Annotated in this window: 83 protein-coding genes, 1 tRNA gene and 7 pseudogenes (1 of these 91 running past the window's edge); 47 read left to right on the top strand and 44 right to left on the bottom strand. The window is 44.2% G+C overall.

All coding sequences use genetic code 11. From position 1 onward, the window contains the following. The 12 genes and pseudogenes from hisD to C9I43_RS06265 form a co-directional block, all read left to right on the top strand. Window positions 1-873: the 3' portion of a histidinol dehydrogenase gene (gene hisD / locus C9I43_RS06325; RefSeq protein ID WP_107882772.1), read on the top strand. It extends 429 nt beyond the left edge of the window; 873 of the gene's 1,302 nt are visible here — the last part of the coding sequence; its start codon lies off the left edge, out of view; it ends in the stop codon at window positions 871-873. Window positions 874-947: 74 nt separating this feature from the next. Beyond that, a complete protein-coding gene (gene hisC, locus C9I43_RS06320) occupies window positions 948-2,111 on the top strand; it encodes a histidinol-phosphate transaminase (RefSeq protein ID WP_107884060.1) in 1,164 nt (387 codons plus the stop codon). A 55-nt stretch (window positions 2,112-2,166) separates the two neighbouring features. Continuing rightward, window positions 2,167-3,258, top strand: coding sequence for a bifunctional histidinol-phosphatase/imidazoleglycerol-phosphate dehydratase HisB (hisB, locus tag C9I43_RS06315; protein ID WP_107882770.1), 1,092 nt, complete (start codon window positions 2,167-2,169; stop codon window positions 3,256-3,258). A gap of 34 nt (window positions 3,259-3,292) precedes the next feature. Then, window positions 3,293-4,093, top strand: coding sequence for an imidazole glycerol phosphate synthase subunit HisH (gene hisH / locus C9I43_RS06310; protein WP_181317857.1), 801 nt, complete (start codon window positions 3,293-3,295; stop codon window positions 4,091-4,093). A 73-nt stretch (window positions 4,094-4,166) separates the two neighbouring features. Further along, window positions 4,167-4,904 carry a 1-(5-phosphoribosyl)-5-[(5-phosphoribosylamino)methylideneamino]imidazole-4-carboxamide isomerase gene (gene hisA / locus C9I43_RS06305; RefSeq protein WP_107882768.1) on the top strand — a complete coding sequence of 246 codons (738 nt, stop codon included), beginning with the start codon at window positions 4,167-4,169 and terminating at the stop codon, window positions 4,902-4,904. Then, window positions 4,886-5,659, top strand: coding sequence for an imidazole glycerol phosphate synthase subunit HisF (gene hisF / locus C9I43_RS06300; RefSeq protein WP_107882766.1), 774 nt, complete (start codon window positions 4,886-4,888; stop codon window positions 5,657-5,659). The genes hisA and hisF overlap by 19 nt, the downstream gene beginning before the upstream one ends. An 85-nt stretch (window positions 5,660-5,744) precedes the next feature. Then, complete coding sequence (gene hisIE / locus C9I43_RS06295; protein WP_107882763.1) at window positions 5,745-6,383, top strand: bifunctional phosphoribosyl-AMP cyclohydrolase/phosphoribosyl-ATP diphosphatase HisIE; 639 nt, start codon at window positions 5,745-5,747, stop codon at window positions 6,381-6,383. A 751-nt stretch (window positions 6,384-7,134) separates the two neighbouring features. After that, window positions 7,135-8,322, top strand: coding sequence for an aromatic amino acid transport family protein (locus C9I43_RS06290; protein WP_107882761.1), 1,188 nt, complete (start codon window positions 7,135-7,137; stop codon window positions 8,320-8,322). 253 nt (window positions 8,323-8,575) lie between these two features. Continuing rightward, window positions 8,576-11,923 carry an intermembrane phospholipid transport YdbH family protein gene (locus tag C9I43_RS06285; RefSeq protein WP_107882759.1) on the top strand — a complete coding sequence of 1,116 codons (3,348 nt, stop codon included), beginning with the start codon at window positions 8,576-8,578 and terminating at the stop codon, window positions 11,921-11,923. Window positions 11,924-11,936: 13 nt separating this feature from the next. Continuing rightward, a complete protein-coding gene (locus tag C9I43_RS06280) occupies window positions 11,937-12,155 on the top strand; it encodes a YnbE family lipoprotein (RefSeq protein ID WP_076502207.1) in 219 nt (72 codons plus the stop codon). 25 nt (window positions 12,156-12,180) lie between these two features. After that, the gene (locus C9I43_RS06275; RefSeq protein ID WP_107882757.1) at window positions 12,181-12,501 is read left to right on the top strand and encodes a YdbL family probable chaperone protein; all 321 of its coding nucleotides are present in this window, start codon (window positions 12,181-12,183) and stop codon (window positions 12,499-12,501) included. 258 nt (window positions 12,502-12,759) lie between these two features. Continuing rightward, window positions 12,760-13,287 (top strand): annotated as a pseudogene (locus C9I43_RS06265) (IS3 family transposase); the annotation flags it as partial. A 16-nt stretch (window positions 13,288-13,303) separates the two neighbouring features. Here the strand turns inward: C9I43_RS06265 and C9I43_RS06260 are convergent. The 10 genes and pseudogenes from C9I43_RS06260 to C9I43_RS19020 form a co-directional block, all read right to left on the bottom strand. Then, entirely contained in the window at window positions 13,304-14,194 is an 891-nt protein-coding gene (locus C9I43_RS06260) for a hypothetical protein (RefSeq protein WP_107882755.1), read from the bottom strand. A 231-nt stretch (window positions 14,195-14,425) separates the two neighbouring features. After that, window positions 14,426-14,971: a restriction endonuclease subunit S gene (locus C9I43_RS19215; RefSeq protein ID WP_373455347.1), complete on the bottom strand. Its 546-nt coding sequence runs from the start codon at window positions 14,969-14,971 to the stop codon at window positions 14,426-14,428. Window positions 14,972-15,172: 201 nt separating this feature from the next. Continuing rightward, window positions 15,173-15,904, bottom strand: a pseudogene (locus C9I43_RS19210) (HsdM family class I SAM-dependent methyltransferase); the annotation flags it as partial. A gap of 433 nt (window positions 15,905-16,337) precedes the next feature. Then, window positions 16,338-18,167 (bottom strand): AAA family ATPase, encoded by a 1,830-nt coding sequence (locus C9I43_RS06250; protein WP_219907234.1) that lies wholly within the window; start codon window positions 18,165-18,167, stop codon window positions 16,338-16,340. Between the two features lie 52 nt (window positions 18,168-18,219). Then, the gene (locus C9I43_RS06245; RefSeq protein WP_107882751.1) at window positions 18,220-22,125 is read right to left on the bottom strand and encodes a type I restriction endonuclease subunit R; all 3,906 of its coding nucleotides are present in this window, start codon (window positions 22,123-22,125) and stop codon (window positions 18,220-18,222) included. Window positions 22,126-22,206: 81 nt separating this feature from the next. Continuing rightward, complete coding sequence (locus tag C9I43_RS18875) at window positions 22,207-23,751, bottom strand: restriction endonuclease subunit S (RefSeq protein WP_181317856.1); 1,545 nt, start codon at window positions 23,749-23,751, stop codon at window positions 22,207-22,209. Beyond that, the gene (locus C9I43_RS06235) at window positions 23,741-25,348 is read right to left on the bottom strand and encodes a type I restriction-modification system subunit M (RefSeq protein ID WP_107882749.1); all 1,608 of its coding nucleotides are present in this window, start codon (window positions 25,346-25,348) and stop codon (window positions 23,741-23,743) included. Before C9I43_RS06235 ends, C9I43_RS18875 begins: the two co-directional genes overlap by 11 nt. Window positions 25,349-25,351: 3 nt before the next feature. Continuing rightward, window positions 25,352-25,681 (bottom strand): restriction endonuclease, encoded by a 330-nt coding sequence (locus tag C9I43_RS19030; RefSeq protein WP_258191998.1) that lies wholly within the window; start codon window positions 25,679-25,681, stop codon window positions 25,352-25,354. Further along, entirely contained in the window at window positions 25,653-25,718 is a 66-nt protein-coding gene (locus tag C9I43_RS19025; RefSeq protein ID WP_258191997.1) for a winged helix-turn-helix domain-containing protein, read from the bottom strand. Before C9I43_RS19025 ends, C9I43_RS19030 begins: the two co-directional genes overlap by 29 nt. 60 nt (window positions 25,719-25,778) lie before the next feature. Further along, window positions 25,779-25,919, bottom strand: coding sequence for a hypothetical protein (locus tag C9I43_RS19020; RefSeq protein WP_258191740.1), 141 nt, complete (start codon window positions 25,917-25,919; stop codon window positions 25,779-25,781). Between the two features lie 499 nt (window positions 25,920-26,418). Between C9I43_RS19020 and C9I43_RS06225 the strand changes: the two genes are divergently transcribed. Then, window positions 26,419-28,233: an SUMF1/EgtB/PvdO family nonheme iron enzyme gene (locus C9I43_RS06225; RefSeq protein ID WP_107882747.1), complete on the top strand. Its 1,815-nt coding sequence runs from the start codon at window positions 26,419-26,421 to the stop codon at window positions 28,231-28,233. Window positions 28,234-28,291: 58 nt separating this feature from the next. Here the strand turns inward: C9I43_RS06225 and C9I43_RS06220 are convergent, their stop codons facing one another. Further along, complete coding sequence (locus C9I43_RS06220) at window positions 28,292-28,504, bottom strand: helix-turn-helix transcriptional regulator (RefSeq protein ID WP_107884053.1); 213 nt, start codon at window positions 28,502-28,504, stop codon at window positions 28,292-28,294. A gap of 122 nt (window positions 28,505-28,626) precedes the next feature. On the opposite strand from C9I43_RS06220, the gene radC reads away from it, so the two are divergent. The 3 genes and pseudogenes from radC (at window position 28,627) to C9I43_RS06205 (ending at window position 30,777) form a co-directional block, all read left to right on the top strand. Beyond that, a complete protein-coding gene (gene radC / locus C9I43_RS06215; protein ID WP_181317855.1) occupies window positions 28,627-29,133 on the top strand; it encodes a RadC family protein in 507 nt (168 codons plus the stop codon). Window positions 29,134-29,173: 40 nt separating this feature from the next. Continuing rightward, complete coding sequence (locus C9I43_RS06210; protein WP_107882745.1) at window positions 29,174-29,356, top strand: hypothetical protein; 183 nt, start codon at window positions 29,174-29,176, stop codon at window positions 29,354-29,356. 274 nt (window positions 29,357-29,630) lie between these two features. Continuing rightward, a pseudogene (locus C9I43_RS06205) lies at window positions 29,631-30,777 on the top strand (IS3 family transposase). A gap of 472 nt (window positions 30,778-31,249) precedes the next feature. On the opposite strand, the gene C9I43_RS06200 reads toward C9I43_RS06205, so the two are convergent. The 3 genes from C9I43_RS06200 to C9I43_RS06190 all read right to left on the bottom strand — a co-directional run bounded on the left by C9I43_RS06200 (window position 31,250) and on the right by C9I43_RS06190 (window position 34,493). Further along, window positions 31,250-31,337 (bottom strand) — tRNA-Ser (locus tag C9I43_RS06200). 200 nt (window positions 31,338-31,537) lie between these two features. After that, entirely contained in the window at window positions 31,538-33,532 is a 1,995-nt protein-coding gene (locus C9I43_RS06195; RefSeq protein WP_107882743.1) for a methyl-accepting chemotaxis protein, read from the bottom strand. 328 nt (window positions 33,533-33,860) lie between these two features. Beyond that, entirely contained in the window at window positions 33,861-34,493 is a 633-nt protein-coding gene (locus C9I43_RS06190) for a YchE family NAAT transporter (RefSeq protein ID WP_076500113.1), read from the bottom strand. 316 nt (window positions 34,494-34,809) lie between these two features. Between C9I43_RS06190 and adhE the strand changes: the two genes are divergently transcribed. Further along, on the top strand, window positions 34,810-37,416 hold the full coding sequence (gene adhE / locus C9I43_RS06185) for a bifunctional acetaldehyde-CoA/alcohol dehydrogenase (RefSeq protein ID WP_107882741.1): 2,607 nt from the start codon (window positions 34,810-34,812) through the stop codon (window positions 37,414-37,416). A gap of 151 nt (window positions 37,417-37,567) precedes the next feature. Here the strand turns inward: adhE and C9I43_RS06180 are convergent, their stop codons facing one another. The 3 genes and pseudogenes from C9I43_RS06180 to C9I43_RS06170 all read right to left on the bottom strand — a co-directional run bounded on the left by C9I43_RS06180 (window position 37,568) and on the right by C9I43_RS06170 (window position 42,651). Then, window positions 37,568-38,503 carry a M14 family metallopeptidase gene (locus tag C9I43_RS06180; protein ID WP_107882738.1) on the bottom strand — a complete coding sequence of 312 codons (936 nt, stop codon included), beginning with the start codon at window positions 38,501-38,503 and terminating at the stop codon, window positions 37,568-37,570. Between the two features lie 263 nt (window positions 38,504-38,766). Next, window positions 38,767-40,817: pseudogene (locus C9I43_RS06175) on the bottom strand (dipeptidyl-peptidase 5). A gap of 283 nt (window positions 40,818-41,100) precedes the next feature. Further along, a complete protein-coding gene (locus C9I43_RS06170) occupies window positions 41,101-42,651 on the bottom strand; it encodes a fumarate hydratase (RefSeq protein ID WP_107882736.1) in 1,551 nt (516 codons plus the stop codon). 119 nt (window positions 42,652-42,770) lie between these two features. On the opposite strand from C9I43_RS06170, the gene pabB reads away from it, so the two are divergent. Further along, window positions 42,771-44,174 carry an aminodeoxychorismate synthase component I gene (gene pabB / locus C9I43_RS06165; protein ID WP_107882734.1) on the top strand — a complete coding sequence of 468 codons (1,404 nt, stop codon included), beginning with the start codon at window positions 42,771-42,773 and terminating at the stop codon, window positions 44,172-44,174. A 41-nt stretch (window positions 44,175-44,215) separates the two neighbouring features. After that, window positions 44,216-44,803, top strand: coding sequence for a CoA pyrophosphatase (locus C9I43_RS06160; RefSeq protein ID WP_076500121.1), 588 nt, complete (start codon window positions 44,216-44,218; stop codon window positions 44,801-44,803). Between the two features lie 28 nt (window positions 44,804-44,831). Here C9I43_RS06160 and C9I43_RS06155 read toward each other — a convergent pair whose 3' ends face one another. Further along, window positions 44,832-45,167: a hypothetical protein gene (locus C9I43_RS06155; protein ID WP_076500122.1), complete on the bottom strand. Its 336-nt coding sequence runs from the start codon at window positions 45,165-45,167 to the stop codon at window positions 44,832-44,834. 151 nt (window positions 45,168-45,318) lie between these two features. Here C9I43_RS06155 and asnS point away from each other — a divergent pair, with 151 nt between their 5' ends. Next, a complete protein-coding gene (asnS, locus tag C9I43_RS06150) occupies window positions 45,319-46,719 on the top strand; it encodes an asparagine--tRNA ligase (RefSeq protein WP_076500123.1) in 1,401 nt (466 codons plus the stop codon). 229 nt (window positions 46,720-46,948) lie between these two features. On the opposite strand, the gene C9I43_RS06145 is transcribed toward asnS, so the two are convergent. The 7 genes and pseudogenes from C9I43_RS06145 to C9I43_RS06115 form a co-directional block, all read right to left on the bottom strand. Further along, window positions 46,949-47,239, bottom strand: coding sequence for a hypothetical protein (locus tag C9I43_RS06145; protein WP_107882732.1), 291 nt, complete (start codon window positions 47,237-47,239; stop codon window positions 46,949-46,951). Window positions 47,240-47,311: 72 nt separating this feature from the next. Next, window positions 47,312-48,481, bottom strand: a pseudogene (locus tag C9I43_RS06140) (JmjC domain-containing protein). Between the two features lie 221 nt (window positions 48,482-48,702). After that, window positions 48,703-49,290, bottom strand: a complete 588-nt coding sequence (locus C9I43_RS06135; protein ID WP_076500126.1) for a cytochrome c3 family protein — start codon at window positions 49,288-49,290, stop codon at window positions 48,703-48,705. A gap of 8 nt (window positions 49,291-49,298) precedes the next feature. After that, on the bottom strand, window positions 49,299-49,784 hold the full coding sequence (locus C9I43_RS06130; RefSeq protein ID WP_076500128.1) for a nitrate reductase cytochrome c-type subunit: 486 nt from the start codon (window positions 49,782-49,784) through the stop codon (window positions 49,299-49,301). Between the two features lie 10 nt (window positions 49,785-49,794). Next, on the bottom strand, window positions 49,795-52,284 hold the full coding sequence (gene napA / locus C9I43_RS06125; RefSeq protein ID WP_107884049.1) for a nitrate reductase catalytic subunit NapA: 2,490 nt from the start codon (window positions 52,282-52,284) through the stop codon (window positions 49,795-49,797). Between the two features lie 2 nt (window positions 52,285-52,286). After that, window positions 52,287-52,544: a chaperone NapD gene (locus tag C9I43_RS06120; protein WP_076500130.1), complete on the bottom strand. Its 258-nt coding sequence runs from the start codon at window positions 52,542-52,544 to the stop codon at window positions 52,287-52,289. A gap of 36 nt (window positions 52,545-52,580) precedes the next feature. Further along, window positions 52,581-52,739 carry a periplasmic nitrate reductase, NapE protein gene (locus C9I43_RS06115; RefSeq protein ID WP_076500132.1) on the bottom strand — a complete coding sequence of 53 codons (159 nt, stop codon included), beginning with the start codon at window positions 52,737-52,739 and terminating at the stop codon, window positions 52,581-52,583. Between the two features lie 550 nt (window positions 52,740-53,289). Between C9I43_RS06115 and C9I43_RS06110 the strand changes: the two genes are divergently transcribed. The 9 genes from C9I43_RS06110 (at window position 53,290) to nrdD (ending at window position 66,517) form a co-directional block, all read left to right on the top strand. Next, complete coding sequence (locus tag C9I43_RS06110) at window positions 53,290-57,003, top strand: nitrate reductase subunit alpha (protein ID WP_107882730.1); 3,714 nt, start codon at window positions 53,290-53,292, stop codon at window positions 57,001-57,003. Window positions 57,004-57,024: 21 nt separating this feature from the next. Continuing rightward, on the top strand, window positions 57,025-58,560 hold the full coding sequence (narH, locus tag C9I43_RS06105; RefSeq protein ID WP_076500136.1) for a nitrate reductase subunit beta: 1,536 nt from the start codon (window positions 57,025-57,027) through the stop codon (window positions 58,558-58,560). Window positions 58,561-58,562: 2 nt separating this feature from the next. Continuing rightward, the gene (gene narJ / locus C9I43_RS06100) at window positions 58,563-59,285 is read left to right on the top strand and encodes a nitrate reductase molybdenum cofactor assembly chaperone (RefSeq protein WP_076500138.1); all 723 of its coding nucleotides are present in this window, start codon (window positions 58,563-58,565) and stop codon (window positions 59,283-59,285) included. 11 nt (window positions 59,286-59,296) lie between these two features. Continuing rightward, window positions 59,297-59,986, top strand: a complete 690-nt coding sequence (gene narI, locus C9I43_RS06095; RefSeq protein ID WP_076500140.1) for a respiratory nitrate reductase subunit gamma — start codon at window positions 59,297-59,299, stop codon at window positions 59,984-59,986. Window positions 59,987-60,058: 72 nt separating this feature from the next. After that, entirely contained in the window at window positions 60,059-60,823 is a 765-nt protein-coding gene (locus C9I43_RS06090) for a peptidylprolyl isomerase (protein ID WP_107882728.1), read from the top strand. A 59-nt stretch (window positions 60,824-60,882) separates the two neighbouring features. After that, the gene (locus tag C9I43_RS06085; protein ID WP_076500144.1) at window positions 60,883-63,546 is read left to right on the top strand and encodes a nitrate/nitrite transporter; all 2,664 of its coding nucleotides are present in this window, start codon (window positions 60,883-60,885) and stop codon (window positions 63,544-63,546) included. Between the two features lie 77 nt (window positions 63,547-63,623). Further along, window positions 63,624-64,010 carry a putative zinc-binding protein gene (locus C9I43_RS06080; protein ID WP_076500146.1) on the top strand — a complete coding sequence of 129 codons (387 nt, stop codon included), beginning with the start codon at window positions 63,624-63,626 and terminating at the stop codon, window positions 64,008-64,010. Between the two features lie 256 nt (window positions 64,011-64,266). Then, window positions 64,267-64,737 (top strand): anaerobic ribonucleoside-triphosphate reductase activating protein, encoded by a 471-nt coding sequence (gene nrdG, locus C9I43_RS06075; RefSeq protein ID WP_076500148.1) that lies wholly within the window; start codon window positions 64,267-64,269, stop codon window positions 64,735-64,737. Then, entirely contained in the window at window positions 64,724-66,517 is a 1,794-nt protein-coding gene (gene nrdD / locus C9I43_RS06070) for an anaerobic ribonucleoside-triphosphate reductase (protein WP_076500151.1), read from the top strand. Before nrdG ends, nrdD begins: the two co-directional genes overlap by 14 nt. A gap of 71 nt (window positions 66,518-66,588) precedes the next feature. Here the strand turns inward: nrdD and hrpA are convergent, their stop codons facing one another. From hrpA to C9I43_RS06050, 4 genes are all read right to left on the bottom strand, one after another. Further along, window positions 66,589-70,467 carry an ATP-dependent RNA helicase HrpA gene (gene hrpA, locus C9I43_RS06065; RefSeq protein ID WP_373455339.1) on the bottom strand — a complete coding sequence of 1,293 codons (3,879 nt, stop codon included), beginning with the start codon at window positions 70,465-70,467 and terminating at the stop codon, window positions 66,589-66,591. A 122-nt stretch (window positions 70,468-70,589) separates the two neighbouring features. Then, window positions 70,590-71,006: a CBS domain-containing protein gene (locus C9I43_RS06060; protein ID WP_076500155.1), complete on the bottom strand. Its 417-nt coding sequence runs from the start codon at window positions 71,004-71,006 to the stop codon at window positions 70,590-70,592. 168 nt (window positions 71,007-71,174) lie between these two features. Then, on the bottom strand, window positions 71,175-73,424 hold the full coding sequence (locus tag C9I43_RS06055; RefSeq protein ID WP_076500157.1) for a nitric-oxide reductase large subunit: 2,250 nt from the start codon (window positions 73,422-73,424) through the stop codon (window positions 71,175-71,177). A gap of 700 nt (window positions 73,425-74,124) precedes the next feature. Continuing rightward, the gene (locus C9I43_RS06050) at window positions 74,125-75,156 is read right to left on the bottom strand and encodes an isoaspartyl peptidase/L-asparaginase family protein (protein ID WP_076500159.1); all 1,032 of its coding nucleotides are present in this window, start codon (window positions 75,154-75,156) and stop codon (window positions 74,125-74,127) included. 120 nt (window positions 75,157-75,276) lie between these two features. Between C9I43_RS06050 and C9I43_RS06045 the strand changes: the two are divergent. Together C9I43_RS06045 and tamB are read left to right on the top strand one after the other, a co-directional pair. Next, window positions 75,277-77,129: pseudogene (locus tag C9I43_RS06045) on the top strand (autotransporter assembly complex protein TamA). Beyond that, complete coding sequence (gene tamB / locus C9I43_RS06040) at window positions 77,126-81,097, top strand: autotransporter assembly complex protein TamB (protein ID WP_107882724.1); 3,972 nt, start codon at window positions 77,126-77,128, stop codon at window positions 81,095-81,097. The pseudogene C9I43_RS06045 and the gene tamB overlap by 4 nt, the downstream one beginning before the upstream one ends. 112 nt (window positions 81,098-81,209) lie before the next feature. On the opposite strand, the gene rplY is transcribed toward tamB, so the two are convergent. Beyond that, window positions 81,210-81,497 carry a 50S ribosomal protein L25 gene (gene rplY / locus C9I43_RS06035; RefSeq protein ID WP_076500164.1) on the bottom strand — a complete coding sequence of 96 codons (288 nt, stop codon included), beginning with the start codon at window positions 81,495-81,497 and terminating at the stop codon, window positions 81,210-81,212. A 303-nt stretch (window positions 81,498-81,800) separates the two neighbouring features. Between rplY and C9I43_RS06030 the strand changes: the two are divergent. Next, window positions 81,801-82,298 (top strand): annotated as a pseudogene (locus tag C9I43_RS06030) (hypothetical protein). Here the strand turns inward: C9I43_RS06030 and mepK are convergent. The 7 genes from mepK to C9I43_RS19015 all read right to left on the bottom strand — a co-directional run bounded on the left by mepK (window position 82,186) and on the right by C9I43_RS19015 (window position 91,332). After that, a complete protein-coding gene (mepK, locus tag C9I43_RS06025) occupies window positions 82,186-82,734 on the bottom strand; it encodes a peptidoglycan L,D-endopeptidase MepK (RefSeq protein ID WP_107882722.1) in 549 nt (182 codons plus the stop codon). The pseudogene C9I43_RS06030 and the gene mepK overlap by 113 nt on opposite strands. 160 nt (window positions 82,735-82,894) lie before the next feature. Beyond that, window positions 82,895-84,529: a L,D-transpeptidase family protein gene (locus tag C9I43_RS06020; protein WP_258191733.1), complete on the bottom strand. Its 1,635-nt coding sequence runs from the start codon at window positions 84,527-84,529 to the stop codon at window positions 82,895-82,897. A 165-nt stretch (window positions 84,530-84,694) separates the two neighbouring features. Further along, window positions 84,695-86,878: a glucans biosynthesis glucosyltransferase MdoH gene (mdoH, locus tag C9I43_RS06015; RefSeq protein ID WP_076500168.1), complete on the bottom strand. Its 2,184-nt coding sequence runs from the start codon at window positions 86,876-86,878 to the stop codon at window positions 84,695-84,697. Window positions 86,879-86,901: 23 nt separating this feature from the next. Continuing rightward, entirely contained in the window at window positions 86,902-88,530 is a 1,629-nt protein-coding gene (locus C9I43_RS06010; protein ID WP_076500170.1) for a glucan biosynthesis protein G, read from the bottom strand. Window positions 88,531-88,994: 464 nt separating this feature from the next. Then, window positions 88,995-90,419 (bottom strand): ATP-binding protein, encoded by a 1,425-nt coding sequence (locus C9I43_RS06005; protein WP_076500172.1) that lies wholly within the window; start codon window positions 90,417-90,419, stop codon window positions 88,995-88,997. 87 nt (window positions 90,420-90,506) lie between these two features. After that, a complete protein-coding gene (locus C9I43_RS06000; RefSeq protein WP_076500174.1) occupies window positions 90,507-91,166 on the bottom strand; it encodes a response regulator transcription factor in 660 nt (219 codons plus the stop codon). Continuing rightward, entirely contained in the window at window positions 91,147-91,332 is a 186-nt protein-coding gene (locus C9I43_RS19015) for a hypothetical protein (RefSeq protein WP_258191996.1), read from the bottom strand. The genes C9I43_RS06000 and C9I43_RS19015 overlap by 20 nt, the downstream gene beginning before the upstream one ends. A 616-nt stretch (window positions 91,333-91,948) precedes the next feature. Between C9I43_RS19015 and hyaA the strand changes: the two genes are divergently transcribed. From hyaA to hypA, 11 genes are all read left to right on the top strand, one after another. Further along, complete coding sequence (gene hyaA, locus C9I43_RS05995) at window positions 91,949-93,085, top strand: nickel-dependent hydrogenase small subunit (RefSeq protein ID WP_076500176.1); 1,137 nt, start codon at window positions 91,949-91,951, stop codon at window positions 93,083-93,085. Window positions 93,086-93,088: 3 nt separating this feature from the next. Further along, window positions 93,089-94,792 carry a nickel-dependent hydrogenase large subunit gene (hyaB, locus tag C9I43_RS05990; RefSeq protein WP_107882720.1) on the top strand — a complete coding sequence of 568 codons (1,704 nt, stop codon included), beginning with the start codon at window positions 93,089-93,091 and terminating at the stop codon, window positions 94,790-94,792. Between the two features lie 19 nt (window positions 94,793-94,811). After that, window positions 94,812-95,486, top strand: a complete 675-nt coding sequence (gene cybH / locus C9I43_RS05985) for a Ni/Fe-hydrogenase, b-type cytochrome subunit (RefSeq protein WP_076500180.1) — start codon at window positions 94,812-94,814, stop codon at window positions 95,484-95,486. A gap of 7 nt (window positions 95,487-95,493) precedes the next feature. Further along, the gene (locus C9I43_RS05980) at window positions 95,494-96,057 is read left to right on the top strand and encodes a HyaD/HybD family hydrogenase maturation endopeptidase (RefSeq protein ID WP_076500182.1); all 564 of its coding nucleotides are present in this window, start codon (window positions 95,494-95,496) and stop codon (window positions 96,055-96,057) included. Continuing rightward, window positions 96,038-97,981: a NiFe hydrogenase gene (locus C9I43_RS05975; protein ID WP_107882718.1), complete on the top strand. Its 1,944-nt coding sequence runs from the start codon at window positions 96,038-96,040 to the stop codon at window positions 97,979-97,981. The genes C9I43_RS05980 and C9I43_RS05975 overlap by 20 nt, the downstream gene beginning before the upstream one ends. Window positions 97,982-98,075: 94 nt before the next feature. Beyond that, window positions 98,076-100,520 carry a carbamoyltransferase HypF gene (gene hypF, locus C9I43_RS05970; RefSeq protein ID WP_258191995.1) on the top strand — a complete coding sequence of 815 codons (2,445 nt, stop codon included), beginning with the start codon at window positions 98,076-98,078 and terminating at the stop codon, window positions 100,518-100,520. Between the two features lie 208 nt (window positions 100,521-100,728). Next, window positions 100,729-101,544 (top strand): hydrogenase nickel incorporation protein HypB, encoded by an 816-nt coding sequence (gene hypB, locus C9I43_RS05965; protein ID WP_107882713.1) that lies wholly within the window; start codon window positions 100,729-100,731, stop codon window positions 101,542-101,544. Continuing rightward, the gene (locus C9I43_RS05960; protein WP_107882711.1) at window positions 101,544-101,807 is read left to right on the top strand and encodes a HypC/HybG/HupF family hydrogenase formation chaperone; all 264 of its coding nucleotides are present in this window, start codon (window positions 101,544-101,546) and stop codon (window positions 101,805-101,807) included. Before hypB ends, C9I43_RS05960 begins: the two co-directional genes overlap by 1 nt. A gap of 55 nt (window positions 101,808-101,862) precedes the next feature. Beyond that, window positions 101,863-103,002 carry a hydrogenase formation protein HypD gene (gene hypD / locus C9I43_RS05955; RefSeq protein WP_107882709.1) on the top strand — a complete coding sequence of 380 codons (1,140 nt, stop codon included), beginning with the start codon at window positions 101,863-101,865 and terminating at the stop codon, window positions 103,000-103,002. Further along, entirely contained in the window at window positions 102,995-104,011 is a 1,017-nt protein-coding gene (gene hypE, locus C9I43_RS05950; protein WP_107882707.1) for a hydrogenase expression/formation protein HypE, read from the top strand. Before hypD ends, hypE begins: the two co-directional genes overlap by 8 nt. After that, window positions 104,011-104,364: a hydrogenase maturation nickel metallochaperone HypA gene (gene hypA, locus C9I43_RS05945; RefSeq protein ID WP_076500192.1), complete on the top strand. Its 354-nt coding sequence runs from the start codon at window positions 104,011-104,013 to the stop codon at window positions 104,362-104,364. The genes hypE and hypA overlap by 1 nt, the downstream gene beginning before the upstream one ends. A gap of 166 nt (window positions 104,365-104,530) precedes the next feature. Here hypA and lpxM read toward each other — a convergent pair whose 3' ends face one another. From lpxM to pheS, 4 genes are all read right to left on the bottom strand, one after another. Beyond that, window positions 104,531-105,469: a lauroyl-Kdo(2)-lipid IV(A) myristoyltransferase gene (gene lpxM, locus C9I43_RS05940; RefSeq protein ID WP_107882705.1), complete on the bottom strand. Its 939-nt coding sequence runs from the start codon at window positions 105,467-105,469 to the stop codon at window positions 104,531-104,533. 104 nt (window positions 105,470-105,573) lie between these two features. Further along, complete coding sequence (ihfA, locus tag C9I43_RS05935) at window positions 105,574-105,870, bottom strand: integration host factor subunit alpha (protein WP_006081370.1); 297 nt, start codon at window positions 105,868-105,870, stop codon at window positions 105,574-105,576. A gap of 3 nt (window positions 105,871-105,873) precedes the next feature. Then, window positions 105,874-108,261 (bottom strand): phenylalanine--tRNA ligase subunit beta, encoded by a 2,388-nt coding sequence (gene pheT / locus C9I43_RS05930; protein WP_107882703.1) that lies wholly within the window; start codon window positions 108,259-108,261, stop codon window positions 105,874-105,876. 15 nt (window positions 108,262-108,276) lie between these two features. Further along, complete coding sequence (pheS, locus tag C9I43_RS05925; protein WP_076500197.1) at window positions 108,277-109,260, bottom strand: phenylalanine--tRNA ligase subunit alpha; 984 nt, start codon at window positions 109,258-109,260, stop codon at window positions 108,277-108,279. Between the two features lie 468 nt (window positions 109,261-109,728). Here pheS and C9I43_RS05920 point away from each other — a divergent pair, with 468 nt between their 5' ends. Then, window positions 109,729-111,249, top strand: coding sequence for a methyl-accepting chemotaxis protein (locus tag C9I43_RS05920; protein ID WP_076500199.1), 1,521 nt, complete (start codon window positions 109,729-109,731; stop codon window positions 111,247-111,249). A 90-nt stretch (window positions 111,250-111,339) separates the two neighbouring features. Here C9I43_RS05920 and C9I43_RS05915 read toward each other — a convergent pair whose 3' ends face one another. Together C9I43_RS05915 and C9I43_RS05910 are read right to left on the bottom strand one after the other, a co-directional pair. Continuing rightward, the gene (locus C9I43_RS05915; RefSeq protein ID WP_107882701.1) at window positions 111,340-111,780 is read right to left on the bottom strand and encodes a YcgN family cysteine cluster protein; all 441 of its coding nucleotides are present in this window, start codon (window positions 111,778-111,780) and stop codon (window positions 111,340-111,342) included. Between the two features lie 137 nt (window positions 111,781-111,917). After that, the gene (locus tag C9I43_RS05910) at window positions 111,918-112,196 is read right to left on the bottom strand and encodes a YcgL domain-containing protein (protein ID WP_076500203.1); all 279 of its coding nucleotides are present in this window, start codon (window positions 112,194-112,196) and stop codon (window positions 111,918-111,920) included. A gap of 123 nt (window positions 112,197-112,319) precedes the next feature. Between C9I43_RS05910 and minC the strand changes: the two genes are divergently transcribed. From minC to minE, 3 genes are read left to right on the top strand one after another with little or no spacing between them, the layout of a single operon-like run. Beyond that, window positions 112,320-112,985, top strand: coding sequence for a septum site-determining protein MinC (minC, locus tag C9I43_RS05905; protein WP_076500205.1), 666 nt, complete (start codon window positions 112,320-112,322; stop codon window positions 112,983-112,985). A gap of 28 nt (window positions 112,986-113,013) precedes the next feature. Beyond that, complete coding sequence (minD, locus tag C9I43_RS05900) at window positions 113,014-113,823, top strand: septum site-determining protein MinD (protein ID WP_076500207.1); 810 nt, start codon at window positions 113,014-113,016, stop codon at window positions 113,821-113,823. Between the two features lie 2 nt (window positions 113,824-113,825). Continuing rightward, complete coding sequence (gene minE, locus C9I43_RS05895) at window positions 113,826-114,083, top strand: cell division topological specificity factor MinE (RefSeq protein WP_007648439.1); 258 nt, start codon at window positions 113,826-113,828, stop codon at window positions 114,081-114,083. A gap of 91 nt (window positions 114,084-114,174) precedes the next feature. On the opposite strand, the gene rnd is transcribed toward minE, so the two are convergent. Further along, window positions 114,175-115,284 carry a ribonuclease D gene (rnd, locus tag C9I43_RS05890; RefSeq protein ID WP_107882699.1) on the bottom strand — a complete coding sequence of 370 codons (1,110 nt, stop codon included), beginning with the start codon at window positions 115,282-115,284 and terminating at the stop codon, window positions 114,175-114,177. Window positions 115,285-115,343: the final 59 nt, after the last annotated feature.

Below are 115,343 nucleotides of genomic sequence, written 5' to 3'. Positions count from 1 at the left end.
ATGCTCGCCCTGCCCGCCAAAATTGCCGGTTGCGAGCAAAGGGTGTTAGTCAGCCCACCGCCCATCAACGATGCCATTATTTATGCCGCTAATGCCTGTGGCATTACAGAAATCTATCAAGTCGGCGGCGCGCAGGCGATTGCAGCCCTGGCCTTTGGCACAGAAACCATTCCTGCAGTCGATAAAATTTTTGGCCCAGGTAATCGTTATGTAACTGAGGCTAAACGTCTGGTATCTCAAGATGGTCGCTGCACTGTGTCTATCGACATGCCCGCGGGGCCTTCTGAAGTGTTAGTGATTGCTGATAGTGACGCAAATTGTGAGTTTATTGCCGCCGATTTACTCTCGCAAGCGGAGCACGGCCCTGATTCACAAGTGATTTTAGTGACAGACTCGCAAGCTATCGCCGCTGGCGTAAATGACGCGCTGACAAGGCAGCTGGCCGCCCTGCCGCGTAGTGATATCGCCGCAAGCGCCCTGCTCAGCAGTCGCACTTTTATCGTCGATAATATGCTGCAAGCCGCGCAGGTATCTAACCAATATGGGCCTGAGCACTTGATCATTCAAACGCGCTTTCCACGCGAGGTGCTTAAAAACATTCGCGCTGCGGGATCAGTATTTTTAGGCGCTTATACGCCGGAATCTGTCGGCGATTATGCCAGTGGTACCAACCATGTGTTGCCGACCTACGGTTATAGCCGCGCGGTATCTAGCCTGTCCTTAGCCGATTTTAGCCGCCGCTTTACCGTGCAAGAGCTCAGTGCCAAGGGTTTAATCGGGCTTGGACAAGCGGTCATGACGTTAGCCAGTAACGAATTGCTCGATGCGCACAAAAATGCCGTTGCCATTCGTCTAGCTAGCCTAGAGAAATGATCCGCTTAAACCTTAAGTGAACAACTCTTAAGTACTTAGCACTTAAGTGAATAAAATGGAGCTGAGTGAATAAAATGAGCCAAGTAAGCAGCATGGATAAGACAGCAGAACCCACAGTATTAGCATCACAGCTAACCTTAGCCGAGCGCCTAGCACGCCCTGAGTTACTGGACTTAACGCCCTACCAAAGTGCCCGTAGATTAGGCGGTCAAGGTGATATTTGGATTAACGCCAATGAATCGCCGTTTAATAATGTTGATACGGCAACACTTGATTTGTCCAAACTGAATCGTTATCCAGAATGCCAGCCACCCGAGCTTATCAAGGCCTACAGCGAATACAGTGGCGTAAGCGCGCAAAAAATTGTCGCGAGTCGCGGCGCCGATGAAGCCATTGAGCTATTGATTCGCGCTTTTTGCATCCCGGGCGTTGATAGTATTGCCTGCTTTGGCCCAACCTATGGCATGTATGCCATCAGCGCCAACACCTTCAACGTAGGTGTTAAAGCACTAAATCTCAGCGTTGAGTATGGCTTACCGGCAAATTATGTCGATGAAGTGCGCGGCGCAAAACTGGTGTTTATCTGCAATCCCAATAATCCGACCGGCACTGTGATTGAAAAAGCCATTATTGAGCAAGCAATCAAAGCCCTGCCAGACGCGCTGGTAGTGATTGACGAAGCCTACATTGAGTTTTGCCCTGAATACAGCGTGGCGGATTTGCTAGCAAGTTATCCCAATCTAGTGGTACTGCGCACCCTATCAAAAGCCTTTGCACTCGCCGGCGCACGCTGTGGTTTTATGCTGGCAAACGAGGCCGTAGTCGAAATCATTATGCGCGTGATTGCGCCCTATCCAGTGCCGCTGCCCGTGAGTGAGGTTGCCACGCAGGCGCTATCAAGCACTGGCGTTACACGGATGAAAGAACAAGTTGCCGAATTAAACCAGCAAGGCGCCAGACTCACTGCGGCTATCAGCGCCTATTGTGACCAATTCTGTGGTGAAAAGCTCGGCGGCGTCGATTCCCGCGCCCGCGTACTTAAACCTAATGGTAATTATGTGCTGGCTGAATTTGATGATGTCGCCAAAGTCGCGGCTTTACTACAGGGCAGCGGCGTTGTCGCCCGTGCCTACAAAGACCCAAGGCTTGCCAAGGCTATTCGCTTTAGCTTTAGCTCAAAGGCAGATACCGATTTTCTAGTGAATTTATTTGAATCACAACTTTATGATTATAAATAAAAATAACTAATAACATATTATTTAAACAAATTGAATCAAATTTAAAGGTAGCAAAATGAACCCCATATTTACCCCAAACGTTGCACAAAAAATCTTATTTATCGATCGTGATGGCACCTTAATTGAAGAACCTATCACCGATAAACAAGTCGATAGTCTGGCTAAATTAGTGTTTGAGCCACAGGTGATACCCGCCCTGCTGCGTCTACAGAATGCGGGGTTTCGCTTAGTTATGGTCAGTAATCAAGATGGCCTTGGCACATCATCTTTCCCACAGGAAGATTTCGACGCGCCGCATAATATGATGATGCAAATCCTCAAAAGCCAAGGGGTGAACTTCGAAGATGTGGTGATTTGCCCACACTTTAATGATGAAAATTGCAGCTGCCGCAAACCAAAACTTGGGTTGCTCAAAGAGTATTTAACCCAAGGTTGTATCGATTTCACCCAATCGGCAGTGATTGGCGATCGTGAAACCGATGTCGAACTGGGTAATGCCATGGGCATCAAAAGTGTGAAATACCAACGCGATACTTTGGGCTGGAATGCCATCGCCGATGCGCTACTTAATAAAGGCCGCATCGCAACGGTAGTACGCACCACGAAGGAAACAGACATTCGCGTAACTGTAGATCTGGACAGTACAGTTAAAGGTAAAATCGACACTGGCATTGGCTTTTTCGACCACATGCTCGATCAAATTGCTACCCACGGTAATTTTAGAATGGATGTGAAAGTCGATGGCGACTTAGAAATCGACGATCACCACAGCGTCGAAGATACTGCGCTGGCCATAGGTGATGCCCTGCGCCAAGCACTCGGTGATAAACGCGGCATTGCCCGATTCGGTTTTAGCCTGCCGATGGACGAAGCCAAGGGCGAATGTTTACTGGATATCTCTGGTCGTCCTTTTATCAAGTTCTCAGCCGATTTTGAGCGCGAGCATGTCGGTGGAATGGCCACAGAGATGGTGCCGCACTTCTTCCGCTCCTTTGCCGATGGCCTGCGCTGTACGCTGCATGTGTCGACGCAGGGCGATAACGATCACCACAAGGTTGAAGCTCTATTTAAAGTGCTCGGCCGCGCGCTGCGCCAAGCAGTGAAAGTCGAGGGTGATATTCTGCCATCGAGTAAAGGCGTGCTTTAAGGCTGCGTCAGCATAAATCGTTTAAGAGGTTAGGATGCAACAAGACTCGCAACAATCTAAACTAGCTCAACTAAGCGCTAATGAGCTACAAGATACTGATCTTACAAATAACAGTGCCGATGCAGTGATAAGCGACGTCGCTGAAACCGTTATCATAGATACGGGCTGCGCCAATTTAAACTCAGTACGTTTCGCCTTTGAGCGTTTAGGCGCGAAGGTGTTGGTCACCGATGACAAAACTAAAATAAAAGTGGCAAAACGTGTTGTATTGCCGGGCGTTGGCACCGCTGGCGCTGCTATGGCGTCCTTGCATGAAAAAGGCTTAGTCGAATTGATTCAAGGCTTAACTCAACCCGTACTGGGCGTGTGCCTTGGTATGCAAATGCTGGCGGCGATTTCTAAGGAACGTGGCGGAAAAGGTCAAGATTGTCAGTGCTTAGGCATAATCCCTACCGATATTTGCGAGCTGGATACGCAGTTACTTAAAGCTGAAAGCTTACCTTTGCCGCACATGGGCTGGAATCAACTTAACGTCTCCAACAGCCCTAACGTTCACCCGCTGTTTGCGGGTATTGAAGATGGCAGTTATGTGTATTTTGTCCACAGTTACCGCGCGCCATTGAGCGAATTTACCTTAGCCGAGTGTACCTATGGTGAAGGCTTTAGCGCCGCCATCGGCAAAGGCAATTTTATGGGCGTACAGTTTCACCCAGAAAAAAGTGCCGCCGTGGGCGCGCAAATTCTGCGTAACTTTTTACAGATGGACGAAGTGCTGCTAAACGCATCGAAAAAGGATGCTGTGAGCGACTCTACTGACATAAAAAAGAGTAACTGATGAATAAAATACTTAACAAAAAAGTCAACACTAATGGCGCTTTCACACCAAAACTTGTCAGAGAGGTACACTTATGATCATCCCTGCGATTGATTTAATTGATGGCAATGTCGTGCGCCTCTATCAGGGTGATTACGCCCAGCAGACCACCTTTGATTTAAGCCCTTTGGCACAGCTGCAATCCTACGAGGCCCAAGGTGCTAAATGGCTTCATATCGTTGATTTAACGGGCGCGAAAAATCCTGCAAAACGTCAAATTCACCTTATCAGTGAACTCGTTACGGGACTTAACGCCAACATTCAAGTGGGCGGCGGTATTCGCACACAGCAACAAGTCACTGAATTATTAGCTATCGGTGTAAAACGCGTGGTGATTGGCTCTCTCGCGGTAAAAGAGCCTGAATTAGTTAAAGAATGGTTTATTAAATACGGTAGCGAAGCAATTTGCCTGGCACTCGATGTCAATATCAACCAAAGCGGCGAGAAAATTGTCGCGGTATCCGGCTGGCAAAGTGGTGGCGGTAAAAGTTTAGAATCTCTCGTAGATACCTTTAGCGCTGTCGGCTTAAAGCATGCGTTGGTGACTGATATTAGCCGTGATGGCACGCTAACGGGCGCAAATACCGCGCTTTATCAAGAAATTGCCACTAGCTATCCCGATATCGCTTGGCAAGCCTCTGGTGGTATTGCCACTCTTGAGGATGTTGCCGCCGTGCGTGATAGCGGCGCCGCGGGCATCATCATTGGCAAAGCCTTGCTTATCAATCAGTTTAATGTGGCGGAGGCAATCCAATGCTGGCCAAACGACTAGTCCCTTGTTTAGATGTAAAAGACGGTAAAGTTGTAAAAGGCGTGCAGTTTCGTAACCACGAAATTGTTGGCGATATCGTGCCTTTAGCTGCGCGATATGCCGAAGAAGGCGCCGATGAACTGGTGTTTTATGACATTACCGCCAGCGCCCATGATCGCGTAGTCGATAAATCTTGGGTGAGCCGCGTGGCTGAGCAGATTGATATTCCCTTCTGCGTGGCGGGTGGCATTAAAACCATTAGCCAAGCCCGAGAATTATTAGCCTTTGGGGCGGATAAGATTTCAATCAACTCGCCTGCCTTAACCGATCCGAGTTTGATCTCACGCCTGCAAGATGAGTTCGGCCGCCAGTGTATTGTGATTGGTATCGACTCCTTTTTCGATGCCACCAGCAACAGCTATAAGGTAAAGCAATTTACCGGTGATGAAGCAGCGACTAAAGATACGCAGTGGTTTACCCAAGACTGGGTTGAAGAAGTGCAACAACGAGGTTGTGGTGAAATCGTGCTCAATGTGATGAACCAAGACGGCGTGCGCGGCGGCTATGATATCAAGCAGTTAAGTCTTGTTCGTGCTATCTGTGATGTGCCTTTAATTGCCTCTGGCGGCGCTGGCACTATGGCGCATTTTCGTGATGTGTTTATTGAGGCCAAGGTCGATGCGGCGCTGGCTGCGAGCGTATTCCACAAGGCGATTATCAATATCGGTGAGTTAAAGGCCTACTTAGCAGCCCAAGGTATTGCTATCAGGCGTTAAGCGCTGGCTGATGTCGCTTCTCGCTACAGTTAGCACAAGCCAAATACATCACTAAAAAAGCATAAACAAATTAAGAGTAAACACTATGTCAACGCAAACAAACACTCAGTCAGATTTTAGCGAGCTGGATTGGGACAAGCAGGATGGACTTATTCCTGCCGTTATTCAAAATCACTTATCAGGCAAGGTATTAATGCTCGGTTACATGGATAAGGCCGCGTTGGAGAAAACCTTGAACACGGGTAATGTCACCTTTTTCAGCCGCTCAAAACAGCGCTTATGGACCAAGGGCGAAACCTCAGGCAACACGTTAAAGTTGGTCGCTATTGATAAAGATTGCGATAACGACAGCCTTTTGGTGCAAGTGGTCCCCAACGGCCCAACTTGCCACAAAGGCACAGAAAGTTGCTGGTTAGATGACAATGCGCACCCCTTTTTGAATAATCTGGCGAGCTTAATTACCTCACGCAAAGGGCAAAGCGCCGATTCTAGCTACACGGCTTCTTTATTTAAAAGTGGCACTAAGCGTATTGCCCAAAAAGTCGGCGAAGAAGGCCTTGAAACTGCCCTTGCTGCCGCAACCCATGATAAAGAAGAGTTGGTGAATGAAGCCTCTGATCTTATCTATCACTTGCTGGTATTACTCGAAGATCAAAACTTAAGCCTTAGTGATATCACGGCCAACTTACTGGCAAGACACGAAAAAGCGTTACAGCATAAGTAACTGATGCTAAAGCTAATTGATATTGAGTTAGGATGCTCAGTAAGATTGAACTAAATTAATATCGTAACCAATGGACAGGTTAACTCATCAGTATCAGGTTTACTCGTTTAACTGATAACCCATACCGCAGATTTCACTCAAGTCTGCGGCACTTTACTTTTTGCCAACACTTCACCTGCGTTATCGCAAAAAAATGAAAGGGATCCCGACGATAACGTGATGATAAAAAACCATCAAAATACTGTCGTAATGGTTGACAAGTACAGCTAGAATCCCTATCGTAACCGACGTCAAGATATTGCGGTGTTAAGATAATGCAGCTGTTAAAACAGCACTCTGCTACTCTAGGCTCTCATATTCAAGACTCAATTAACCAAGCGACTAGCGCCGAATGTTTATATTATCGACACCAAAAATACTCGCACTGTGGTTATTCATGTTTACTCAACCATTTTACTCAACACAGGCTAAGGCAAGTTTTATGTGTTTCTCACTATTCTATTATCTCTATCTGTAGCCGCAATGGCATAGATAGGCTTCCTCGCCTGACCTTCCATTGTGGCCATATCCGTTCGGATCCGCTGAGCGCCACTGTTATTTCAAAATGAAATAGTGACATGATTTACTGATTAAATGCTAAATAATTAAACGTTAAGTCATTAAACGTTAAATCGCGTCAGACTGTGTAAGCCAGCTATTTTTGGATCACCTCTTTATCTCCTTTATTACAGCTATTTTTTGAGATCTCGTTATGACACAGAATAAAATACTCGGCAGTTTACTCCTTATCGCAGGCACTACAATTGGCGCGGGTATGCTGGCTTTACCTATCGCATCGGCGGGACTGGGGTTTGGTACCTCTTCCGCCATCATGTTGATCCTGTGGGCGCTAATGGCCTACACGGCGCTGTTAATGGTGGAAATCCATCAATTCGCGCCCAGTGACGCCAGCCTTAATCACTTAGCACAACATCTACTGGGTCGTAAGGGTCAGTTAATCGCCAATACTGCTTTGATGTTTTTGCTGTACGCCCTTTGCGCCGCCTACATTGCCGGCGGCGGTGAGCAAGTAAACCAAAAGCTGAGTACTTGGCTAGGGTTAAGTTTGCCACCACAATCGGGCGCCATACTGTTTACCCTGCTGATTGGGGCGATTGTGGGTATGGGGACCCACTGTGTGGACCTTATCAACCGCGGTCTTTTTGCCCTTAAATTATTAGCATTATTACTGATGCTCGCTTTATTGCTACCGCAGGTAGAAAGCCCGCACTTGCTCGAATTGCCCCTCAACCAAGGTTTGATTATCTCGGCTATTCCGGTGATTTTCACCTCATTTGGCTTTCATGGCTCTATCCCTTCTGTCGTGCGTTACTTGGGCGTGGAAGTCAAAGCCCTGCGTAGAATCATGCTGTTAGGCTCGGCCTTACCGCTGGTGATTTATCTTTTATGGCAACTGGGTAGCCAAGGCGTATTGAGCCAAAGTCAATTGCTTGAAAACCAGAGTTTATCGAGTTTTATCAACCAACTGGCAAGCGTGCTACACAGTAAATATCTCAGCAGCGCGATTAGCCTATTTGCCGACTTAGCCTTGGCAACCTCGTTTTTAGGGGTAAGTTTAGGTTTATTCGATTTTATGGCATCCACCTTAAGGCGAAAGGATAATTTTTCTGGCCGCAGCTTGACTGTGACGATCACCTTTTTACCGCCCTTAGGTTTTGCCCTCTTCTATCCACAAGGCTTTATTACAGCCCTTGGTTATGCGGCAATTGCGTTGGTGATCCTCGCCATTTTCTTACCTGTCGCTATGGTGTGGACACAACGCCAAAGGCGAGATATAGCCAGTATGCCGACAGGTTACCGCGTTGCGGGTGGCAAGCTTGCCTTAATCCTCGCCACACTTTGTGGTATTGCCGTTATCGCTGCCCAGATTTTTAGCTAACCGACAAATTAGCTAGCCCAAATAAAATATTAGCTACAAGAGCCTGTAAATCCTCAACTATTAACAACAGGCTCTTGTCTATCGAATGCTGATTTCACATTAGTCAGCTAACGCTTTGAGTGTTAAACTGCCTATCTTAGTGCCTGCATCGGCTTAACAATATGTGCTTAATACATGTACTTAAATACATAGAAAACGAGCCTTAGTGCAATATTAATAACGTGCTCTGTTGATAAGGATAAAGTCAAAGCTTATGCCAATCCCCAACAAGCCCAAATCCCACAAGCAAAGCTCTCAAAGCGCCGCCCACCATCGGGCGCAACAAAATGAGGTGAGTGTAATACCCGCCGATGCGGATGGCATAGTCACAGAAAAAAAGTCGAGCCAAGGTCGTGGTATATTTCCTTTCAAAAAAGCCCTATTGCTCACCAGTTTAAGCGGTATATTGTTTGGCGCAGCGTGCATTATTTGGATTATCAATACTCAAACTGAAAAGCTGATCATGCAGGCAGCTAACTATGCACTCAGTGGTATGGACAGCGAGCTGATTGATATTCACTTGGGCAATAGTCAGTTAGAACAGTGGCGCATTACGTCTGCCTACCTTAGGGTGCATGACAGCAATATCACGCTTAACAATCTGAATGTCGCGCTAACACTCGACTGGCCGCAGAGTTTTGCCGAGCTTAAAAAGTACAGCCAACTATCTTATCTCACTCAAAAAATCACAAAAATCACCACAGGTGACATTGAGGTCGAGTTAGGGGAATCGTTGTTTTTACGCAATCGCAGTGCCATTGATGAACAAGGCCCCGCATTTGCCCTAGATATTAAATCATTACCCTTAATCGATATTGGTAAAACTGACTTTATCCTGAAAGCGCAACATGACTTACCGGCCTATCACCTCGTTATGGACAAACTGAGTCTAAATGGTACCGGTAAAATCAACAGTGAATTTAGCCATGCCGGCGAAAGTATCGCGCAACTTAACGCACAGCTTACCGCCCAAGAATGGCAACTAGAGAGTCACATCGCATTAGCACCACTATTGGCCAGTTTGCATCAGATAAGCCTGAGACAGCATAAAGACAGTGTGCTGTCTCAGTTAAGTGAACTTGATCAACAGTGGCAAGCGTTAGCCATCGATTTACAAGGACAGCTCGTTTCCCATAGCCGCCTTGGGTTAATTTCGGGCGAACTGGCGAGCCAACATAAGTTAGATAACCCAAAGGTTACGTTGAATCAGTTAGCCGCGCTGCAGCTAACGCCTACATCTGGACTCGACTTTAAACCTACGGTTGAATTTGGTATTGCGGGACATTTCACCGAGCTAGGGTTAACTCTTGACCCCTTTAGTTTGGCACTGAGTCCAAACAGTGAACAACAGCAGCAATTAATACAGCTACTCGACGAGCCGCTTTCTAAGCCAGTATCTCAAACATCAACGCCGACATCGCAGCGAGTATTAACGTTACTCTCAGGGCTAAAAACTACCGAAGCGTCAATGGGAATAGCGCTGACATTAACTGAGCCCCTGCATTATCCGCTGACCCGCCCCCAACAGGCACAGCCTTCTCCGTTAACGCAATCCACCCGTATCCAGTTGCCCCATGTACAGCTAAAAACCTTAGGCAGTAAAATTACCACTCAGCTCGACCTCGATAATCTGGAAATCGAACATTCTGCTACGGCATTACAATTCACAACAGATTGGCGCGTTAATGCAGAACAACCATTTCCGCTAAAGTTAACAGACCTCTGGCTAAATGCGTCGCAGGATTTAGGCTGGAATAGCGCTAAATTAAGCAGTAGCGGGCAGTTTAGTTTTACACGCTCACTCAATACTACCGATTGGCAATTTACAACTACACCAATTAACCCAGTCAAATCTACTATTGCAAGTCAGCAACCCACAGTTCAATTCGCGTTAGAAGGACTCAAGCTTTATAGTCCTACCGAACAACAGGCAACCAAAAGTACCGAGTTAAGCCTTGGCAATATCAGCCTCGATGCCCTAGCCCAATTACAACTGAGTTCGCAAATCCAGTATGTACAGCAAAATAGAGGGCCAAACTCACTTTCCAATGTGACGTTAAATACACGGTCAAACACAGGCCCAACTAACCCGAATACAAACCGATTAAACATAGCCTTACCGCCATTAGCATTAACCCTTGAGCAACTGTATTTTTCGCAAACATCGCAGTCGGTAGCAACGATAGATTCGGCCGATGCCGTCACTAGCCGCAGTGATATCAGTGCAGCTGCGTTTTCTATCACATCGCAACAGGACATGTCCTTTGACTTATCGAATGCTGAAACGCCAATCAATGCCTTATTAGCGTTGCCGTGGAGCAATAAACTTGAATGGCAAATCAGTCAGCTCAATATTGATAAACTGCTTAGCAGTAAAGGCCGAAGCCGCAAAGAAACGGTGCTCAAGCTGGATAAATCGGCACTGACACAAACCTTAGAGTGGAAAAATAATACCCTTTTAGGTAATGAGCAATGGCAAGTGGGCACCGTCAAACTGCAAAGCCAACATAAACTGAGCTTCGCCACCGCCACTAAGCCGTTAGCATTAACTGGTCAATGGGTCGTTGACACCAGCATGACTGAAGCCCTTGCGCTGCTTAATCAAACCCAGCCAGTGCCATCAGATCTCAATGTCACTGGCAATAACCAATTACAGGCACAGTTTACCTTAACCCAACTGCGCAAACAGGCGCAATTTGCCATGCAAATTACTCAATCAATGACCGAGCTTAATGGTTTTTATAAAGACATTATTTTTGAAGGTGGCAAACTGCAGGCGCAATGTGAATTCACTTGGGGGCTTTCCCATAAACAAGAAGCGCATAAAAACCTTCAAGATAAAAGCAATGTGAGCAGTTTAAGTAAACTCAACTGCCCACAAACGCTGATGACCTTTAACCTATTCAACCCCGGTTTTCCGCTCACCGATATCGAGGTGGCAGCCGATATTGCACTGAGCAAAGATGCCGCAAAACTACCCGATAATTGGATACAGCAGCTCACAGGATTAAGTGATACCGATGTATCTATGACGGCCAAAGGCAAAGTGTTGAGCGGCCAGTTTTTGCTACCAGAGTTTAGTCTTAAATTACAGGATAAATCCCATGCCTACCTACTACTGCAGGGCATGAGTCTGGAGGAGGTTTTACGCATTCAACCGCAAACAGGTATTTATGCTGACGGTATATTTGATGGCGTATTACCGGTAGATTTAGTCGACGGCAAGGTATCCATTACCGGTGGGCAATTAGCCGCACGAGCCCCCGGCGGCTTGATTGCTATCTCTGGGAACCCCGCAGTGGAACAGATGCGCCAATCCCAGCCCTATCTTGATTTTGTGTTTTCAACAATGGAGCACTTACAATACAGTCAATTATCAAGTAGCTTTGATATGAATCAAGCATGGGATGCCAAGCTACTCGTCGAAGTAAAAGGCCGTAGCCAAGGAGTTGAGCGCCCTATTCACTTGAATTACTCTCATGAAGAGAACATGCTGCAATTATTCAAAAGTCTCCAGATTGGTAATGATTTGCAAGATAGAATCGAAAAATCGGTGAAGTAACAAGGAAACCTCAGTGAAGATAATTCAATTACAGCAAGTTAATATAGGTGCCAGAAGCACTCTGGCCGTATTGGTCGCACTTGTCGCATTGCAAGGCTGCGCGCCCACAGTAAAAATAGAACCGCCAGATAAACCTATCGTCATTAATCTTAACGTCAAAATTGAGCATGAGATAAGAATCAAAGTCGATAAAGAGCTCGACCAACTACTATCTGACGATAAGCTGTTCTAATTAAATAAGCATTGAGGAATATATTATGAAATCGAAACTACTATTGCTATTGACCCTCAGCTTCTTAAGCCTCAGCGCCTTTGCCATGTCACTCCAAGACGCTAAGTCACAAGGTTATTTAGGTGAGCAGCCCAACGGCTATTTAGGGTTAGTTCAAGCCAACCCCGAAGCAAAAGCAGTGATGGACGATGTTAATAACAAGCGCCGTGCCCACTACGAAACCATCGCCAAGAAGAACAAACTCTCCCCTACCGACGTTGCTAAACTCGCTGGCGAAAAAGCCATAGCAGCCACAGATAAAGGCAATTATGTGCAAGATTCAAACGGCAAATGGATTAAAAAATAATCTGCTAGAAGCTTTGCTCATCACGCAGCGATAAGCCACACAAAGCCCGATATTTATCGGGCTTTAATGAATCTGATTTAGACATAACCGCTCAACTCGCAAGCAAGAAAGCATTCGCTTGGTTTTTCTCAATGGTAAGAGTGGACGGCCTTGGTATGATCACTCCGTTCGCCGCTGGTTCACTGGACTTCTTAAGCGCGCCAAGCTACGCCATCATGGTCCCAATCAATGCCGTCACACATTTGCAAGTCAGCTACTTTTGCAGTGGTTGAACCAAACACCGTCTGGTGTGGCGATGTCACTTACATTTTGGCGGGTAATCGCTGGTGCTATTTAGCGGTTGTACTGGACTTATTTTCCAGAAAAGCGGTGGGTTGGGCAATGTCATTTTCACCAGATACTGAGTTGACAGCAAAAGCACTGGAAATGGCATTTGAATCACGGGGTAAGCCTAAAAACCTGATATTTCACTCAGACCAAGGTAGTCATTACACTAGCCTTAAATACCGTCAACGGCTGTGGAAATATCAAATAACTCAGAGTATGAGTCGCCGAGGCAACTGCTGGGATAATGCGCCAATGGAGCGATTTTTCAGGAGTTTAAAAACGGAATGGGTGCCAACGCAAGGCTATAAGAGTTTTATTGAAGCTAAACAAGATGTGACTAATTATATTATTGGCTATTACAGCCAAGTCAGGCCACATCATTATAATGCAGGATTAAGCCCAAATGAATCAGAGCGAAGATTTTGGGAAGATTCTAAAACCGTGGCCAAATTTAGTTGACCACTTCAGTAACCCTCTATGTTAAAGACTTAAGTGCCTCTTCGAATTTCAACACTATACGAGAATGCTCCGCGTGACTTCGGGTACACATTTGGTCTGCCATATTCAGCCATAGATCGAGAGCGGCACGGTACCCAAATTTATCAGTTTCTGGATCGACCCCATCCAAATATTTATCAGGGTGTGAAATCAAGTCTTCAATTGAAACACGACCTTTTACCTTCAACCGGAAAGCATCTTGTGACCCATAATCGTAAACTGGCAATCTTTGCCCTTGTGCAACAGGTTCAAGCACCTTTGCTGCTACGTATGAACCATAAACGATCGCATAATTTCTCAGCATGGAAGCCAGATTAGCGGCCAAATAACCTCTACAATGCCAATAACAAACACAACTATAATGGACTAATTCAAAACGATATATTGTGCGTTGATTAACCTCTCCCACGGGAACAGATATCACCAACACCCCAGAGTCATCAGGATAAAATAAGTTACTACTGGTGGGCATGTACAAGGTTGCCCGCAAAGGTAGATGCGATTCAAGAGCAAGACTTTTTAGGTAGGCATCAAATCCTTGGGGATTTTTATAAAAGGAATGCGGCTCGTAAACCACATCACTAGCACTATCCAACCAATCTCTATTGATACCAAAAATCTGTGTCGCTTTTTCCATCAGTTCAGAAGTTAACACTTTAGTAAGTGACTCTGCAGAGTGACAATCGGCAATGCTTAGACTGTGCCCAAAGAAATCGGGAATTTGACTAGGCTTTACGCCATGGGCATCAAACAAGGCAAGGAAGCGGCTAGCGGGAGTTTCAGTCGCTGCGGGCCTCAATCTTGCCCTGAACCAAGAAAGGCATTTTTCTATCAGCTGTAAGCCAGCTAACGTTTCCCCAAATATCATCCTCACTCCCTGACTAATAAATCTAAAAACTAAGATGAACAAATATTGTCAGTAAAATTATTCACTGCCACAACAATCCAAACAAGATAATAATGTTGACCTTAAACAGGCACATGGCAACGCTACATTCAGGCTATTAGAAAGCAGTGTTTTACATTGACACAAAATATCACCCAACAATCAATCGCTTATGATACGCAGTAAATACTATCAATCTACTGATGATAACTTTTATAAAGTAACTCCGTTCTTCAGAGCTTTTTCAATGATTGAACTCGTTGTTACTGAATCAAGTTCATTACTGAAATTTGATAGCAGCTGTTTTATCTTTACTCTGTTCTCTTCGAGCGTGTCAAACCAGTTGCTTAGTTCAACTTGCTTTTGATAGTTAGGCAAGGATATTTCTAAGCTATACAATTGATTGATTGAAACAAATTTCTGCACAGTTCCTGTAGATAACTTATTCAAATCTAAGCTTTTTAATAAATGGGCCAGGTAAGGTGCAAATACAGCGTTACTATCCGTTAACTCTAGACTTATTGCATTACTTGTTAACCAATAAGGCTTTGATGAAAAGTGGATGTTGCCACAATACATTCCCACCTTACCTATGATAACTGAATCACCATCTCTATTACTCTGTCCGTAATATCCAATAATGCCGTTACCCCCATACACCGGATGTGCACCACTATTGAACACCTCTGATTTATTAAGGTTATCACCCGTTTTCAACTTACATATATTTTTTAACGTTACCGTCTGAACATATTGCACGTCAATATTGCTAGAAATATTTTCAAAGTGGCTTGCAATAAGTTCGATAAAAGCCAAGCGCTCCTTTTTCAATGAATCAATCATTTCATTTTTATTAAACTTTAACTGCCCTTCTTTCTTTAACAAAGGAAATGAGAGGTCACAATGTTTATCATTTATTAATGACTGCTTATCTATCAAGAAAGAATTTTCACTCGTTTTTCTACTCTCGAACTGAGAAACAAACTCTTTAAAATCAATATCACTGATTAAGTTAAGTTTACCTAAAGGCTTGGCAGTATTTAACTCATAAAACCAGATATCCTTCCCTGTAACTGTATTATCAAAAAACAAAACGCTAACCTTTACTCCTGAGTATGGAGCTAACGTGCCATTGGGAAGGCTTAAAATTGAGTGCAGGTTAAACTTAGTTAATAACTGTCGCCTCAACATATCTAGCTGATTTGAACTATTGAACAAAACACCATCAGGAACAACTAAAGCGGCCCGACCGCCTATTGCCAGTTTGTCCATCACATGCTTTAGAAACATTGCCTCCAAACTACCACTGTAACCATGATAGTAGTACTCATACTTACTTATCTCAGAGGCCTGACCAAATGGAATTCCTGAGAGAATAACATCGTATCTATAATCATCACTGCATAACAATGAATCTGATAAAGAAATATCTCTAATATCAACACCGTTAAGAAGTGAATTGAGTGTACCAATCAGATAAGCAAAAGGGCTAAGGTCATTTCCAATAGCTCTAAATTCACTATTGCTATTTATAGTAGCTAGATACTTTTTAGCTTCAACGAATGTCCTCCCAGATCCCATCGCTGGATCATAAATTTTTTCCTCAGGTGACGGTTTAGTTACGTTAACTATTGCTTTAATTAATGACTTGGGAGAGTGAAAAGCACCCGATGAACTGGAATCTTTCACCATATTTAACAAAAGTTTATCAAAATCTATTTCTAAGCCGCCGAAGAAATCCAGTTCCTCTAATCTGCATAATACTGAATCTAATATTTTTGTGGAACGAATTTTAAACGGTATGGTGTCGAGTATACTTTCAATTTTTTTCCAAATACCAAAACCTAAAAAATCATGTTCATTTGAATCAATATCTCTTACGATATCATTTAGTGCTTGTCTCAAAGCATAAAAATCAGTCGAAAAATCTCCGTTCGAAATATGATTTAAGTTATAAAATAGATCTTTGAATGATCCAACATGTCCTTTTCTTGGCATGCCAATCAGAACGACATCATAGAAATATTTTATAATAAGTAATAAAGATAATTGTTCCATTGCATCAATCGCATTATTGATACCTGTATCCTTTCTTAATAAATCCATTATACCGGCTAGTTTGTTATTATTTTTTTCCACTTGTAGCCTCCAAATATTGATATAACTTTACTATGTCTTCGCTGATTTCTTCCAAAGGTATTTTTTTTATAAAATCTTCAGTTCTTTTTGCGCAAAATCCAACATCGTCTTTTATATAAGAATCTATAATACCTTTGACCAAATCAGCCTTTACTGATGCAAGAGAACTGTTATATTCACCATCTGTTGAATAATCGCCTGCATGACCTTTAACTAGTTTTGATCTTAACCCTAAATTAAAAGCTTCATTCAGTTCTTCTATATTATTGTCGGTAAGGGCGGATGGGCACATAAGGTAATGCTTTATCTCCCTCCTTCTCCAAGAGAGCAAGTGTGATGATAACTTTTTATTGTTAAATGTTTTCGTACTATCTTTACTAATTAATAAGATACATTTCTCATTGCCTATATCTGTCAATAAAAACTCATCACGATCACATATTAAATAAACGTTTTCAGTATTATGGTGATGACCTTCTATATAACTAGCAAATCGTTCTGAATATCTTAGTTTACTGTATCCAAATTCTTCCGAGTTCGATCCATAGCTTGACTCTTGCTTTATAACAATAAACCTACTAAAAAAACGGTTCATTGTTGCAACTTCATCTAGAGTCTTTGCTAATTTTCTTATAGCTAAAAGTTTAAAAATCACCCAATCATCTTCATCATCCATGAAAACAATATTCTCTGCGATTGACATCACTTTCAATTGTGCATTATTTAAATCTGATAAATCTTTAAGCCTAGAGGCTAGATAACTAATTTTCGCTCCAGTTTTTATCTCCCCCCTATCTATGACTTTAAGCCTCTCTATTCCAGATTTAGAAATAGAATCTAATAGATGGGTCGTTGTGATGGCCATTCCTTTTATTATCTTGAACACCGACCATAAATTATCAATATTTTTATAGTGGAGATGAGAGTCAGCTTCATCAAACAAGAATAAAGTATCTTCCTTATCAAAAAGGTCAATTAATGAATAAAGAAAAAGTAGCTGATATTCACCATCACTCAAATCTTCTAGACGCAATACTTTATCAGCTTCCCCCTCGACTTCCGCTACTTTTAAAAACTCAATGTCAAAACTATTTTTCACAATAAAATAATCATTATCAGCTGCTTGTGTAAAAAACATTATTTTAGAATCAAAAGAAGTATGTTCATCCGCCTCGAATGATATATTAGATATTATACTCTGAGACAATTGAATTGATGCCTGCTCTAAAGGCGCAGTAAAATCATAGCTTTCATCAACTAATCTATTAATAAAATTGCTTAGCGTTTGATGATAAGCTTTGTTGGTAATAACATCGTTATTACCTTTAGCCTCATCTTTATTGGCTTGTTCTACTTGGCCGATATAAGCTTTATCGACTTTAACTTTAAATGAAATCTTTGTTGTCTCATCCTCTTCAAACTCATTCTCGACAACATAGTTATTTTGCTTTAGAAAGTTACGAACCAAACCATTTGGATTACTAGTTGTAGATAAGAAAATCAATAGTTTCGCCAGTGACTTGTCATAATAAAAACAATCTAAACTCAGCGCTCTTTTATCTTTTCGCTCAGAATTTAAGTAGCGAGCAAAACGTTCAGAATAACTTTCATTTTGCCCAGACGAGAAACAAACAACCTTATAGTCTTGATAAAGTGTACTCCCTGGCTTTAGTTTTTCATCGAAAATGGATTTTAAAATTGTTGACTTACCTGAACCATTACCACCAATAAATGTAGCTATCTTCTCAAATACTAATTCTTGAGGCTGGAGAAAAAGTGTATTCGGCGGAAGTGCCAATCTCGTAACCGTCATCATTAACTCCGAAGAAGCAGCTTATATTTAATTAAAAATCCAACCCAAACTGCCATTATTGCAACCTACCTTTTTTCTTTTCATTAATAGCTTGACGAAATGACACATCCAAAACGATGGCAGATTCCTCTGGCTTGTTCGTTGACGCATCAGGCTTCTTCCAACGTTTTGTCAAGTCAGATTTCAGTCGCTCAAAACCATCAGAATACTTGGGGTAGTCTGCCAAAAACTTCATAACAGCAACGGATACGCTTATAGCAACGGCGCTGTTCGAGGATAAAAATGCTTGGATCCATAGATCAACACTACCGGCTTTGGCCTTATCTATCGCAAAAACCAGCTCTAAACCATGTTCCTTGGCGAGTGTTTTTTCCGCTTCAAAAATCACCTCAAGATGCGCCATACAAGTCATCACGCAGTCCAGTGTCTCTGGTGATTTAATCCCTGAATTTAGCAAGGCTTGAACATCGTTCATTAAGCTCATTGCGGCAAAGTTTTCAATGTAGGGGATATCCAGCTTAATCTTAATTATGCCGAGGGAATGCGCTTTGCCTTCTTGTTCCAAACGAGAAGCAAGATATAACTTTTTATCTCCTACATTGATACAACTAACGCCATTGTTCCTTGCCCCGCCGCGGATTGGCATGTCCATCGCTGTCGATGAATACTTCTTAAAGTTCTCCGCCTGCTCCAGCACGCTCTTATACACTTCATCGTTCGCCACTGGCGGGAAACCGAACCTGTGCAGTAGCAAGATGAGATCCATTTTCAGCTTGGCTTTGATGTCGTCGCGCTTGCTCCAATCAGGGTATTGCGCCGAGTCATCAACTGTGACCTTCATTGCCTTGGCAAGCTTAAGCATTTTGTCGGCATCATAGGTGAAGTCGAACTTCTTGCACATGTGCTCAAGAATATCGAGAAAGGCTTTTTCTTCCATGTAGATGCCTATGTCCTCGAATGACACCAACTCTGCTTTGATGTCATAAATCATGTCGGTCATCATCTGGCTGAAGCTATCAAATTCCTCACCGTTGAGTTCGTCGTTCTCTTTGCGCTCGTTGTATTGCTCTACCAAGGACTGAAAACGTTTAGAGAAATTAGTGCCTTGTAACTGGTTCACCTTTTTAAAGTCGCTGATCGCCTTCTCAAGCATCTTTTGCAGCAGTTGCATCTTGGTGTTAGGTAACTTGATTTTGCCGATGCGCTCCAGGTACTCGTCATCGAAAATGTCGATGGTGTCGGCTTGGTCTTCACCGAGTTTGAATATTTCCTCAACGCCTTCGGCTCGTAATGCTTCGGCAATCATGTCACGGACGCGGGCATTCATCTGCGCCGTATCTGGCGCATCGCCCTTGGTCAGCTTGTAAACGATAGAGCGCACGGCAATGAAAAAATGAATACGCTCGCGCTCTTCTTGCGTGATCTCATCACTGCCCACACAGACGTCATAGGCGGCCTTGAGGCGCTTCACTAAGCCCATGAAGCGCAGCTCAGTCTTCTTGGTTTGCAGGACAAACTCAGCGGCTTGGTTTAGGCATGCAAGCTGCTCGGTCGCCTCTCCAGAGAAGAAATCGCTGCTGTCGAAGTTATGGAATATCTGCGCCAGCAAGTGGAGATGATTGCGCACTTCAATCAAGGACTGACGGATATCTTCAAAGTTGGATTCATCCGCTTTGGAATACATGGCTAGCGCCTGATTCATGCGACTCTTAATGCCGATGTAATCGACCACCAGCCCTTTGTCCTTGTCTTCAAATTTGCGATTCACTCGCGAAATGGTTTGAATGAGGTTGTGCTTTTGCAGCGGCTTGTCGATGTAGATGGTGTCGAGCTCTGGCACGTCAAAGCCTGTTAGCCACATGTCCACCACGATGGCGATTTTGAAATTGGCTTTAGCGTTCTTGAACTGCTTGCCCAGCTCCTTGCGATACTCTTTGGTGCCGAGTAGGTCGTACATGTCCTTGTCGTCATCTTTACCGCGCGTCATCACCATGTTGACCATAGGCAATGACATCAGCTCATCTTTGTCCTTGTCACTAAGCAACACGCTATCCATCGCCTGCTTTGCTTCAAACCACCCAGGTCTCAACGCGTTAACCTTGGTATAGAAGGCATAGGCGATCTCGCGGCTAGCGCAGACAAACATCGCCTTGCCCTTGATGGTTGAACCTTCAGACACCCGCGCCTCATAATGTTTTACAAAATCGCTGGCGAGGGCTTCAATGCGGTCAGGGTCGCCCAGTATCGCATTCATATTGGCAGAGGCTTTCTTGCTCTCCTCTATTTGATGCTCGCTGGCGCCGGCTTGTTCGCATTCTTGGTAGTATTTTTCGATTTCTTCGAGCTTGCTGTTGTCCAAAATCACTTTGGCAGCGCGGCCTTCGTACACAATCCTCACAGTGATCTCATCGTTCACTGACTCTGTCATGGTGTAGCTATCGACAGGCGACCCAAATACCTCAAGCGTGGCATCAATCGGCGTGCCGGTAAAACCCACATAGGTCGCGTTAGGCAACGAATCATGCAGATACTTGGCGAAGCCATAGGTCTTCTTAACTGTGCCTTTTTCATGGTCAAAGGTGATTTTCAGGTCAAGGTTAATCTGGCTGCGATGCGCCTCATCGGAAATACAGATAATGTTGCAGCGATCAGATAGCTTTTTAATGTCTTCGGTAAACTTGTGAATGGTGGTCAAAAACACGCCACCACTGTTTCGCCCTGCCAGCTTGTCACGCAAATCTTGGCGACTAGTAACAGGCACCACTAATTCATCGCCAATGTAAGCGGTGGCGTTACAAAATTGCTGAGCAAGCTGCTCGTCTAAATCGGTGCGGTCGGTGATAAGTACTATGGTCGGGCTGGCAAAATCGACGCTCTTCATCAACAGGCGTGACAAAAACTGCATGGTGTAGCTCTTGCCGCAACCTGTCGCGCCAAAGTAGGTACCGCCCTTACCGCTACCGCCACCACCTTCATATAACACCAGCTCGCCTTTAGCATCGACGACCTTGCGCTCTTTCTTGATGTTGTAATACAGCTTACGTGCGGCGTAATACTGCGGATAACGACAGCATATTTTAACTTCTTGCTTACTGGTGTCAGGAAAGAATACGAAGTTTTTGATCACATCGAGCAAGCGGGTAGGATGAAACAAGCCTTGGATCAGGGTGTACAGCGCGTTGATGCCATCTTTTTCAGTCGATTCATTGCCGGTGATTTTTCGCCAGGCGTAATAGAACTCATAGGGCGAAAACACATTGCCCATCTTGTTCGACACACCATCACTGACAATACACAGGGCGTTGTACACAAACAGCTTAGGAATATCGCGGCGGTAACGCACACACAGTTGTCGCCACGCATCATAGGTGGTGGCTTGTTCTTCACGCACCGCCGATTTAAATTCGAACACCACCACAGGCAAGCCGTTGACGTACAAAATGCCATCAGGGATGCGTGTTTGTTGCCCACCTTCGCGGGTTTGGCCTTCTATTTCAAGCTGATTGACGATGCGATAGCGGTTGTTGTCGGGCTCGCCAGTTATCGCGCTATCCATCTGTTCCGCGCTGGCAAACAAGCTGGCCAGTTGCTGCGGCAGTGCTTGGTTATCAATTAATTCGATATAGAGGTCTTTTTTATTACGGTCTTCACGCTTGAACAAAAAGCCATTACTCAGCCAATGACAGAAGGTTTTGTTGCTCTGGTACAGATCACTTGCTGGCAGGGTTTGCAGCTGACGGACGATAGTCTCAATCTCGCCAGTTGTGATGCCATCGGCTTGATATTGGCTAGCAAGATAGCCGCGCAAGTCATCAAGGATCAGCACCTCGCTTTTGTCGGTGCGTACAATGTCGCTGCCAATAAAGTGCGGGTAAACCGTCTGCCCTTGCGCTGTGTGATGCTCGCCCAGCAAGTTGATGATGGCCTGTTCCAGTTTTGCTTCGTCGAATATGTGGCTCATGACGTCCTTTTCTTATTGTTTTTGTTTTTAATTAAAAAAGGCTGCCGCTTGTTCGCAAAACAAGCCGACTGCCTGATCGAATTACGCAATTTCTGCTTCAGCTGCGATTTCAGCCACAACATCATCGAGGCGCAGTTCGCCGGAGATGAGTTTAGGGAGCAGGGTATCGCGGAGTTTTTCTAGCGAGTTGATTGCAAGCAGATTTGCTGTAATTTTATTGAGCATTGCTGCCGAGTGCTTACTAAACTCATCCCTCAGCGAAGAAGGTGGTGCTAACACATTGAGCTTAGAGAACGTGCTCTTATTCATAATCGGCATGGTAGAACCGCTGCTACCCATTAGTAACAATTCTTCCCGTCTTAATCTCAAGTTAAAAAACAAGAAAGCCAAATCTGTCTTTGCGCTAGGCGTCAATGAGTTAATCTGTTGATTTGTAAAAGCGTCATGGTAGGTGATTACTGTCTTGCCCATTTGGCTTCCGATACATGTGACGCTAATACTGCCACCATGTATTTTTGATTTAGCGACAGTAGCTTGCCCTTCTTGCGTTAGATATCGCGAAGTAAACACTACGTGAGTATCACTATCGATATCAGTTGGCGTGATGAAAGGTAGGTTTGAATCGTTCCAACATCCAAAAGCACCTTCAACTGTTTTTGAAGGGGTCTTTCCGGTAACTATTTTTCCAAAACTAGATAGTGGAATATTTCCCCACCCCTTCGGCACCCAACCCAACTCGCTTTCTTCAAACGCATTTGGGAACAACTGGCGCAGCTCTTTTGGCAAGGAGGTCGGCATTGGCTGCTGTTCTGTCGGCGCTTTGCCTATTTGGGCATCACCCTCTTTATCCGCTGCCGCTTGACTGTTTTGCGCTACCGCTCGGGCTTGACGCAACGCGTGGCGCTGTTCTTTACGAAGAGCCGCGCGCTGTTGCAGTTCGTCGGGTATGGGTAAATCTTGGTCGAAAAAGCCTGCATCCAGCGCGTTATCTATCACAGGGTCAAAATCAACGAACCATGACTTAAACAGCGTCTGCGCCATCTGTTCTAGGGTTTGGTTGATTTGGCGGTTGAGGGTAATTTTTTGGTCTAATGAATCAACCACATTCACGATCTGATTCTGTATGCTTACGTCTGGTAGTTCGATTGGCAGCTTCATCTGGCCAGTTATGCCTAGGTAAAGCCGAGTAGAACCACCTCCTGCCCATTGCTCAAATAGTGATTGGAATGCCAATGAATCGAAATAATACTTTAGATATTTTGGATTAATCCTGCTTCGGTCTTTCACGCGGTAGTATGTTACTTGAGGCGTTAAAACGACAAATTCAGTGTCTAACTTACCTACAATAGCCGTGCGTCCAATTGTGGCTTTATGAGATAAGAGAACGTCGTCCTCTTTTGCAAAGCCCTTTCGGAGCATCTTGGCTTGTTCTGCACTAATGAACTTGCAGTTAATGATATCGACATGACCATTTATAAGGTCAGAAGCCATGACAAATGGGATTCCGCTTTCCACATAATCACTGCTTTTGGGGTGAATTCCACCATGGTTGCCGTCTAGTGGTTTTTCTATGATGCCGAGTTTTACAAGTTCCTGAACTGTATACAACTTCGAATTAGCGCTCATAACCCAACGCCTCCATATTGGCGCGGATCGCTTTGTCGAGCGCTGCTGCTTGGTCGAGTTGGCGATACAAAGTCTGAGTCAGTTCGGTCATCTTGGTTTCAAATGGGATGCCGTCATCAATCACATCAGCCGCGCCGACATAGCGCCCCGGCGTCAGCACAAAGTCGTTGGCCTTGATGTCGGAAATAGTCGCGACTTTGCAGAAACCCGCCTCATCTTGGTATTGCTCGACGCTGATTTCTTTGTCGGCAATGCGGTGGGCCTGTTCGCCTTGGCTGCTGCGCCAGGCGTGGTAGGTGTCAGCGATTTTGGCAAGATCATCATTGGTCAGCTCTTTTTGCACCCGGCTGACCATAGTGCCCATGTCACGGGCGTCGATAAACAAGGTTTCGCCGCTGCGGTCACGGTAGCCATAGCGTGAGTTGGCTTTCTTGTTCTTGGTCATAAACCACAGGCACACTGGAATTTGCGTGGTGTAAAACAATTGTCCCGGCAGGGCGATCATGCATTCAATGCGGTCATCTTCAATCAGCTTTTGGCGAATTTCACCTTCGCCGCTGGTGTTGGTACTCATGGAGCCGTTGGCCAATACAAAACCTGCGGTGCCGTCTTCACTCAATTTGGACAGCATGTGCAAAATCCACGCGTAGTTGGCATTGCCCGTTGGCGGAGTGCGAAAACCGGCGAAGCGGGGGTCATTAGTGAGCTCAGCATCGTTACGCCAATCTTTGAGGTTAAATGGTGGGTTGGCCATGATGTAGTCAGCTTTCAGATCCGGGTGTTGGTCGGCAAAGAAGGTATCAGCCGAACGCTCACCTAAATCACCGGACAGACCACGAATGGCCAAGTTCATCTTCGCCAGTTTAAAAGTGGTATTGGTCAGCTCTTGGCCGTAAATAGCGATGTCTTTGCTGCGGCCTTTGTGACTTTCTAAAAACTTGAGCGATTGCACAAACATACCGCCAGAGCCACAGCAAGGATCGTAAATTTTGCCCTGAAAAGGTTCAAGCATTTCAGCCAGCAACGTCACCACAGATTTAGGCGTATAGTACTCGCCGCCGCCTTTGCCTTCGGTGGCCGCAAATTTACCAAGAAAGTATTCATAGACGCGACCGACCAAGTCTTCTTCGCTCATCTCGCATTCGTTAGCAAGGGTGTCGATGTTATCGATGGCATCAATCAACGAAGCGAGCTTTTTTGTCTCTAATCCCTGACGGGTGAAGTAGTTATCCGGCAATGCGCCTTTGAGTGAGGCATTGGCCTTTTCGATAGTGGTCAAAGCGGTGTCAATCAATAGGGCGATGTCATCTTGCTTGGCGTGTGCCTTGATATAAGACCAACGTGCGTGCGTCTCGAGGAAAAACACGTTGTCCTGCTGGTAAAATACATCCATATCGACAAAGGCTTCTTGCCCGTCATCAATCATCTGCTGGCGGCGTTTTTCGAACTTGTCACTGATGAACTTTAAGAACACTAGGCTTAGGACTACGTGCTTATATTCTGATGATTCAACGCTGCCACGCAGTTGGTTGGCGGTATCCCAAAGGGTTTCTTCAAAGCCCTTGGTCGGTTTTTTCTTAGCGGGTGCTTTTGCCATGGTTCATTCTTCCAAAAAATAATCTGAATCGATTGCCTTAACGGCATAGAGTTCGCGGGTGCTGACGCCAACATTGTGCTCTCTCATGAGCGCGGCCCATTCTCGGCCATCTATAAGCACGATACGTTTTTCAATGCGGGTAACGAAATCATGGGCGTCTTTAGTGAAATTTGAGGTGGTGATAAATACGCCTTTACGGGCGCGGTGCATGTCGAGCGCGCCTGCGAAGGCTTGAATATCCGGTCTGCCGACTGTGTTGCCGCGGTAGCGCTTGGCTTGCAAGTAGATAGAGTCTAGCCCGAGCTTATCCTCTTTGGGTAATTTGACAAACACCGCGTTTGGGCTGACTATTAAGTCCAGCTTTTGCCATATAGGTTTTAGCCCAGCCAACCCGACTTCTAACATATGTGGTTTTGCCACTCGGAATTGTTCAAGCTAACTGCTCAGCGGTAAAGCCATAATGGTTAGAAACAGCAAGGTACATCTGCTGGAGTGTTTTAACCTCTCCATCCGCCAGCACCTTAAGCACCGCTGGCATCATCTCTTCATAGCTTGGAATTGTATCGACCATCCCTGTGCCTCACCTCTTATTATTTTGTGACAAAAACTGCAAAGGTAATCGCCTAAATGCTCTCAAGTAGTATGTTTAAAGCAGCTCAATTAAACGATTACACTATTTAGATTGATGCACATAATTTTTAGGATTGTGTCAGAAAAGTTCCATCTAATCCAGTGAGATAGCACACAGTCTTTGTACTTAAACCATTAAAACACTTTTAACGTTAAATCTGTGAAATACAGGTCACCTGAAAAGTGATAGCACAAAAATCTAACCTCGCACCCCAAAATGGATACAAAAATTTGATTAAGTTAATTTGCCAAAAGACTGATTGCCAACAATCTGATAACACAGTAATATGCTCTACGCGAGCGTATTCTCCTGGAAACTTGGGCTGCCGAGTTTCCGAATAAGTACAAAGGGCCTTCCCTTCTTCTCCAAATCCAAATGATAAACTTAACTTGCCCTTGGCAGTACAGCTTTCAGCTGCGGCATTTCTTTGGAGATAAAAATGAATATTGCACATCTATTAAGCGCAACTCGCAAAGTTTACGCACTCATCCCACGTCCTTCTTCTGAAACCAGATTATGGTCTATTCAGCTTGATGGTTTATCTAGCAAAGACATAAAAACTGCTGCAAAAAGCTTACGAGAATCAAGGAAAAAATTAGCTACCGCATTAAAAGATATACCTGAGTTAAAAGTGAGTGAACTACACCGTAACTTAGCAATGATGTTAGGTGCTCGCTCTTTTGATCATTTACGCCAAATTGAACCCGATTTAGAGAGTTTTCTTTGTAAAAATGGCATGACACATCCAATCGATCTGATTACGTGTAACAAGAACCCATTTATTAGCTTAACAGCACAACAGATTTCAGAGCGCATCTTTAAATCAAATTTACCCGTACCAAAACGCGTATTTACAGGCGTAGGTTCCCGTTTCTTTATGGCGGATGGTGTAGGTACATTAGATCTGCAGCAAGTCTCTAAAATCAAATGTAATTACATTGATGAAACCATCGATTGGACTAATGAGGCACCAAATGAAATTGTATTAACAGCACCTCACAATCGGCAGATATCTTTAACACGTAGAGATGTATTACTACATGCTTATAGTTTTAATGGTGTCATCCCCGGATTCAATCTTATTGGGGATTCACTGGTTAATCCTATGCTTCGTCCAATTGAACATCGACTTTACAATGCCACCGACAAGGACATGGAGCAGGCTGAGCGCATTTTTCAGCTTTTTCGCCAAGAAATGGAAAGTTCTGATGATGGCTGGCTTGAGGTTATAACCTTTCCTGAACTGCCTAACATAGCCTTTTTAAAAGGAAAAAATGGTGATTTTGATTGGGTAATTAAAGATCAGCGCAATAAACAATACTCGGGTAATTCTTATAAGCACATCTTTAAAAATGATGAACTCCCTTCTGCAATGCGAAGCTCAGAATTTGATGCATTTTGCTATTTCAAACGTGATATCTGGAATGAATTCGTTGAACATGAAGCAGAAAAGCGCCATTACATTAAGGGTGGAACCATCGCCAACTGGCCAGGCTATCGTAAATTAATGTTAAAAGAATTAGTCGCCTCTAAGACTTACATCTTACCACCTAATCAAGAGCCCGCTATCGCAGGTGACTTTATTACACATAAACTCAGTGATGATCGATATTTAATGGTTTCTCCGCTAATCACCATTGGTGCATTTTGGGATTTTTATGAAGAATCCAAAATGCGTATCCATCGGTCAGAATTGCTTGGTGGTAACGGTCAGCCGTTAGAAATGAATCTGCTCTGTGTCAACAACCCAGAGGAAAATAACGATCTCCCAGCCAGCGTTACTTGGTATGACGCAGTTGCATTTTGTCGCTACTACGAGCTTAAAACTGAACTACCAGTACGTCTGTTAACTATTGAAGAATGGAAACAAGTCTCACCTGAGCCAAAGCTCAGCATTGAACAATTAATGGAGAGTGAAATGGTTGACCTTGAAGAACATCGATGCATTGTTGACCAATTTAATAAACTCAGCTGCTTCTCAAAAATGAATTCTGGCAATCCAGTGCTACGTTTCGGTGAAAATTTACATTGGACTTATAACTCTGAAAAGTTGTCATTTCTGGAAAATTCCGATTTTGGTGAGTGGCTATTCGATTATACTGGCGGCTACGCACCTGCTGCCAACGCCCTGACAGGAGAGTCATTAAATTGGGGGGCGATAGAAAGAGATCTATGCCCGGCAACCTCAACTATGCGCTATAAAGGCATGAAAACAGGCTTTCGCCTTTGCTATCTAGCAAAATCTGAAAAATAAACTTAATTAACTTGATAAGGTGAAGGCTTTCACTAGCCTTCACCTTTTATACTGTTTATTAAAGGCATTCTGTCACCGTACCATCCCTCTGAGCGATCCTTTCCAATATCCACTCTTGCACTTCACTTTCAACCCATGCTACAGATCTACTGCCCAGCTTCACTGCTTTGGGGAAAATACCTTTATCGACATACTTGTAAATGGTTAAACGGGCTAAGCCAGTGGTGTCAATCACGTCTTTTATTCGAATTAGCTTTATGTTTGGTGTCATGCTGAACTCTTGGTAATGGTTTATTTCCATTACCTATGCCAGTAACTTTGAACTTTTCCAAATCTTTTCAGATATATATCACTCCTGTGCATAAGCCCATTAATGCTTTCAAGGAGCCTGATATGTCAACAAAAGCGATGTCCACCAAACCAGCTCGACAGGGCACAATAGACAAGCAAGTGACTCAGTGGCCGCAAACTGTCGATGAGGTTCTTGCCTCTGCCGCCAATATCATTGCCGAACGCTTTGTGAAGAAGGACGCCTATACCAACCCTCAAGCCACTAAGGATTTTTTAACTTACAAACTGGGCGGTTATGAGCGGGAGGTGTTTGCGGTGATGCTGCTCGATAACCAACATCAATTACTCGAGTTTAAAGAGCTGTTCTTTGGCACTTTAGATGCTGCCAGTGTTTATCCACGGGAAGTTGTTAAGGCTGTGCTAGTCGTCAATGCGGCGGCGGTGATTTTTGCCCATAACCACCCGTCTGGCGAGTCTGAACCTTCAACGGCAGATAAGAACATAACCAAACGGTTAAGCGATGCATTAGCACTTATCGATGTGCGCGTGCTTGACCATATCGTGGTTGGCCGCACGCCAGTGTCCTTTGCTGAGTGCGGCTTACTCTAGCCAACGTTTAAACCTGCCACACCTTTTTAAGGAGACCATCATGATTGAATTTACTGATAGCTTTTCACAGGCCTGTGTTGCCGAAGCCTGCGCTGCTTTTCCTGAACTGCGTAACAGTTTAGCGGTTGAACTCATTTTGCCGATGTTTGTGCGGCCACTTAATGCCATGGGCCAAGTGATTGGCAAGCCGATTGTGGCACCGAATCCAAAGCTAAGCCACTAACCACCAGCAACCTCGCCCTCACTCGATAACCCGTTTCATTATCGTAAGCCAGTACTAATCCGTTAAACATAACCTCCAAACTTTAATCTCCCAGCTCAAAAGCTTTAGCAAGTAGCCCTTACCGACTCACATTAAACGGCTTAGCCAACACCCGTTTTATTAACCAAACCGCATAGACAGCAAAAGCCAAGGCGTGACTGTGTCTTGTGTAATGGTCTAATGAAACTGTAGAGATTTATAGCTTAAAATAAGCCAAATCTTAAAGGTATTTATTATGATTAGAAAATCGAAAGTCACTGTCAGCCCGCTGCAAAAATTAGAATATGCCAAGCTGATGGTCGAACAGGGTTACACCAACAAGCAAATTGAAGATATGTCTGGTGCAGGTAAATCTGCGGTGTCTCGATGGAAAATCCAGTACCAGGCTGAATTAGCGGGTAAAACCCCAGAAAATGCCAAAGCATTCACTGAAGAACAACGAAAAATTCAACTCTTAGAAGCTCAACTAAAACAAGCAATGAGGGATAATGACATCCTAAAAAAGGCTGCAGCTTTCTTCATTCGAGACAATCAAAACTTAAAATGATCCGCGAAGTAAAGAAAGCAAATCTAGGCTTTAGAATGAGTGAGTTGTGCCGAGTATTCGAGCTCAGTTGCAGTAGTTTATATTACAAACCGATCCCCCAAAGCGCTGAAAAGCAGGCACGGATACAATTAGTAGAACAAGCGTTCTCTGACTCAAATTCGACGTATGGTAAACGTCGAATACAGGCAGACTTAGTCGATTTAGATTGTAAGGTAGGGGTTTACGCTATTGCTAGCATAATGAAAAGTATGGGGTTAATAGCGATTAGGCCAAAGAAAAAGCATTGCTATCCTAACTCAGGTGATGAGCAAGTTTACGCACCTAATTTGCTCAAGCGGCAGTTTAACCCTACGACGTATAATACTCATTGGGTGGGTGATATTACCTACATAAAATCCCATCAAGGGTGGAGTTATTTAGCTTGTGTGCTTGATTTAGGCACCAAAGAAATTGTTGGGTATGCCTTATCAAGCCAACCCAATGCAGCGTTAGCGACAGCGGCCTTAAATAACGCGCTACAAATACACAGGCGTTGATGTTTCACTCTGACCAAGGTTGCCAGTACTCGGCTAAGGTGTTCAGAGAAAAGCTAAGGGGCTTAGGTATTGAACAAAGTATGAGTCGTAGAGGAAATTGTTGGGATAATGCGGTGATGGAACGATTTTTTAGGAGCTTAAAGACTGAACGATTAAACCATTTAGCCTTTATCAATCACAGCTCTGTAGTGAGCGTGGTTGAGCAATATATCCAGTTTTACAATTACAAACGTAGGCATTCAGCAATAGATTATAAGACGCCACATCAAAAATATAATGAGTTAAAAAAAGCGGCTTAACATCCCTCCAGAAAAACTTGACCATTACAACCACCATCAGACAATCTATAGGGCTTTGCTTCCGCTTTAGTATTGAGCACCGCGTTTACAGTCAGCTTATTTGTAGTCCTTCCCATACCGTTCTACCCCTCAAATTAAGCCCCAAAGTAATGCTTGATTTTGGCATTATTTCGCACTCCAAAATTAAGCATTACTTATCACTGAATAAATTCAGGTAAATCAGGATATTGCCAAGTTAAATTTGGGCTATAAAATCGAGAAAATCAAGTAAAAAAACGGCATAAAAAATGGGTATTTTTTGAAGTCAAAAGTAATGCCAAAATTTGCCAAATTTCCTTGGCATTACTTTTAGCATTACTAAAGATTTCGGATGCAGTAAGATGTCATTAAATAATGTAGAATGGTAAATTATTGATTTTTATAAAATATAGATAAGAAAAAAGACGCCCTAGGACGTCTTTAAACTTTAATTTGGCGGTGAGAGAGGGAGTCGAACCCTCGATACGTTACCGTATACACACTTTCCAGGCGTGCTCCTTCGGCCACTCGGACACCTCACCATATTGTCGATTTATGTTTTCGTGTTTAATCTTTCACGTAAAAAATCGTTTACGATATCGCTCAGTGTTGCCGAAATACTGATTCGTTAACGGAGCCGTACTGTACGCAAAAGCATAATAAGGGTCAAGTAAAAAAGACTCTATTTCAGGCGGTTGCACAATTGCTAAGCAAACCGCCGCCAAATTGATTCTTTAATCGATTAATTCACCGTAAACTTATTCACTTCTTTAGACATCAGATTGGCATCAAATGTCAGTGCTTTGGTCAGATCCCTAAGTTCATCAGAAATGCGTTGGGTATTGAGGTAAATTTCACTAATTTTTAACGCATTACGGTTAACATCCTCAGATACCGCAGATTGCTCGTGAGTTGCAGTAGCAATTTGTTCGTTCATACGGTCAATAATGTCGACCTGTTCAACAATACGTTTAAGCTCAAGGCTTGCCTGTTCGCCTTCTTTTACGCTGGTATGGGCCTGTTCAAGCCCTTGTTGCATTGCTTTTACGGCAACACTCGCACCTGATTTTAATCTGTCAGTCATATTTTTAATGTCGGCCGTTGAGGTTTGCGAGCGTTGCGCTAAGTGCCTCACTTCATCGGCGACCACGGCAAAACCACGACCCATTTCTCCTGCTCGGGCAGCTTCAATCGCGGCGTTAAGCGCAAGTAGGTTAGTTTGCTCTGCAATACTGGTTATCACATCTAACACCACCACAATGCCGTGGATTTCTCGATCAAGATCATTAATCGCTTGCGATGCATTATTGATGTCATTTGCTAAGGCTTTAATGGCTTTACCCGTTCTATCGACCCCCATATTGCCGGCTTTTGCATCATCATTCGCAGCTGTTGAGGCTTCTGCTGCTTGCACTGCATTACTGGCAATCTCTGCAACCGTTGCGCTCATTTCTGTCATTGCAGATGCCACTTGCTCCGCTTCACTGTGACCCGCCATGACATCTTGCTCCATTGCATGGGTACAAGAATCCATTTGCTCAACAGCTTGTTGTAATTTAGCGCTACTCGCCCGTACCTGTAAGATTACACCTTCAAAATCATTCATCATGCCATTAAAGGCAATGGCCAGTTCTCCAAACTCATCAGTGCCTGTTTGCGTTAACCGCACACTAAGATCGTAGTTTTTACGAGCATGAGTAACGGTTGAATATAAATGATGCACGCTGTCGTGTAGGTAGCGTATTACCGATAAACTTAATATCAGCACTACGATAAGCACCCCGATTAAGGTGGCTAATACAAAAAACATTTCTTGGTTTGCTGCTGAAAGTCGAGTCTGAGTGGTGTTGATTAAATCGGTTGAGACTTGCTGCTCAAAATCTCGCAAGCTATCAATACGCAGAGTAGATTTTGTAAACCAATTCTCGGGACTTTGTTGCTGGATAATTTGATTGTCTTGGGCTAATGCAATCTCACGCAGTGCTTCTACATCTTGTACGACTTGAGAGGCTTGAATCCGCGCCACAGCTTGAACCAGCTCTGGTGCCGCTAAGGCTTCAAAACGCTCGAGATAGCTATTTTGCTCTGAGACTAATGTAATAAATTTTGCATATATCTTAGGTCTAAATCCTGCTTGGCCAAAGGTGGAACTAAGCACTGCGCGCTCAAGCCCAGCCCGCTCTTTCATCTGTAAATAGGCACTAAAGGCAGCAGCTTTGATTGCAACTTCTTGGTTAGCACCAGCTTTTGCCGTTTCATCAACAATGGCTAATAAACGGTTATCAAGCTCAGTATAGTAAGCAACCTCATCGGCAATATTGATTGATAAATTATCAACTTGCGAGCGAATAGCCGTAAGTTTCCCCAATAAGGTATTGAGTTCACTGATTTTAGCCGCAAACACTGCTGGTAAGGTATTTTCACTAATAAACGACTGATACAGTTTGAGCTGTGTGTCGGTCATTTTTCTTTGATTGGGTATTTGATCTGCGAAGGTTTTGCCACCGGAGCTAATAAACCCCGCACTCATACCGCGCTCTTTTTGTATTTCATGCACTAAATTACTGTTTGTAACAGCAAGTTCACTTAGCTGTACAACTTGCTTTAAGTCCTGACGATATTCATATTTTTGGGCTAAAAAGAGTGCACCATAGAGAAAACACGCCAATAGCGGAGGGAGTACAACCATGAGTAATTTTTGTTTCAAGCTAAGATTACCAATCCATTGCCATTTCATCGCGTTATTCCTTTTATTACACATTTGAACATAATAAGAGCCTAATAATGTATAGCATAGGATCAGATTAAAAACGCCCCATACATACTGTTTTAGTTAAAATTAAATAGTCTAAAAACATGTGCTTGCGTTAATTAAATCTAAGTTAAATCTAAAATACGTGAGTTGCTAGTAGACCTAAGTAAAACAAGTGCATTGAGGCTATTTAGACGGAGTCAATCTGTTAGAAGAATGATAATGCCGTTATGTTAAAACAACGGCGTTACGATAAATTGAGTTGAAATAATAAAAAGCAAACCCGTTTTAGGGTTTGCTTAGTTGCGTTGATTTAGCTAAATAACTGCGGAAAAAGACCTTTAATACCTGCGGCAATGACTTCGATACCGATAGATAACATGAGCAATCCCATTAAACGTGTAATCACGTTAATCCCAGTTTTACCAAGGATTTTGTAGATTATAGATGCCATTCTAAACAGACCAAAGCTCACTAAACCAAACACAATCACCGTTATACACATTGCAATAATATTTGAGAATGAATTATGTTCTGCCGCAAATACGATTACTGAACTGATTGCGCCAGGCCCTGCCATTAATGGCAAAGCTAATGGAACTACCGCTACAGACTCCATCGCCGAAGACTCGCGGTCTTCTTCTTGGTTACGCTTAACTTCACCTAATTTACCTTGCAACATCGACATTGCAATAATGGCAATCAAGCTACCGCCAGCGATCCTAAAGGCCGATAACGAAATGCTGAACATATTCAATATATGTTGCCCAGCCACAATCGTAACTAGCAGGATAACTACTACCGCAAAGTTAGCGACTTTTCCGGTTTGGTTGCGCTCTGCTTCAGTTTGATGGCTGGTTAAACTCACAAATACTGGCAATAAACCAACTGGATTAATAATGGCTACCAAGCCAAGAAAAAACTTAACGTAAAGTGTTAACTCCAAGTTGCAATCCTTATATGCGCATCACGCTATTTTCAGCAAAGTAAACTTCAGGGTGTATATAGTATCTTAACCGCAGATAACTGAAAAATGAGATTTTTAGGCTAAACCACAAATTCGCATTACTTTAATTATCCAATATTGATAATTTTAAATCAAAGTTATCGTAATAGATCATATTTTTTGTAATTTTATTACACATAAGCCCTATTATGATAATGCGGTCACACTATTACCAGTACTTTTTGTGTAACTTTTTACCATCAAAGAGGATTTAGTGAATACGCCTATTCACTAAATCTTTTTAGGAGTGTTAATCATGACAGTGACAAATGCACAAGAACTGGATCTCATGGTCGAACGTGTTGCCAAAGCACAGGCCGAGTATGCGACGTTCAGCCAAGCACAAGTCGATAAAATTTTTCGCGCAGCAGCACTCGCGGCTGCCGATGCACGGATCTCGCTGGCAAAAATGGCCGCTGCAGAAACCCGCATGGGTGTTGTTGAAGATAAAGTGATTAAAAACCACTTTGCCTCTGAGTACATTTATAACAAGTATAAAGATGAAAAAACCTGTGGGATTTTATCTGAGGATGTGACCTTCGGTACTATTACGATTGCCGAGCCCGTAGGCATCATTTGCGGTATCGTGCCTACCACTAACCCGACATCGACCGCGATATTTAAAGCGCTGATTAGCCTTAAAACCCGCAATGCGATTATTTTTTCGCCTCACCCACGAGCTAAAACCTCAACCACTACCGCCGCAAAACTGGTGCTGGATGCTGCGATTGCAGCTGGCGCACCTAAAGATATTATTGGCTGGATTGATGAACCAAGCGTCGCACTATCTAATCAATTAATGACTCACCCTAAGGTGAATTTAATTCTTGCAACAGGTGGCCCTGGCATGGTGAAAGCCGCCTACTCTTCTGGCAAGCCTGCTATTGGCGTAGGTGCGGGTAACACGCCCATTGTTATTGATGAAACCGCCGACATCAAACGCGCGGTCAGTTCGATTCTCATGTCGAAAACCTTCGATAACGGTGTCGTTTGTGCATCAGAGCAAGCGGTAATTGTCGTTGATAGTATTTATGAGCAAGTAAAAGAGCGCTTTACCTCCCACGGTGGCTACATGCTATCGAAGGATGAAACCGCGGCAATGCAGAACGTCATTTTAAAAAATGGCGGCTTAAATGCCGATATCGTTGGTCAAAGCGCTGCCAATATTGCACAAATGGCGGGCTTTGAAGTACCGCACTGGACTAAGGTGTTAATTGGTGAAGTCACTGATATTAGCGACAGCGAAGCCTTCGCCCATGAAAAACTATCACCACTACTTGGCATGTACCGCGCTATCGACTTTAACGATGCGATGGACAAAGCCGAAGCCTTAGTGGCGCTGGGCGGTATTGGCCACACATCAGGACTTTATACTGACCAAGATACCCAAACTGAACGTGTGCATGCCTTTGGTTTTAGAATGAAAACCGCGCGTATTTTGATCAACACCCCAGCATCCCAGGGCGGTATTGGCGATCTATACAACTTTAAACTGGCGCCTTCGCTCACATTAGGCTGCGGTTCTTGGGGCGGTAACTCGATTTCAGAAAACGTTGGCCCAAGTCATTTAATCAACAAAAAAACCGTCGCTAAGAGGGCCGAAAACATGTTGTGGCACAAGCTTCCTGCATCTATCTACTTCCGCCGCGGCAGTTTACCCATCGCACTCGAAGAACTGAGCGATAAAAAACGCGCGCTGATCATCACCGACAGATTTTTATTCAACCACGGTTATTGCGACGAAACCATACGTATTTTAAAGGCTCAAGGCCTTGAAACTGAGATTTTTTATGATGTTGAGGCCGACCCCACCTTAGCCATAGTACGCCAAGGCGCTAAGGTTGCGCAGAGCTTTAAACCTGATGTGATTATTGCACTCGGCGGTGGTTCACCAATGGACGCAGCTAAAATTATTTGGGTGATGTACGAACATCCAGACGTTGATTTTGCCGATTTAGCCATGCGTTTTATGGATATCCGTAAACGTATTTACAAATTCCCTAAAATGGGCACCAAAGCCATGATGGTGGCGATTCCGACCACTTCAGGTACAGGTTCAGAAGTCACACCTTTTGCCGTAGTGACCGACGAAGTAACCGGTAAAAAATATCCGATTGCCGACTATCAACTCACGCCCAACATGGCAATTGTTGACCCAAATCTAGTGATGGACATGCCTAAATCGCTCACCGCCTTTGGTGGTATCGATGCGGTGACCCACGCATTGGAAGCTTATGTCAGCGTGATGGCGAACGAATACAGCGACGGCCAAGCCCTGCAAGCCCTCGATTTACTGTGCAAATATTTACCCGATGCCTACAACTTGGGCTCGCAATCGCCTGTCGCCCGTGAAAAAGTCCACAATGGAGCCACCATTGCAGGTATCGCCTTTGCTAACGCTTTCCTCGGGATTTGCCACTCAATGGCGCACAAACTAGGCGCCGAGTTCCATCTCGCCCACGGCTTAGCCAATGCGCTGCTGATCAACAACGTCATACGCTTTAACGCAACGGATTTGCCCACTAAGCAAGCGGCCTTTAGCCAATACGACAGGCCAAAAGCCCTGTGTCGTTATGCTGCTATCGCAGATCACTTGAAACTAGGCGGAAAAACAGATGAACAAAAAGTCGAAAAATTGCTTGAGAAAATCACACTCCTCAAGAAGACGATTGGCATTCCTGCTTCTATCCAAGAAGCCGGCGTCAACGAAACCGACTTCCTCGCCAAGTTAGATGAATTAGCCGAAGATGCCTTTGATGATCAATGTACCGGTGCCAACCCACGTTACCCATTGATTAACGAGCTGAAACAACTGTTCCTCGATAGCTATTATGGCCGTGACTATAGCGACAACACTAAGTAATCGTCCATCTGTGCTAAGCGCGTGCTAAGCAAAATCGATGCGACACAAATGACAAAGCCCTCAAGTGAGGGCTTTTTATTGCATATTAAAATTATAAGCAAATCATCAATAAATCAATTCATTAACCGTCAGCTACTGAGGCACAAACCAACTAACGCTGCAGCAACACAAAATCGATGGCGCTAGTAATTGCGGCAACTTGGGCTAGGTTACATTCGGCGGGCGTAGCCGTTGGGCTATCTGGATACACTTCTGTGGTCGTGTTGTAGATACAACCCGTAACGCTACTGCAAAGCCCTAATGACTTAAGTGGATAGTTAATCACGCCATGTTGCACCACAGTCGAGCCAATGATCTCACCTTTTTCATCGGCAGGGGCAATGTGGGTGACTTTACTTACACCATCAATAATAGCTTTCTGGAAGGCATCGATTGAGTTTTCGGTATCACCCACTGCATAAAAACCATCTGGAATAGTGCCTTTTTCATAGTCAGTACCATCGCGAGCAGACAATGCTGGTCGAAACTCCGATTCATCTGAGTCGGTGGTTTCATGTAAATCCACATGCACATCAAAACCTTGTTCAACTGAAGCGACTAATGCCATTAAGGCCGCCGATTCTTCAGCTGGGCTATTGGCGTAGAACGAGCGGTTTGGATCAATCGCTTTTGGGTTCCAACGGTTAATGGTCTCATATCCCCAAGGGCTCACGCACACAGCAACCACTAAATTGACCTGTTGCACATAATTCACCGCTTCATTGCTTAAAAAGGCCAATGCGCCATGAACGCCACTTGTCTCATAACCGTGCACGCCGCCTGTCACTAATACCGTTGGTTTTTGCGAATCAAACTGTAGACTCTTTACCGCCAGCAATGGGTAACGCTCAGCATTAATCGACAAAGCGCCATATTGCACTATGCCAAGCCCAAGGGCTGACAACTTATCTTGCATCGCCTTGAGTGGCGTCACGACATCGTCTCGATATGAACGCTTGATTTGGGCGCTTGCAAGCCATGCAGCTTTTTCAGCATCACCCCATTTTTCGCCTGCGGTGCCGATGGGATAAAACGTTAAATTTGCCATGTTTCCTCTATTTTTTTGTTCTATTTGACTGAATAAAGTTAGATCGTGTTGCTGTGGTAAACAAGTGCACTTAGCTTAAAGCTAGAACAGTATTAAAATACGCTGACATCCTGTTTATAAAACACAATAAAAAGCCAGAACAGAGTCCTGGCTTTTTAAGACACTTAATTTAAACACTTTTAATTGCGCTTAACCCTTTAAACGCAGCGTCCGTGATAAACCATCAATCAGGGCAAGTGCGGTGTTTATTATAGCTACAGCTATTATTGCTTAGTCCAACGGTCCATCCAACCTAAGACATTAGCGTACCACTGTTCTAAGTTTTCAGGTTTTAAGATCCAGTGATTTTCATCTGGGAAAATCAATAATTCCGATGGAATACCTTTACGCTGCATAAAGCTAAATGCGGCTAGACCTTGATCGTAAGGGACTCGAAAATCCTTTTCACCATGGATAACCAACATAGGCGTTTTCCAGTTTTCAACATAATTCACTGGGTTAAACTTTTCATATAACGCTTTGTTATCTGAGTAAGTACCACCAAATTCGTGCTCAGCGAACCATAACTCTTCGGTCACATGGTACATAGAGCGCATATCGAACAGACCTGCGTGGTCAACAAGACACTTAAAACCGTCGCTCCAATTGCCTTGGATCCAGTTCATCATGTAGCCGCCGTAAGAACCACCAAGTGCACAGGCATTTTGCGGGTCAAGCCATTTTTGTTGTTGGCTCACAGCCGCTAGGCCTTTTTGCAAATCCTCTAAAGGTTTACCGCCCCAATCTTGAGTAATCGAATCGGTAAAGGCTTGGCCGTAACCAGTAGAACCGTGGAAATCTACCATCACCACGCCATAACCCGCCCCGCCCATAACTGCGCGTTCCAACGACCACTAAAGGCATTACCAAATGAACCCTGCGGGCCGCCATGCACTAAGTAGGCAATCGGGTATTTTTTTCCTTCTTGGAAGTTAGCCGGTTTGATCCAGTAACCATAAACGTCTTCGTTATTCCAACCCTTAAAGCTGAACTGTTCAAACTTACCGAACTTGATTTCGGCCAATTTGTCTTTGTTCACTTCGGTCAAACGCTTAAGGCCTTCACCATCGGTAGTGATACTGTAGAGATCGCCCGGCTCAACTAAGGTTTTACTATCGAAAATCAGTTCATCGTTAGTGACCGCGAGTAAGCTATTGGTACCATCACTATAGACTGATCGCACATCACCAAATTGGGTATTAACTTGGAAAATAGATACTTGGCCCAAGTCCTGTGCCGTCACATATAAAGTACGGTTGTCCGGAGCAAACATCAGTGAACTTGGGCTGCGATCCCACAATGGTGACACTTCTTTAGTTTGGCCAGTGCTCGTATCGCGCAGCATAATGCCGTAACGATCGGCTTCAAAACCTGGCTTCTTCATCGCTAAGTAGGCCATATAACGACCATCACTCGAAAACGTTGGCTGTGCATCCCATGCGAGATTGTCTGGGGTTAAATTAGTAGCGACGCCGCCCGTGACCGGCACTTGCCACAAATCATAGTTTGTGGTCCAAGCTTGATCTTTGCTTGGCGCTTTAGCGCTATAAACAATAAATTTACCATCTGGAGTGAAGGTTACTTCTTCCATGCCTGAGAAAGGTTTTGGCGGCGTTTCAGTGTCTAACCCTTGAGTGACATCTACAACCTGAGTAAGTTTTTCACCATTAAGTGCGCCAACAAATAAGTGGTTACGGGCATGATCTTCCCAAGTATCCCAATGACGAACCATCAACTGTTTGTATTCACGCCCTGTCGATTTACGCTCAGATTCTGCAGTAAGTTTAGTCTTTGAGCAGGCTAAATCTTTGCACTCAGGGAATACGCGCATACTGAGCACAACTTGTTTACCATCGTTTGATAGTTTGTAACCATCAATATCCAATGGTAAGTCAGAAGCTTGCACCGCTTCACCGCCAGTAAGTGGCAATTGAAATAGTTGACTTGAACCGCTACGACTGGCAAGGAAATAAATCGATTTGTCGTCGGTTGCAAAACTGACATCATGTTCAGTGCCAGCGGCTGAGGTTAATTGCAGCGGCTTAGCTTTAGTGTCAGTCAAATCTAATAAATACAGATCAGAGCTACTCTCTCCCTTATCGCTTACCGTTTTAAGACCATAAACTAATTTAGTGCCATCGTGGGACACAGTCGCAGAATGCATTTTATTGAGTTTAAGCAACTGTTGCACAGTAAAAGGCGTTGGATCGGCCGCATGAGCTGATAACGTTAATCCTGCGGCGCCAAGTGCCAGTAGGAGAGGAGCTATTTTCATTGTTATATCCGTCTTTTGTTAAACAGGTTCGAGAGTTGCATCCGTCATTGCTATTGTTGTAGTCGTCGCAATCAAACGCATGTTAAAAACGATCTTAAATCGTATCTTTCGAAGATAAGCTTGCCACACTATCGAAACAAAAACGCTCAAGCAAGCCAAATGGCAAACCTGAGCGTATTTTTTTGTGACAAAATGTCAGTAGCGCATATATTCAGCACACCTACAGATATAACTGCATAAATTGCAGCTAGATGGTGTAAAAAACGCCTTACTCAACTGACGCTTAGGCTTTCGCTTTAGCGTTGGCAATATTCACTTTCCAAATAGCTGGACCGGTTTCGTGGGCATTAACGCCATTTGAATCCACTGCTACAGTCACTGGCATATCTTGCACGTCAAACTCGTAAATCGCTTCCATGCCTAAATCAGCAAAGGCCACTACGCGGGAATGTTTAATCGCTTTAGACACTAAATACGCGGCGCCGCCAACGGCCATCAAATAAACCGCTTTGTGCTTTTTAATAGACTCAACCGTGGTAGGGCCGCGCTCAGCTTTACCTATCATTCCCATTAGGCCAGTTTTTTCTAACATTAAGTCAGTGAATTTATCCATACGGGTCGCCGTTGTTGGGCCAGCTGGACCCACAACTTCGCTGCCAACGGGGTCAACTGGGCCAACGTAGTAGATAAACTTACCGGTAAAGTCCACGCCTTCTGGCAAACCTTCACCACTTTCAATCAGGCTTTGAATGCGCTTATGGGCAGCATCGCGACCAGTGAGCATTTTACCGCTCAGCAGAATGGTTTCACCGCTCTGCCACTGCTCGATATCCGCTTGCGTCACAGTATCTAAATTTACGCGGCGCACATCATCACCCACTTCACGGGTGATTTCTGGCCAATCTGCCAGTGATGGCGGCGTTAAATCCGCGGGGCCTGAACCATCTAAATGAAAGTGCACGTGGCGAGTGGCCGCGCAGTTAGGGATCATTACCACAGGCTTTGAGGCCGCATGGGTTGGCGCCGATTTGATTTTAACGTCTAACACTGTGGTTAAACCGCCAAGCCCCTGAGCACCAATACCTAAATTGTTAGCACGCTCAAAAATATCTAAACGCAACTTTTCTTCGGTAGTTTGGGCACCGCGAGCAATTAACTCATGGATATCAACGCTTTCCATCAGTGCTTCTTTGGCTAATACAGCGGCTTTTTCTGCCGTGCCACCAATACCGATGCCAAGCATGCCCGGTGGACACCAACCCGCGCCCATCGTTGGCAAGGTTTTTTCAACCCAAGCGGCAACATCGTCTGATGGGTTTAACATTGCCATTTTGGCTTTGTTTTCACTGCCGCCTCCTTTGGCTGCAATGGCAACTTCAATGTGATTGCCCTGTACCATATCGATATGCACCACAGACGGCGTGTTATCTTTGGTATTTTTACGGCTACCGGCAGGATCTGACACAATCGATGCACGCAGTGGATTATCAGGATTGGTATAGGCACGACGAACACCTTCGTCGACCATTTCCTGAATAGTCATATCGGTTTTGTCCCATTGAACGGCCATACCGACTTTCACAAATGCAGTCACAATTCCCGTATCTTGGCACAAAGGACGTTTACCTTCGGCCGACATACGTGAGTTAATTAAGATTTGCGCAATTGCATCCTTTGCCGCAGCACTTTGCTCACGCTCATAAGCTTCGCTCATGGCATCGACAAAATCCTTCGGGTGGTAATAAGAGATGTATTGCAGGGCATCTGCCACACTTTCAATAAAGTCGGCTTGTTTAATCACAGCGTTTTCAGACATTTTATGGTGAGATGACATAGTAGGAGCGCTCCAGCAGCCTATGTGGCCTGACTTGTTTTTGTTTAATTCTTTCTGGGCCAATATGATACTCTTTCACATCTTTTTGGGCTACATCACATTTTAGATAGGGTTAATCGATGGCATTTAGGGCGTCAACACAGCTTGCATCACGCCAACTTGACTGGACATTAAGCACCGCAGCACTTTTTGAACTCTTTGCTGGTGATACTTGGGCAATCCTGTTGGATTCAGCGAACGCGCCGCACCAAGACGCTAGGTTCGATATTATTTGCGCCAGTCCCATCGCCACGTTAGTCACTCAAGGCGAGCGTAGCGATATCAAGCTTATCGATAAAAACTTGAGCATACCCGAGGCCATAGAGCCAAACCGTGATCCCTTCGACCTGCTCAACACTTTATTAAGCCATTGGTATGCAAAATCTTTTGAATGCCATCTGCCCTTTAGTGGCGGCGCCATGGGCAGCTTTAGCTACGATTTAGGCCGCCGTATTGAATCCCTACCAACCACGGCAACGCAAGATATACAGCTGCCAGAGATGAATATTGGCTTTTATGACTGGGCGCTGGTTTTTGATTACCAAGCTCAATGTTGGCATTTGCTGCATTATTTAGGGGAAGCAGCCCTTGAAATTGAGTTGAAAAATATTCAAGCAAAGATAGTTAAAAAGCGAACTTCCGCCCCATTTACACTTACCAGCCCATGGGCCACTCAAATCAATAAAGCCGAATACACGGACAAATTTAACGCAGTACAAGCTTATTTGCACAGTGGCGATTGCTATCAAATAAATTTAACTCAAAGATTTGAAGCGTGTTATCAAGGCGATGAATGGCTAGCCTATTGCCAACTGCGTCGTGCTAATAAAGCGCCCTTCTCGGCCTTTATGCGCTTACCGCAAAATGCGATTTTATCCATTTCACCAGAGCGTTTTATCCAGCTTCGCGGCGTTGATATTCAGACCAAACCCATTAAAGGTACCTTGCCGCGCCATAGTGATCCTACGCTTGATATTCAAGCCGCCAATACGCTTGCCAACTCGCCAAAAGATCGCGCAGAAAACGTGATGATTGTCGATTTACTACGTAATGATATTGGTAAAGTGGCCGCGGCGGGTTCGGTACGTGTACCGCATCTATTTCAGATTGAAAGCTTTCCTGCTGTGCATCACCTTGTTAGCACAGTGACGGCCAAGCTAGACGCTAAATACTGTGCCAGTGATTTACTGCGCGCGGCGTTCCCTGGCGGTTCAATTACTGGTGCGCCGAAAATTCGCGCCATGGAAATTATCGAAGAGCTGGAACCGTCGCGGCGAAGTTTATATTGTGGTTCTATGGGATATTTAAGCCAAGATGGGCAAATGGATACCAGTATCACCATTCGCACACTCATCGCCGAGGGCGGTAAACTTTATTGCTGGGCGGGCGGCGGTATTGTAGCCGACTCGAATGTAGATGCTGAGTACCAAGAAAGCTTTGACAAAGTAAGCCAGATTTTACCCTTGCTGGGCAAAGGCTTATGAAATCCTTAAGTGTTAATAAGGCACAATAAACGGAAAAATTAATGGAAACTGCAGAATTTAGGCTCAGATTTAATTTGCATTCTTTAGCCCAGCAAGATCCCGCAGCCTTCCCACATATTGGGTTACGCAAAGCTGCTGTCTTAATTGCACTGCAAGATATTGGCGGAGAATTGCATCTTATTTTAACCCAAAGACCCATGCATCTACGCGCTCACCCTGGGCAGGTCAGCTTTCCTGGCGGAAAAATAGAGCCTGATGATATCGATGCCATTGCGGCCGCATTGCGAGAAGCAGAAGAAGAAATTGGGTTATCAAGGAATAACGTGGACGTTTTGGGTACATTTCCGCCCTATAACACCTTTACCGGATTTGAAATAACACCCGTGGTCGGCATCGTCAAACAAACCTTCGTTTTGAAGCTCGACCCCGGTGAAGTCGCCGATTGTTTTACAGTGCCTTTAAGCTTTTTTATTGACCCGAGTCATCGCCATCAAAAATTCTTTTTGCGCCAAGGTCACTATTACAGTGTGCATGTTATGCCCTATCAACAACGATTTATTTGGGGCGCTACCGCTGCCATCATTGACCACTTATGTCGTCAATTGAGTATCCCAGCCGACTTCATTTGATGCTGGCTACATGCAGATAAATTCCAATTTAAATCATCAAATGCACATACAAACCCGCAACCACAGAGGTAAGCAGTAACATAGGAATGTTAAACCAAAATCCGAGTTTGCTGTGATGCGCGACATAATAGTTAAATGCCAAACTGATCAAACTGATTGCACCACAAGCCCAAATTAAATACAGCAGTAATTGAGTTTCATGTGGATCCCAATCCAATCTGAACGTGGCGCCACGGGCCAAATAGGCGCCGACCTCACGATCTGGCCTCGCCTCACCAAAAACCAATAATGCATAGACGGCAATTGCCCAGCCTAAAATGGATAAGGTCGCGAGGATTATTTGAAATATTCTGGTCTTGCGCATACAACCTCCCACCGTTTGACACACTTTAATCATTAAATATCGATATTATTAGACTCAGGATACCTTTTTCAGCTTGAGAAAAGCCACCAGCAAGGTAATATAAACCTCCAAAATTTTCATATAAAACGTTTCGTTGGAGAATTAAGTAACAATGAGCATCGCATCTGTCGCATCTGTATTTAAAGGTGAGCACGCCGTCGGTTCAACAGTCACTGTACGTGGCTGGGTTAGAACACGTCGTGACTCTAAAGCCGGTATCTCTTTTTTAGCTGTTTATGACGGCTCCTGCTTTAATCCTATCCAAGGTGTCGTGCCAAATAGCTTAAATAATTACGACAACGAAGTGTTAAGGCTCACTGCGGGTTGCTCTGTGGTGATGACGGGCGCGGTGGTTGAATCTCCAGGCGCTGGCCAAGCATTTGAACTACAAGTCTCTGCACTTGAAGTTGCGGGTTGGGTGGACGATCCAGACACTTACCCAATGGCTGCTAAACGTCATTCAGTTGAACATTTACGTGAATTGGCGCACTTACGTCCACGCACTAACTTGATTGGTGCCGTGGCCCGTGTACGTAACTGTTTATCGCAAGCGATTCACCGTTTCTACCACGAAGAAGGCTTTATTTGGGTATCAACGCCACTCATCACAGCATCAGATACTGAGGGCGCTGGTGAAATGTTCCGCGTATCAACTTTAGATATGGAAAACCTGCCTCGTACCAGCGATGGCAAAGTCGATTACGACAAGGACTTTTTTGGTAAAGAGGCTTTCTTAACCGTATCAGGCCAGCTAAATGGCGAAACCTACGCCAGTGCATTGTCAAAAATCTATACTTTTGGCCCGACTTTCCGTGCAGAAAACTCAAACACCAGCCGCCACTTAGCTGAATTTTGGATGGTTGAACCTGAAGTCGCTTTCGCTACCCTAAACGATATCGCAGGTTTAGCTGAAGCTATGCTCAAATATGCCTTTAAGGCAGTATTAGCTGAGCGCATGGACGATTTAGAGTTTTTCAATCAACACGTTGATAAAACCGTCATCGAACGTCTGCAATCTTTCGTATCAAGCGATTTTGCGCAAGTAGATTACACCGAAGCCGTTGAGATTTTACAGAAATGTGGCAAAACCTTTGAATTCCCAGTGTCTTGGGGGATTGATTTGTCTTCTGAGCATGAGCGTTACTTAGCTGAAGAACACTTTAAAGCGCCAGTAGTTGTTAAAAACTACCCGAAAGACATTAAAGCCTTCTACATGCGCTTAAACGAAGATGGTAAAACAGTGGCAGCGATGGACGTATTAGCCCCAGGCATTGGTGAAATTATCGGTGGTTCTCAACGTGAAGAACGTTTAGACATGCTCGATGCCCGCCTTGAAGAGATGGGTTTGAGTAAAGAAGATTACTGGTGGTATCGCGATTTGCGCCGTTATGGCACAGTGCCACACGCTGGTTTTGGTCTAGGGTTTGAGCGCTTAGTGTCTTATGTGACTGGCGTTAACAACATTCGTGATGTTATTCCATTCCCACGTGCTCCACGTACTGCAAACTTTTAAGCAGGGTTTAAAACGGCTGCTCTAGCAGTTGTCCTAAGCTAAAAACGCGCCTCGGCGCGTTTTTTATTGTGTCACCTATTCATTAAGTCACTCTCTACCTAATGATGTAGTCAGCATAGATATCTACATCATTAAATACCTACATCATTAGATATCAATAGCAGTAAAAAATAATCAAAACACTCAAATAACCGTATTTAGGTTGCATCAAATCTACGCTATTCTTTTATTAAAAATCCATATTAGGCAACACGTTATAGCCAGCTAAGTAACTCATATTATCCGTATTTATTTTATCGCACGCTACAGCATTATCTAATTTTGCCCATTGCTGAAATGGCACGGTTAAAAACACACTAACGTAACAGTGCACTCCGGTTGACTCATGTCTATATAACGCTGACATAGTTGACGGTTTTTCAGCTTGTTCATAGCAATCTAATAAATATTGCTCAAGCATAGATAACTTCGCCTGCGCGAGTAAAGCATCACCTAAACTCACTGAAAACCACTGTTGCATTATTTTATTTCCCTTTGATGGCTCTTCTAGAGCGAGTAATCACTTTTCTAGAATAAGCTAACTCACAGGCAATTAATCGATGTATACCTCGTCATCAGCGTCGAAGTCGTCAAAATACCAGTAGCCTAGGTTAATCCATTCAGTTAGTTGAACCAAAAACGCTGGGCAGGTTAGCCAAGGCGCTAACACCATTTTATCGAGTTGATTCACATCACATAATAATGGGATCACCGCAGCAAATTCCACTGAAAGTTGGTATTTGTCACCATTAATATAAACTGCACCTTCGGCGACATTGATATCAAAATACAAACAGCGAAGACCACCAAGACGTATTAACGGCTGCTCATCAAGCCAAGCAAGTACCTCTATTTGCGTAATATCTAGCGGCTCATCGGGTAAATCTAACGCACACTTCGATTGAGTTAAATAACGCCCCGTAAATTCGCTCACTAGCTCGTCACTAAGCATATTTGTCAACTGCGAGCGTAAACGTGCTAAATCAGTATTATCTACACAACCACTGCGGCTTGATAAGGCGCGATCAGGATCGCTAATCTGCTGAACACCTAAATCCTGCTCAGAAAGATGATCCGCCAAGGCGCCTACCATTTCCTTTGCAGAGGCGGTGCGATAACCCACAGAAAAACTTAAGGATTGCTCTAAGGTTACCCCCTCGTGTGGAAACCCCGGTGGAATATATAAAATATCTCCTGGCAATAGTTCAGTATCAATGATTGGCTCAAATGATTCAGTGTGTAGCAAGGCGGGATGGGCAACAAATTGTTTGTGCGGCCCTATGTTGCCTACACGCCAACGACGTCGCCCTGAACCTTGGCAAATAAATACGTCATAAAGGTCAATATGTGGCCCAACGCCGCCGCCAGGCGTCGCAAAGCTCACCATCACATCATCTAAGCGCCAACGCGGAATAAAATCAAAGCATTGGATCAAGGCTTCAGCATCTGGAACCCAGTTATTTAGGGCTTGTACGATTAACGTCCAATCTTTTTCACCTAAATGATCATAGCTTTCAAAAGGGCCAAACTCTGCTTGCCATTGCCCTTCTTACTGGTAAACCCGCCTAGATTCAACCAGCTCCTCCATCGCTAAACCTGCTAGGGCTTCTGGTGACACTAAATCTTGAAAATGGCTAAATCCTTGACGAATAACCAGTGGTTTTTTCTGCCAGTATTCTGCTAAAAACTGCGCAGGGGTTAAGCCATTAATATCGAGTTTCATTGGTGTTTATAGGCCAAGTAATCATAAATAAGTGACAATGCTAACAGTAAGCTAAAACCAAAAAACTCGATGGGATCAATAAAGTTGTCGCTGATATATTTTCATTTCAGCGATGAGATTATCGATTGAATAATGACGATAAGCATCAATAAAATCCAAACAAAAAGGCCAAACATCAATAATGCTTGGCCTTTTACTGTATACCTTTGCTTATAAAAGGATTAGAACCCTTCTACGCCTTTCATGTCAGGGAGATGATGGGCAATCCCTTTATGACAATCGATACAGGTCTTTTCACCATTAGCCAGTGACGTAGAATGCATCTGCGACGCCCGAGGAGATTGGCGGGTAAAGTCCATGTAAGTAAAGTTGTGGCAGTTACGGCATTCGAGCGAATCATTCGCTTTCAAGCGTTCCCACTCGTGCTCTGCTAACTCACGGCGCTTACCTTCAAACTTTTCACGGGTATTGATGGTACCAAACACTTTACCCCACACTTCCTTAGAAGCTTGCATCTTACGGGCAATTTTATCGGTCCAGTTATGTGGCACATGACAATCTGGACAAGTCGCCCGCACACCACTGCGGTTAGTAAAATGGATCGTTGTCTGTAATTCTTGATAGACGTTGTTTTCCATTTCATGGCAACTGATACAGAAAGCTTCTTGGTTGGTTGCTTCAAGGGCCGTGTTAAAGCCACCCCAGAAAATCACCCCAGCCACAAAGCCACCTAAGGTCAAAAAGCCCAGACTATAGTGCACACTCGGACGGTTGAGCACCTGCCAGATTTTTTTCAGTTTATCTAACATGCTAGCTCCTAGTGTTTTTTCTGCTCAGTGTTGGCTTTAATGAGATGATCCATATCTACAAAGTCATTTTCGACCAGTAGTTTGGCATCTAACTGCGGCACATGGCACTGAGTACAGAAATAGCGGCGCGGTGATAATTCGGCAAGGAAGTTGTTATCCCTATCCATATAGTGCGTCACACTGACCATCGGAGCTTGAGACTCTCCAGTACGGCTTCTAGCATGACATGCCATGCATTTATTCACTTTCAGATCCAATTGATAACCATCAATTTTATGTGGGATCACCGGTGGCTGCATTGGATAGTTACGCACTTCTTTTATATCTGTATTACGCACATTTTGCATCACTGGTGGTGTTGGCTCAATATCAATGGGCGCTAAGCGTAACGTGTCGATTTTATCTTCTGGAATACTCGTCGCCACCGCATTCGTCATGACGAATGAACCAAGAGCAAGTAAACCAATCAATGACATTAATTTGAATGTTTTCATGTTGTACTCCTTATGCTTTGACGATCTTCACCGCACATTTTTTATAGTCAGTTTGTTTTGACAAAGGATCTGTCGCATCTAACGTGACTTTATTAATGAGCTGGCTAGCATCAAACCAAGGCACAAACACTAAGCCTACAGGTGGCTTGTTACGACCACGGGTTTCAACGCGCGTTTTGATTTCGCCGCGACGCGACACCACTCGCACTTCATCACCACGGCGTAAACCCCGTTTTTTAGCATCTTCTGGGTGCATAAAACACACAGCATCAGGGAAGGCACGATACAGCTCAGGTACACGTTGAGTCATTGAACCTGAATGCCAGTGTTCAAGTACGCGACCTGTTGATAGCCATATATCGTATTCTTCATCTGGTGACTCAGCAGCGGGTTCGTAAGGCAGTGCAAAAATAATGGCACGACCATCAGGGTGACCGTAAAACTCAAAGTCTTTTCCTGGTTTCACATACGGGTCGCTACCTTCACGGAAACGCCATTTGGTTTCTTTACCATCCACTACCGGCCAACGTAAACCGTGTGCTTCGTGGTAGGCATCAAAGGGCGCTAAATCGTGACCATGACCACGGCCAAAGGTTGCATATTCTTCGAATAAGCCCTTTTGTACGTAGAAGCCAAAATGTTTTGCTTCGTTGTTTAGGTACTTAGGATCTGCATCTGCAAGTGGGAACTTATCGACATTACCATTTTGATATAGCACTTCGTATAACGTTTTACCCTTAAACTCTGGGTTTGCCGCTAATACATCCTGTGGCCATACTTCATCGGTAGTGAAGCGTTTAGCAAATTCCATCAGCTGCCATAAATCTGAGTGTGATTCACCAGGTGCTTGCACCATTTGATGCCAGAATTGCGTACGGCGTTCAGCATTACCATAAGCGCCTTCTTTTTCGACCCACATCGCGGTAGGAAGAATTAAGTCAGCGGCTTGAGTTGTCACTGTTGGGTAAGCATCGGACACCACGATAAAGTTATCTGGGTTACGATAGCCAGGTAACATCTCTTCGTTAATGTTCGCACCCGCTTGCATATTGTTGTTAACTTGGACCCAATAGCAGTTTAAATCACCATCTTTAAGGCGACGGTTTTGTTCAACTGCGTGGTAGCCAGGCTTAGGTGGAATAATGCCGCTAGGAATTTTCCAAATATTTTCAGCATGTTTTCTGTGCTCAGGATTAGTGACCACTAAATCGGCAGGTAAACGATGTGAGAAGGTTCCCACTTCACGGGCCGTACCGCAAGCAGATGGCTGACCTGTTAACGAGAATGGGCTGTTACCTGGAGTTGAAATTTTACCGACTAACAAGTGAATGTTATAAATCAGGTTGTTACACCATACACCACGAGTGTGCTGGTTAAATCCCATCGTCCAAAAAGAAGTCACTTTAGTATTAGGATCAGCATATAACTTGGCCAATTCAATCAGTTTCTCTTCTGATACACCTGATAATTTACTGACTTTTTCTACATTGTAATCGGCAACAAAGGCTTTAAACGTATCGAAATCGATTGGCGTTGAATCAGCAGCCGTTTTAACGTTTTTGGCTTTTTTCTCAAGTGGGTGCGTTGGGCGCAAACCATAACCAATGTCGTGGGTTCCCATGTGGAAGTTCACATGCTTTTTAACGAAATCCCAATTCACTTTATCATTTTGAATAATATAGTTAGCAATAAAGTTTAAAATGGCTAAGTCAGTTTGCGGTGTAAATACTATCGGTAAGTCGGCCAAATCGAAAGAACGATGCTGGAAGGTCGATAATACTGATACTTTAACATGGGGGGCACTGAGGCGACGGTCGGTGACACGGCTCCATAAAATCGGGTGCATTTCCGCCATGTTTGAGCCCCAAAGTACAAAGGCATCAGCAGCTTCAATGTCGTCATAACAACCCATAGGTTCGTCAATGCCGAAGGTACGCATAAAACCTACCACGGCCGAAGCCATGCAATGGCGCGCATTAGGATCGATGTTGTTTGAACCAAAGCCGGCTTTCATCAGCTTAACGGCGGCATAACCTTCCCATACGGTCCATTGACCAGAACCAAACATACCAATCGCTGTTGGGCCTTTGGCTTTAATGGTTGCTTTCCATTTTTGCGCCATGATATCAAAGGCGCTATCCCAGCTTATCGGTGAAAACTCACCGTGCTTGTCAAATTTGCCATCCGTCATACGTAGCATGGGCGTAGTTAAACGATCGCTACCATACATAATCTTGGATAAGAAATAACCCTTGATGCAGTTAAGGCCGCGGTTAACTTCACTATTAGCATCACCATGGGTGGCAACCACTTTACCCTCGCGGGTAGCAACGATCACAGAACAGCCAGTGCCACAAAAACGGCACGGCGCTTTGTTCCACTCTAATTTTGTCTGTTCTGAACTGGTAATTAAATTGCTTGCGCCAGCTGGCAGAGCTAAACCTGCCGCTCCTGCAGCGGCGATGACTGCATTGGCTTTAATAAAGTCACGTCTATTCATGTTCATTCTTCACCCTCTTTAAGCTCTTCACTCTGGTGGTAAACCATAGTGGCGGATAAGACACCAGGAATGGCATTGATGGTTTCGATACTTTCCATAATGGCTCGTTGAGTATCCCCTTCAAGCACTACCACTAATTTCACTTCGTTATTTACGGAAAGCTCAGCATTCTCAATGGTCATAATCTGCTGCCTAACCTCTGCCATTTTTTGTGGCAAAACTTGTACGACTAAACTTGTAATATGAATCTCTTTACTCATCCGACACTTCACTCTTATTTCATGATTTTTATTATGTTAACCCGCACCTGGTGGACCAGTTAAAATCTGGCTAAACCAAATTGCAAAACCTAAACCGCTAACCAGAAGCACCGACAGAATAGGTGCTAACAATACGGTTAAAAATAGGAAAATCTTGAGTTCTAAGCTCTTACTTTCATCTGTTTGAGTTGTCATATACGCTCCCTAAAGTACGTCTATCGTATTAACTACCTTATCTTACTTAACGATTTGATAACACTTAAATACAATCAAATTCTTTGCCATTTTTTAAATTATTGGCGAAATTTTATTAACCTAACACCATGATAGGTAAGTCTAGGTTTTTTTTATGTGCCTCTAATTAGGTAATTAACAATAAGCGTGATCCCGATCTACAAAGCACTTAACAAAAAGTTTACTCCCGCCATGCTCGTCAAAATAACTGTTTAAGAAGACAAGGAATTTCGGTTTTAAACAGCGTCACTTCTGTCTCTAAAAGCTGCGTTGCAAAAACGTTAACCAACACAACAACCAATATACTCATAAATAGATATTTATCACATATAAAGCACTTTATTGATCGCGATCAACGTTATAAGCCGTTGCACACTCCAGACTTATTAACATCTTTCATCTTCTAAGCATAAAACAGCAGTCAATATAACTACCACTCAACAACCCACAATGCTGTGTCGCACAACATTCGAGGTTGTTAGCAATGTCGTACTAGGAGTTAATTAATAAGATGAGTCACTTACTCGATAAATTGCGGTTTTTTAAAACCCACCAAGAACCCTTTGCCGATGGGCATGGCGTGACAACCGATAAAGATAGAAGTTGGGAACAGGGTTATCGTCAACGCTGGCAACACGATAAAATTGTTCGTTCTACCCACGGGGTAAACTGTACCGGCTCTTGCAGTTGGAAAATTTATGTTAAAAATGGCTTAGTCACGTGGGAAACCCAACAAACCGATTACCCTCGCACTCGACCCGACTTACCTAACCATGAACCCAGAGGCTGCCCACGAGGCGCGAGTTATTCATGGTATATCTACAGCGCAAATCGCCTGAAGTATCCTAAAGTTCGTCAACAATTAATGAAACTATGGCGCGAAGCTAAGCAACAACATGCTGATCCTGTCGATGCATGGGCGTCGATTGTGAGCGATCCGGTTAAAGCCAAAAGCTACAAAGAACGACGGGGATTAGGAGGTTTCATCCGTGCGAGTTGGGATGAAGTCAATGAAATCATTGCTGCATCTAACGTGTATACCACTAAAGAGTACGGCCCAGATCGCGTATCCGGTTTCTCCCCTATTCCGGCAATGTCGATGGTGTCCTATGCCGCTGGTGCGCGTTATTTATCATTAATTGGTGCTAACTGCCTAAGTTTCTACGATTGGTATTGTGATTTGCCCCCCGCCTCACCACAGGTTTGGGGTGAGCAGACTGACGTTCCAGAATCTGCAGATTGGTATAACTCAAATTACATCATTGTTTGGGGCTCAAACGTACCGCAAACCCGTACTCCCGATGCGCACTTTTTAAGTGAGGTCCGTTACAAGGGCACCAAAACCTGCGTTATTACCTCCGATTACTCTGAAGCGTCTAAGTTTGGTGATACTTGGTTAGCGCCACGTCAAGGCACTGATGCCGCCTTGGCAATGGCTTTTGGTCATGTGATTTTAAAAGAGTTTTACGTTAATACCCCAAGTGCGTATTTCATTAACTACGCTAAACGCTACACCGACATGCCGATGTTGGTCATGCTTGAAGAAGTTAATGGCCACCTTACCAGTGGACGTTTTTTACGTGCGGCTGATTTAGTTGATAATTTGGGTGAAGAGAATAATCCAGATTGGAAAACGATTGCATTTAACCATGATGGTAACCTCACTAGCCCTAACGGCTCTATCGGTTATCGTTGGGGTGAAAAAGGCAAATGGAACTTAGAATCTAAAGACAGTAAAGGCGATATTGATCTTTTACTATCTCTTAAAGATCACACTGAACTGACCGAAGTCGCTTTCCCTTACTTTGGCGGTGCACCGCACGAATATGAATACTTTCAACACACAGATCACAGTGATATTCAGTTGCGTAATGTGCCCGTTAAAACCATTACGCTTGCCAACGGTAAACAGGCAAAAGTAGCGAGCGTATTTGACTTAATGCTGGCGCATTATGGGGTGGATAACGGCGTTAACGACAGCAATCGTGCTAGCTCGTTTGACGATAACATCCCCTACACGCCAGCTTGGCAAGAAGTGATCACCGGTGTAAAACGTGCCGATGTTATCCGTGTTGCCACTGAGTTTGCGCGTAATGCTGATAAAACCAATGGTCGCTCTATGGTAATTGTGGGCGCTGCACTAAACCACTGGTATCACATGGACATGAACTACCGCGGCCTCATTAACATGTTAATGATGTGTGGTTGTATCGGTCAATCTGGCGGTGGCTGGGCTCACTATGTAGGACAAGAAAAACTTCGTCCACAAACGGGTTGGACACCACTGGCGTTTGCACTTGACTGGCAGCGTCCACCACGTCACATGAACGGCACTTCATTCTTCTACAACCACTCTAGTCAGTGGCGTTATGAAAAATTGAACATGTCTGAAATCATTTCGCCGCTCGCGCCAAAAGAAAACTGGACTGGCAGCATTATCGATTTCAATAGCCGTGCTGAACGCATGGGCTGGTTACCCTCTGCACCACAATTAAGCACTAACCCACTGCATTTGTCCGCCAGTGCTAAAGCGGCTGGACAAAACGTTGAAGACTACGTGGTATCACAACTGAAAAGCGGCGACCTAAAATTTGCCTGTGAGCAGCCAGACGATCCGAAAAACTTCCCACGTAATATGTTCATTTGGCGTTCTAATCTGCTGGGTTCATCCGGCAAAGGCCACGAATACATGTTGCGCCACTTCCTCGGCACTAAGCATGGGCTATTAGGTAAAGATCTCGGTGATTTTGGCGGCAATAAACCTGAAGACGTCGAATGGAAAGATGAAGGCGCCGAAGGCAAAGTCGACTTATGGGTCACCTTAGATTTCCGTATGTCAACCACTTGTTTATATTCAGATATTGTTTTACCTACTGCAACTTGGTATGAAAAAGATGATATGAATACCTCGGATATGCATCCGTTTATTCATCCTTTATCAGCCGCAATCGATCCCGTATGGGAAGCGCGCTCTGACTGGGAAATCTTTAAAGGCATCGCCAAAGAGTTTTCCCGCGTGTGTGTGGGGCACTTAGGGGTAGAACAAGATCTGGTGACCATTCCAATGCACCACGATACCCCAGCTGAATTAGCTCAACCCTATGATGTTAAAGCATGGTGGAAAGGCGAATGTGAAGCTATTCCGGGTAAAACCATGCCGCATTTAACTATGGTTGAGCGCGACTACCCTAATACCTACGCTCGTTTTACTTCGGTAGGTCCCCTACTTGAAAAAATCGGCAATGGTGGTAAAGGCATTAGTTGGGACACTAAAGATGAAGTTAAGTTATTAACTCAACTCAACTATACCCATACAACAGAAGGCATCAACAAAGGCATGGCAAAGCTAGATACTGCCATTGATGCCTGCGAAATGATCCTCACCCTCGCCCCAGAAACCAATGGTCAAGTTGCCGTTAAAGCATGGGAAGCATTGGGCGAGATGACTGGCATAGATCACACCCACTTAGCCAAACCCAAAGAGGATGAAAAAATTCGTTGGCGCGATATTGTTGCCCAGCCGCGCAAAATTATCTCTTCACCGACTTGGTCTGGTTTAGAAGATGAACATGTGTCCTATAACGCGGGCTATACCAACGTACATGAGCAGATACCGTGGCGCACCATTACTGGCCGTCAACAGTTTTACCAAGATCACCAGTGGATGCGTGACTTTGGCGAGCAGCTCTGTGCCTATAAACCGCCCATTAACTTAAAAACCGTTGCCCCAGTATTGAACAAAAAGCCTAACGGCAATAAAGAAATTGTTCTGAACTGGATCACCCCACACCAAAAGTGGGGCATTCATAGTACTTACTCCGACAACCTGTTGATGCTCACACTATCACGCGGTGGCCCTATCGTGTGGATGAGTGAGACCGATGCTAAAACCGCGGGTATTGAAGATAACGATTGGATTGAAGTCTTCAACGTCAACGGTGCAATAGCGTGCCGCGCTGTGGTGTCACAACGTGTGCCAGAAGGCATGAGCATGATGTACCACGCCCAAGAACGTATCGTAAATATACCAGGGTCAGAAATGACCGGCACCCGTGGCGGGATCCATAACTCAGTCACCCGCGCAGTGATGAAACCCACTCATATGATTGGTGCCTATGCACAACAATCCTATGGTTTTAACTATTACGGTACTGTCGGTTGTAACCGCGACGAATTTGTTGTTGTACGCAAAATGCACAACGTCGACTGGTTAGATACTAAATAAGCGTGGAGCGAGGAATACAATATGAAAGTTAGAGCCCAAATCGGCATGGTGCTAAATTTAGATAAATGCATCGGTTGCCACACTTGCTCCATCACGTGTAAAAACGTTTGGACCTCACGCGAAGGCGTCGAATACGCGTGGTTCAATAACGTAGAAACTAAACCTGGTATTGGCTTTCCAAAAGAATGGGAAAACCAAAAGAAATGGAACGGCGGCTGGAAACGCACTGACGCCGGTAAGTTAGAACTCAAAATCGGTGGCAAAATCAGATTGCTGGCAAAAATTTTTGCTAACCCTGATTTACCTGAAATTGACGACTACTACGAACCCTTTGATTTTGACTACGAGTATTTACACACAGCGCCTGATAGCCAACATCAACCGGTGGCTAGACCCCGCTCGCTGATCACAGGTCAGCGTATGGAGAAAATTGAATGGGGTCCAAACTGGGAAGAAATTCTCGGGACTGAGTTCGAAAAGCGTAAAAAAGACATCAACTTCGATAATGTGATTCAAAAAGACATTTATGGTCAATTTGAAAAAACCTTCATGATGTATTTACCTCGCCTGTGTGAGCACTGCTTAAACCCAGCATGTGTTGCCTCTTGCCCTTCAGGCTCGATTTACAAGCGTGAAGAAGACGGTATCGTACTGATTGACCAAGATAAATGTCGCGGCTGGCGCATGTGTGTTTCTGCCTGCCCTTACAAAAAAATCTACTTCAACTGGAAATCAGGTAAATCAGAAAAATGTACTTTCTGTTTCCCTCGCATTGAAGCGGGTCAACCTACGGTTTGCTCTGAAACCTGCGTAGGCCGTATCCGCTATCTGGGCGTATTGCTGTACGACGCCGATCAAATTGAAATTGCGGCAAATACTCCAAATGAAAAAGATCTATATCAAGCACAGCTCGATGTTTTCCTCGACCCTAACGATCCGGCGGTAATTGAAGCGGCGCGTAAAGAAGGCATCAGTGATAACTGGATCACTGCGGCCCAGCGCTCACCGGTATACAAAATGGCAATCGACTGGAAAGTCGCGCTGCCTTTACACCCTGAATATCGCACCTTACCTATGGTGTGGTATGTGCCGCCACTATCGCCAATCCAAACGGCAGTAGAAGCAGGTCATGTCGGCATGAACGGTGAAATCCCCGATCTGAAATCATTGCGTATTCCGCTACGTTACCTTGCAAACCTGTTAACTGCTGGCGATGAAAAACCAGTTGAGCGTGCACTTGAGCGCATGATCGCAATGCGTGCCTATAAACGCTCACAACAGGTCGACAAAGTTGAGGACTTAGAGGTGCTAAAGCAAGTTGGCCTCACCGCAGTCGAAGTCGAAGAAATGTATCGTTACATGGCCATTGCTAACTACGAAGACAGATTCGTAGTGCCAACGAGCCATAAAGCCTACGCAGAAAATGCCTACGACATGAAAAGCAGTTGCGGCTTTAGTTTTGGAAATGGCTGTGGCGATGGTAACAACGGCGTCAACTTATTTGGCAGCAAAGCGACCGGCGTACGCCAAGTCATTCCTGTCACATTGGAGAAGTAAACATGAAAGTACTGAGTGTTATTTCAATACTACTCGATTACCCGCACGCTGAACTGCTCGACGCGCGGGCAGAGTTAGAGGCCATTGTCACGGGATCTGAACTTGATGCCGCGCATCAAGCCCTTGTACTGCAGTTTATCGCCGAGCGTTTTGCGATGGATACCATGGACTGGCAAGCCGAATATGACGGCTTATTCGAACGAGGACGTTCTTTGTCCTTACTGTTATTTGAACACGTTCACGGTGAATCACGTGACCGCGGGCAAGCCATGGTCAACCTTCTAGATCAATATCACCAAGCAGGTCTAGATATTAGTGCTAAAGAGTTGCCAGATTATATCCCGCTATATCTTGAGTTTATGTCAACCCAAGGCAGCGAAAATGGCCGTTATGGATTAGAAGAAGTGGCGCCGATTTTAGCGCTACTGGCATGCAGACTTGAAAAGCACCAATCAAATTATGCCAACTTACTCCATGCACTATTGAGCTTAAGCAAGGTTGATGTCGATCTTAAGGATTTACGTGAACAAATCGTTGACGAACAACCCGACAACACCCCCAAAGAGCTCGATAAAGTGTGGGAAGAAGAAATGGTGAGCTTTATGGACAACGCGCAAACGGGCTGTAATAGCAGCAATAAACCCAGTGAAACGCAGCGTCGGGACCAACACATTCCACTCAATACCGAACTATTGCAGCCTAAAAGCAATAGCCAACGGTTGTAAGGAGACCATTGATGAGCCATTTCTCAATATTTGCCTTTGGCATCTACCCCTATATCGCTATGGCGGTGATGTTTATCGGCAGCTGGATCCGCTATGACCGTGAACAATACACGTGGAAAGCGAGCTCCAGCCAAATGCTGGAAAAACGCCAACTGCATATTGGTAGCGTATTGTTTCACGTTGGGGTGATCGGGATTTTCTTCGGTCATTTTGTGGGGTTACTCACACCATTAGCCGTTTGGCACGCGCTGGGCGTGACTGCCGAGTTTAAACAGTTACTTGCTATGGGTGCGGGTGGATTATTTGGGGTAATTTGCTTTGCGGGATTAACCATTTTGATCCGTCGTCGCCTAACAAACCCTCGCGTTCGTGCCACTAGCAAAAAGATGGATATCATCATCCTCTTAATGCTCTATGGACAACTGATCCTCGGACTTATTTCTATTCCGGTATCTGGTGGACACTTAGATGGCGCTGAAATGCTTAAGTTAATGGCTTGGGCACAAAACATTATGACCTTTAATAGTGTTGCCGCCGTTGAAGCCATTAGCGATGTAAATATCGTCTTCAAATTGCACGTCATTCTAGGTATGACACTGTTTGTGGTATTCCCATTCAGCCGCCTGGTTCACATGCTCAGTGCACCACTGCAGTACCTGACACGCGCACCACAAATAGTACGTCGTAAAGTCAGCCGTTAGTGCTAAATCCCCTGATATTGGCTTATCAGGGGATCTTTGCTCGCCCGCATTTATTTTATAGAGAGCCATATTATGATCACAGTCAACCAAGCCAGCATTACCGAAGAGCAAGTTCTCAGTGAAATGCAGTATTTCCCGGCCCCAACCCAACGTAAAGCGATGTTAGAAGCCGCCCAGAGTTTAATCATTGGCGAATTGCTACTTCAACGTGCAAAAGCATTATCGTTATCTCGCCCTAATGATGAGATCTGTAATAAAGAGGATTATTTAGAGCAACTCATTGAATCTGAAGTACCTATTCCGCAAGCGACCCCCGAAGAGTGTTTACAGTATTTTGAACAAAACCCACACCGCTTTACAACCTCGCCATTGGTTGAGGCTAACCATATCCTGATTGCCGCTGCGCCCGATGATTTAAAAGCCAGAGCAGAGGGCAAAATCATCGCCGAGCAACTGATTGAACAATTGCATCAAAAAGCCAATTTTGCCGCTTTAGCACAGGAGTTTTCTGCCTGCCCTTCAAAATCCGTAGGGGGAAATTTAGGTCAGCTCAGCCGTGGGCAAACCGTGCCGGAATTTGAACGACAGCTATTAACCGCCGAAATAGGCTTGCAACCCTACCCGATAGAAAGTCGTTATGGATTTCATATTGTCGATATCAAACACAAAATTGCCGGTAACCCTCTCCCATTTGAAGCGGTTAGCGACAGGATTAGCTTATACCTTAATGAAAAAGTGCGTCAAAAAGCCATTGCTCAATATATCCAAGTGTTAATAGACGAAGCCCATATAGAAGGTTTTGATTTTGACACCAATAACGAGCCATTACTGCAGTAACCCATTAAAAAGCTAATGTTTTTTAACGTTACATTTTGCTAATTTGTCGGAGTTTTCAAATGAGTAGTCTACCGCTACACATTAAGAGTGGACAATACCGCGCATTGTGGCTTACCACCGCCGCTTTTACGCTCTGTTTCGCCGTTTGGACGATATTTTCAATTTTAGGGATAAAAATAAAAGCGGATTTAGCCTTAACCGATACGCAAATGGCGTTATTAATGGCGCTGCCCATTTTAAGCGGCTCGTTGAGCCGCATTGCCCTAGGTATGTTTACGGAGCGCTGGGGTGGGCGCCTTGTATTTAGTACGTTAATGTACATTGCTGCCATTGCGACCTATCTGCTCAGTCTTGCAGATAGTTACGATATGCTATTAGTCGCAGGTATTGGGCTGGGTTTAGCGGGCGGTGGCTTTATTGTCGGTGCGACCTATGTCGTATCTTGGTTTGAAACACAAAAACAAGGTACAGCACTGGGTATTTTTGGTGCGGGTAACGTGGGTGCTGCACTAACAACCTTTGGCGCCCCCTTTTTATTAAAGTACTTCAGTTGGCAAGAAACAGCACAAATTTATGCTTTGGTCATTGCGATTTCGGCAACCGCATATTTAATCTTTGCCAAGACAGAACCCCGCCGATTAACTAATTTCAAACCGCCCAAATTCAGTGAACAATTAGGTTTGCTCAGCGACATTCGTATTTGGCGCTTCGCCTTATATTATTTTTTCGTGTTTGGCGCCTTTGTGGCACTCGCCCTATGGCTACCCCACTACCTTATTGATGTTTATGGTGTGTCATTAGTCACCGCCGGTATTCTTACCTCGTTTTATATTATTCCAGGTTCTTTATTTCGTATTTTAGGCGGCTTTTGGTCCGATAAATACGGCGCCCGTCGCATCATGTATTGGACGTTAGGCATCAGTACCATTTGTACCTTTTTACTCAGTTATCCCCCAACCCACTACAGCGTGAAAGGGGTTGAACACGTTTTTGAATTTAACTTCCACCTATCCTTGCCCGTTTTTGTGCTGCTTATTTTTACCTTAGGTTTTTTCATGTCTTTAGGTAAAGCGGCGGTATTTAAGCATATACCGACTTATTTCCCGAATAATGTCGGCGTGGTGGGCGGCCTTGTGAGTATGGTCGGCGGTATTGGCGGCTTCTTATTACCCGTCACATTTGGGATGCTCAATGACGTTATTGGTATCTGGCAAAGCTGTTTCATGCTGTTGTTTGTTATTAGTTCTATCTCATTAATGTGGATGCATTATTCAATTCGCCGAGCCGAGAGAATGGAATGGGCCAGTGGTCAAACGGTAAAAAACTTACCCGAAATGACCACACCCGACGCCTTTGTACTTAACGATTGGCAACCTGAAAATAAACATTTTTGGGACACTAAAGGTAAAAAAATTGCCACGCGCAATTTATGGATCTCAATACCCAACCTCTTCCTTGCGTTTGCCGTATGGTCTATTTGGAGCATTATGGTGGTTAAAATGCCGACATTAGGCTTTAACTACAGCCCAAATGAATTGTTTTGGTTAGCTGCGCTACCCGCATTATCGGGTGCTACACTGCGAATTTTCTATGGCTTTATGATCCCCATCTTCGGTGGTCGCCGTTGGACAGCCTTATCAACCGCATCACTTTTAATCCCTTGTTTATGGATGGGTTTTGCACTGCAAAATATCGAAACCCCCTATCTCATCATGCTGATTTTAGCCTTACTCTGTGGTTTAGGTGGCGCTAACTTCTCATCGAGTATGGCCAACATCAGCTTTTTCTATCCTAGAGCTGAAAAAGGTACTGCACTAGGGCTTAATGCAGGGCTGGGTAACTTAGGCGTATCGGGCATGCAATTAATTGCCCCTTTAGTGATATCTGCCAGTGTGTTTGGCGGTTTAGAAGGAGAGCCTCTCACCCTCGTATTGCAAAACAGTGAAACACATTCGGTGTGGTTGCAAAACGCGGCGTTTATCTGGGTGCCATTTATCATTATTGGCTCCATTGCGGCGTGGTTTGGCATGAATGATATTACGGATGCTAAATCTTCATTTAAGGAGCAAGCCGTCGTCTTTAAACGTCATCATACTTGGCTAATGTGCTGGCTTTATTTAGGAACTTTTGGCAGTTTTATTGGTTTTGCTGCAGGTTTCCCGCTGCTATCGGGTATGTTATTCCCAGATGTCGATCCCGTTAAGTTTGCCTTTATCGGTCCACTTGCAGGTGCATTAGCCAGGCCTATCGGCGGTAAATTAGCCGATAAATTTGGCGGCGCTCAAGTGACACTATGGAACTTTTTCTTCATGGCGATGGGCGTTATCGGTGTGCTGTACTTCTTACCGCATGACGGTGCTGCGGGTAATTTTGGCGGCTTCTTCGGTATGTTTGTTTTGCTCTTTATCACCACAGGCATTGGTAATGGTTCAACGTTCCGTATGGTGCCAGTGATGTTTTTAACCCTTAGGCAAAAAGCATTAGGTAAAGGCATGGAAAAACAAGCCGAAATCGAAGGAAACCGAGAGTCCGCAGCAGTTTTAGGCTTTATTTCTGCCATTGCTGCCTATGGCGGATTTTTTATTCCCAAATCCTATGGTACCGCAATGAGCTTAACTGGAGCGGTAGATACCGCGCTCTATGGGTTTATCCTGTTTTACGCCAGTTGTGTGGTTATCACTTGGTGGTTCTACGCTAGGCGTAACGCAGAAATCCCTTGCTAACTGTTAGCTAAACAATGGTAGGCATGCCGATTTAGGGTGCCTATCATCTACATTCACTTTTTTACAAAGGTGCCAACATGACAAAATTATCGACGAATAAACCCTTGGTTTATGCCTGCTCTGGCTGCTCAAATGTCGCACAATTAGCTAATGATGTGGCCCTGACCCTTGATCGTTCAGGCGTGATGCAAATGTCATGTATCGCGGGCGTTGGAGGGAATATAAAATCGATTGTCAGACTGGCGAAATCTGGACGCCCCATATTGGCACTTGATGGTTGTAAGCTCAATTGCGTTAAAAATAGTTTAGCGCTACAGCAAATTGTACCCACCTGGCACATAGAGCTCACCCAATTGGGCTATAAAAAACAACAGCAAATTGATTGCGATCTGGCTGATAGTTACCGTTTGTTACAACATATCCATCAAAAAATTATTCATATTCCTCAATGTAAACTTAATTAGTCTAACTATTATTTACACTGCCGCTGTTTTATTTAAGATCTGGAACCTACTGTAAATAAGCTAAGTTTAATACAGCTTAAACAAGCACTTATTTACAGCCATTCACCCGTGTTATCTGCTTCACTCCCCCAAGATTAACCTCATCGCATTAATCCTCAATAGTTTGATCTTGATCAAACTATTATTTGTCTATCTCGATATCATAAAACACAACATATAGTGCGCAATAATATAATAAACACAAGATATGGTAATTATGGTATTTAATAGCTTTGCACCACAGATCTGTTTTCAAGAGGTTCCTGATGAGGTCTCGTTAGCATTTACCATCACAGGTTGCCCACTACGTTGCCAAGGATGTCATAGCCAAGATACTTGGGATCCAGAAACGGGTATTCAGTTAAATAATGATAATTTTCAACATTATTTAACACGTTATCAGGGACTGGTGAGTTGTGTTTTATTTTTTGGTGGCGAATGGAACCCCGCTGCATTACTCGACAAGTTATCACTGGCAAAAAAACACGGTCTTAAAACCTGTCTCTACACTGGAAAAACCAAGGTATCACAGCATCTAATTGCACAGTTGGATTACCTCAAAACGGGGGCTTGGCGACCAAATCAAGGAGGATTAGAAAAGGAAAAAACCAATCAACGCTTTATTGAACTCGCAACGGGAAATCTACTCAACTTTAAATTTAGGGAACATCACCATGCCATCTCTTAACCCACAGCAATTACAAAAAAAATTAGCTTTTATTAAGCAATACCAACAATCCAATAATGCCGCTGATGCTTCGCATTTAGATGCGAATGCAAATGTGACTCATAAGAACATTGCCACCTTAGAAACCGAGTTAATGAAAGATTATTTCATTGATATTAATCGTGAATTAGTAAAACAAAAAATAACTGAATTATATGGTGTAGATTTAGCGAAAGAATACGAGAGACAAATAACAGAACATGAAATTTATGTTCATGATGAAACCAGTTTAAAACCCTATTGCGCTTCTATTTCAATGTATCCATTTTTACTCAGCGGATTAACTCAATTAGGCGGCGAATCACAAGCGCCAAAACACTTAGAGTCTTTTTGTGGCAGCTTTGTTAATTTAGTATTTGCTATCAGCGCGCAATTTGCTGGCGCAATTGCGACTGTCGAATTTTTAATGTATTTCGATTACTTTGCCCGTAAAGACTTTGGAGATGATTATCTCACCGAGCATAAACACGCAATAGAGAACCACCTACAACACGTTGTGTATGCGTTAAATCAACCTGCAGCAGCAAGAGGATACCAAAGTGTATTTTGGAATATCTCTCTTTATGATCAATATTATTTTGAGGCCATGTTTGGGCAATTTGTATTTCCTGACTTTACCCCGCCAGATTGGCACTCTTTAAAACAGTTACAAGTTTTTTTCTTAGATTGGTTTAATCAAGAACGGAATAAAGCCATTTTAACCTTTCCAGTGATCACCGCCGCGATGTTAACCGCTAATGATAAAGTTAAAGATACGGAGTTTGCCCATGTTTGTGCCAAAAATATGAGCGAAGGCGGTGCATTTTTTATTTATCAATCCAAAAATGCTGACTCTTTAGCCTCATGCTGTCGTTTACGGAATGAAATAAGCGATCACACCTTCTCCTACAGCTTAGGTGCTGGCGGCGTCGCCACAGGTTCAATTAATGTTATCACTATTAATATGAATCGTTTAATCCAAGATAAACGCGATCTTAAAATCGAAGTTGGGAAGGTTCATCAATATCAAATTGCCTATCGTAAACTAATGGAAGAACAATTGGCCAATGGTATGCTGCCAGTCTATACCGCAGGGTTTATCTCTCTGGATAAACAATTTATGACGATTGGTATTAATGGCATGGTAGAAGCTGCTGAATCTATAGGCTTAATAGCTGACACTAATAATGATTACCAAACCTTTGTCGACCAACAATTACAGATTATTTATAAGGCTAACCGAGAAGCTACTCAAAAATTTGGCTACAAATTTAATACTGAGTTTGTTCCAGCAGAAAACTTAGGTATAAAGAATGCGGCTTGGGATAGAAAAGCAGGCTACTTTGTTAATCGAAATTGCTATAACAGTTACTTTTATCCGGTAGAAGACACTAACATTAATTATCTTGATAAATTTATTATGCACGGTGAAAAAATGACCCGCTACTTAGATGGGGGTTCAGCATTACATTTAAATTTAGATGAAAAGTTATCAGTAAAAAATTATCTTAATTTATATAATGTTGCTGCACGTACAGGGTGTAATTATTTTTGTGTCAATGTGAAAATTACTATCTGCAATGAATGCCAACATATTGATAAGCAAACTCAGCAATATTGTCACCAATGCGGTTCAAAAAACATTGATTACGGTACCCGTGTAATTGGTTATTTAAAGCGCGTCTCAGCCTTTAGTCAAGGACGTCGAACCGAACACGATTTACGTTATTATCACCAGTCGCCCGCATCAACACATGCCTGATAAAGCCTTATTTGAGTCAATAGCCAGCGCTGTAAATAACTGGCTATTGCTCAATATTAATCTAGGCGTATTTATGACTGTTCGGTAAGTTGATTTAATATACGCTTTTCAGAAATAGGATATGCGGTACCTAACACTTGAGCAAAACAAGATACGCGATATTCCTCAATCATCCAGCGAGCTTCAATTAATGCGGGCGGTGTTGGCATAGCGCGCGGTACTTTTGCTAGCTGCGCCGTTAAGGCTGCTTGCACTTTATTAATACTTTGCATGTGCAAACGGTCGCGAGTCGGGTCAATAGGCAGTTTTTCAACACGGGTTTCAATCGCTTTTAAATAACGCGCCACATCCGCTAGACGCTGCCAACCACAGGCTTCTACAAAACCTTTAAACACTAATTTGTCTAATTGATTTTGGATATCACTCATAGCAAAGGCGATATCTAAACTGATTTTGCCCTTAAGACGTTTTTTAATGCTTTGGTACAAGGTTAAAATCTGTTCAACCTTAAGAGCTATTTGCTCAGCAGTCGGGTTTAATTCTTGGCGAACCCAATCCTTTGCTAGCTCAAATTGAGCTTGATTACGTACATCTAACGCTTTTTGGTCTAACAACTGCTGCACGGCAGCGGCAATAATATCATCAATCAAAATTTGCACTTGACCAAAAGGATTGAAATACATCGCTAATTTGGCCTTATTCGGCAAGGCTTGCTGTAAATGTTTTACCGGCGAAGGAATGTTGAGCAACAGCAAACGTCGCAGGCCTTGGCGATGGGCATCTTGCGCCTCAAATTCATCATCAAATAATTTGATCGCGACGCTGTCTTTTTTATCGATCAGTGCCGGAAACGCTCGTACTTGATAATTGCCTTTTTGCTGCTGGTATTGCTGCGGCAAATCACCAAAAGACCATTCAGTTAAGGCTTCTTTTTCAATTCCCTTATCCGCCACCTGACGTATCGCCTTAGCAACAACACCCTGCAATTCGGCTTTTAAGTTATCGAGCATGCGGCCCTGCGCTACTAAATTATGATGATCGTCTTCAATTTTAAAATTCATCTGTAAATGCGCGGGCATTTGCGTTGCATCAAAATCTTCTGGCGATATACGCGTGCCGCTCATACGCAGTAATTGTTTGCACATGGTATCCAGTAAACTGGCACTAAAAGGTACCATGGCCTGCACACAAGCTCGGGCGTAATCAGGCGCTGGCACAAAGTTACGTCGTAAACTTTTAGGCAACGATTTGATCAATGCGATGCACTTTTCTTCCCGCAGCCCTGCCACTAGCCAATCAAAATCACTGTCATCAATTTGATTAAGCAGCGCCACCGGAATGTGTACAGACACGCCGTCATCACTGGCGGCAGGCTCAAAATGATAACTCAATTGCAGGCGTAAATTGCCTTTATGCCAGGTATCGGGAAAATCCAAGCTCGAAATATGATCGGCACTACGCTGCATTAACAAGGCTTTGCTGAAATCGAGTAAATCTGGCTGCTCACGCTTAGTTTTATTCCACCAGCCTAGAAACAGCTGCGCGTTGTAAATACCTTCAGGGATGCGCGGCTCATAAAAATCGACTAATACTTGCTCGTCGACCAAAATATCGCGGCGACGGGATTTGTGCTCAAGGGACTCAATGTCTTCAAGCAACTTTTGGTTCGCCACAAAAAATGCTTCTTGAGTTTGCAACTGCCCTTCTGCCAAAGCACTGCGGATAAAAATCTCCCGCGCTTCAACGGGATCGATAGGGCCATATTGCACTTTACGGCGATGCACCACCGTCAAGCCATAGAGCACTTGGTTTTCAAGGGCGATAACGCTACCTGGTTTTGCCTCAAAATGTGGCTCTACATAGCTTTTTTTGATCAAATGCGCGGCTAAGGGTTCAAGCCATTCAGGTTCAATTTTGGCGCAGCAACGGGCGAATAAGCGCGAAGTTTCGGTCAGCTCTGCAGCCATAATCCACTTAGGGCCTTTTTTGGCCAATGGCGAGCCCGGAAACACAAAGAATTTACGATTACGAGCACCTAAATACTCGTTATTGTTATCCTTAAAACCCACATGACTCAATAAGCCTGATAACAGTGCGCGGTGCAAGGTATCGTAACTGGCTGGCGTATCGTTTAAACGCCATTTTAAATCGTGTACGGCTTGCTTAAGTTGAGCGTATAAATCCTGCCACTCGCGCACACGCAAATAGGCTAAATACTCATCGCGGCACTTTTTACGAAACTGGCTAGCCGATAATTCTTTTTGTTGTTCTTTTAAATGCTGCCACAGGTTTATCCAGCTGACAAAGTCGGAACTGGGATCGGCAAAACGGCGATGGGCTTCGTCACTGGCTTGCTTTTTCTCCATCGGACGCTCGCGGGGATCTTGAATCGATAACCCCGCCGCAATCACTAACACTTCATTCAAGCAACCTAACTGCTGACTTTCTACCACCATACGCGCGAGACGCGGATCCACCGGAATTTGTGCTAAATTCCGCCCAAGTGGCGTTAGTACGAGTTTATTATGTTTGCTCTCTACTGCTTGTAATTCTTCTAGCAGCAAAAAACCGTCGCGGATATGACGAGGATCGGGCGGTTCAATAAACGGGAAACCTGCAATGTCGCCCAAACCAATAGCAAGCATCTGTAAAATAACCGAAGCTAAGTTGGTACGCAAAATTTCAGGATCGGTAAATGCTGGGCGATTATTAAAATCGGCCTCATCATACAAACGAATACAAATCCCCGGCCCAACACGACCACAACGGCCTTGGCGTTGATTAGCACTCGCCTGTGAGATAGGTTCAATCGGTAAACGTTGCACCTTAGTGCGGTAGCTATAACGGCTAATGCGCGCCGTGCCGGGGTCAATGACATAGCGAATGCCCGGCACAGTTAAGGAGGTTTCTGCCACGTTAGTGGCTAATACAATCCGCCGACCTCTGTGGCTATTGAACACTTTGGATTGTTCACCGTAGGATAGCCGTGCATAGAGCGGCAAGATTTCAGTATCACGATAATTGCGTCGGCTTAATTGCTCGGCCGTATCGCGAATTTCTCGCTCGCCGTTCATAAAGATTAATATGTCGCCAAGGCCTTCGCTCACCAGTTCATCAACAGCGGCAAAAATGCCTTCGATTTGATCTAAATCGGCATCGCTGTCTTGCACCAATGGTCGATAACGGGTTTCTACCGGAAAGGTACGCCCTGACACTTCGATGATGGGCGCATTGTTAAAATGCTTAGAAAACCGCTCAACATCTATGGTTGCTGACGTAATAATGACTTTAAGATCAGGGCGTTTTTTGAGAATTTGTTTGAGATAGCCCAAAATAAAGTCGATATTGAGACTGCGTTCGTGGGCCTCATCGATGATGATAGTGTCGTATTGATCAAGATTGCGATCGGACGTTAATTCCGCCAGTAAAATACCGTCGGTCATCAACTTAATATATGAATCACTTTTAAGTGCATCGGCAAAACGCACTTTAAAGCCGACGACTTCCCCAAGCGGGCTTTGTAATTCCTCAGCAATGCGGCTTGCCACACTGCGGGCAGCTAAACGTCTTGGCTGGGTGTGGGCTATCATGCCGCGACACCCCAAACCCAGTTCTAAACAAATTTTAGGTAACTGAGTGGTTTTACCCGAACCGGTTTCGCCGGCAATAATCACCACTTGGTTACCCGCAATCGCGCGAGCAATATCGTCGCGCATCAGAGAAACGGGTAGATTCTCAGGATAGTTGATTTTAGGGCGCGCATTACGGCGCAGCTCAACCTTCTCAAACGCCGCCTGCGCTTGCTTACTCAGTTGGGCTAAGGTTTGAGTTTTTTTATCTGAGTCGACTTCTTTATTGAGCTTAAATAAACGGCGACGGATCCGCGACGCATCGCTCTGATAACAAAGATTAAGAAAGGCGTTCGATAGCGGATGTGTGTCTGAGTTCAAATGCAAATTCCAGTGCTAGCATCAAAAATGGCGATCCTAGCAAGGAAATTGACGCAATGGTATGGCTAATTTACGCTGCACTGAGGATAAAGCGTATCAATTCCCCATTGGCACGGCTTAGATTAAACCGGTGACAGATAACATTGCTGCATATAGATATTCATCGCTTTGAGTACATTAGTGCGATTAATGGTACCTATCACTTTGCCGTGCTCGACCACAGGGTACACCTTAGGTTTAAGCCCAAGCATTTGTTCAGCTAAGTGTAAAATACTGTCATCTGGCTCAACAAACAGTACTTCAGTACGCATACAATCTTTTACGACCGAAGTCATATCGCAGTGATAACTGCTCTTAATCATCACAGCAAGACAATCCTGTTGGGATAAAAAACCGACTAAGTTGCCCAAATCATCAACCACTGCGGCGCCCATTTTATTATTATCCAATAGTTTTTCGACCGCAGTCGCAAGCGACATATTGACGCGTAATAATACGGGTTGGCGGTCCATATGATCACGGATTTTAATTAAGTCCATTGTCTTTCCTCGCATGATATTTCCCTCGTACTAACTTAAGCTTTAGTCTAGTCAAAATATCGTGATAATGGTGTGATAAATATCGATTGAACTCATCTAGTGCATAAAAAATATAAAAAAGTGGTGCTAAAAAGCACCACTTAATTTCATCACTCAATCATATTTACATTATTTTTCATGGCTGGCAGAACGGCTAAACACGCCAGTAAACACCTGCCAAGTAACAGCCAATGCACCAACAATAAATACTATATCGCCGATTGTGCGCACCCAGCGTAATGTCACCAATGTCTCGCTTTGTAATAGCGCTTCACTGCGAGCATACCAAAGCCCTTCGGATGCACTAGCGATAAACTGGATAATGCCTACCGGTAATAAACTGGTAAATAACATTAAGGCTAAGCCGATATTCATCCACCAAAACGATGTTTTCATTAAACGTTCGTTAAATATCAACTGTGGACGAATATACCTTAATACTAGCAACGTAAAGCCAAGCGCTAGGAAGCCATAAACACCAAACAATGCGGCATGAGCATGGGTTGCTGTTGTATTAAGCCCTTGAATATAATACAAAGAAATAGGAGGGTTAATCATAAAGCCTAATACACCGGCACCCAACATATTCCAAAATGCTACTGCAACAAAATACATTATCGGCCACTTTACGTTTGCCATCCAAGGCGCACGATCTTTTAATCGATAGTGTTCCCAAGCTTCATAACCAAGCACAATTAAAGGAACAACTTCAAGCGCACTAAACGTCGCACCCACAGCCATGACTGGCGTTGTTGTACCCGAAAAATATAAGTGATGGAAAGTCCCCGGAACGCCGCCTAACAAAAACATAGAGGCCGAAGCTAACGAAGCTACGGTTGCCATGCGTTTGGTAACTAATCCCATGTTAAAGAAGATAAATGCTAATGCTGTCGTAGCAAATACTTCAAAGAAGCCTTCTACCCATAAGTGCACAATCCACCAGCGCCAGTATTCCATGACTGAAATGTGCGTGCGTTCGCCATAGAAAAATCCAGCACCATAAAATAAACCGATGGCTATAACTGATAACATAAAGAGGACTAAGAGATTTTTATCGCCTTTTTGCTGTAATGCAGGTGTGATACAACGCATCATCAATACTAGCCAAAAAACGATTCCAGTAAATTTACCTATTTGCCAAATTCGCCCTAAGTCAACGTATTCATAACCTTGATGGCCTAACCAGAAACTCAGGTTAGCAGGCATGATTTGTGCAATTGCTAAGTAATTACCAATAAACGAGCCCACAACAACAATCACTAATGCCCAAAATAATATATCAACGCCAATTTTTTGGAATTTAGGATCCTTACCGCCATTAATCACCGGGGCCAGAAATAACCCAGCAGCAAGAAACCCAGTAGCAATCCAAAATAGTGCAGACTGAATATGCCAAGTACGCACTAAGCTATACGGGAACCATTCTGAGGTTTGGATACCGTAAAAACTTTGTCCTTCGATGGTGTAATGTGCGGTAAAACCGCCGATAAACACTTGGAATGTAAATAAAGAAACAATTAAAACGAGATACTTTGCTAAGGCTTTTTGTGAAGACGTTAAGTTAAACGACAAAATAGGATCGCGCTCTGGAGCAACAGGCTCGCCATCTTCTTTACGCAAAAATGCCCATGCCCAAACTAATGCACCAATACCTGCCACCAAAATAACCACACTGATGATGGACCAAACAATGTTTTCAGTGGTGGGTTTATTGTCAATTAATGGCTCATGTGGCCAGTTGTTGGTATAAGTCGCGGTACCGTCGGTACGCTCAGTTGATGCTGCCCACGCAGTCCAGAAAAAGAATTCAGATAAACGCGCTCGCCGCTCTGGATTTGGCAGCGTGACTTCTTTCATCGCATAATTTTCGCGGGTCTTTTTCAGTTCAGGCGCACCACCGAAAAGAGCATTGTAATAAGCTCCAGTTTTTTCAATTGCCTGAATACGTCTTGGTGATAACGTTACAGTGTTATTTTCTACGTTATAAGTATTCGTTCTGTATTCTTTTTTCAGCTCATAACGCAACATATGTTGCTGCTGCTCGGTGAGATCAGCATACGGACGCTTAAATTCACCTTCCGCGGCTAAATCTAACCAAATAAGTAGTTCGCGATGCAACCAATCCGCCGTCCAATCCGGTGCTTGATAAGCCCCATGACCCCATACTGAACCCAATTGCATACCACCAACGGATTGCCAAGCCGTTTGACCATCTAATATTTTTTCTTCGGTCGTTAAAATGTCACCATTTGTCGACACAAACGATGCTGGAATTGGCGGCGCGGTTCGGTATATCTCAGTACCATAGTAACCTAATATAGAGAACGTCACTGCGACGACCCCTAATAAGGTCCACCACAATTTCTTATACTCTCCCATGGTCTTTCTCCTTTTAATTTGTGTTCTATTCCTTAAAAAAGAATATTTTCCCAAGTAAATATGAATATCATTAACGAATTATTAAAAATGATTGCCGATAATTCGGCTATTTTTCAAACACTAAAGTCAATCTGATTTCACGCGTCATTCAAAAATATTGAAGATAGCCTATATATCATTTCGATATAGACTATGGACCAGTATAGTCATTTAAGCTAATTCACTTTAATGCTATTTAACAATAATCACATTATTAACACACAGCAGCTTAACTTTTAACCGTGCAAAATTTCTAGTCACTAAATTATGTAGCTTTGCCACCTTATCTGCGGATCAAACATATCACCAGCCGACGAGAATGAACTTTGCATGTGTTTATTGGGTTAAATGACAAGCGAAACGCTAACAATATTTTAAAAAATATCTTTTAGACTGGCTCGAAATGACACATATTTTGAAAAGTGGCGATTGCTATATCCCGGTTTTAGGCCATATGTTGCAACCGATTTTAAAGCGATGTGCATAGCAAATAAATACGGGGAGAGTCACTCGTATTGAGGCAACACAAGCTTAAAAATGACTTATTTCATCTTAGGGCAAAGTCACTTACCCAAAAAAAGCGAGCACTAGGTTAGTAGCACTCGCTGTTAACGATTTCAAATCCACCTTCGTGATGACTTAAACCATGAGCTTTAGCGTATTATTCATCTTGCCAAATCAGCACTTGAGCGGGTTCGCCATTGCTGCGAGTGGCACGGTACATACCTTCGGTATTAAAAGGCGTCGCAATATTACCGCGCTGATCGACAGCAATCACGCCACCAGAACCACCGGCAGTAATAAGGCGTTGATTAATCACTTCATCGGCCGCCTGAATGATCGACTTTTGCTGGTATTTCACCTTAGCGCAAATATCTCCAGCCACTAAATAACGAATAAAAAATTCACCATGCCCAGTAGCTGATACAGCGCAAACGCCATTTTCGGCATAGGTGCCCGCGCCGATCACAGGAGAGTCGCCAATACGGCCAAAACGTTTAGCTGTCATCCCGCCAGTTGATGTCCCTGCGGCTAAGTTACCCTTTTTATCTAAAGCAACTGCGCCGACTGTACCAAATTTATAATCGAGATCTTGCATCTTAACACTGGCAACTTGTTCAGATTTAGCCGCTGCTTGTAGCTTTTCCCGTGCATCGAGCAATTGCTGATAGCGCGCGTCAGTATCAAAATGACTATTCGGTACTAAGGTAAAACCTTGAGCCAGCGCAAATTCTTCTGCACCTGCACCAGAGAGCATTACATGTTCGGATTTATTCATTACCGCTAAAGCTAAATCTATCGGGTGGGCGATATGGCGCACGCCCGCTATTGCACCTGCATTCATGGTTTTGCCATCCATTATCGCAGCGTCTAATTCATGACCGCCGTCATAGGTGTAAACCGCGCCGAGGCCTGCATTAAATAAAGGACTGTTTTCGAGAATATTAATCGCGGCTTGAATTGCCACCAAACTGTCACCGCCCTCTTCCAATATTTTTGAGCCTTTATCAACCGCTTCTTTTAACTTATCTTTATAAGCTTGGCGTTGTTCTGGGGTGAGATTGGCCTTAGAAATCGTGCCCGCACCACCGTGAATCGCAATGGCATAAGGTTTATCTGCGGCAAAAGCGTTCTGCGACATAAAAAGTAGACCCGAAATAATTAAACTGAAGGTGGTTAGTTTTGTTTTCATTGTTTACATCCCCTTAAAAATTAACCTCCTTTGTAACCATTTAAGCATGTAATTTCAATCCTCTCCTTGCCTGTTGGTTTTATTCTGGCGACAATGATGGCACATCACAGGGAATTTAGAGTGCAGCCATTTTTGCAAATCACCTCACATTACTTTCGCTTTTGCTTATTTCTGATATCAATGTCAGTTATATCAGTCGCGATGGGCGCAGATAATTTTCTTCGGTTATCAGTATCTGGCGTTAATGAAGCTCTGCAACGCAATATTGTTGCTCACTTAGGCCCCTTGCCCGAATCTGAGGTGCAGCGTCGTGCCTTTTTGTTTAATGTTGAGGACAATGTCAGTACAGCGTTAGAATCCATGGGTTACTACCACGGCGAAATAGACGAAAATCTGATTGAGCATGATAAAGGGCCGTGGGAGCTTAAACTTGAAATTACCCCGGTGAACCAACTATCATTCAATGGGTTGATATCAACTTTAGTGGCGAAATGCTCGATGATCGCGCTTTTGATCAATGGCTGGCACAAATTCAAATAAAACCCGGTGATATATTAAATCACGGTGCTTATAGTGAGATGAAATCACAATTGGTTACCTTAGCTTTAGCGCGCGGCTATTTTGATGGTGAATTTACCGAATCCCAAATTAAAGTGAATCGCGACCTGAATACTGCCAAAATCAGTTTACATTTTGGCTCTGGTAAACGTTATAAATTTGGCCAAGTGAGCTTCGAAGGACATAGCTTAGAGCCCGAGATATTAGATGACCTTATCCCTTTTAAAGCCGGCGCTTCTTATTCAACAAGGCGTGTGAGCGCACTTAACCGCCAGCTACTCGATACGGGTTATTTCGCCAATATTAAAGTCATTCCACAAATCGATGATGTTGACGACAGTCAAATTCCGGTGCGAGTCGAGTTAACCCCCAAGGCCAGCCACGCCATCGAACTCGGTTTTGGTGGCGATATAGGAAAAACGGACCAAGCCTTCGACCCCAGAGTCCGGGTGACATGGCGCACACCACAAATCAATAAATACGGCCACTCACAGGAGACCAGTTTAGAATGGTCGCCCGATAGACCAAAATTATTAACCACTTACACAATTCCGCTAACGCATCCTTTGGATGACCAACTGAAAATCCGCGTTGGGTTATTGCGAGATAAATACGGTGTAACCCAAGTATACGATGCGGATAATCGCGATTTTACTAATACGGGGCAACTAGAATCTACCAAGTATCTTATTGGGCTATTACGTCAGCAAAGGCTAGATAATCAATGGTTAATGAATTACTCCCTTGAGGCCGTTCACGAACTATATACCCAGTCAGACATCGACTATATGCCGACGTTTTATTTGGCTGGGATTAACTTTTCTCGAACGACGCGTGGTGATAATTCCCTTGACCCTAAATCAGGATTTAGACAAATTTACAGCCTAGACTATGCCGATCCCTACTTGGGTTCTGAAACCCGTTTAGCTCGTCTGCAAGCCAAATTTAAATGGATTGATACCTTCTTTGATAAACACAGAATCGTGTCGCGCATTGATTTAGCCGCCAACTTAGCCAACGAGAACGAACTGGCAAACATTCCACCCTCATTACGTTATTTTGCCGGTGGTGATCAGAGTGTGCGTGGCTATGGTTATCAAGAACTCGGGCCCTATTTAGACTATATTGCCGACGATGGTTCACTCAACCGCGAAGTCATCGGTGGCCGCTATTTAATGGTTGGCAGTTTAGAATATCAATATTATGTAACTCCAACTTGGCGAGTAGGCACTTTTATTGATGCGGGTAACGCTTTTGATAACAATCAATTTGAACCAGTAGTGTCAGTTGGCGGCGGCATACATTGGATTTCACCTATTGGCCCAATAAAACTGGATTTAGGGGTTGGATTGAAAGAAACCGATACCATTGAGCGGTCATGGCGCATTCACCTGACAATGGGGACAGATCTATGAGTACCCCCACAGAGCAGCATCCCACCGTGCAAGATGCGGAAAACACCCCGAACACTGAAGTAGGTGATGCAATTAGCGCATCTGTAACGCTATCAGTATCGTGGCTACAAAAATTATGGCGATATTTCAAACTGTGGACACGTATTATTATTTATGTGCCCTTAACTTTATTAGTTGTGATAGCGCTATTGCTAGGCACAGAATTTGGCTCGCGCATTACCGTTGGACTTGCTAATCAATTGGTACCCGATGTTGGGCTGACTTATACCTCAGGATCAATTAATAAAGATTTAGTGTTATCCCATGCAACTTGGTCTATGGCCGGAATCAAAGTTAAGCTCGAGGATGTACATTTACTGTGGCAACCGGCCTGTTTTCTACAAAAACGTTTATGTGTGAATAACTTATCTGTAGCTAAGGTCGATGTCACCATTGATACTCTTGCCCTTGCCGCAGACGGCGAAGCTGCTGTTACAGCGCAGGATGAAGCACCAAGCGAACTGCTATTACCTTTTGATATTGTGCTAGATACAGCCACACTTAACGCGATTCATATCCAAGTGGATGATATGCAATTCGCTGCAAATGAGCTTAATGCACAAGCGCAGTGGTTTACTGAAGGCTTGTCAATAAAGCAATTAACTAGCGAGGGATTATCGGTAATTATCTCCACATCGGCTGATAATGTGCAAACAGGTTCAGCAACAGGCAACAATAGTCCCACGCAAAACCCTGCTGTAGCAGCGCAAGCGCAAGCACCAACAACAGCGACACCATCAACGCCAGTAAATAATAACCCCACTGAGTGGGCATTAGCTCATTTGCCAGCTGTGTTTATGCCTTTTCCTGTGACAGTCAACGCCCTAACGCTAGACAACACCACACTGCAAATTGGTGAACGCAAAGATGTCTTTAGTCATATTGAATTACAAGGCCGCTTTCGTGAATATCAATTAACCCTAGAGCATTTGCTGCTCAACCATACCGATGGTAATGCCGATATTACTGGCAGCTTAACCCTAGATAAAGATTATCCACTTGATTTAGAGATTAGCCTTAACCTTCATCAATTAGCAGAATTACCCGAACTCACTCAGCAAGCATTAACACTACGTTTGAGTCAAAGTGTAGGTAAATTGCAGATTGATGCAGTGGCAAAGGGCGATGCAGATCTTATCCTTAATGGTCAGATAACGCTTGGTGACCCTAACCTGCCCTACACGGTAAAATTAGAACAGGTGCGATTACAGTGGCCACTGCAAAACCCAGAATACTCAATAGATGATGTCACACTGGTGAGCGAAGGCGATTTCAATCAACAGCAGGCAACGTTAAAGGGTCAACTCACCACACCGTTCCACAAAGTGCTCGATATAGACACTCAGGTCCACAATCAAGGGGCTAAATTAACGATTAACAAACTTGAGGCACTGGGCGCCATTGGCAAGGTAGATCTCACTGGGGAACTTGATTATCAAAAAGCCATAAGTTGGACCGCTAATCTCAAACTCAATGACATCAAACTCCAAGAGTTACTGCTAGATGCAGCATCAACAGCAACGACCCTGCCAGACAGTTTAATTTCAGGAGAATTACGTACCCAAGGGTCGTTTGCCGCTCCCCATTGGCAAATGTCCCTAAGTGACACTGAGCTCACCGGTAGTTTGCAAGGTTATCCATTTGATATAAATGGGGATATCAATATAAATGATGCACTGTATGTTAGTTCTAAAGGACTTAATGCCAAGGTGTTAGGCTCGACGCTAGTATTAAAAGGCGAAGCCAACGCTAACTGGGATCTTCAAGGTGAATTACAAGTGCCAGATTTTGGTTTGTGGATCCCTAAGGCAAGCGGCCAACTGCAGGCACAAATTAATGTTACCGGTGACGAAAAACATCCCCAAGTTGAGCTTACAGTACTGTTAGCTGAGTTTGTTTATCAAAATATCAAACTACAAGAATCTAATTTAAAAGCCTATTACAAGCCATTAGAACAGCATGAATTTGCCATTTCATTAAAATCAAAAACTTTGCAGCTGGCAACAGAACGTATAGACACCTTAACGCTCGGTGCAAAAGGCACGATCAATGCTCAAAAACTTACCCTTAATGCCACAGGCGATCTCGGCCTTGATGCCACCGTAAGTAGCCAATACGATGTGAAAAAATCACGGCTACAAGTTGACGTCGAACGCTTAAACCTCAACACACCAATTGGCCCATGGCAGCTAGACAAGACAATTAATCTCGCTTGGGATCAAACCAAGAATCAGGGCAGTATTACGCCGTTTTGTCTGATCAACCCAAACAGTCGCTTTTGTTTAAATAACAACACCTCATTAGGTAACAAAGGCAATGCACAAGTAAGCTATTCAGGTAACCCAGGGAAATTATTAATCCCTATATTACCCACGAATATGCGCTGGGATGGGCCCGCATCATTATTAGCCAACTTTGCTTGGGCCGCAAACCGTAAGCCTACTGCCGATGTTAATCTAGACTTTACGCCTGGTAGTATCATGCTCAAACGAGCAAAAAATCGTGAAGTGACTATCGATTATCAAAATCTATCGTTGCGGGCCAATTTAGATGCAAAACAATTAACAACGGCATTAAATTTCGAGTCAGAAGGCATTGCAAGCTGGCAGAGTGAGATTAACGTCAATGTCACGCCCGATCGAGCGCTCGCAGGTTACGCCAATATAAAGCAAATCAACTTACAGCCACTTGGGGAGTTTTTTCCGCAATTAAATACAGTGCAAGGCTTACTAACCAGCCAGCTAAACTTTGCAGGTAGTCTTGATGCCCCAGAAGTATCAGGTAGCATGGCCTTAACTGAAGGCGCTTTAGCATTGACTGCCAACCCAACTTTAGTTGATAAGATTGACATGTCGATGACATTTGCAGGCCAACAGGCGCAACTCAAGGGCCGCTGGATGATGGGTAATGGTTTAGGACGAGTGAATGGTCAACTGCAATGGCCACAAGGGCAATTTAGCGGTGAGTTAGCCGTCCAAGGTGAAAAACTTGCGGTGATCCAGCCACCACTGGCTATTCTCGATGTTTCCCCTGATATCACGGTTACGTTTAGCAGTAAGCAACTGGCCGTGAAGGGGCAAATCAACGTCCCATCTGGCAATATCAAAATTGTCCCATTAGCAGAAGGCGGTATCGCAACCTCTGAGGACGTGGTGTTTGATGACTCCATCGCCGCCACTCAACCTAAAGCCAGCCCCTACGCCATAATCGCTGATCTTAATATCAATGTGGGCAATGAACTCAGAATTGATGGCATGGGCCTCAAAGGTAAACTGCAAGGTACGCTAAAGTTACAGCAACAAGCTTTCCGTCCTCCTTTGCTATTTGGCAATATCAAAGTCAATCAAGGTAGTTACAAGTTTATGGGTCAAACCCTGAAAATTCGCACCGGAGAAGTACAATTTGTGGGGCCAACCTCAGTACCTAACCTTAATATTGAAGCGATACGCGAAATTAAGAGCGAGGACTTAGTCGCCGGCGTGCGCGTAACGGGTACTCCATCACGCCCTGTCGTCACTTTATTTTCAAATCCAGCCAAAGAGCAGGCCGAAATTCTATCTTACATCGTTAAAGGTAGTGGCTTTAACAATGCGAATAATGAACAGAATAACTCACTCATGATGGGCGCAGCCTTAGGGTTAAGCTCACAGGTTGGCGGCGGCGCAATTAACAACATTGGTAATACTGCAACCGGGTTAATTGAAGAGTTTGGTTTCTCAAACGTACAACTCGATACCAACGATGAAGGACGCGTTGCGATCAGTGGTTATATTGGCGAGGACTTAATGGTGAAATATGGCGTTGGCGTATTTAACCCCGGCTATGAAATGACCGTGAGATACTATCTACTCTCTCAACTTTACCTAGAAACCGTATCGGGTACTTTAGGTCAATCTCTTGATATTTATTACAACTTCAATATCAAGTAATAAGATTAACTCAAAATCTATTTTATAGAGTTAACAGTAACGGATTCTAAAACCGCTGGATTTGAGAGACAAAAAAAGCGCCATTAGGCGCTTTTTACTTCAGTCACGGCAATTAAGCGTAAACGAAGTCAACATGCTCAATGATTGGCTTGAACACGTGGCGTTGCATAGCTTGAACACGTACACCTACATCTTTTCCATCAACAACGATAGTCAGTGTAGAAGTGTAGAAATCTTCATTAGCTTGAATGTTAATGATATCTTTGTGATCAAAAACAATAGAAACTGGCTCTTTGCCTTTGCCATAAATAACAGCAGGTACTTTAGCAGCATGGCGTAGGCGGCGGCTCGAACCTTTCCCTATTTCAGTGCGGGCTTGTGCTTGGATAGTGTAAGACATGTGTTTCTCACTTAAATTTAGAGTAAAAAATTGCCGACATTTTCGACCAATGGCGGCTCATATAAAGCGCGCGGATATTAACATAGATACCTAAAGCACACAAGAATCAGCCAATGCCTGAACATACCAATGTCTGCGTTAGTAAAATGGAGGGGTCTTTATCAAGTTAAAGGACTTGTATCATGGCGGTTACACTAAAGAAACTGCTCTGTCCTGAAAAGAAAAACTCGCGTTCTAGATCACACTGGGCTCTAAAAAAGCCTGATAAGCTCGAGCAAATTTCGATAATTGATGCGTCATAATATGTCTCATCCACTATACCAGTTACAGCAAGAGAATCGACTTTCATGCCAATTAGCCCATGAGTTAGTCTCGCTTATCGAAACTGTGCCATATCAGCAAAATACGTTAGAATTAAAATGTTTAGAATTACTCGCCTGTACCCAACAAAAAAACCATATCTTAATTATGCTGATGCAAACCACTCAGGGTGTCGACATAAAAGCGCAAAGACTTAGACAATACCAATTATCGCAGCGCTTAAGCCTATTAATCTGTCATTGGCAACAGCATCGGGAGCTAAGCATGCTAAACCAGCACTTTATTCCACTGCTGCAGCATTATTTAATTGAGGCTCAAGCCTTAGAGCAAACGTTTCACCTGCAGATGCAATAATAAAAGTACTGAGTTACCAGTGCCTTACCGGGCCACAATCCACATGCACAAAACCAGAGCTGGGATAATACCCAACACCTCCGAGTTTCAGCGATAATGCGGCCTCACGTAGGGTTTTTAACTTAACGCTTGGAATGGCAATATCCATCGCCATTCCCCGCATATGGTAACTTTTTTTGGCAACACCACCACTGTTACTCGCCAGCATTGCGTTGGTTTTCGGTGATCGATAACCAGAAATTACATGTATTTCATCATCGGTATTTAAAGTCGTTTTAAGCGAATAGAGTAAATCGAATAACCGTTTATCCATTGGCGCAGCAATATTCTGACGATGATCCCGCAGTAAATGATTAAAATCTTTTAATACCTTACTTTGATAATGCCCATCAACCCAATAACTGCCGTCGTCACGTTCTCCAGTATGTCGATTAAAAAGACTTAATTCGCGGATCCCTTTTGTTGAACGACTCGCCACGGCTTTTGAAGGAATAAAAGAACATAATGCCACACCACTAAGGCCTAACAATAACTGCCTACGGGCAGGACAGATCAAAGTCACACGGTCACCTTTTTGTCTATTTTTTGGTCATCAGAGAGGCAACTTATACTGAATTAATACTAAGTTCAAGTTTTACTCGCTCGATTTTTTAGCGCAGTTTTAAAATGCCGTGTGAGTTCAATTTGTTAGTAATACAAATAGTAAAGTGGTAAAAGCTCCCTCAACGAATATCGAGTACTGCTGCGGGCACTGCATTGGTTAACTCAGGTTCTAAGTTGTATATGTCACTGCGATAATGATCTTGGCCATTATCCTCTAGCCATGCCGTCCAATAAACAAGATGTACTGGCAGCTTTTCTGACAAAGCAAACCACTGTGCGTGGGTAATTTCTGGAACTAATTTGTCCCATAAGCGTTTGTCTTTGACTAAATGCTCTTTAAACCACTGCGCTAATTCAGCAACTTTCTCTATACGAATACAACCCGATGATAATGCTCTATTTTCTTTATTAAACAGGCTAGGCTCAGACGTATCATGTAAATACACACTAAAACTGTTTTCAAAATGAAACTTATATTTGCCTAACGCATTCTTCGTACCAGGGCGCTGGACTAATTTGTATGGAAACGAAGTCGATGCTAATGCTTGCCACTCTTCTGGGGTATGCTGCACCAATTGACCATTATAATCATACACATCAAACTGACGCTCACTGAGGTAATGACCATTTTTTTTGATTTGCGGTAGAATATCTCGGCGCAAGATACTGCTCGGAACTCGCCAATCAGGATTAAGCACAATACTGGATATTTGACTATCTAAAAGCGGTGTTTGTCGAGACGGTTTGCCGACAATCACCTTAGACTTAAGCACTTTAGTACCGTTATCCACTAAAATCATTTCAAAAGCAGGGATATTAATCAACAAATAGCTCGACGCTAATTTACGTTCAAAAAGCCTTTTCCGAATCGTATTTTTCGCCAGTAATACCGCCCTTGCTTTAGGAGATTGATTCAACCAGTACAAGGTTTTTTTACCAATGACCCCATCCTGTTTCAGCCCATGCCTTAGTTGAAAGCGTTTAATACCTACCATTAGCTCTTCGGTATACATTTGAGCCATATCTGGCCATGTGGTTAAGTCGCCCAATACTTGTAAACGTTTTGCAATAATATCAATAACTTGACTATTCATACCTACGGTCAGCTTTTCATCTAACACTAAGGTTTCCCATGGTTCTACTCGATCAAGTTGCACAAGATGGGTGATTTGTTTCAACACGCTTTGGAATGGAGTATCCATAGGGATAACGGCAGAGGTTGCTTCCACCGTTCCAGTGTCATTACATGCCGTTAATAACGTCACATAACGCCAATAACTTGCTACATTGGCTTGTATTCGGGCTAAATCTGCCATTGATAATGTATTGGGTGAAGCGACCAGTTCACGGTAATCTTGGCTGAATAAGGGATTCACTCCCGCAAGATCTAATAACAATACCTGTGGCATTAATGCCTCAAGTTGCAGTTGAGGCTCGGGCTCTATTGCATAGAGATCTGTGCTTAACTTTGTACTTAGCTCAGTATGTGACTCATTATCTGTGTTGTGAGTTACATTCAGCGGTGTCATCTCATCAGCGGCATTAACTACACAGAAAGGTAATATAACGATAACAATGAATGTTAAATGACTACATAATAAGGCAGCCAAGCGATCACCACTGAGTCTCTTATTCCTATTTGCCTTTATCGCATTTGATGTGCGCTTTGATAACACAAAGGTATGCTGCACCAAGATAACGACAGCACAATCAAACCAACGGTAGAAAGAGCGGATGATCTTTAGCAACACCATAAACACTCCCTTAATACAGTCTGCAATCATGTCAGAGGACGAACACTACATTAAGACTATTCCACGGAGATTGATGAATTGCTAGCGCTAACTATAGATAATGAAAAGAAAAATGCCACTGAACTTCGTCAGTGGCATTTAAGACAAGCTATACGCTAATAACAATTAGCAAAAAGAAACTAAATCTTCTTCGATAAATTGTTCAGGTAATTTTTGTAAGTTACGCAGCATCTGTGGGTTGGCTAACACCATCGCCATTTCTTGACGATTAAGTAGCGCTAAAGCACTTTGCTGACAACGCGCTTCTAATACCTTCACATGCAATATCGCTTCCATCGCTTCAATTGGTGTGCCAGCGGCGCGCAAGGGTTGTTTATCAACCATAGCCAAATGTAGTTCCATTAACGTAGGATCTTTAAGAAGCTGCTCTAATGTCCAAGGTTCCGCAATAAAACCTTGGTAGGCAGTACGCGCTTCTTGTGCTTGAAGACAAATAACGGCGGGATTACGCTCCTCTGGAGTTGCGAGAATACCTGCCCGTTTGAATACTTCGCCTATTTTAACTGAACCCGTCCATGCAGAGATAGGTACGGCAAACCACAGACCAATTAAAGCAGGACTCATCCACGCTAAGAGTGTCAAAGAATCCAAAATAGCCGCATAACCTAACATAATACCCGCTAGCATGTGCCAGCGATGACGGTATAAAAGCGTCATCCAAGGCATACTGCCATCATCACGACGCTGCGGCGACCAACCACTATCCCGCCCCATCAAAATCGACATCACTGCGCCACAATGAATAAACATCATGATAGGTGCGATAAGCGCTGAGAGTATGACCTCAAAGATCACACTAAATATCGCTTTAATTCGGCCACCAACACTGCGAGCAAACTCGCCGTCTTTAAGCAGTAACAAGACACCAAATACTTTAGGGCCAAATAAAACGCCCATCGTAATGTAGAACAATCTTAATGCCCTGTCCGAGTCCATGATGGGCCAAGTGGGGAACAGTGAAAATTGGTCGGTAAAATATTCAGGTCGAATAAAGTGTGCCTGCAGAGCCAGCATCAAACCGGTCAAAATTAACATCAACCAGAAAGGTGATGATAAATAAGCCATGATACCCGTCAGTAAATGCAAACGACTCACCCAGTGCAGACCTTTGGTCGGCAAAATACGTGAATGCTGCAGGTTACCTTGGCACCAGCGACGATCACGTACGGCTAAATCTATAATCGATGGTGGGCATTCTTCGTAGGAACCTGGCAAGTCATAGGCAATAACGACGCTCCAGCCAGCACGACGAATTAACGCGGCTTCCACAAAATCATGACTCATGATATGGCCACCAAAAGGCGGTTTACCTTTAAGGTTGGGTAAGCCTGCCGCAGTCATAAAGGCTTCTGTACGAATAATCGCATTGTGGCCCCAGAAGTTACCTTCTTTTTGTACCCACCAACCTAATCCAGTGCCAATCACAGGACCATAAATACGCGCTGCAAATTGCTGTAAACGCGCCATTAAGGTGGTGCCATTGATTAAAGATGGAATGGTTTGAATCAAGCCCGCATCGGGATCGGCTTGCATACGCTGCGCTAAGCCTGTGATTGTTGACGACTCCATCAAGCTGTCGGCATCAAGCACCAATAAATGATCATAGCGCGATCCCCAACGACGGCAAAAATCCGCCACGTTACCCGCTTTACGGGCGACGTTTTTACGACGACGACGATAATAAACCCGCGAATGCTTATGAGTTTCTTGGCGTAACACCAAAAACGCCTGCTCTTCGAGCAATGCGATATCCGGATCTGTAGTATCACTTAAGATAAACCAATCAAAAGCATGACCATGTCCGGTTTGCGACAAAGTTTCAGCCATTACTGAGACCGCTGAAAATACTCTGTCAGGAGATTCGTTATAGGTTGGCATCAAAATCGCGGTACGCGTATGCAGCTGCGTCGCATCCAAGTCTTTGGCACGCGGCTTACGTAACAAGATGAGGAAACCTGCAATACCACTACAAAATGCTAAAGCAATCCAGCAAAAGTTAACCGCAAATAGTACCAGTACCAGATACTCTAAGGGCGTTATCCCACCAATACTAAATACCGCACCCATTTCATAAATAGCAAACAGAGACATTAATAAAGCGCCGCCAACCACAAAAAAACGGCGAGAGGCGCGCGAACGCACCCCATTCGCCACTGTGCTACGGCGCGGAAAACCTTCCGGCATCTTGCTTAAATTTTGCGGTTCCATCGCGCCAGGCCGTTCATTTGGCATAGCGCTACCACCGACGAGAACTTCTGTCTCGAGTACCGAGTTATCGGGTACAGTCATATTATGTTGCTCCGTCATGAACCTTACAGCGTCCAGCGATAGAGCCAGGTTTCAACCTGACGAGGAGTGGGAAATTTGAGTTCAGCACGCAGTTCGATAAGTTCTTTATCTTCTGGTTCTAACTCAAAGGCTAAGCGGTAACCATTTTTGGTAGCATTACGGGCAATCACCACATTGGTCACTACGCCGCCAGAGGCTTCAACTTTAGCAACAGGTATTTCATCCGTCATCGGGCCTTTAATTTCGTAATCAACCACAAATAAACGTCTTGGTGTTGCTTTAGCAATATCGGCACGACCACTGGCAGAACGAGACACATGCACTGCGCCTATTTTAGCGGTAGGTTCATCACCCCAGCTCATACGATAAGCAAAATGAAACTCACCGCCAGCGGGGATAGGTTGACGTGGTTTCCAATAGCTCACTATGTTGTCATGGATTTCTGACTCAGTCGGAATTTCAGTTAACACCACTGAACCTTGGCCCCAATTACCGACCGGTTCAATCCACAAACTAGGACGACGTTCATAATGGGCTTCTAAATCTTGGTATGCCTCATAGTCACGTTCACGTTGGATTAACCCAAAACCCTGTGGAGAGTTGTCTGAAAACGCACTAACTTGTAATTGACGCGGATTAGCCAGTGGACGCCACAAATACTCACCACGACCATTTAACATCAATAAACCATCAGAATCATGTACTTCTGGTCTAAAATCGTCGGTATCGTGACGGCCATTTAGCGAATGTAAGAACATGCTAGTACTTGGCGCTAGACCGACTTTATTGAGTTCAACCCGTGGAAACAGTGTCGCTTCAACATCAATCAGCGTGTTATCGCCTGGACGCACTGAGAAGGTATAAGCCCCCGCTACACTTGGGCTATCTAACAAAGCATGTACAACAATCAAATTGCTATCATTGTATGGACGCTCAACCCAAAATGCGCGAAATATCGGGAATTCTTCCCCTTCGGCATCAGCAGTTTTTAAGGCTAAACCACGTGAAGATAAGCCATAGGCATTACCTTTACCCAGAGCACGAAAATAACTCGCACCTTGAAATACCATTAGCTCATCAAAAACACCGTTAGTATTCAGTTGGTTATGAATACGAAAGCCGGAATAACCAATATCGTCATTGGGTAACGCTTGGGTAATCACTTCACCGGCTGTGAAATACTTAGGCTCATAGGCCAAATGTGTCGCTTTATTCCCCTCAACGACGGCTATTTCAATCAGATCTTGGAAATAAAAACCACGGTGGAACATTTGCATTTGAAAAGGCACACCCTGATCACGCCAAATTGACGCAGTCGGATTGAAACGGATATCACGGTATTCATCGTAGGACAGTTTCGCAAGGCCAGCAGGTAAAGGGTCTTTGAGGGCCACATAGGGTTTTGCTGCCAAACGTTTTGCGATTTTTATGACAGTCTCACCATCAAAAGCGCCTGTTTTAGTAAAGCGCACTTGATTTTTAGCCGCCGGCTGAACAATTGCTTTCGGTGGAGTAACCACAGGCACTGTCTCGGTGGGAATTGTCTCTTCAGCGTACGCGACACCAGACAGGGCGACAACAGCGCCTAGCGTCAATGAACAGATGAGTGACGAATAAGGTTTGGACGATGGGCAACGCAACAAGCTAACCATAGATAGGTAACCTAAAAAATAAACTAAAAAAATCAATGTTTTTTATATGTGCAGCGCATTTCCCCCACTCTGAATGAGTGATGAAAAAAAACAACCGCTTATATATCGCGAAAGATATCAGAATGAGAAAAAAACGCATAAGTAAAGATGCAGTTAACTCCTTCTAGACAATACTATTTAAGAATAAGTCTATACTAAAAAAGCATATAAAAATAACATTAGCATGCTTATTTATGCTTTCACAGTTACAAAACAACATTTTTTGTTCAAAATACGACATGATTGCCAATAAACAGTGCTTTGAAAAGGCTTGATTTAATGTTGCAAAACTTAAAAGGTACAGAATGTCACCTGCGACAAAAATCTGATAAAACAATACACTCTAGCGTTAAAGTCGATAAGCAGCATATTCGCGTTCTAACTAAATTCAGCTACAAACTGAAGTAAGATCATTATAGTACTGCTTATATTTCTCGATTTGACTTGTGCTGCTCACGTGGCAAAAAAATAGTCACCGATAATCCTCCCAGCTCTCTTGCTGCCAACACCAAACGACCTTGATGCAACTCAATGATGTGATGACAAATAGACAACCCTAAACCGGCACCAATGCCCTCATTTTCATTTACACGATAGAAGCGCTCAGTTGCACTGGCAATCTGCAGTTCCGACATACCTTGCCCTTTGTCTGCAATACAAATACTGATTTCATCATCAACAATGCGAGCTGAGATTGATATTTCAGATTCCTTGGGGCTGTATTTACAGGCATTTTCAATAATATTCTTTAGCACGAGTAGCAAATAAAAGCGGTCGCATTTCACGGTCAGCACAGAGGTAATATCCATGTTCCATTCATAATCAGTTATTTGTGGCATCAGCTGATTAAGTGCATCTTCAATCATCGGCAAAATACCATGAGATGACACATTAAGTTCATTAATTGAATCAACTCTAGCAAGCACTAGGAGCTGTTCAACCGTATGACTCATCTGTTCGACACCCGCATCAATCGCCGCTAAATGAAACTTCTGCTGCGGATCGTCCTCAATCAAGCTTTCTAAACCATGTTGATGTAATTTAATTACCGATAATGGTGTTTTTAGTTCATGGGCGGCATCGGCGCTAAAGCGGCGTTCACGGGCAATAAAGCGGGCAATGCTATCAATATACAAATTTAATGCGCGGCGCACAGGCACAAGCTCTTTGGGTAACGACATGGTCAGTGGCGTAAGATCGTTTGGCGCTCGACTGATTAATTCTCTTTCAAAGGTTTTTAACGGCCTGAATAAAAGATAAAACAATAAGCTTACGATCAACAATGTCAAAGGCACCACAATCAAGGGCACTATCACTGCATTATGCATAATTTGTGATACCAACTCTTGACGCACGTCATCACGCTGAGCGGTCACAATCCACACATTATTTTTTATTGAGAAAAAACTAAACACATGCCAAAGTTGACCTTCAAACATGGTCTGATGATAGCCCTGCACAAAACGCGTAATCGGTTTGAGGCCAATATTATCGGATAAAACCAGCGCTTCACCTGCCTCACTCCAAATTTGAAACGCCAACTTATGCTCATAGGCGAGTTTCAACGCATCCGCTTTTTCAGCAAAAGTGCTGATTTGACTATCTGGGACATGCAATATTTGCAGTTTCGTTTGATTTTTAACGGGTGCGCCAAGATCTGTATGATAAAACAGCTCCAGCATTTTTGCAGTTTGTATCATTTGCGCATCAAAAAGCTCTTCTATTTGATGCTTAGAATCACGGGTGCTCAACCAGCTAGAGACAGCCACTGAGACTGAAATCCCTGACAAAATCAATAATGTCAGCACTAAACGCAGTGAATACACATCCTGCCCTTTTAATCTAATCACTTAAATTTCCTAACGTCTTTACATTCTCAGCAAACAGTTAAGATATCAATACCCACAAACGCAGTTTTTGTCACTGAATTGATCGGATTAATTTGTTTCAATCAAGGTATAACCTATGCCACGCACAGTTTTAATCAGCTCGTTGGCGAGCTTCTTACGCAAATGATGAATATGCACTTCAATCGAGTTGCTACCGACTTCATCCCAACCATAAGTTAACTGCTCGAGTTGACTGCGGGTCAATACGCGCCCGGCTGACTGGGCAAGTTCGAGTAATAATTGAAACTCACGGCGTGAAAGCACTACATTTTGTTCGCGAAAAATCACCTCACGAGTATCTAAGCCAATACTCAATGCACCAATAATCAAACTGTTGTGATCGAGTCCATACTGACGCCTAACAATGGCACGTATACGGGCCGCCAACTCACGTACATCAAAGGGTTTACCTAAATAATCATCAGCACCTATGTCCAAACACTCAAGTTTAGTATCGAAATTGGTATTAGCGGTCAACACTATCGTTGGAATGGATACCCCTTGCTGCCGCCAAGTCTTGAGTAATTCTTTGCCGTTGCCATCGGGTAAACCAAGGTCGAGCACTATGGCACTAAAACTTTCATTTTTAACACCCTGTAATGCTTGTTGGTAAGTATTAAGATGATCAACCTGCATGCCCAGTTTACCTAAGCTTAGGCATATTCCTTGGGCTAATAACTCATTATCTTCAACCAACATAATACGCATTTAATCTCCTTAACTGAGCGATGGGTGGGAATGCTAATTTTAACGTTTCTAATATCAATCGTATTTCATTCAGCGGGAGTACAACGCGCTTTAGACAAGGCGAAGGCTTGAAAGCATAGTGGTGCTCTGGCGAAAGCCTTAAACCCAGTATAAAGCGCGTTGAAATACCAGTGGGGCTCTGAACTGATTAGATAGTTAATGTGATTGGTATAACATTATATTAGTGTGAAAATGCTATCTATTTTACGCCTTACCGCATACTTCGTCATGCTAGCAACCACACCATTCAGTTACACTCTAAACCTTACTATCTGCAGCAAATAGCGATATAACCGGCGTGATAATCGGCGCCACGCTTCGCGATATCACCATAATATTAAGGATCTATTTCAAAAATATCGAGGTTCATCATTAAGGACGTTTAACGCCAACAATTGTATCCCAATCTATTCAACCAATCTTAAGGCTTTATTAACCTATTTGATATTGCTTCAATTAACTGGATTAAGCGCATCACACTGGTATCAACTCAATTGAATCCACAAACAACCCCCTTAATACTCTCTTGCCTACAACATGACAAAAGCGCGACATTTTGACCCACTTTAAAAACTGAAATCAGATCTGCATCATGTTAATGGAATGTAGAACGCCCTTTCGTCACGTTGATTTAAAATCCTTGATATATATCAACATTATTTACATTCCCCAGGGCTAAACTGAGTTTGTCAATTATGTAAACCCTTACCAATTTACATTTAAACAACAATAAAGGTTGACCCATGGACACACATGCAGCCCTATATGAACAGGGAAAGGCTCGCTTAGATGCGTTACGCCAATTCGCTCCCCGTCAACAGCAATCCTTGATTGAAAAGATGCAACAACATGGCATCAGTCGCCGTGATTTCATGAAATGGAGTGCCATGGTGACGGGCATGCTCGCATTACCACTGCCCTTTAGTAACTTAGTTGCACAGGCCGCTGAGCTAGCCGACAGAGTTCCGTTAATCTGGCTGCATATGGCCGAATGTACGGGCTGTTCAGAATCGTTAATTCGTACCGATACGCCAAACCTAGACTCGCTAATTTTCGATCACATCTCCTTGGAATATCACGAAACCTTAATGGCGGCCTCTGGTTGGCAAGCCGAAGAAAACCTTGAAAATGCACTCGAAACCTACAAAGGACGTTATTTACTGGCCGTTGAAGGGGCGATTCCCACTGCAAATAACGGCAGTTTTTTAACGGTAGGCTGTAAAGGTCACACAGGTTTAGAAATCATCAAACATGCCGCAGAAGGCGCTGCAGCCATTATATCTGTAGGCACTTGCGCCGCGTTCGGTGGCGTGCAAGCCGCTTATCCAAACCCAACGGGGGCTAAGGGCGTGCATGAGGTGGTCAGTAAACCCGTGATTAACTTAGGAGGTTGCCCACCAAGCGAAAAGAACATAGTTGGCACTTTGATGTACTTCATTATGTTCGGCAAATTACCTGCGCTGGATATGTTTAACAGACCTAAATGGGCTTATGGCGCACGGGTACACGATAACTGTGAACGCCGCGGCCGCTTTGATGCCGGTGAATTTGTTGAAGAATTTGGCGATCATGGCGCTAAAGAAGGCTATTGCTTGTATAAAGTCGGTTGTAAAGGACCTTATACCTACAACAACTGCCCCACCGAGCGCTTTAACCATCACACAAGTTGGCCAGTACTCGCTGGACACGGTTGTATGGGCTGCTCAGAACCTAACTTCTGGGATGATATGGCTGACTTTGAAAAACCCCTTGGCCGTCAACTCCTCCATGGATTGGATGCGACCGCAGATACTATTGGTGCGGTGATTTTAGGCGCGACTGTTGTGGGTATTGGAGCCCATGCTGTTGCCAGTCTTTTTGCCAAACCGCTGGAGGAATAACCCATGAGTAAACGCGTAGTTATCGACCCTATCACACGTATTGAGGGTCACTTACGTATCGAAGTCGAAGTGGATGAGAATAATGTCATCAGTAAAGCTTGGTCATCTTCTACCCTGTGGCGCGGTATTGAAGTCATTCTTAAAGGTCGTACTCCAATGGACGTGGGCTTAATTGTCCAGCGCATTTGCGGTGTGTGTACTTATTCACACTACCGCTGTGGTACTGAAGCGGTGGAGAATGCCTTAGGGATGACCATTCCACTTAACGCTAAATATTTGCGTTCACTGATGCAAACCTCATTATTTATGCACGATCACATTGTGCATTTTTATCACCTACATGGGTTAGATTGGGTTGATGTGGTTTCTGCACTCAGCGCCGATCCCGCGAAAGCCGCCCAAGTTGCCTTAAAATATACCGATAACCCCATTGCCGCTGGTGAAGGTGACTTAAGGGCAGTCCAAGAGCGAATTAAAGGCTTTGTCGATACCGGTAAACTGGGCCCTTTTGCGAATGCTTACTGGGGAAATGGCACCTATAAATTTACGCCTGAACAAAACCTTGTAGCTCTATCACATTACCTTAAAGCACTTGAAATACAGCGTATTGCCGCTGAAATGATGGCAATATTCGGCGGTAAATCTCCTCATCCACAATCGATTGTGGTCGGCGGAGTAACCTCAGTACGCGACATGTTAAGCCCTGCACGCCTGCAAGAGTGGAAGCAAAAACACGCTATCGTGACTGACTTTATTGTGCGCGGATACCAAGCTGACATCGTCATGGCCGCCGAAGCTTTTGGTGCTGAGCCTAGCGTACTGGGTGGCGTTAACGTGAAGAACTTTATGGCTTCACAAGAGTTTGTTCTTGCCAATGGTGAGCACCTGTTTGACCAAGGTGTGATTATGAATGGCGATTTAGCGGGCGTCAGTGATATCAACCCAGACTGGATTGCCGAAGACGTCACCCATGCTTGGTACAGTGCCGATGCGCCGCAACACCCCTACGACGGGACAACTATCCCTCACTATACCGGCTTTGTTGAGCGCGATACTGTTTACGGTAAATTGCCAACCTTAGACGGTGACGGTAAATATTCGTGGGTGAAATCACCTCGTTATAAAGGTGAACCGGTTGAAGTTGGCCCACTCGCTTGCTTACTGGTTAGCTATGCCCGCGGTAATCAAATTGTTGTGGATACCGTTAATGGCCTACTCGCGCGGACAGGCTTACCTATCGAAGCACTATTTACCACTTTAGGCCGTACCGCTGCACGTATGTTGCAAACACTGATCGCGGCGCAACAAGGTTTAAAAACCTTCGACGCATTAATTACCAACATTCAGTCAGATGAAACAACTTATATAAAACCCGATATGGACCCGAATAAGGAATATATTGGCTATGCCATGATGGAAGCTCCCCGTGGTTCGTTAAGCCACTGGATCAGAATCAAAAATGGTGTGATTGAAAACTATCAAACTGTGGTACCGACCACTTGGAACGCCGGTCCTATTGATGCCAACGGGAAAATGGGGCCCTATGAAGCATCACTCATCGGCCTAAAACTGGAAGATCCCACTAAACCCCTTGAGGTGATACGTATTATTCACTCATTTGACCCTTGCATGGCGTGTTCAGTACACGTTATGGATTTTAAAGGTCAGGAACTGAGCGAGTTTCGTGTCAGCCCCAATGGCCAATAAACGAGGGAGGGAACGCAAAATGGACCATTCTGCAACCCGCATTCGGACACTGGTTTTTAGTCCTGCAATACGGATTTTTCATTGGCTACGGGCATTATCAATTCTCGTGCTCGTCGTGACAGGATTTTATATTTCTTGGCCGTTTTTAGCCACACCCGATAGCTCTGATGTACTGGTACAGGGCTGGATCCGCTTCGCTCATCTGATGGGTGGTTTTCTATTAACCGCTATCACCTTAGTCCGCTTCTATCTGTATTTTTTCAGTCGAAGTGATATTGAGCGGCGCTCATTTCGAGATGTAATGAACATAAAAAGCTGGATCACTCAGCTCAAATCCTATTTGTGGATGGGCCATTTGCATAAAGCTGGTGTCTATGGACCGCTGCAATTTGTGACTTATGTAGCAATCTCACTTGTCGCTGTTGTGATATGCATAACGGGTCTGGTGCTATACGCCAATGTGTACCACGAAGGTTTAGGTGGCATGCTTTGGGGTAGTGCAGCTTGGATCACCGCACAAATGGGTGGACTGGCACAGCTGAGGATTTGGCATCATTATTTAACTTGGGCATTTGTTATTTTTGTCGTGATCCACGTCTACATGGCGGTTTGGTCAGGAATACGTTTCAAACATAACTCGGTCGACTCAATTGTCTCTGGCTACGACTATCCAAAGCCAGACTCACACCACTAGGAGCCCAATGAAGATATTGCTGCTTGGTATTGGCAATGTCCTGTACGCCGATGAAGGTATCGGCGTACATTTTGTCAATTACATTTCTGATAACTATCAGTTTACCCATGAGTCTCATCGGCTAGAGCTGCTCGATGGTGGCACCTTGGCCCAAGGGCTCATTCCTATTATCTGCCAATATGAATACTTAATCGTGGTCGATACCGTCAATGCCAACGGGGTCGAAGCTGGCGAAGTCTACTTCTTCGATTTTGATAAAGCGCCCAAAGAAATCGATTGGCAAGGCAGCGCCCATGAAGTTGAAATGCTGCAAACCCTTAATATGATGGAAATGGTGGGTGACCGTCCTAAAACCTTTATCTTAGGGGTAACACCTACAGTACTTGAGCCTATGGTTCTTGGCCTTACTCCTAAGGTCGCGGCAGCGGTACCGTTAATGGAAAAAACGCTGTTATCGCATTTATCCTCCCTTGGGTTCACTGCAACGCGTATTGCTGAACATAGTATCGACTCGCTGATCCCTGATTCTTATAAACGTGGCGTCCATGCAGATGAAGAATATTCGATTTGATTTTACCTGTTCACGTCAGGTGCCTTTATATGCACATTTATGTAATCAATATCTACATTACGATGCACTGAACATTAACATAGGCTGTGATGGGCAAAATGGCTTTGGCCCATATAACTACTTTATCGAGGCTTTAGGTGAACAAACTCAGCTAGAACAATTAGCCGATGCCATAGCCGCAGACTTTTTAATTTCTGCGTGGCTGATTGACTCCAGCATTAAGGCCATCGATGAGCATCAAGGTGGGAAAACCTTACTCAATTATCCACAATCAGATAGCAACCAAGCGCTCACACCCTTTTGCCAGCACTGCTATCCCTTGATTGGCGATAATCAGTCAGCTAAATTTGGCGCGCTAGATTTAACCTGCCCTTGCTGTAAAGGTGAAACGCTATTAACGCCCGCGCAAAAAGCGTTAACGCTATCCGATATTCACGCCATGGTGCAGGATTTACTAACGCAGGGTTTATCGACACAAAATTTACCAACACAGGATTTACCAACACAAGTCACATTAACGTTAGCCGCTGCCGATAACCTGCAACTCAGCCTGACTCCCTTTAATGAATCCTTAGGCGGACGGCCACAGCTGTTAATTTGTAACCCCAATACATTGAATGCCCATTTTTGTTTGAATGATGCACAAGTCCTTGCACTATCCAGCATTGAAAAACCGCTTATTTGTGCCAGACCAACGCAAGAGCACGATAAACTCAACGCGCCGCTCTACGAAATTTGCTTTGCTTATAGTCGAGTGACATTAGTGCTCGCCGAAGTACTGCGACAAAAAGGTATCGATTGGATTTATATTCAAGGGCAGCATCAGCGGCCACAACTAGCGTGGATCGATGGCGCATGGGCGCAGATTTGCAGTGTAGGAGTAGATTCTGTTGCCGTTAAAAACTTTATCGCACCTGAACCTTTAAGAGAAACTGTTATTTTTCATGGATATCAAGCAAAGTGGCAAGCATCTAAACGTTCTCGCTCACGTTTACAGCAAGGAGAGCTGAGTGTCGCCGCCTTACCTCACAAACCAACAGTAGAAGGCTTTACTGTTGAGAGTGATGATTTTGAAGGTAATGATTTTGAATGTACCGATTTTGACGATAACGATACAGAAAATCACACCATAGCGGATGCTGCGTTATTCAGTGCACTGTTAAACGGTAAATTCACCAGCCACAAACCAGCAAAAAATGCCGCCGTGATTTACCTAAGTCATAGTCACGCAAGTCAAATCGTCACCTGCGACAATAAAGGTGACACTGAACTCTTTTTCGCCCTACCCGAACTACCCGATAACGGTTACGAAATCTTCCATCAACTGGATAACAGCCCGCAAAATGCTGTAGCACAAAAATTTAAGCACCTATTCCCAGGCGACTATTTAGCACTTTTGAGCCTAAAACTGCATGGCAGGCGCGATAATTTACAAAGCCTGTGGGCGATTGCCGCCATTTTAATGGGCCTTAATCCCCAAGAGGAAACCCAAAGCCAAGAATGGCTCAGCGATGCACTGTTGGCCGCCGCCATGCGTTACCACGGTGCCAATGCCCCGCGTATTGATTACCCGCTGACCAAAGGTGAAGCGCACCGTAGCCTGAACTGGTGCAAAACTTTAGGTTCACTATTAAGTTTTCGTATTGCCGGTAATGATGACCCCAGTCAACTGGCCTTTGCGATGCAAGACTCTCTGGCTGATTATCTTGCCAACTGGCTAGAGCATATCGATTTAAATATCGGTGTGCATAATATTGCCTTAGCCGGCAACGAATTGGTGAACGAAACCTTATGTAAGCGCATCAGTTTACGGCTAGGTAAAAACTTTCCCTTAATGATTAATCGCAGTCTCGATGTAGACGGTAATAACTTAGCCGTTGGCGCGCTTTACGTTAAGCAGCGACGACTTAATTCCCATGCTTAGGGTAGCAAAAGTGAAGTTTAAAAGTATAAAACCGCATAAGCATCATAGTCGGCACAAAAAGCACAGTGATTTACACATAAAACGCCGACTGGCATTGGAATACCTTACTCATAAAGGCGCCGCGCTTAAGCGGTGCCAGTTGCACATCACTGGCATAGTGCAAGGGGTGGGATTTCGGCCTTTTGTCTATCGTTATGCTCTTGAGTATCAACTAACAGGCACTGTGCTCAACAATGTTAATGGCGTCACTATTGAGCTGCAAGGCACAGAAGACAATCTCACGCAATTTATTACAACGCTCAATACCACCCCGCCGCCACTGGCCCGTATCGACAATATAACCCAAACACCGCTGCCGATTTTGCTAAGCGAAACGGCATTTGAAATTATAAAAAGTGACAGCAATAAAGACGATGATTCCAGCTCATCAATAAGCGCACAAGTGGCGGTATCTGCCGATAAAAGTACCTGCCAAGATTGCTTAAACGATATACATAACCCTGATGATCGTCACTTTGGCTATGCCTTTACTAACTGCACTAACTGCGGCCCAAGATACACCATTATCAATGCCTTGCCTTATGATCGCCACCATACGGCTATGGCCGATTTTGACATGTGCCCCGACTGCGCCAATGCATATCAAAACCCACCCGACCGTCGCTACCATGCTCAGCCAGTAAGCTGCCCAGCATGTGGCCCCAAGCTCAGTTTAAAAACGCCGCAACGGGAATGCATCCTTCCCAATGCCTCAAATGTCAGTGCACCTGAATTGAGTACGGACCTTGCGGTGCTTCAAGCCGCAGCAGATAGATTACAACAAGGGCAAATTCTGGCGATTAAAGGGCTTGGTGGATTTCACTTAATCTGCGATGCCAAAAACAGCAATGCCGTCAACACACTTAGGCTACGAAAGCAGCGCCAAGCCAAACCGCTGGCGGTGATGATGGCAGATATCACCATGGCGCAGCAGTATGTCACCGGCACGGATGCAGAGTGGCAAGTGCTCAGCTCACAGGAGCGGCCCATAGTGCTAATGAGCAGTCGCGCTGAACACGATCTTAGCTTTGCTGTCGCCCCTAATCTGAATAAGCTCGGAGTATTTTTACCCTACACGCCGCTGCATCATTTACTGCTAAGTCTTTTTAAAGGACCTTTGGTTGCGACCAGCGCTAATGTTTCTGGTGAGCCTATCATCACAGATTATGATGAGTTGATTAATAGCTTAAGCCATGTGGTGGATGCGATAGTGGATCATAATCGGCCCATTATTAATGGTTGCGATGACAGTGTGGTGCAGGTTATCCAAACAAATACTGAATGGGGTACTAAAACACAAATACAAATGCTGCGCTTAGCGCGCGGTTATGCACCGTTAAGTTTTTCACTCGATACGCCGCTTAGCCAATCAATTCTGGCGGTAGGCGCGCAGCAAAAAAATGCTATTGCCCTAGGCTTTGGCAGCAATGTTTTTTTAAGTCCTCATATTGGCGATTTATTTAGTGTCGGTGCAGAACAGTATTTTGAGCGCACTTTAGCCACTTTTTCGCGGCTATATCACTTTGAACCACAGCTAATCATCCGCGATAAACATCCTGATTATGCCCCTTCACGTTGGGCAGAGACGAACTCAAACTCAAATGTAGAGCTAGATAACTCTCACAAAATTGAATGTCTAGCGGTGCAGCACCATCATGCCCATGTACTCAGCGTAATGGCGGCTAACCAGTATAAAGATACCGTATTAGGTTTTAGTTTTGATGGCACCGGGCTTGGCGACGATGGCAGTTTATGGGGCGGTGAAGTGTTATTAACCACGCTCGATAAAGCGCAGCGATTAGCTTACTTTGAGCCAATATCCCTATTGGGCGGCGAGCAAGCAATTAAACAACCAGTGAGATTATTATTGGCATTATTGTTCAAGCAAATGAACTTGAATGCTGTGCTTGCACTGAACTTGCCCATACTCAGCAGCCTAAGCCCAAATACCCTAACTAATTTGTATAAAATCTGGCAGAACGACCGTGCCCTTAAAAGCTCATCTGTTGGAAGATTATTTGATGCCCTCGCCTGCGCATTAGGCTTAATCGAAACCACCCAATTTGAAGGTCAAGCCGGCATGGCAATAGAAGCCGCGGCTAATCGCGCCGATGCATTAGCCCTTGACGTCATACAGCTTAACTTACCTCTTGATGTCAACCAGTGGAAAAGCAGTGAAATGTTCAAGCAGATAGTTGAATTAATTACTGAAAAACCGCTAACAGACAACAGACGCGATGCCATCGCCCGCGCCTTTTTACACACATTAGGTGATGCTATCTGTGATTATGCCGCTCAGTACAAAAATATTCCAACTGTGCTCTGCGGCGGCGTATTTCAAAATAAATACCTTTTGGAATACTGCCTTAGCAAACTTAGCGCCCAAGGAAATCACATTTTACCCAGTAAACTCATCCCAATTAATGATGGCGGCATTGCCCTAGGTCAACTCTGGTATGGCATGCATCAACACATGATTAATGCGCAGGGATTTAGCTGATTTTATTAAGAAATAACAATAATCGACAAAAGCGCTAATAAGCATCCTGTGATTATTTTTTATCCCCATAAATCTGACGGGCATCAAAGATCTACAGCGCAATTTGTATCACACTCAACATTAGCGTAACCAAATTAACGATCCTATAGCCATATTCACGATTTGCCAGGCAAGGTTCTAGAACAGTGCCAATCCAAGGAGAGATAAAATGTGTAAAGATTGCGGTTGCTCCCTCACCCGCCATGATCATTTAGGCGAGCACACACATCATAATGACCATAGCCATGCGCACGGGCACAGTCATGAACATGAACACGGGCACTCCCATACTCATGAACATCAAGAGTTACACACAAATCCTCAGCTAAATGATAAGAAAACCTTATCAGTGATCCACAAGATTTTAGATAAAAATGATGTCGAAGCCGGACATAACCGCGCCCATTTTGAGGCGCATAATATTACTGCCTTTAATATTATGAGTAGCCCCGGCAGCGGCAAAACTACGCTGTTAGAACAACTAAAAGAATATACACAGCTCAACTACGCAGTGATTGAAGGTGACTTAGAAACCTCACGCGATGCTGACCGCTTAATCGCTAAAGGCATTAAAGCCTATCAAATTCAAACCGGTTCAGCCTGTCACCTTGATGCCTTTATGGTGCACGGCGCCCTGCATCATCTGCCACTTGAAGGGCTAGATATCTGCTTTATTGAAAACGTCGGTAATCTTGTTTGTCCGGCCAGTTATGACGTCGGCACCCACAAAAATATCGTGCTGTTATCCGTGCCAGAGGGTGATGACAAAATTGAAAAATATCCGGTGATGTTCCGCCGTGCTGATGTGGTATTAGTGACTAAGTGCGATCTACTGCCTCATTTTGATTTCAAAATGGATGAAGCCAGAGCACAGCTTAAAAAACTCAATCCTGATATTCAACTGCTTGAAGTATCAATTAAAGATGGTGATTCCATGCGCGCTGTAGCCCATTGGCTTAAAGATAATATGCGAGGAACACAATAATGTGTTTATCCATACCATCACAAGTTATCGCCATCGATAGTGACCGCCAAAGCGTTACCGTAGATACCCTAGGAGTACGCCGCGATGTCAGTAGCCATTTGATGGCAGAACCTTTAGAACTTGGTGACTATGTGTTGATCCACATCGGTTTTGTGATGAACAAAATCGACAAGGAAGATGCACTGCACAGCATTGAACTGTATCGCGAAATAGTGACTAAACTCGAACTCGAAGATGCGGTAATGCCCACATCTTTAATGTAACGCTTAAGTTTAAAAACAGATTCATATCTGACATCAAGTACACCAAGGAAAGCGCATGCTTGAACTAAAACACCTCTATCAAGGTTTTCGCGATCCCAATACGATTGCTAATTTGGCACGGGATATTCAATTAACCGCTAAATCAGTCAAGCAACAAATCAATATCATGGAGGTGTGCGGCGGCCATACTCACACAATTATGAAATACGGCCTGTTGGATTTACTGCCTGATAATATTGAATTTATCCACGGCCCTGGCTGCCCTGTGTGTATTATGCCCAAAGAGCGTATTGATCAAGCGGCGGCGCTTGCCTCCCAAGATAATGTCATTCTTGTGACGCTAGGCGATATGATCCGAGTGCCCGGTTCCCAAGGTTCCTTAGCCAGTTTTAGAGCCAAAGGCTGCGATATCCGCCCAATTTATGACCCGTTAGATACATTAAAAATTGCCCGCGATAATCCCAATATGACCGTGGTGTTTTTTGCCATCGGTTTTGAAACGTCAACACCAATGACCGCCATTTTATTGCAACTGGCTGAACAAGAAAGACTCGATAATCTGCTATTTCACATTAATCATGTAATGGTACCACCGGCTATTGATGCTGTGATGCAAGACCCTAACGTCAGGGTTAATGCTTTTATTGGCCCTGCACATGTGAGCGTAATAAGCGGCGCTAAAATCTATCGCAGCACAGTCGAAAACTATGGTACGTCCGTGGTGGTTTCAGGGTTTGAGCCTGTTGATGTGATGGAGTCTATTTTACGTATTGTGCGCCAAAAAGCGGCCGGCAAAGCAGAGTTGGATATTCAATATAGCCGCGCAGTATCTGAAAACGGTAATCTCACAGCACAAGCTAAAATTAATCAAGCTTTTGATATTCGGCCGCAATTTCGCTGGCGCGGCCTAGGTCCAATCCCACATTCGGCACTGCAACTTAAATCTGAATATGCCCATAGAGACGCCGAACTGCGCTTTAAAGCATGTTTACCGGTAAAAGAAATTGACGATCATAAAGCTTGCCAGTGCGGTGATATTCTGCGCGGTCTCGCTAAACCCAAAGACTGCAAAGTCTTTGGCCGCGGCTGCAATCCCGAAACGCCTTTAGGCAGCTGTATGGTCAGCTCCGAAGGCGCTTGTAATGCCTATTATCGCTATCAAGGTGTTGATATTAAGGAGCCACATCATGGCTGATACGCCAAAAGATAAATCCATTCAACTCAGCCACGGCGGTGGCGGCAAAGAAATGAATACACTCATTCGCGATCTCTTTTTTGCCGAGTTTGATAACCCTATTTTACGTAGCGAAGAAGACGCGGCAAAACTTGATTTGCACGGTGCCAACGCCTTTACCACTGACTCATTTACCGTATCGCCACTGTTTTTTGCTGGCGGTGATATCGGCAAGCTCGCCATCGCAGGTACAGTAAACGATTTAGCCATGATGGGCGCAGAACCTCAATATTTAAGCTGTAGCGTGATCATAGAAGAAGGTTTTTCTATTAATGCATTAACCACCATTGTCCGCAGTATGGCAAAGGAGTTAAAACAAAGTGGTGCGCGGATTGTTTGCGGCGACACGAAAGTGGTACCTAAGGGCTGCGCCGACGGTTTATTTATTAACACCTCGGGCATTGGCCGTATTTTACGCCCTAATATATCGGCGGCAAATCTCACCGCTGGTGATGCGATTATTGTTTCTCGCGATATTGGCTGTCACGGCGCGGCAATTTTAATGGCGCGCGAAGGATTAACGCTCGAATCGGCATTGCAAAGCGATTGCGCAACACTTTGGCCTGTAGTCGAGCAGCTCATTGCTGCAAATATACAAATCCATGCAATGCGTGATGCGACCCGCGGTGGCTTATCAGCCGTGCTTAATGAATGGGCCGTCGCTTCTAATGTTGGCATCACAGTCGATGAAGCTTGTGTTCCCATCAGTGATGAGGTTAAAGGGCTGTGTGAGCTCTATGGTTTTGAGGCTATGGATCTGGCTAACGAAGGCACCTTCATTTTAGCCGTACCCAATCATATCGCCTTAGGCGCTTTAGAAATTATGCAGCGCTTTGGACACTGTGAGCACGCGGCCATTATCGGCGCAGTAAGTGATGAGTCTGCCGGAAAAGTTATCCTAAAAACCCCTTGGAATACCAAGCGTTATCTTGACCTCCCCCAAGGGGAACTACTACCAAGGATTTGCTGATGCACGAATATTCGATTGTGAGTGCGCTGATTGAGCAATGTGAACAACATGCTTTAGCAAATCAGGCGACTCACATCACTCGGGTGGACATCAAAATTGGCGTGATGAGCGGCGTTGAGCCCGCATTGCTACACACTGCATTTGATACCTTTAAACAAGATAGCATTTGCCATAATGCGCAGCTGAATATGCAAATTCAGCCTTTAGTGATACTTTGCAATGACTGCCAGATCGAATCTATTTTGAGTGAACGCACGATTATTTGCCCAGCCTGCCAAAGCTATCGCACCCGCGTGCTTGATGGTGAAGAGATGTTATTGATGCAGCTTGAAATGGAGCAAGATGGAGATTAGATACAATATTCGTTATCTGTATTTCTAGTGAAGGCTGTATTGATAAAATGTACTATCGCTGTAGATGTGTCATCGTTTTAGGAATCCTCAAAAAATGGCTTTGAGCACTGAGTGCTCAAAGCCATTTTTGCAACACAAACCGGTCAACGGATCTGCCAAACATTCATCAACCGTAGATAGAGGCTTCACCCTCTGGCCGCGTTTTAAGTACACGTAAAAACCACATATACTGTTCTGGATACGCTAGAATCACTTGCTCAACCACTTTATTCAGTGCCAGAGCTTCATTTTCCTTACCCAGCATATCTTCGGGGGCAATAGCCGCCATCACAGTCAGATCAAACCGACGAGTCACTTGGTTATAACCAATCTTAACCGGCAGCACTTGGGCATTACCCGCCTGCGCTAAACGCCCAACGACAGGTAATGTTGCTTTAACTGTGCCTAAAAAAGGCGCGAATACACTTTGTTCTGGGCCTAAATCTTCATCGGGAAGATAAAAGAAACTGTTACCGCGTTTAAGCTCGGCTAATAACGCCCGAATACCCGCCTCGCGCATATATACATGGCCACCACAACTGCTGCGAACACGATTACTAAACCAATTAAATAAGCCGTTTTTATGGGCCTTAGCCATTGTCACCATGGGTAACTCAACATTTAAGCGTAAACCAGCATAATCGATGGGCCAAACATGGGGCATAACAAAAATAATCGGCTGCCCCGCTGCTTGTGCTTTGAGCACATGCTCAAAGCCGAGAAGATTTACTCTACGACGCAAATGCGCTTTTGATCGTACGAGTAATTCGCCTTGAGCTAACAGCACTAGCACAAAATTTTGCACATTTTGTTGAATTAACGCTTCGATTTCAGCGGTAGATTTATCAGGAAAACACGCTTTCAAGTTAGCTCGGGCAATACGGATGGGCTTTTTAGCAATCGGCATCACCATTTTTGCTAATAATCTTGCAATAGGATCACGCAGCCATGCAGGCATGAGTCCAAAAATGACTAATAGACCAATCGCCAACCAGGTGGCCCAGTATTTAGGGTGTAATAAGGCGAGTTTAAAACGACGGTCGAAATGTTTAGGCTGTCTTGACAAAGAAATCACCTCAGACAGTGGATAAGGACAATGAAAATATTGCACTAAAAAATAAACAGGAAAGCCACTCTCAAAGGAGTGGCCTTCCCATCAAACAAACGAAACTACTTACCCGTGTTTGCTGCTTCTACACGAGTTTTCAGCTTTTGGCCAGGACGGAAAGTCACGACACGACGAGCAGAAATAGGGATATCTTCGCCTGTTTTTGGGTTCCTTCCCGGTCTTTGATTCTTATCCCTAAGGTCGAAGTTGCCAAAGCCAGATAACTTGACCTGCTCACCACTTTCGAGGGCGCCCCGAATTTCTTCAAAGAACGACTCAACCATCTCTTTGGCGACACGTTTGTTCATTCCGAGTGTTTCAAAAAGATGTTCTGCCATTTCGGCTTTGGTAAGTGCCATACTTTAATCCCTCAACGATGCGTTGAACTCGGACTTAAGGGCAGAAACAACTGAAGCAACCGTCTCAGCAATCTCTTTTTCCTCAAGCGTACGAGTAGTGTCTTGTAATGTAAGTGCTATCGCCAGGCTCTTCTTGCCAGGTTCAACACCTTTACCTAAGTATACATCGAACAAGTTTATGCCAACCAACTGATTTTCGCCAACTTTTCTTATCAATTTCATCACATCGCCTGCAGACACACTCTCATCTACTACTACTGCGATATCACGACGATTAGCTGGAAACTTAGATACAGCTTGGGCTAGCGGTAAACTGGTATGCAATAAAGCATCCAATTCCAACTCAAAAACGATGGTTTTACCATTGAGTCCAAAAGGCTTCTCCAAACTAGGATGGATTGCACCTATATGACCGATTACGCGATCATTTCTCAATATTTCAGCACATTGCCCCGGATGGAGAGCAGAATGCGTCGCCCCTCTAAAGCTAAATTCTGAGACGGAAACTGTCAAGCCGATAATAGCTTCTAAATCACCTTTAAGGTCAAAAAAATCAACCGTTTTCGATTCCATCGACCAATGTTCATCATTTTGGAGTCCGGTAATGACACCCGCAAGCATTGCTTGCTGCCTTACACCAGATTCTGCATTGATATCAGGAACAAAGCGCAAACCAGTTTCAAAAAGTCTCACACGGCTCTGTTGACGACTTTGGTTGTAACCCACTGCTGCCAATAAACCGGTGAACATTGACAGACGCATGGCCGACATTTCACTGGAAATGGGGTTAGGTAACACCATTGCCGCAACACCTGGGTGAACCAGATTTTGCAGTTTGGGATCAACAAAGCTATAGGTTACCGCTTCTTGGAAACCGCGAGCGACTAATAAGGCACGCACGCGTTTTAGGCTTAAGTTTGATTCTTTATGGTCAGACATACGCAGCGCGGCAACGGGCGCCGTATTAGGAATATTGTCATAACCGTAAATCCGCGCCACTTCTTCAATGAGATCTTCTTCAATCGCCATATCAAAACGGTAAGTCGCGGTTGTGATCTGCCAACTATCTTGATTAACCACAACCCCAAAACCTAAGCGTTGTAGAATTTCAACCACATCAGTATCTGGCACATGGTGCCCCAAAATTCTATCTAACTTGCTGCGACGTAAAACAATTTGTGCAGGTTTTGGTAAATCAGCATCTGATTTGGCTTCAACCACTGGACCCGCTTCACCGCCACAGATATCGAGCACTAAACGGGTAGCACGGTCGATAACTTTATGCTGCATCTCTGGGTCAACACCACGCTCAAAGCGGTGTGATGAATCAGTGTGCAAGCCTAAACGGCGTGACTTACCCATAATGGCAAGCGGCGCGAAGAACGCACATTCAAGCAGTATGTCTTGGGTCGTGTCGCTCACGCCTGAGTATTCGCCGCCAAACACACCTGCAAGGGCTAATGGACGCGCATCATCGGCGATCACTAAGGTATCGCTTGGAATCGTTACTTCGCTGCCATCAAGCAGGGTGATTTTCTCTTCGCCTGTACCTAAACGCACTTGGATATCGCCGGTTAACTTGGCAAGATCGAAGGCGTGCATCGGTTGGCCAAATTCGATCAACACGAAATTAGTGATATCAACGATAGGATCGATTGAGCGAATACCGCTACGGCGCAGTTTTTCTTGCATCCATAATGGCGTAGGCGCTTTAACATTAACGTTTTTAACCACACGACCTAAGTAACGTGGGCAAGCTGCAGGCACCTTAACGTTAATCGTCACCTGTGAATCTGTAGTTGGCGTTACTGACTGCCACTGCGGCTCAGCCACAGCTTGGCGGTTTAACACGCCCACTTCACGGGCAAGACCTGCCATGCCTAAGCAATCGGCACGGTTGGCGGTTAAATCCACATCGATAACGGCATCATTAAGTTGCAGATAGTCGCGGATATCAGTGCCTAATGGCGCGTCTAATGGCAACTCGATAATGCCATCACTTTCGACGTTAATACCCAGTTCGCGGTATGAACACAACATGCCTTCTGATGGCATGCCACGCAGCTTGGCTTTCTTGATTTTGAAATCGCCAGGTAATACGGCGCCAACCATAGCCACGGCCACTTTAAGACCCTGACGGCAGTTTGGTGCACCACAGACGATATCAATCAGCTCTGGGCCACCGACGTTAATTTTAGTGACGCGCAGTTTATCGGCATCGGGATGCTGACCACACTCAACCACTTCACCAATCACTACACCGCTAAAATCGGCAGCCACGGCTTCAACGCCATCGACTTCAAGACCAGCCATAGTGATCTGGTGGGATAATGCTTCACGGCTAATAGAAGGGTTAATCCATTCACGAAGCCAAGATTCGCTAAATTTCATGCTATTACAGCTCCGTTATTTAAATTGCTTCAGGAAGCGTAGGTCGTTTTCGAAAAACGCACGTAAATCACTTACGCCGTAACGCAACATGGTTAAACGCTCGACACCCATACCAAAAGCAAAACCAGAGTATTTTTCTGGATCGATGCCCACACTGCGCAGCACATTTGGATGTACCATGCCGCAGCCTAACACTTCTAGCCATTTACCGTTTTTACCCATCACATCCACTTCTGCTGAAGGTTCTGTGAAGGGGAAGTAAGATGGACGGAAACGTACTTGCAAATCTTCTTCGAAGAAATTGCGCAGAAAATCATGCAAAATGCCCTTCAATTCGGCAAAGTTCACATGTTCATCCACCAACAGCCCTTCCACTTGGTGGAACATTGGCGTATGCGTTTGGTCGTAATCGTTACGATAAACACGGCCTGGAGAAATAATGCGTAATGGCGGTTTTTCAGTTTCCATGGTACGGATTTGCACGCCCGAGGTTTGGGTACGCAACATCAGTTTAGGATTGAAATAAAAGGTATCATGATCAGCACGCGCGGGGTGGTGCTCGGAGATATTCAGTGCGTCGAAATTGTGAAAGTCATCTTCAATTTCAGGTCCATGCTTGACTGAGAACCCTAATTCCCCAAAGAAAGTTTCAATACGTTCAATGGTACGAGTCACAGGATGTAAGCCACCAATCTCTTGAGTACGGCCTGGCAAAGTCACATCAATCTTTTCAGCGATTAATTTAGCTTCCAGTTCCGAACTTTTCAGACCATCGATGCGCTCAGTTAATTTTTGTTGAATCGCCTGTTTAGCATCATTGACCGCTTGGCCAAAGGCTGGCTTTTCTTCAGGGCTTAAGCTACCCATTATTTTCATCATGTCGGTTATTTTACCTTTTTTACCAAGGTAATCGACACGGATATCATCCAGTGCTTTTAGATCACTGGCCTGGTCAATAATGACTAAGGCTTGTTCTACGATCTCAGTTAACTGCTGCATTTTCTCTTCCACTGCATAGTCGCGCTTGATAAACAAGTGCTATGGGCGCCAAACTTTCAGGCTATTTGGGTGCTCAGGTTATCGGGCGTTAATGCCAGACGCTTTGCTAGCTATAACGAAATAAAAGGATAGAAATTTTACGCGAGCGAGCGGCATATTACTAGGGCTTATTAGGGGTTTTTATTATGTAAATTCATGTGTTACCCCAAATCTAAGCGCGGGTTTTACGCCAGTAGAAACCAAAGGATAGTTTTTACCACAAGAACATCCGCTTTGCCCCTCTAGCCCAGCATGTAACTAAACTGTAAACTCACACCTGTACCCTGCTAAAATTGCAGCAAACAAAACCATAATGACTGCAAAGAATCAACATCAACACAGGTATTTGCTTACAAGGCAGACAACGGAAAGCTTATGGCAACCTAACCGATTTATATTCGGTTCTCGGCCAATTTTATCGAGGCGCTAATGAAAGAAGTTAAATTTCGCTGGGTAGATCAATATCTTATTCACATGACCTTAAAAACTAAGTTCGCTATTCTCTCTATTATCCCTATGCTAATGATTATCGGGATGGCGCTTTTCTTAAACCAACAAACGCAGCAAACTTTACTGCAAGGGCAACTCAAAAGTTTACAAAACGCGGCACAACAAATAAATCAAGTGACGGGCAGTTTATATAACAAATTGCCCGAGCAAGAGCGCCAAAATGTGTTGAGTCAGCTCAGTCACGACAACAAAGGTAATGTCAGTATTGTTTCAATCAATGAAGCCGACAGTAAAATACAATCTATTGCTCGTAGTGGCGGCGGCATTGATGACAGTAACGGACAGTCCAGAGCGGTCAGCTCCGTTAACGGTGAAAACCTCATCACTATTATCCCATTAGATAACAATGAACTTAATGCCCTACTCGCAAAAGATAATTTACTGGTTTATGGCCTAATAGCAGTATTGTTATTGGTATTATTTTTATTCAGCTATTACATTTCAACCTTCGTTGGCGGCGCGCTCTACACTACAGTGATGGCATTAAAACGAGCGGCATCGGGTGATTTGACCGGACGATTAAACTTTTTTGAAGTAAAAGATGAGTTCAGTATCTTAGCCATCAGCATTGATGCCTTAGTAGAACGTCAACACACCTTAGTCAAACAAATTGCCGAATCGACCGCTAAAATCCGTGAAGTCGTATCATCGTTTCGTAACACGGCGCAGCAAGGTCAATCCTTAGCGGTTAATCAGAGACAACATTTGGACTCTTTAGCCACAGCAATGGAGGAAATGACTGCCGCAGTGAAAGAAGTCGCCCGCAATGCCGAGCTATCATCCGCCGAAACCCAAGAAGCTAATCAACAAGTTAGTGCTGGCAGTAAAGACATAGAAACCACAGTTAAAGCTATCGATGTATTATCGGATGAAATATCTGCCGCTTCAAATGCGGTAGGTATTCTCAATGATAACGCCAGTAAAATTGATGAGGTGGTCTCATCCATTAATGCTATTTCACAGCAAACCAATTTGCTTGCCCTCAATGCGGCAATTGAAGCGGCGCGCGCTGGTGAACAAGGGCGTGGTTTTGCGGTAGTGGCTGATGAAGTGCGTACACTGGCTGGGCGTACTCAAACAGCCACGGTTGAAATTAAAACCATGATCGAATCGCTGCAATCGGGCACACGCAATCTGACTCAAGTGATGTCACGAACAGTGACTCAAGCCAATGAGGGCAAACAGCATGTGTTGCAAACCGGTAAAGATCTCGATGCAATTGCTCACCACAGTAATAAAGTGTTTGAAATGAGCGTACTCATTGCCACCTCAGCCGACGAACAATCGGCAGTGGCCAACGAAATTGCCACCAATTTAATGGAAATTCGTAACCAGTCCCACGATGTGGAACAATCAGCTAACCAATCGGTTTCGGGTTGTGATGAGCTGCAAGCAACAGCAGGACAACTTGATCAGCTAATGGTAGGGTTAAAAATCTAGCGACAAATTAGCTGAGATTCATAATAAATAAGGGAGCGATAATCGCTCCCTTATTTATTACTCTAAATCTGCAAACTGACTGCAAAGCAATTAATCCATATCTTTTAGCGGCCATAGCACGATATGATCTTCGATATCTTTCACGCGTCTTTCGTCAATCACCTTGCCTTGAATCGACATGCCAGCCAGATGCATAGCTTCTTTGGAGCCTGTAATCAATGGATGCCAGCTTGGTAGCTCACGACCTGCCCAGAGGCGACGATAAGCGCAGCTATCGGGCAGCCAAGTTAATTCATGGATATTATCAATCGTAATCACAGTACATTGAGGTACATAGCTGAAACGGTCACTGTACTGCTGACAACTTGCGCTTTGATGATTGAGTAAAAGACAGGCGGCATTGGTGTAATACAAGTCTTCGGTTTCATCATCAATCAACTTGTTTAAACAACATTTACCACAACCATCACACAGTGATTCCCACTCGGTTGCGCTCATCTGCGCTAATGTCTTACTTTGCCAAAATGCCATGGTTAACGATATCTTCTTAATAAAAAACCCGCGTAATGCGGGCTATTTTACACTAATTTAGGTTTAGATAGCTCTACTCAAAATAACGAGTGTTCAGCCGCTGCCAAGTTCATAAAAAAATATATCCCCATATTAGCTTAATCTTTAATACCAAGACTGAGTTTATGCTCGGTGAGTAAATTAACTTGAGGTGGTGGAATTTGTAAGTAAAAGCCATTTTCAGCCATTGCAGCCCTTACCTTTTCAATGTCGGCCATACCTAACGCATCACGTTTAGCAATAGGAAACACCATCACCAGCTTGGGTACACCAAACATTTCCATTAAAGGCGCTGGTACATCGTCAAAAAAATCTCTTTTCTTCACAAATAAATAAGTATCAGCCTTTCGACTACTTTTATAAACGGCACATAGCATAAGAGTACAAATATCCAATAGTTCAAACTTGCCAGTCACTGGGGCACACTATAACATGGTCGCCTAGTAATTTAATTGTAAAATCAGCGAACCGACTGATGATTTCTGGAGAATAGTGCCGGGATGTCAAAACCTAGCGTAGAGTTAAAAGGCGCTTCTTTTACTCTTTCAGTGCTTCATATTAATAGCAGTGATTTACAGGCTGTCATGCTTGAGTTAGACAGCAAATTAGCACAGGCTCCTCAGTTTTTTCTGGGTGCACCTTTGGTTGTTAATCTCAGCGCCATTCAACACGACAGCTTAAATTTAAGTGCGTTAAAAGATCTGTTGATTTCACGTCAATTAGTGATTGTTGGCATAACGGGCGCGACAACCGTGCTTAGTAAACAGGCCAAAGACTTAGGCCTTGCCATAGTCAAGGCAGGAAAACAAAGCAGCACTCCTCCGCCAGCGCCACGCCAAACTAAAATAGTGAAGCAAAATATTCGTTCAGGCCAACAAGTCTATGCAAAAAATGGTGATTTAATCATATTTGGTGCGGTAGGTAATGGCGCAGAAGTCATCGCAGATGGTAGCATTCATATCTACGGCGCATTGCGGGGAAAAGCCATGGCGGGCGCGGCGGGCGATACCAGTGCGGTTATTATTGCCCACTCTCTGGAAGCCGAACTCGTTTCAATAGCTGGACAATATTGGCTCGCTGAAAATCTACAACAACATAGCTCAGATAAAAGCGGCTGTATTCGCCTAAACGGTGAGTCGCTTATGGTTGAATCATTGCCCCTCTAAAATGGCAGAACAAAGGACAGAGAGAAACATGGCACAAATTATTGTTGTCACTTCAGGTAAAGGCGGCGTAGGTAAAACCACATCGAGTGCCGCAATTGCGACCGGTCTTGCCATGCAAGGACACAAAACCGTCGTTATCGATTTCGATATTGGTTTACGGAATTTAGACTTAATCATGGGGTGCGAACGTCGTGTCGTTTATGACTTCGTCAATGTGATCAATGGTGAAGCAAATTTAAACCAAGCACTGATTAAAGATAAGCGTTGCGATAAATTATTTATTTTACCCGCTTCGCAAACCCGTGATAAAGAAGCATTAACCAAAGAAGGCGTCGGCCGCGTTTTAGACGATTTAGCCAAAGACTTCGAGTTTATTTTGTGTGACTCACCTGCGGGGATTGAACAAGGCGCGATGATGGCATTGTATTTCGCCGACGTCGCCATTGTGACGACTAACCCAGAAGTCAGCTCAGTGCGCGACTCAGACCGTATTTTAGGTATGCTGCAAAGTAAATCACGCCGCGCGGAGCAAAATCTTGAACCAATAAAAGAATACTTATTGCTGACTCGTTATTCACCTAGCCGCGTAAAATCGGGTGAAATGTTAAGTGTGGACGATGTCAAAGAGATTCTAGCAATTGAATTACTTGGCGTTATCCCTGAATCACAATCGGTACTAAAGGCCTCTAACTCAGGCGTCCCTGTGATTATCGATCAAGAAAGTGATGCCGGCTTAGCCTACAGTGACACCGTCGCGCGTTTACTGGGCGAAGATGTTCCAGTACGCTTTATTACAGAAGAAAAGAAAGGTTTCTTACAACGGATATTTGGTAGCTAATTATGTCTTTACTCGACTATTTCAAAAGCAAGAAAAAGCCTAGCACTGCGGTAATGGCAAAAGAGCGCCTACAGATCATTGTGGCTCATCAACGAGGACAAAGGGATACTCCCGATTATTTCCCGCAGATGAAGCAAGAAATTATTGCCGTTATCCGTAAATATGTGCAGATTTCTGATGATCAAGTGTCCGTACAGTTAGATCAAAACGACGATAACCTATCAGTGCTTGAGTTAAACGTCACTTTGCCTGACAGATAAGTGATACGTCGATAATAAAAGAGCATCATCTTCTGTCGAAGATGATGCTTTTTGTGGTTACTTTCAAATATCATTTCAAACACTTAAGCTACTAGACTTCAAGCTTTGCTAGAGATTCCGCGGCTAATTCACCTCGCCAACCGCATAATACTGCGGGTAAATCCCCTTGTTGTTTATCCCAACGCCATTGCAAAAACTCATGAATATGACGTTTAGAACCAAGCATTTCCTGCGGTACATCATGCTGTTCACACAACGTAACCAAGCAGTTTTTAATAGCTTTAAAGGCCGATTTGTAACTTGGTTTTAACGCCAACACATCCACTAATTCAGGTAAATTCACCAAATCAGCAGTTTGTAATACACGTAGTAGGTCTTTACCGTGAATGCGTTTTTCCTGCTCAGTTAAATCATTAAGCTTAAACAAATCGGTTAAGGTTTTAGGTTGCTTCTTGGCTAAGGCGATAAGCCCATGGTCTTTAACAACAAAACCTAAAGCTAAATCACGTACTAAGGCTTTTTCAAGACGCCATTTAGCCAGCACTTTAAGATAAGCTAATTGAATTTCGGTTAGCTGAAAAGCATTTTTTACTTTCAAATAAGCGGTGTCGGGATCGGGATCAGTAAGCCTGCCCTGAGTCATTCGTTCCCCTTCTTCGTATAACCAAGCTAAGCGCCCTTTTGCACTGAGTTTAGCTTCAAGTTGAGGATAAAGTTGATACAAATACAGGACGTCATTCGCGGCGTAGCTTAATTGAGCTTCCGTTAACGGACGGCGGATCCAATCGGTACGTGACTCGCCTTTATCAATGATTTCACCAAGGCAAGTTTCAACCAATTTGGCATAACCGACCCCATGACCCATTCCACATAACGAGGCGGCTATTTGGCTATCAAACAATGGCGTGGGCTGGCATTTACCGTAATGGGCAAAGACTTCTAAATCTTCACTGCAAGAATGCACAAGCTTAATAATATTAGGATCTGCTAACAGCGCCCAAAACTGTGATAAATCCGGTAATGCAACCGGATCAATTAATGCTAAGGTTTTACCGTCATAGGCTTGAATCAAACCTAACTTGGCATAATAAGTACGGGTACGGACAAACTCGGTGTCTAAGACGAGTATTTTACTTTGTTGGTATTGGGCAACGAGGGCATTAAGGCTAGCTTCATTACTCACATATTGAAACGCTGACAAATTCTTCTCCAGATCCTGTGGGTCAATCACAGTCCATAAAAACAAAAGCCGGCAAATGC

Source organism: Shewanella morhuae, from assembly GCF_003028295.1.
GTDB lineage: Bacteria > Pseudomonadota > Gammaproteobacteria > Enterobacterales > Shewanellaceae > Shewanella > Shewanella morhuae.
The sequence above is the reverse complement of the archived record's forward strand: the minus strand, read 5'-3'. Positions and strand labels throughout refer to the sequence as shown.

What these genes read in the sequence shown, in the direction of transcription:
- minE (WP_007648439.1), top strand. Translation starts at nt 113,826, where the DNA reads ATGTCTTTACTCGACTATTTCAAAAGCAAGAAAAAGCCTAGCACTGCG.
- C9I43_RS06055 (WP_076500157.1), bottom strand. Translation starts at nt 73,424, where the DNA reads ATGGGAGAGTATAAGAAATTGTGGTGGACCTTATTAGGGGTCGTCGCA.
- C9I43_RS06245 (WP_107882751.1), bottom strand. Translation starts at nt 22,125, where the DNA reads ATGAGCCACATATTCGACGAAGCAAAACTGGAACAGGCCATCATCAAC.
- C9I43_RS06290 (WP_107882761.1), top strand. Translation starts at nt 7,135, where the DNA reads ATGACACAGAATAAAATACTCGGCAGTTTACTCCTTATCGCAGGCACT.
- ihfA (WP_006081370.1), bottom strand. Translation starts at nt 105,870, where the DNA reads ATGGCACTTACCAAAGCCGAAATGGCAGAACATCTTTTTGAAACACTC.
- C9I43_RS06210 (WP_107882745.1), top strand. Translation starts at nt 29,174, where the DNA reads ATGATTGAATTTACTGATAGCTTTTCACAGGCCTGTGTTGCCGAAGCC.
- C9I43_RS06050 (WP_076500159.1), bottom strand. Translation starts at nt 75,156, where the DNA reads ATGAAAACAAAACTAACCACCTTCAGTTTAATTATTTCGGGTCTACTT.
- pheS (WP_076500197.1), bottom strand. Translation starts at nt 109,260, where the DNA reads ATGCAGCAGTTAACTGAGATCGTAGAACAAGCCTTAGTCATTATTGAC.
- hisA (WP_107882768.1), top strand. Translation starts at nt 4,167, where the DNA reads ATGATCATCCCTGCGATTGATTTAATTGATGGCAATGTCGTGCGCCTC.
- hypE (WP_107882707.1), top strand. Translation starts at nt 102,995, where the DNA reads ATGGCTGATACGCCAAAAGATAAATCCATTCAACTCAGCCACGGCGGT.
- napA (WP_107884049.1), bottom strand. Translation starts at nt 52,284, where the DNA reads ATGAATAGACGTGACTTTATTAAAGCCAATGCAGTCATCGCCGCTGCA.
- C9I43_RS06085 (WP_076500144.1), top strand. Translation starts at nt 60,883, where the DNA reads ATGAGTAGTCTACCGCTACACATTAAGAGTGGACAATACCGCGCATTG.
- hisIE (WP_107882763.1), top strand. Translation starts at nt 5,745, where the DNA reads ATGTCAACGCAAACAAACACTCAGTCAGATTTTAGCGAGCTGGATTGG.
- C9I43_RS06250 (WP_219907234.1), bottom strand. Translation starts at nt 18,167, where the DNA reads ATGATGACGGTTACGAGATTGGCACTTCCGCCGAATACACTTTTTCTC.
- C9I43_RS19020 (WP_258191740.1), bottom strand. Translation starts at nt 25,919, where the DNA reads ATGGTCGATACAATTCCAAGCTATGAAGAGATGATGCCAGCGGTGCTT.
- hypD (WP_107882709.1), top strand. Translation starts at nt 101,863, where the DNA reads ATGCTTGAACTAAAACACCTCTATCAAGGTTTTCGCGATCCCAATACG.
- C9I43_RS06020 (WP_258191733.1), bottom strand. Translation starts at nt 84,529, where the DNA reads ATGGTGTTGCTAAAGATCATCCGCTCTTTCTACCGTTGGTTTGATTGT.
- C9I43_RS05920 (WP_076500199.1), top strand. Translation starts at nt 109,729, where the DNA reads ATGAAAGAAGTTAAATTTCGCTGGGTAGATCAATATCTTATTCACATG.
- C9I43_RS06115 (WP_076500132.1), bottom strand. Translation starts at nt 52,739, where the DNA reads ATGACAACTCAAACAGATGAAAGTAAGAGCTTAGAACTCAAGATTTTC.
- C9I43_RS06195 (WP_107882743.1), bottom strand. Translation starts at nt 33,532, where the DNA reads ATGAAATGGCAATGGATTGGTAATCTTAGCTTGAAACAAAAATTACTC.
- hypA (WP_076500192.1), top strand. Translation starts at nt 104,011, where the DNA reads ATGCACGAATATTCGATTGTGAGTGCGCTGATTGAGCAATGTGAACAA.
- C9I43_RS06180 (WP_107882738.1), bottom strand. Translation starts at nt 38,503, where the DNA reads ATGGCAAATTTAACGTTTTATCCCATCGGCACCGCAGGCGAAAAATGG.
- nrdG (WP_076500148.1), top strand. Translation starts at nt 64,267, where the DNA reads ATGGTATTTAATAGCTTTGCACCACAGATCTGTTTTCAAGAGGTTCCT.
- nrdD (WP_076500151.1), top strand. Translation starts at nt 64,724, where the DNA reads ATGCCATCTCTTAACCCACAGCAATTACAAAAAAAATTAGCTTTTATT.
- C9I43_RS05980 (WP_076500182.1), top strand. Translation starts at nt 95,494, where the DNA reads ATGAAGATATTGCTGCTTGGTATTGGCAATGTCCTGTACGCCGATGAA.
- C9I43_RS06225 (WP_107882747.1), top strand. Translation starts at nt 26,419, where the DNA reads ATGAATATTGCACATCTATTAAGCGCAACTCGCAAAGTTTACGCACTC.
- minC (WP_076500205.1), top strand. Translation starts at nt 112,320, where the DNA reads ATGTCAAAACCTAGCGTAGAGTTAAAAGGCGCTTCTTTTACTCTTTCA.
- C9I43_RS06090 (WP_107882728.1), top strand. Translation starts at nt 60,059, where the DNA reads ATGATCACAGTCAACCAAGCCAGCATTACCGAAGAGCAAGTTCTCAGT.
- pheT (WP_107882703.1), bottom strand. Translation starts at nt 108,261, where the DNA reads ATGAAATTTAGCGAATCTTGGCTTCGTGAATGGATTAACCCTTCTATT.
- C9I43_RS06160 (WP_076500121.1), top strand. Translation starts at nt 44,216, where the DNA reads ATGGAAACTGCAGAATTTAGGCTCAGATTTAATTTGCATTCTTTAGCC.
- C9I43_RS06000 (WP_076500174.1), bottom strand. Translation starts at nt 91,166, where the DNA reads ATGCGTATTATGTTGGTTGAAGATAATGAGTTATTAGCCCAAGGAATA.
- pabB (WP_107882734.1), top strand. Translation starts at nt 42,771, where the DNA reads ATGGCATTTAGGGCGTCAACACAGCTTGCATCACGCCAACTTGACTGG.
- hisB (WP_107882770.1), top strand. Translation starts at nt 2,167, where the DNA reads ATGAACCCCATATTTACCCCAAACGTTGCACAAAAAATCTTATTTATC.
- C9I43_RS06130 (WP_076500128.1), bottom strand. Translation starts at nt 49,784, where the DNA reads ATGAAAACATTCAAATTAATGTCATTGATTGGTTTACTTGCTCTTGGT.
- minD (WP_076500207.1), top strand. Translation starts at nt 113,014, where the DNA reads ATGGCACAAATTATTGTTGTCACTTCAGGTAAAGGCGGCGTAGGTAAA.
- C9I43_RS06135 (WP_076500126.1), bottom strand. Translation starts at nt 49,290, where the DNA reads ATGTTAGATAAACTGAAAAAAATCTGGCAGGTGCTCAACCGTCCGAGT.
- hisC (WP_107884060.1), top strand. Translation starts at nt 948, where the DNA reads ATGAGCCAAGTAAGCAGCATGGATAAGACAGCAGAACCCACAGTATTA.
- C9I43_RS18875 (WP_181317856.1), bottom strand. Translation starts at nt 23,751, where the DNA reads ATGAGCGCTAATTCGAAGTTGTATACAGTTCAGGAACTTGTAAAACTC.
- C9I43_RS06220 (WP_107884053.1), bottom strand. Translation starts at nt 28,504, where the DNA reads ATGACACCAAACATAAAGCTAATTCGAATAAAAGACGTGATTGACACC.
- asnS (WP_076500123.1), top strand. Translation starts at nt 45,319, where the DNA reads ATGAGCATCGCATCTGTCGCATCTGTATTTAAAGGTGAGCACGCCGTC.
- narH (WP_076500136.1), top strand. Translation starts at nt 57,025, where the DNA reads ATGAAAGTTAGAGCCCAAATCGGCATGGTGCTAAATTTAGATAAATGC.
- C9I43_RS06120 (WP_076500130.1), bottom strand. Translation starts at nt 52,544, where the DNA reads ATGAGTAAAGAGATTCATATTACAAGTTTAGTCGTACAAGTTTTGCCA.
- mdoH (WP_076500168.1), bottom strand. Translation starts at nt 86,878, where the DNA reads ATGACTGTACCCGATAACTCGGTACTCGAGACAGAAGTTCTCGTCGGT.
- adhE (WP_107882741.1), top strand. Translation starts at nt 34,810, where the DNA reads ATGACAGTGACAAATGCACAAGAACTGGATCTCATGGTCGAACGTGTT.
- hypB (WP_107882713.1), top strand. Translation starts at nt 100,729, where the DNA reads ATGTGTAAAGATTGCGGTTGCTCCCTCACCCGCCATGATCATTTAGGC.
- hisH (WP_181317857.1), top strand. Translation starts at nt 3,293, where the DNA reads ATGCAACAAGACTCGCAACAATCTAAACTAGCTCAACTAAGCGCTAAT.
- C9I43_RS06145 (WP_107882732.1), bottom strand. Translation starts at nt 47,239, where the DNA reads ATGCAACAGTGGTTTTCAGTGAGTTTAGGTGATGCTTTACTCGCGCAG.
- narJ (WP_076500138.1), top strand. Translation starts at nt 58,563, where the DNA reads ATGAAAGTACTGAGTGTTATTTCAATACTACTCGATTACCCGCACGCT.
- C9I43_RS06285 (WP_107882759.1), top strand. Translation starts at nt 8,576, where the DNA reads ATGCCAATCCCCAACAAGCCCAAATCCCACAAGCAAAGCTCTCAAAGC.
- hisF (WP_107882766.1), top strand. Translation starts at nt 4,886, where the DNA reads ATGCTGGCCAAACGACTAGTCCCTTGTTTAGATGTAAAAGACGGTAAA.
- C9I43_RS05975 (WP_107882718.1), top strand. Translation starts at nt 96,038, where the DNA reads ATGAAGAATATTCGATTTGATTTTACCTGTTCACGTCAGGTGCCTTTA.
- C9I43_RS06010 (WP_076500170.1), bottom strand. Translation starts at nt 88,530, where the DNA reads ATGGTTAGCTTGTTGCGTTGCCCATCGTCCAAACCTTATTCGTCACTC.
- cybH (WP_076500180.1), top strand. Translation starts at nt 94,812, where the DNA reads ATGGACCATTCTGCAACCCGCATTCGGACACTGGTTTTTAGTCCTGCA.
- C9I43_RS06275 (WP_107882757.1), top strand. Translation starts at nt 12,181, where the DNA reads ATGAAATCGAAACTACTATTGCTATTGACCCTCAGCTTCTTAAGCCTC.
- C9I43_RS06170 (WP_107882736.1), bottom strand. Translation starts at nt 42,651, where the DNA reads ATGTCATCTCACCATAAAATGTCTGAAAACGCTGTGATTAAACAAGCC.
- C9I43_RS05915 (WP_107882701.1), bottom strand. Translation starts at nt 111,780, where the DNA reads ATGGCATTTTGGCAAAGTAAGACATTAGCGCAGATGAGCGCAACCGAG.
- C9I43_RS06155 (WP_076500122.1), bottom strand. Translation starts at nt 45,167, where the DNA reads ATGCGCAAGACCAGAATATTTCAAATAATCCTCGCGACCTTATCCATT.
- hyaB (WP_107882720.1), top strand. Translation starts at nt 93,089, where the DNA reads ATGAGTAAACGCGTAGTTATCGACCCTATCACACGTATTGAGGGTCAC.
- hyaA (WP_076500176.1), top strand. Translation starts at nt 91,949, where the DNA reads ATGGACACACATGCAGCCCTATATGAACAGGGAAAGGCTCGCTTAGAT.
- radC (WP_181317855.1), top strand. Translation starts at nt 28,627, where the DNA reads ATGTCAACAAAAGCGATGTCCACCAAACCAGCTCGACAGGGCACAATA.
- tamB (WP_107882724.1), top strand. Translation starts at nt 77,126, where the DNA reads ATGAGTACCCCCACAGAGCAGCATCCCACCGTGCAAGATGCGGAAAAC.
- rplY (WP_076500164.1), bottom strand. Translation starts at nt 81,497, where the DNA reads ATGTCTTACACTATCCAAGCACAAGCCCGCACTGAAATAGGGAAAGGT.
- C9I43_RS05960 (WP_107882711.1), top strand. Translation starts at nt 101,544, where the DNA reads ATGTGTTTATCCATACCATCACAAGTTATCGCCATCGATAGTGACCGC.
- C9I43_RS06260 (WP_107882755.1), bottom strand. Translation starts at nt 14,194, where the DNA reads ATGATATTTGGGGAAACGTTAGCTGGCTTACAGCTGATAGAAAAATGC.
- C9I43_RS06080 (WP_076500146.1), top strand. Translation starts at nt 63,624, where the DNA reads ATGACAAAATTATCGACGAATAAACCCTTGGTTTATGCCTGCTCTGGC.
- C9I43_RS06060 (WP_076500155.1), bottom strand. Translation starts at nt 71,006, where the DNA reads ATGGACTTAATTAAAATCCGTGATCATATGGACCGCCAACCCGTATTA.
- C9I43_RS05910 (WP_076500203.1), bottom strand. Translation starts at nt 112,196, where the DNA reads ATGCTATGTGCCGTTTATAAAAGTAGTCGAAAGGCTGATACTTATTTA.
- C9I43_RS06235 (WP_107882749.1), bottom strand. Translation starts at nt 25,348, where the DNA reads ATGGCAAAAGCACCCGCTAAGAAAAAACCGACCAAGGGCTTTGAAGAA.
- C9I43_RS06110 (WP_107882730.1), top strand. Translation starts at nt 53,290, where the DNA reads ATGAGTCACTTACTCGATAAATTGCGGTTTTTTAAAACCCACCAAGAA.
- narI (WP_076500140.1), top strand. Translation starts at nt 59,297, where the DNA reads ATGAGCCATTTCTCAATATTTGCCTTTGGCATCTACCCCTATATCGCT.